General features: G+C 49.8%; 109 protein-coding genes and 1 tRNA gene (2 of these 110 cut by a window edge). 42 read left to right on the top strand and 68 right to left on the bottom strand.

All coding sequences use genetic code 11. The features are described from left to right. The 25 genes from CHB92_RS09010 to porX all read right to left on the bottom strand — a co-directional run. A protein-coding gene (locus CHB92_RS09010; protein WP_089318854.1) for a Gfo/Idh/MocA family oxidoreductase crosses the window boundary here: on the bottom strand, window positions 1-477 show its 5' portion. The gene continues 474 nt to the left of window position 1, outside the view; only the first 477 of its 951 coding nucleotides appear in the window; it begins with the start codon at window positions 475-477; the stop codon falls past the left edge of the window. Window positions 478-483: 6 nt separating this feature from the next. Then, window positions 484-1,458 (bottom strand): Gfo/Idh/MocA family protein, encoded by a 975-nt coding sequence (locus CHB92_RS09005; RefSeq protein WP_089318853.1) that lies wholly within the window; start codon window positions 1,456-1,458, stop codon window positions 484-486. Between the two features lie 112 nt (window positions 1,459-1,570). Continuing rightward, window positions 1,571-2,617, bottom strand: a complete 1,047-nt coding sequence (locus tag CHB92_RS09000; protein WP_089318852.1) for a nucleotidyltransferase family protein — start codon at window positions 2,615-2,617, stop codon at window positions 1,571-1,573. A 351-nt stretch (window positions 2,618-2,968) separates the two neighbouring features. Next, window positions 2,969-4,126: a UDP-N-acetylglucosamine 2-epimerase gene (gene neuC, locus CHB92_RS08995; protein ID WP_089318851.1), complete on the bottom strand. Its 1,158-nt coding sequence runs from the start codon at window positions 4,124-4,126 to the stop codon at window positions 2,969-2,971. Next, window positions 4,123-5,148, bottom strand: coding sequence for an N-acetylneuraminate synthase (neuB, locus tag CHB92_RS08990; RefSeq protein WP_089318850.1), 1,026 nt, complete (start codon window positions 5,146-5,148; stop codon window positions 4,123-4,125). Before neuB ends, neuC begins: the two co-directional genes overlap by 4 nt. Further along, window positions 5,145-5,774: an acetyltransferase gene (locus CHB92_RS08985; protein ID WP_089318849.1), complete on the bottom strand. Its 630-nt coding sequence runs from the start codon at window positions 5,772-5,774 to the stop codon at window positions 5,145-5,147. Before CHB92_RS08985 ends, neuB begins: the two co-directional genes overlap by 4 nt. Further along, the gene (locus CHB92_RS08980) at window positions 5,771-6,934 is read right to left on the bottom strand and encodes a LegC family aminotransferase (RefSeq protein WP_089318848.1); all 1,164 of its coding nucleotides are present in this window, start codon (window positions 6,932-6,934) and stop codon (window positions 5,771-5,773) included. The genes CHB92_RS08985 and CHB92_RS08980 overlap by 4 nt, the downstream gene beginning before the upstream one ends. Before the next feature lie 33 nt (window positions 6,935-6,967). Further along, window positions 6,968-7,966 (bottom strand): NAD-dependent 4,6-dehydratase LegB, encoded by a 999-nt coding sequence (locus CHB92_RS08975; RefSeq protein ID WP_089318847.1) that lies wholly within the window; start codon window positions 7,964-7,966, stop codon window positions 6,968-6,970. Between the two features lie 347 nt (window positions 7,967-8,313). Beyond that, the gene (locus tag CHB92_RS08970; protein ID WP_089318846.1) at window positions 8,314-9,480 is read right to left on the bottom strand and encodes a glycosyltransferase family 4 protein; all 1,167 of its coding nucleotides are present in this window, start codon (window positions 9,478-9,480) and stop codon (window positions 8,314-8,316) included. Continuing rightward, complete coding sequence (locus tag CHB92_RS08965) at window positions 9,477-10,337, bottom strand: sulfotransferase family protein (RefSeq protein ID WP_089318845.1); 861 nt, start codon at window positions 10,335-10,337, stop codon at window positions 9,477-9,479. The genes CHB92_RS08970 and CHB92_RS08965 overlap by 4 nt, the downstream gene beginning before the upstream one ends. Beyond that, window positions 10,327-11,106, bottom strand: a complete 780-nt coding sequence (locus CHB92_RS08960) for a polysaccharide deacetylase family protein (RefSeq protein ID WP_089318844.1) — start codon at window positions 11,104-11,106, stop codon at window positions 10,327-10,329. Before CHB92_RS08960 ends, CHB92_RS08965 begins: the two co-directional genes overlap by 11 nt. Before the next feature lie 20 nt (window positions 11,107-11,126). Beyond that, window positions 11,127-12,422, bottom strand: coding sequence for a sulfate adenylyltransferase subunit CysN (cysN, locus tag CHB92_RS08955; protein ID WP_258178995.1), 1,296 nt, complete (start codon window positions 12,420-12,422; stop codon window positions 11,127-11,129). Between the two features lie 17 nt (window positions 12,423-12,439). Continuing rightward, entirely contained in the window at window positions 12,440-13,345 is a 906-nt protein-coding gene (gene cysD / locus CHB92_RS08950; protein WP_089318842.1) for a sulfate adenylyltransferase subunit CysD, read from the bottom strand. Further along, a complete protein-coding gene (gene cysC, locus CHB92_RS08945) occupies window positions 13,338-13,946 on the bottom strand; it encodes an adenylyl-sulfate kinase (protein WP_089318841.1) in 609 nt (202 codons plus the stop codon). Before cysC ends, cysD begins: the two co-directional genes overlap by 8 nt. A 3-nt stretch (window positions 13,947-13,949) precedes the next feature. Next, window positions 13,950-15,722, bottom strand: a complete 1,773-nt coding sequence (locus CHB92_RS08940; RefSeq protein WP_089318840.1) for an SLC13 family permease — start codon at window positions 15,720-15,722, stop codon at window positions 13,950-13,952. After that, window positions 15,722-16,507 (bottom strand): 3'(2'),5'-bisphosphate nucleotidase CysQ, encoded by a 786-nt coding sequence (cysQ, locus tag CHB92_RS08935; RefSeq protein WP_089318839.1) that lies wholly within the window; start codon window positions 16,505-16,507, stop codon window positions 15,722-15,724. The genes CHB92_RS08940 and cysQ overlap by 1 nt, the downstream gene beginning before the upstream one ends. Window positions 16,508-16,707: 200 nt before the next feature. Next, the gene (locus CHB92_RS08930; RefSeq protein ID WP_219899072.1) at window positions 16,708-17,448 is read right to left on the bottom strand and encodes a sulfotransferase; all 741 of its coding nucleotides are present in this window, start codon (window positions 17,446-17,448) and stop codon (window positions 16,708-16,710) included. A 113-nt stretch (window positions 17,449-17,561) separates the two neighbouring features. Beyond that, a complete protein-coding gene (locus CHB92_RS08925) occupies window positions 17,562-18,500 on the bottom strand; it encodes a glycosyltransferase family 2 protein (protein WP_089318837.1) in 939 nt (312 codons plus the stop codon). A 439-nt stretch (window positions 18,501-18,939) separates the two neighbouring features. Continuing rightward, window positions 18,940-19,920, bottom strand: a complete 981-nt coding sequence (locus CHB92_RS08920; RefSeq protein WP_089318836.1) for an SDR family oxidoreductase — start codon at window positions 19,918-19,920, stop codon at window positions 18,940-18,942. A gap of 192 nt (window positions 19,921-20,112) precedes the next feature. Further along, entirely contained in the window at window positions 20,113-21,420 is a 1,308-nt protein-coding gene (locus tag CHB92_RS08915; RefSeq protein WP_089318835.1) for a nucleotide sugar dehydrogenase, read from the bottom strand. Between the two features lie 78 nt (window positions 21,421-21,498). Continuing rightward, the gene (locus tag CHB92_RS08910) at window positions 21,499-23,835 is read right to left on the bottom strand and encodes a GumC family protein (protein ID WP_089318834.1); all 2,337 of its coding nucleotides are present in this window, start codon (window positions 23,833-23,835) and stop codon (window positions 21,499-21,501) included. A gap of 18 nt (window positions 23,836-23,853) precedes the next feature. Then, complete coding sequence (locus CHB92_RS08905) at window positions 23,854-24,639, bottom strand: polysaccharide biosynthesis/export family protein (protein WP_089318833.1); 786 nt, start codon at window positions 24,637-24,639, stop codon at window positions 23,854-23,856. Between the two features lie 464 nt (window positions 24,640-25,103). Then, entirely contained in the window at window positions 25,104-26,330 is a 1,227-nt protein-coding gene (locus tag CHB92_RS08900; RefSeq protein ID WP_089318832.1) for an alanine dehydrogenase, read from the bottom strand. 1 nt (window position 26,331) lies between these two features. After that, window positions 26,332-26,778: a tRNA (adenosine(37)-N6)-threonylcarbamoyltransferase complex ATPase subunit type 1 TsaE gene (gene tsaE / locus CHB92_RS08895; RefSeq protein ID WP_245842407.1), complete on the bottom strand. Its 447-nt coding sequence runs from the start codon at window positions 26,776-26,778 to the stop codon at window positions 26,332-26,334. Next, window positions 26,771-28,333, bottom strand: coding sequence for a T9SS response regulator signal transducer PorX (gene porX, locus CHB92_RS08890; protein WP_089318831.1), 1,563 nt, complete (start codon window positions 28,331-28,333; stop codon window positions 26,771-26,773). The genes tsaE and porX overlap by 8 nt, the downstream gene beginning before the upstream one ends. A 152-nt stretch (window positions 28,334-28,485) precedes the next feature. Between porX and CHB92_RS08885 the strand changes: the two genes are divergently transcribed. The 7 genes from CHB92_RS08885 (at window position 28,486) to CHB92_RS08855 (ending at window position 35,918) form a co-directional block, all read left to right on the top strand. After that, window positions 28,486-29,718 (top strand): HD domain-containing protein, encoded by a 1,233-nt coding sequence (locus CHB92_RS08885; RefSeq protein WP_089318830.1) that lies wholly within the window; start codon window positions 28,486-28,488, stop codon window positions 29,716-29,718. A gap of 192 nt (window positions 29,719-29,910) precedes the next feature. Continuing rightward, the gene (lpxD, locus tag CHB92_RS08880) at window positions 29,911-30,963 is read left to right on the top strand and encodes a UDP-3-O-(3-hydroxymyristoyl)glucosamine N-acyltransferase (protein WP_089318829.1); all 1,053 of its coding nucleotides are present in this window, start codon (window positions 29,911-29,913) and stop codon (window positions 30,961-30,963) included. A 147-nt stretch (window positions 30,964-31,110) separates the two neighbouring features. Next, a complete protein-coding gene (locus tag CHB92_RS08875; RefSeq protein ID WP_089318828.1) occupies window positions 31,111-32,505 on the top strand; it encodes a bifunctional UDP-3-O-[3-hydroxymyristoyl] N-acetylglucosamine deacetylase/3-hydroxyacyl-ACP dehydratase in 1,395 nt (464 codons plus the stop codon). After that, window positions 32,502-33,293, top strand: a complete 792-nt coding sequence (lpxA, locus tag CHB92_RS08870) for an acyl-ACP--UDP-N-acetylglucosamine O-acyltransferase (RefSeq protein WP_089318827.1) — start codon at window positions 32,502-32,504, stop codon at window positions 33,291-33,293. The genes CHB92_RS08875 and lpxA overlap by 4 nt, the downstream gene beginning before the upstream one ends. Next, a complete protein-coding gene (locus tag CHB92_RS08865; protein WP_089318826.1) occupies window positions 33,283-33,915 on the top strand; it encodes an ABC transporter ATP-binding protein in 633 nt (210 codons plus the stop codon). Before lpxA ends, CHB92_RS08865 begins: the two co-directional genes overlap by 11 nt. Before the next feature lie 213 nt (window positions 33,916-34,128). Further along, a complete protein-coding gene (locus CHB92_RS08860; protein ID WP_089318825.1) occupies window positions 34,129-34,836 on the top strand; it encodes a YebC/PmpR family DNA-binding transcriptional regulator in 708 nt (235 codons plus the stop codon). 119 nt (window positions 34,837-34,955) lie between these two features. Next, window positions 34,956-35,918 carry a calcium/sodium antiporter gene (locus CHB92_RS08855; protein WP_089318824.1) on the top strand — a complete coding sequence of 321 codons (963 nt, stop codon included), beginning with the start codon at window positions 34,956-34,958 and terminating at the stop codon, window positions 35,916-35,918. A 49-nt stretch (window positions 35,919-35,967) separates the two neighbouring features. Here the strand turns inward: CHB92_RS08855 and CHB92_RS08850 are convergent, their stop codons facing one another. Together CHB92_RS08850 and CHB92_RS08845 are read right to left on the bottom strand one after the other, a co-directional pair. Next, window positions 35,968-37,248, bottom strand: a complete 1,281-nt coding sequence (locus CHB92_RS08850) for an erythromycin esterase family protein (protein WP_089318823.1) — start codon at window positions 37,246-37,248, stop codon at window positions 35,968-35,970. 145 nt (window positions 37,249-37,393) lie between these two features. Continuing rightward, window positions 37,394-38,125, bottom strand: a complete 732-nt coding sequence (locus CHB92_RS08845; protein WP_089318906.1) for a DUF4197 domain-containing protein — start codon at window positions 38,123-38,125, stop codon at window positions 37,394-37,396. Window positions 38,126-38,291: 166 nt separating this feature from the next. Between CHB92_RS08845 and CHB92_RS08840 the strand changes: the two genes are divergently transcribed. The 5 genes from CHB92_RS08840 (at window position 38,292) to CHB92_RS08820 (ending at window position 43,151) form a co-directional block, all read left to right on the top strand. After that, window positions 38,292-39,551, top strand: coding sequence for a competence/damage-inducible protein A (locus CHB92_RS08840; protein ID WP_089318822.1), 1,260 nt, complete (start codon window positions 38,292-38,294; stop codon window positions 39,549-39,551). Between the two features lie 144 nt (window positions 39,552-39,695). Then, a complete protein-coding gene (locus CHB92_RS08835) occupies window positions 39,696-41,075 on the top strand; it encodes a dihydrolipoamide acetyltransferase family protein (protein ID WP_089318821.1) in 1,380 nt (459 codons plus the stop codon). A 116-nt stretch (window positions 41,076-41,191) separates the two neighbouring features. Beyond that, complete coding sequence (locus tag CHB92_RS08830) at window positions 41,192-41,743, top strand: hypothetical protein (RefSeq protein ID WP_245842400.1); 552 nt, start codon at window positions 41,192-41,194, stop codon at window positions 41,741-41,743. Window positions 41,744-41,792: 49 nt separating this feature from the next. After that, on the top strand, window positions 41,793-42,410 hold the full coding sequence (locus CHB92_RS08825; RefSeq protein ID WP_089318820.1) for a hypothetical protein: 618 nt from the start codon (window positions 41,793-41,795) through the stop codon (window positions 42,408-42,410). A 159-nt stretch (window positions 42,411-42,569) separates the two neighbouring features. After that, window positions 42,570-43,151, top strand: coding sequence for a hypothetical protein (locus CHB92_RS08820; RefSeq protein WP_144266291.1), 582 nt, complete (start codon window positions 42,570-42,572; stop codon window positions 43,149-43,151). Window positions 43,152-43,376: 225 nt separating this feature from the next. Here CHB92_RS08820 and CHB92_RS08815 read toward each other — a convergent pair whose 3' ends face one another. After that, window positions 43,377-46,010: a valine--tRNA ligase gene (locus tag CHB92_RS08815; RefSeq protein WP_089318904.1), complete on the bottom strand. Its 2,634-nt coding sequence runs from the start codon at window positions 46,008-46,010 to the stop codon at window positions 43,377-43,379. Between the two features lie 156 nt (window positions 46,011-46,166). Further along, window positions 46,167-46,517, bottom strand: a complete 351-nt coding sequence (locus CHB92_RS08810; RefSeq protein WP_089318818.1) for a 4Fe-4S binding protein — start codon at window positions 46,515-46,517, stop codon at window positions 46,167-46,169. Between the two features lie 112 nt (window positions 46,518-46,629). Between CHB92_RS08810 and CHB92_RS08805 the strand changes: the two genes are divergently transcribed. Together CHB92_RS08805 and CHB92_RS08800 are read left to right on the top strand one after the other, a co-directional pair. Then, a complete protein-coding gene (locus tag CHB92_RS08805; RefSeq protein ID WP_089318817.1) occupies window positions 46,630-47,640 on the top strand; it encodes an acyl-CoA reductase in 1,011 nt (336 codons plus the stop codon). An 84-nt stretch (window positions 47,641-47,724) separates the two neighbouring features. After that, window positions 47,725-48,024, top strand: coding sequence for a hypothetical protein (locus tag CHB92_RS08800; RefSeq protein ID WP_089318816.1), 300 nt, complete (start codon window positions 47,725-47,727; stop codon window positions 48,022-48,024). Window positions 48,025-48,125: 101 nt separating this feature from the next. Here CHB92_RS08800 and CHB92_RS08795 read toward each other — a convergent pair whose 3' ends face one another. Continuing rightward, entirely contained in the window at window positions 48,126-48,980 is an 855-nt protein-coding gene (locus tag CHB92_RS08795; protein ID WP_089318815.1) for a nucleoside phosphorylase, read from the bottom strand. A 257-nt stretch (window positions 48,981-49,237) separates the two neighbouring features. Between CHB92_RS08795 and CHB92_RS08790 the strand changes: the two genes are divergently transcribed. Together CHB92_RS08790 and CHB92_RS08785 are read left to right on the top strand one after the other, a co-directional pair. Beyond that, window positions 49,238-50,374 carry a DmpA family aminopeptidase gene (locus tag CHB92_RS08790; protein ID WP_089318814.1) on the top strand — a complete coding sequence of 379 codons (1,137 nt, stop codon included), beginning with the start codon at window positions 49,238-49,240 and terminating at the stop codon, window positions 50,372-50,374. Continuing rightward, window positions 50,358-51,212 carry an aminotransferase class IV gene (locus CHB92_RS08785; RefSeq protein WP_089318813.1) on the top strand — a complete coding sequence of 285 codons (855 nt, stop codon included), beginning with the start codon at window positions 50,358-50,360 and terminating at the stop codon, window positions 51,210-51,212. Before CHB92_RS08790 ends, CHB92_RS08785 begins: the two co-directional genes overlap by 17 nt. Before the next feature lie 54 nt (window positions 51,213-51,266). On the opposite strand, the gene trhO is transcribed toward CHB92_RS08785, so the two are convergent. From trhO to pyrF, 6 genes are all read right to left on the bottom strand, one after another. After that, window positions 51,267-52,235: an oxygen-dependent tRNA uridine(34) hydroxylase TrhO gene (trhO, locus tag CHB92_RS08780; protein WP_089318812.1), complete on the bottom strand. Its 969-nt coding sequence runs from the start codon at window positions 52,233-52,235 to the stop codon at window positions 51,267-51,269. 171 nt (window positions 52,236-52,406) lie between these two features. After that, entirely contained in the window at window positions 52,407-53,042 is a 636-nt protein-coding gene (locus CHB92_RS08775) for a NeuD/PglB/VioB family sugar acetyltransferase (RefSeq protein WP_089318811.1), read from the bottom strand. A 57-nt stretch (window positions 53,043-53,099) separates the two neighbouring features. Next, on the bottom strand, window positions 53,100-54,386 hold the full coding sequence (locus tag CHB92_RS08770; RefSeq protein WP_089318810.1) for a hypothetical protein: 1,287 nt from the start codon (window positions 54,384-54,386) through the stop codon (window positions 53,100-53,102). Further along, window positions 54,383-55,672, bottom strand: a complete 1,290-nt coding sequence (locus CHB92_RS08765; protein ID WP_089318809.1) for a DUF2851 family protein — start codon at window positions 55,670-55,672, stop codon at window positions 54,383-54,385. The genes CHB92_RS08770 and CHB92_RS08765 overlap by 4 nt, the downstream gene beginning before the upstream one ends. Window positions 55,673-55,773: 101 nt before the next feature. Then, window positions 55,774-56,241: a YehS family protein gene (locus CHB92_RS08760; RefSeq protein ID WP_089318808.1), complete on the bottom strand. Its 468-nt coding sequence runs from the start codon at window positions 56,239-56,241 to the stop codon at window positions 55,774-55,776. 47 nt (window positions 56,242-56,288) lie between these two features. Next, complete coding sequence (gene pyrF / locus CHB92_RS08755) at window positions 56,289-57,110, bottom strand: orotidine-5'-phosphate decarboxylase (protein ID WP_089318807.1); 822 nt, start codon at window positions 57,108-57,110, stop codon at window positions 56,289-56,291. A 131-nt stretch (window positions 57,111-57,241) separates the two neighbouring features. On the opposite strand from pyrF, the gene CHB92_RS08750 reads away from it, so the two are divergent. Then, window positions 57,242-57,757 (top strand): hypothetical protein, encoded by a 516-nt coding sequence (locus CHB92_RS08750; RefSeq protein ID WP_089318806.1) that lies wholly within the window; start codon window positions 57,242-57,244, stop codon window positions 57,755-57,757. 98 nt (window positions 57,758-57,855) lie between these two features. Here the strand turns inward: CHB92_RS08750 and CHB92_RS08745 are convergent, their stop codons facing one another. From CHB92_RS08745 to CHB92_RS08710, 8 genes are all read right to left on the bottom strand, one after another. Beyond that, window positions 57,856-58,500: a LolA family protein gene (locus CHB92_RS08745; protein ID WP_089318805.1), complete on the bottom strand. Its 645-nt coding sequence runs from the start codon at window positions 58,498-58,500 to the stop codon at window positions 57,856-57,858. 24 nt (window positions 58,501-58,524) lie between these two features. Further along, window positions 58,525-61,152: an FtsK/SpoIIIE family DNA translocase gene (locus tag CHB92_RS08740; RefSeq protein WP_089318804.1), complete on the bottom strand. Its 2,628-nt coding sequence runs from the start codon at window positions 61,150-61,152 to the stop codon at window positions 58,525-58,527. A 76-nt stretch (window positions 61,153-61,228) separates the two neighbouring features. Next, the gene (locus tag CHB92_RS08735; protein WP_089318803.1) at window positions 61,229-62,260 is read right to left on the bottom strand and encodes a quinone-dependent dihydroorotate dehydrogenase; all 1,032 of its coding nucleotides are present in this window, start codon (window positions 62,258-62,260) and stop codon (window positions 61,229-61,231) included. A 100-nt stretch (window positions 62,261-62,360) separates the two neighbouring features. Continuing rightward, the gene (locus tag CHB92_RS08730; RefSeq protein ID WP_089318802.1) at window positions 62,361-62,933 is read right to left on the bottom strand and encodes a pentapeptide repeat-containing protein; all 573 of its coding nucleotides are present in this window, start codon (window positions 62,931-62,933) and stop codon (window positions 62,361-62,363) included. Window positions 62,934-63,706: 773 nt separating this feature from the next. Next, window positions 63,707-64,528, bottom strand: coding sequence for a retropepsin-like aspartic protease (locus CHB92_RS08725; protein ID WP_179222994.1), 822 nt, complete (start codon window positions 64,526-64,528; stop codon window positions 63,707-63,709). Between the two features lie 76 nt (window positions 64,529-64,604). After that, window positions 64,605-65,063, bottom strand: a complete 459-nt coding sequence (locus tag CHB92_RS08720) for a GNAT family N-acetyltransferase (protein WP_089318800.1) — start codon at window positions 65,061-65,063, stop codon at window positions 64,605-64,607. A gap of 88 nt (window positions 65,064-65,151) precedes the next feature. After that, window positions 65,152-65,712 carry a sugar O-acetyltransferase gene (locus CHB92_RS08715; RefSeq protein WP_089318799.1) on the bottom strand — a complete coding sequence of 187 codons (561 nt, stop codon included), beginning with the start codon at window positions 65,710-65,712 and terminating at the stop codon, window positions 65,152-65,154. Between the two features lie 58 nt (window positions 65,713-65,770). Beyond that, a complete protein-coding gene (locus CHB92_RS08710) occupies window positions 65,771-66,808 on the bottom strand; it encodes a serine hydrolase domain-containing protein (RefSeq protein ID WP_089318798.1) in 1,038 nt (345 codons plus the stop codon). A 418-nt stretch (window positions 66,809-67,226) separates the two neighbouring features. Between CHB92_RS08710 and CHB92_RS08705 the strand changes: the two genes are divergently transcribed. Next, window positions 67,227-68,345 (top strand): Gfo/Idh/MocA family protein, encoded by a 1,119-nt coding sequence (locus CHB92_RS08705; RefSeq protein ID WP_089318797.1) that lies wholly within the window; start codon window positions 67,227-67,229, stop codon window positions 68,343-68,345. 237 nt (window positions 68,346-68,582) lie between these two features. Here the strand turns inward: CHB92_RS08705 and CHB92_RS08700 are convergent, their stop codons facing one another. Both CHB92_RS08700 and xerD read right to left on the bottom strand, forming a co-directional pair. Further along, on the bottom strand, window positions 68,583-69,134 hold the full coding sequence (locus CHB92_RS08700; RefSeq protein ID WP_089318796.1) for a GNAT family N-acetyltransferase: 552 nt from the start codon (window positions 69,132-69,134) through the stop codon (window positions 68,583-68,585). 707 nt (window positions 69,135-69,841) lie between these two features. Beyond that, window positions 69,842-70,741 carry a site-specific tyrosine recombinase XerD gene (xerD, locus tag CHB92_RS08695; RefSeq protein ID WP_089318795.1) on the bottom strand — a complete coding sequence of 300 codons (900 nt, stop codon included), beginning with the start codon at window positions 70,739-70,741 and terminating at the stop codon, window positions 69,842-69,844. Window positions 70,742-70,926: 185 nt separating this feature from the next. Between xerD and aroQ the strand changes: the two genes are divergently transcribed. From aroQ to CHB92_RS08670, 5 genes are all read left to right on the top strand, one after another. Then, the gene (aroQ, locus tag CHB92_RS08690; RefSeq protein WP_089318794.1) at window positions 70,927-71,376 is read left to right on the top strand and encodes a type II 3-dehydroquinate dehydratase; all 450 of its coding nucleotides are present in this window, start codon (window positions 70,927-70,929) and stop codon (window positions 71,374-71,376) included. 90 nt (window positions 71,377-71,466) lie between these two features. Continuing rightward, window positions 71,467-72,528, top strand: coding sequence for an aminotransferase class V-fold PLP-dependent enzyme (locus CHB92_RS08685; RefSeq protein WP_089318793.1), 1,062 nt, complete (start codon window positions 71,467-71,469; stop codon window positions 72,526-72,528). 122 nt (window positions 72,529-72,650) lie between these two features. Next, the gene (locus tag CHB92_RS08680; protein ID WP_089318792.1) at window positions 72,651-73,211 is read left to right on the top strand and encodes a MarC family protein; all 561 of its coding nucleotides are present in this window, start codon (window positions 72,651-72,653) and stop codon (window positions 73,209-73,211) included. Window positions 73,212-73,289: 78 nt separating this feature from the next. Then, window positions 73,290-73,754 (top strand): ribonuclease HI, encoded by a 465-nt coding sequence (rnhA, locus tag CHB92_RS08675; RefSeq protein WP_089318791.1) that lies wholly within the window; start codon window positions 73,290-73,292, stop codon window positions 73,752-73,754. 153 nt (window positions 73,755-73,907) lie between these two features. Continuing rightward, the gene (locus CHB92_RS08670; RefSeq protein ID WP_089318790.1) at window positions 73,908-74,624 is read left to right on the top strand and encodes a tRNA1(Val) (adenine(37)-N6)-methyltransferase; all 717 of its coding nucleotides are present in this window, start codon (window positions 73,908-73,910) and stop codon (window positions 74,622-74,624) included. A 17-nt stretch (window positions 74,625-74,641) separates the two neighbouring features. Here CHB92_RS08670 and CHB92_RS08665 read toward each other — a convergent pair whose 3' ends face one another. Then, on the bottom strand, window positions 74,642-75,991 hold the full coding sequence (locus CHB92_RS08665; RefSeq protein WP_089318789.1) for a saccharopine dehydrogenase family protein: 1,350 nt from the start codon (window positions 75,989-75,991) through the stop codon (window positions 74,642-74,644). Window positions 75,992-76,117: 126 nt separating this feature from the next. Here CHB92_RS08665 and cdd point away from each other — a divergent pair, with 126 nt between their 5' ends. Then, on the top strand, window positions 76,118-76,600 hold the full coding sequence (gene cdd / locus CHB92_RS08660) for a cytidine deaminase (RefSeq protein WP_089318788.1): 483 nt from the start codon (window positions 76,118-76,120) through the stop codon (window positions 76,598-76,600). Window positions 76,601-76,614: 14 nt separating this feature from the next. Beyond that, the gene (locus CHB92_RS08655) at window positions 76,615-77,298 is read left to right on the top strand and encodes an alpha/beta hydrolase (protein ID WP_245842398.1); all 684 of its coding nucleotides are present in this window, start codon (window positions 76,615-76,617) and stop codon (window positions 77,296-77,298) included. A 176-nt stretch (window positions 77,299-77,474) separates the two neighbouring features. On the opposite strand, the gene CHB92_RS08650 is transcribed toward CHB92_RS08655, so the two are convergent. Continuing rightward, window positions 77,475-77,867, bottom strand: coding sequence for a VOC family protein (locus CHB92_RS08650; protein WP_089318787.1), 393 nt, complete (start codon window positions 77,865-77,867; stop codon window positions 77,475-77,477). Between the two features lie 144 nt (window positions 77,868-78,011). On the opposite strand from CHB92_RS08650, the gene CHB92_RS08645 reads away from it, so the two are divergent. Next, the gene (locus CHB92_RS08645) at window positions 78,012-78,848 is read left to right on the top strand and encodes an NHL repeat-containing protein (RefSeq protein WP_245842396.1); all 837 of its coding nucleotides are present in this window, start codon (window positions 78,012-78,014) and stop codon (window positions 78,846-78,848) included. Window positions 78,849-78,905: 57 nt separating this feature from the next. Here CHB92_RS08645 and lgt read toward each other — a convergent pair whose 3' ends face one another. After that, on the bottom strand, window positions 78,906-79,742 hold the full coding sequence (gene lgt / locus CHB92_RS08640; protein WP_089318785.1) for a prolipoprotein diacylglyceryl transferase: 837 nt from the start codon (window positions 79,740-79,742) through the stop codon (window positions 78,906-78,908). Window positions 79,743-79,853: 111 nt separating this feature from the next. Between lgt and CHB92_RS08635 the strand changes: the two genes are divergently transcribed. Then, a complete protein-coding gene (locus CHB92_RS08635; protein ID WP_144266290.1) occupies window positions 79,854-80,180 on the top strand; it encodes an SdpI family protein in 327 nt (108 codons plus the stop codon). Between the two features lie 65 nt (window positions 80,181-80,245). Here the strand turns inward: CHB92_RS08635 and nadE are convergent, their stop codons facing one another. The 4 genes from nadE to CHB92_RS08615 all read right to left on the bottom strand — a co-directional run bounded on the left by nadE (window position 80,246) and on the right by CHB92_RS08615 (window position 84,595). Continuing rightward, window positions 80,246-82,132: an NAD(+) synthase gene (gene nadE, locus CHB92_RS08630; protein WP_089318783.1), complete on the bottom strand. Its 1,887-nt coding sequence runs from the start codon at window positions 82,130-82,132 to the stop codon at window positions 80,246-80,248. 172 nt (window positions 82,133-82,304) lie between these two features. Then, on the bottom strand, window positions 82,305-82,970 hold the full coding sequence (gene rnc / locus CHB92_RS08625) for a ribonuclease III (protein WP_373422645.1): 666 nt from the start codon (window positions 82,968-82,970) through the stop codon (window positions 82,305-82,307). Between the two features lie 75 nt (window positions 82,971-83,045). After that, complete coding sequence (gene fabF, locus CHB92_RS08620) at window positions 83,046-84,299, bottom strand: beta-ketoacyl-ACP synthase II (RefSeq protein WP_089318781.1); 1,254 nt, start codon at window positions 84,297-84,299, stop codon at window positions 83,046-83,048. 59 nt (window positions 84,300-84,358) lie between these two features. After that, window positions 84,359-84,595, bottom strand: a complete 237-nt coding sequence (locus tag CHB92_RS08615) for an acyl carrier protein (RefSeq protein ID WP_025609494.1) — start codon at window positions 84,593-84,595, stop codon at window positions 84,359-84,361. Between the two features lie 152 nt (window positions 84,596-84,747). Between CHB92_RS08615 and CHB92_RS08610 the strand changes: the two genes are divergently transcribed. Together CHB92_RS08610 and pyk are read left to right on the top strand one after the other, a co-directional pair. Beyond that, window positions 84,748-85,176, top strand: coding sequence for an IPExxxVDY family protein (locus CHB92_RS08610; RefSeq protein ID WP_089318780.1), 429 nt, complete (start codon window positions 84,748-84,750; stop codon window positions 85,174-85,176). Window positions 85,177-85,178: 2 nt separating this feature from the next. After that, window positions 85,179-86,606 carry a pyruvate kinase gene (gene pyk / locus CHB92_RS08605; protein ID WP_089318779.1) on the top strand — a complete coding sequence of 476 codons (1,428 nt, stop codon included), beginning with the start codon at window positions 85,179-85,181 and terminating at the stop codon, window positions 86,604-86,606. A 350-nt stretch (window positions 86,607-86,956) separates the two neighbouring features. On the opposite strand, the gene rpsT is transcribed toward pyk, so the two are convergent. Continuing rightward, a complete protein-coding gene (gene rpsT, locus CHB92_RS08600; RefSeq protein WP_089318778.1) occupies window positions 86,957-87,217 on the bottom strand; it encodes a 30S ribosomal protein S20 in 261 nt (86 codons plus the stop codon). Window positions 87,218-87,545: 328 nt separating this feature from the next. Between rpsT and CHB92_RS08595 the strand changes: the two genes are divergently transcribed. Next, window positions 87,546-88,502, top strand: a complete 957-nt coding sequence (locus CHB92_RS08595) for a YheT family hydrolase (RefSeq protein ID WP_089318902.1) — start codon at window positions 87,546-87,548, stop codon at window positions 88,500-88,502. 34 nt (window positions 88,503-88,536) lie between these two features. Here CHB92_RS08595 and rsmG read toward each other — a convergent pair whose 3' ends face one another. From rsmG to CHB92_RS08575, 4 genes are all read right to left on the bottom strand, one after another. Continuing rightward, on the bottom strand, window positions 88,537-89,178 hold the full coding sequence (gene rsmG / locus CHB92_RS08590; RefSeq protein ID WP_089318777.1) for a 16S rRNA (guanine(527)-N(7))-methyltransferase RsmG: 642 nt from the start codon (window positions 89,176-89,178) through the stop codon (window positions 88,537-88,539). A 35-nt stretch (window positions 89,179-89,213) separates the two neighbouring features. Further along, window positions 89,214-89,435 (bottom strand): hypothetical protein, encoded by a 222-nt coding sequence (locus tag CHB92_RS08585; RefSeq protein ID WP_089318776.1) that lies wholly within the window; start codon window positions 89,433-89,435, stop codon window positions 89,214-89,216. 149 nt (window positions 89,436-89,584) lie between these two features. Beyond that, a complete protein-coding gene (locus tag CHB92_RS08580; RefSeq protein WP_089318775.1) occupies window positions 89,585-90,193 on the bottom strand; it encodes an RNA polymerase sigma factor in 609 nt (202 codons plus the stop codon). After that, a complete protein-coding gene (locus CHB92_RS08575) occupies window positions 90,184-91,287 on the bottom strand; it encodes a glycosyltransferase (protein ID WP_089318774.1) in 1,104 nt (367 codons plus the stop codon). The genes CHB92_RS08580 and CHB92_RS08575 overlap by 10 nt, the downstream gene beginning before the upstream one ends. Window positions 91,288-91,583: 296 nt before the next feature. Between CHB92_RS08575 and tgt the strand changes: the two genes are divergently transcribed. From tgt to CHB92_RS08560, 3 genes are all read left to right on the top strand, one after another. Next, on the top strand, window positions 91,584-92,714 hold the full coding sequence (tgt, locus tag CHB92_RS08570; protein ID WP_089318773.1) for a tRNA guanosine(34) transglycosylase Tgt: 1,131 nt from the start codon (window positions 91,584-91,586) through the stop codon (window positions 92,712-92,714). Between the two features lie 117 nt (window positions 92,715-92,831). Next, window positions 92,832-93,908, top strand: a complete 1,077-nt coding sequence (locus tag CHB92_RS08565) for an LptF/LptG family permease (protein WP_089318772.1) — start codon at window positions 92,832-92,834, stop codon at window positions 93,906-93,908. Further along, a complete protein-coding gene (locus tag CHB92_RS08560) occupies window positions 93,909-94,850 on the top strand; it encodes a DMT family transporter (RefSeq protein ID WP_089318771.1) in 942 nt (313 codons plus the stop codon). On the opposite strand, the gene ispE is transcribed toward CHB92_RS08560, so the two are convergent. Next, a complete protein-coding gene (gene ispE / locus CHB92_RS08555; protein WP_089318770.1) occupies window positions 94,806-95,618 on the bottom strand; it encodes a 4-(cytidine 5'-diphospho)-2-C-methyl-D-erythritol kinase in 813 nt (270 codons plus the stop codon). The two genes, CHB92_RS08560 and ispE, sit on opposite strands and share 45 nt — an antisense overlap. A gap of 314 nt (window positions 95,619-95,932) precedes the next feature. Here ispE and CHB92_RS08550 point away from each other — a divergent pair, with 314 nt between their 5' ends. Continuing rightward, window positions 95,933-97,066 carry an aminotransferase class I/II-fold pyridoxal phosphate-dependent enzyme gene (locus CHB92_RS08550; protein WP_089318769.1) on the top strand — a complete coding sequence of 378 codons (1,134 nt, stop codon included), beginning with the start codon at window positions 95,933-95,935 and terminating at the stop codon, window positions 97,064-97,066. A 26-nt stretch (window positions 97,067-97,092) separates the two neighbouring features. On the opposite strand, the gene CHB92_RS08545 is transcribed toward CHB92_RS08550, so the two are convergent. Then, window positions 97,093-98,220, bottom strand: coding sequence for a trans-sulfuration enzyme family protein (locus CHB92_RS08545; RefSeq protein ID WP_179222993.1), 1,128 nt, complete (start codon window positions 98,218-98,220; stop codon window positions 97,093-97,095). 165 nt (window positions 98,221-98,385) lie between these two features. On the opposite strand from CHB92_RS08545, the gene CHB92_RS08540 reads away from it, so the two are divergent. After that, entirely contained in the window at window positions 98,386-99,498 is a 1,113-nt protein-coding gene (locus CHB92_RS08540) for an oxidoreductase (protein WP_089318767.1), read from the top strand. Window positions 99,499-99,589: 91 nt separating this feature from the next. Here CHB92_RS08540 and atpC read toward each other — a convergent pair whose 3' ends face one another. The 3 genes from atpC to CHB92_RS08525 form a co-directional block, all read right to left on the bottom strand. Further along, window positions 99,590-99,835, bottom strand: a complete 246-nt coding sequence (gene atpC, locus CHB92_RS08535) for an ATP synthase F1 subunit epsilon (protein ID WP_089318766.1) — start codon at window positions 99,833-99,835, stop codon at window positions 99,590-99,592. Window positions 99,836-99,919: 84 nt separating this feature from the next. Beyond that, entirely contained in the window at window positions 99,920-101,431 is a 1,512-nt protein-coding gene (gene atpD / locus CHB92_RS08530; protein WP_089318765.1) for a F0F1 ATP synthase subunit beta, read from the bottom strand. 312 nt (window positions 101,432-101,743) lie between these two features. Then, the gene (locus CHB92_RS08525) at window positions 101,744-101,965 is read right to left on the bottom strand and encodes a hypothetical protein (protein ID WP_089318764.1); all 222 of its coding nucleotides are present in this window, start codon (window positions 101,963-101,965) and stop codon (window positions 101,744-101,746) included. Between the two features lie 807 nt (window positions 101,966-102,772). Between CHB92_RS08525 and CHB92_RS08520 the strand changes: the two genes are divergently transcribed. The 5 genes from CHB92_RS08520 (at window position 102,773) to CHB92_RS08500 (ending at window position 106,862) form a co-directional block, all read left to right on the top strand. Then, a tRNA-Gln gene (locus CHB92_RS08520) sits at window positions 102,773-102,845 on the top strand. A gap of 168 nt (window positions 102,846-103,013) precedes the next feature. After that, window positions 103,014-103,943, top strand: coding sequence for a ribose-phosphate pyrophosphokinase (locus CHB92_RS08515; protein WP_089318763.1), 930 nt, complete (start codon window positions 103,014-103,016; stop codon window positions 103,941-103,943). A gap of 117 nt (window positions 103,944-104,060) precedes the next feature. Then, complete coding sequence (locus tag CHB92_RS08510) at window positions 104,061-104,648, top strand: 50S ribosomal protein L25/general stress protein Ctc (RefSeq protein ID WP_089318762.1); 588 nt, start codon at window positions 104,061-104,063, stop codon at window positions 104,646-104,648. A gap of 234 nt (window positions 104,649-104,882) precedes the next feature. Beyond that, window positions 104,883-105,449, top strand: a complete 567-nt coding sequence (gene pth, locus CHB92_RS08505; RefSeq protein ID WP_089318901.1) for an aminoacyl-tRNA hydrolase — start codon at window positions 104,883-104,885, stop codon at window positions 105,447-105,449. Window positions 105,450-105,584: 135 nt separating this feature from the next. Further along, on the top strand, window positions 105,585-106,862 hold the full coding sequence (locus tag CHB92_RS08500; RefSeq protein WP_089318900.1) for an MFS transporter: 1,278 nt from the start codon (window positions 105,585-105,587) through the stop codon (window positions 106,860-106,862). 49 nt (window positions 106,863-106,911) lie between these two features. Here the strand turns inward: CHB92_RS08500 and CHB92_RS08495 are convergent, their stop codons facing one another. Together CHB92_RS08495 and metG are read right to left on the bottom strand one after the other, a co-directional pair. Then, window positions 106,912-108,906, bottom strand: a complete 1,995-nt coding sequence (locus CHB92_RS08495) for an adenylate/guanylate cyclase domain-containing protein (RefSeq protein ID WP_089318761.1) — start codon at window positions 108,904-108,906, stop codon at window positions 106,912-106,914. Between the two features lie 201 nt (window positions 108,907-109,107). Further along, window positions 109,108-111,147: a methionine--tRNA ligase gene (gene metG, locus CHB92_RS08490; protein ID WP_089318760.1), complete on the bottom strand. Its 2,040-nt coding sequence runs from the start codon at window positions 111,145-111,147 to the stop codon at window positions 109,108-109,110. Between the two features lie 230 nt (window positions 111,148-111,377). Between metG and CHB92_RS08485 the strand changes: the two genes are divergently transcribed. Next, the gene (locus CHB92_RS08485; RefSeq protein WP_089318759.1) at window positions 111,378-111,602 is read left to right on the top strand and encodes a hypothetical protein; all 225 of its coding nucleotides are present in this window, start codon (window positions 111,378-111,380) and stop codon (window positions 111,600-111,602) included. Window positions 111,603-111,685: 83 nt separating this feature from the next. On the opposite strand, the gene CHB92_RS08480 is transcribed toward CHB92_RS08485, so the two are convergent. From CHB92_RS08480 to msrB, 3 genes are all read right to left on the bottom strand, one after another. Next, a complete protein-coding gene (locus tag CHB92_RS08480) occupies window positions 111,686-111,952 on the bottom strand; it encodes a hypothetical protein (RefSeq protein ID WP_245842395.1) in 267 nt (88 codons plus the stop codon). A gap of 80 nt (window positions 111,953-112,032) precedes the next feature. Then, a complete protein-coding gene (locus tag CHB92_RS08475; protein ID WP_089318898.1) occupies window positions 112,033-112,809 on the bottom strand; it encodes a DUF3050 domain-containing protein in 777 nt (258 codons plus the stop codon). A gap of 107 nt (window positions 112,810-112,916) precedes the next feature. Beyond that, on the bottom strand, window positions 112,917-113,468 hold the full coding sequence (msrB, locus tag CHB92_RS08470; RefSeq protein WP_089318758.1) for a peptide-methionine (R)-S-oxide reductase MsrB: 552 nt from the start codon (window positions 113,466-113,468) through the stop codon (window positions 112,917-112,919). A 258-nt stretch (window positions 113,469-113,726) separates the two neighbouring features. Here msrB and typA point away from each other — a divergent pair, with 258 nt between their 5' ends. After that, window positions 113,727-115,343, top strand: the 5' portion of a protein-coding gene (typA, locus tag CHB92_RS08465; RefSeq protein ID WP_089318757.1) for a translational GTPase TypA. 189 nt of this gene lie beyond the right edge of the window; the window shows 1,617 of its 1,806 coding nt (coding positions 1-1,617); the start codon lies at window positions 113,727-113,729; the stop codon falls past the right edge of the window.

The following is a 115,343-nucleotide window of genomic DNA, read 5'->3' as shown; positions in this document are numbered from 1 at the left end:
AGGCTCTATTCTATGCGCCCACTCAGTAAACTCGAACTGTAAAGTTTCAAGTCCCCCATCCTGTTCTATCAGCTTCTCAGCTTCAAGCACAGACGCATAAAACCTTCTGTTATAACCAACATAAATTTCAGCGTAATAACCGCTTATCTCCTCTTCCTTATCAAGAAGTTCATTCATACTAATAGCAGCAGGCTTTTCAACAAGGACATGCTTTATGCCAGCATTCAGAAGTAACTCCAGGGTTGGCATCAAGGACTCGGTACCCGTAGCAATAATGACTTTTGTTTTAGGTGCCACTTGGTTCTCCTTCAGATATTTCTCAATACCTCCTGTTTGGGGTGAAACTCCTGTACTTTGCTTAAAGCTTTTTGCAGAACTTAGCCCCCGACCTACTACATCAAAATGAACATGGACATCCTTCAACACTTCGGTATAGGCAACTGCCATCGGGCCTGTCCCGATCAGTAATAGACTCATATTGCTTTATGTTATTGGGCATGTATTTGTCTGTAAGCCAGACAACAAATTATACTTTTCTACTAGTGCTTTAATATATGGCACATGAGTATGGTAGGCTTCTTCAAAAGTTGGCAAATCACAGTCCCCCTTTTCAAAGAGTTGCTCTGCTAGTTTAGTGGTTAAAGAACTCTGAAACTCTACAGGATATTCAGTTACTACTCCCCTGTTATCGTTTTCTGGGTCGATGTACACAATTTGATTACCGCCTCCTTCTGATACCAACCAACGATAGGGGCCTGCTGAAATAAAGCTCGTCAATAAACTTTGCTCACCTTGACTTGAGGTGACAGTGAACTGGCTGCCATCTTTCATAACCCCCTTTATCGTCCCTGTAAATTCAACATGCCCCACTCTTTTACTATCTAAAAGGTTATCATCTACCCATCCTGTATCAATCGTATCTATAAAGGAATCCGTCAGGTAGGATATTAGATCGAGAAAATGAATTGCATTGCAAGCTAAACCCCAATTGCCTCCATAAACATTTAAAGTAACGGGAGCTTGCACGGTTGAAACTCTTTCTTTGATCTCTTGATAATGACAAGCCATCCTTCTCGGATGATTAACCCAAACAGAAACACGCTTCCTTCGCAGCAGATCCTGTACCTCGTCATAAGCAGCCAAGTCTTGAAACAGCACCTTTTCCAAGATCAAGAATTTAACTTCATGAAATTGTAAAAGCTTTTTAACGATGTCTTTTCTTACCCCAGCATTAGTCGCGACAATAACTAAATCCACTGATAGGGGTAAGTCCTCCCAGTCAGAAGTTAAAATGACCTCATGCTGGTGCTCTACTTCCTCAGCTCTTAAACGGGCTGTTTCTAATGATTTGCGTGAAGGATCTACAACGTAGATCTTTTGGTGGACATGGTGTTTAAGTAGCCCTTGGAGATGCCTACTTCCCAATTGCCCTGCCCCAATAATAAAAGTAACTCTCATAGTAGTTCGTATACCTTCTATTTCTATAGAACAGCTTAAATAATTTTAGAATCGTTACACCATCAACAAAAACTTCTGTCTATTTGTGAATCTTGTCTAATAAGAAGCCTGTTTAAAACTTAATATGCTTGATGTCTTCCTGCGCCTTTTTAAAGTCTTCTGGCTTCCCAACATCCAGCCAGTACCCCCGCATGGGGTAGGAATTTACTTTCAGGCCTTTTTCTATCAGCAGTTCCATTAGATCCGTTGTATTGTAGAAACGCTCTTTCGGAATGTATTTCAACACCTCCTTCTTGATCAGGTAAATTCCTCCGTTAGAGTAATACGTGTAAGTCGGCTTTTCCTTAAAGCTTTTGACACTGGTATCCTCCGTTTCTAAAACTGCATACGGTATGTTAACACTATAAGGTATGGTCACTACAGACAGGGCAGCATCTTTTGCCATGAAGTCCAGGTAAAAGTCCTCATAGTCCAGGTTCGTGAGCAAATCTGAATTTGAAACCAGTACACAATCGTTCTGGAAATCATCTATTTTGCTTACTGCTCCCAAGGTGCCAAGCGGCTCATCTTCCCACACGTATTTTATGTTGACGTACTTTGACCTGCCATCGCCAAAATGCTCTTCCAGCTGCTCGCCCAGGTAGCGGACAGACAGCCAGATATCGTCGATGCCATAGCTGATCAGCCTGTCCAGGTTATGCTCTATAATAGGTTTATCCCCAACCTTAAGCAGGGGCTTAGGCACATTATCAGTTAAAGGCCTAAGTCTTTGCCCTCTGCCACCTGCCATCAGGACGGCATCAACAGGCAAGTAGGATTTTAAAAACCTAAAGTTGACAACATTAACGATCCGGCCTTTCTGGCAGAGTACCGGAATAATTCTAAAATCATTCTTCCGGTAGCTAATAACTTCTTCAATCGTATAGCCCCCCTTTTGGAGGAATCTCGGGTTCTTCTGCGTAAACTTGTCAACTGTGTCCTCCAGCGTAAGACCTTTTAGGAGGCCCCTCCTCACGTCTCCGTCTGTTAACGCCCCTACTAACTTTTCATCACTGTCTACTGCAAAAAGAATTGCATCGGCTGCCAATTCATCTAGTTGTGCCAATGCTTGCCTCAAACTTGCGTCTCTTGGGATTATATGCCTGTGGTAGTCCTTCATTCTGTTTATTCGTCTGTTTTATTTTTGATAAGCCCCGGCATGGATTTGCCGACACTTGCCTCTTATACTATGCAAGTGCTTTTCTGTTTTGCTTGGCGCGGGAAAAGCGCCCTATTCTGATGCAGGGGCTGCCTACAGCCCGATCCGTGTTTTATTGGTCTGAGCCTGTTACGGTATACTTCAACTAGATAGTTAAGCAAGACCACTCAGCCGTACACGCGGCTTCATTAGTTTATAATTTCCGTATTAGCAGCCCTTGCTCTGTGTACGGAAATCACGAAGAGGGGGTACAGCAATTGGCCAGACTTAAAGCCTTCTGGTTAATCACCAGGTTAACCAGAAAAGCGCGCCTTAGCGCAGATCAAAAAACTTCTTCTTTAGAAGCCCCTCTGTGTCAACTTCTTTCAGGACTCTTATGATCTCTTCAGAGGCATTCTTTTCCCCATAAGGGTTTTTCACCTCTCGTAGAGACGCTCTAAAACTTGTAGAAAAAGCCTTGCGAAGAGCTTCTCTTATTGCCGCATGGTCAGGGCTACAGGAGATCACGCTCTCGGCTTTAATGCGCCCCCGTTGCCTGTCGCCGATATCAATGGTGGCCTTCCTGAAACTAGGGGCTTCCAACAAACCACTCGACGAATTGCCCACCACCGCATCTACATGCTGCAGGGCAGACAAATACCTTAGTTGGCCCAGCGAGACAAAAGCGGCACTTCTATCAGCATGCGCTTTCACGTACTCATCTATCAGGTGTATGATCACCCGGCCATCGGTGTCGGCATTTGGTTTGGTGAAAATAAGATGGGTGTCCTCCAGCTCATCCAAGGCCCGAAGCAGCTCTTTAAACTGATGCGCTGCCGTAGCGTTTTCCAACGTGACAGGGTGAAAGGTTACCAGCACGTTTCTCTTCCCTAGTTTGAAGTCGATACTCTCCTCAAAGGCTTGCCTGTCCAGTAGTTCCAGCCTGTTAATATTTTCAATACCAAGGGCCCCCACATGATGCACGTTAGCCGGCTGCTCCCCGAGTTGGATCACCCGCCTTCTGTACTCCTCGGTGGCCGTAAAATGGATGTGCGCCATTTTGGTGATCGAATGCCGGATGGACTCGTCAAAAGCACCTTCGGTGGCTTCGCCGCCGTGGCAATGGGCAATAGGGATTTTACAGATCATGGCCGCAGTGGCAGCCGCGAAGATCTCGAAGCGATCGCCCAAGACTAAAACAAGATCAGGCTGCAGCTCCGTAAAGGCCTCCGAAAAGGAGATGACGCCCAGGCCAATGCTTTTGGAGATGCCCACAGATGAATCTGATGATAAGAGCACTTCCACCTTCTTGTCGATTTGAAAGCCATCCTCTTCAATTTGCTTGTAAGTAAGGCCAAACTCCGGCGACAGGTGCATCCCCGTCACGCACAGTTGCAGGTCTAGCGTATCATCTTCCTGTAGGGCTTTCAATGTCCAGTACAGCAGACCGTATTCTGCCCGTGTACCGGTTACTACGCATATTTTCTTCATGAGAAATCGGTATGTTCCACAAGCTCCCCTTCCTTTACCTCTCTTTTCAGGGTTTTACCCAGGAGGTCATCTATGCGCATAGGGCTAAAGCCAGTCGCAGGGCGCTTCGCAATGAAGTGACTTTCCTCTAATACAGTACCGGCAGGGTAAGCCTCTTTGTAGTACAGGCTCTTTCTGACCAGTGGTTTGTTTTGCAGCTCCGACGGGCTCGGCCTCTTTCTACCGTCTCCGCTCAGCGCCAGCTCTATGTTACGGATGGCCTGTACCATGGCTTTTAATTCAGCAGGCCCAAGGGAGGCTTTGTGGTCAGGGCCTGGCAGGTCATGATCCAGTGTGAAATGCTTTTCGATAACAGTCGCCCCTAAGGTGACGGCAGCTATCGGCACCTCAATGCCCAAGGTGTGGTCAGAGTAACCTACCTTAACCTTGAAAGCATCCCGGATCGTCAGCATGGCTTTTAAGTTCACATCGGCCATAGGGGTAGGGTACTCCGTGTTGCAATGTACCACCGTGATCTGGTCACGCTGCAACCCGGCCTCCTCCAGCACGTCCATCGCCTCTTCGACCTCCTTTAAAGAGGCCATGCCGGTAGACAGGACAACAGGCTTTCCCTTCCGGGCAACATGCTTCAGGTAAGGCTTATTGGTGATTTCACCGGACGGGATCTTGAAAAGATTAAGCCCCAGCTTATCCAGGAAGTCGATGCTGTCATGGTCAAAGCCTGTCGACAAAAACTTAATTCCTTTCTGGTCGGCATGCTGCTGCAGTTCATAATGGTCCTCCTCTGACAGCTCCAGCTTTTTTAACATGCTGTACTGTGTATCGTCACCTTGCCCGCTTTGGTTCTTCACCTGGTAGGCGGCCTGCTTGGCGGCTTTGCTCACCAGCTTATCGGCTTTGAACGTCTGGAACTTCACGTAATCTGCGCCGGCATCTGCTGCTACATTTATCAGCTGTTTGGCTAAGGCCATGTCCCCGTTATGGTTCACGCCGGCTTCAGCTATAATAATGGTTTTGCTCATTTAACTATTTCTTTAGCTGGGTTCCCCACCCATGTTTGATCATCGGGCACGTCTTTCAGTACAACAGCTCCGGCTCCAATCAACACGTTACTTCCGATACGGACTCCTTGTTTCACAACCGCATTGGCGCCTATAAAACTACCCTCGCCCACCGTCACATTACCAGCCAGCACAGCACCGGGGGCTATATGCGCAAAGTCCCCTATCCTGCACTCATGCTCCACGATACAGCCTGTATTGAGGATAACACCTGCTCCAACCGCCGCTAAGGCGTTCACCTTTACGCCGGCAGCCACAAAAGTACCTTCTCCTATCTCAGTTAAACCGGAAACAATAGCCGAAGGGTGGATAACCTGTGCCAGGGCTACCCCTTGGTTTTTCAGGAAGGACATGACTTTTTCCCGTATGCTGCACTCCCCTACACCTACGATTCCAGGAACACCCTGTTCTTTTAAGAGCCGTAAGTTATCCCGGTCCTGCTCGTATCCTAAATAAGGTATGCCAAAAGGGTTTACCTGCGCTTCCTCTTTCTCATAGTAGCCTACGAGTTGGTCTCCACATGCGCTGATAGCATCCGCTACCACATAGGCATGGCCGGAGTAGCCGAAAAGTGCAAGCTTCCTCATCTTTCTATTCTGACGCTACTCGGTACATTCACTAGCCGGTCCGCTACCAATTCGCTCTCTGTGACATCATCGTGCTGGCAGTTCCGGAACATGGGAAGCTTGTGCATCAGGGTCCAGGCTGGCCGGGACATCACGCCATTGCTGTTTGCCTCCTCTAAGAAAGCATCGCGGGCTGCCCTGTTCTCCAGCAACAGCGCATTGAGCCAGTAATTTGCTCGCGCGTCTTTGCCCTCCTCGCAAAACCTTACCTCTTTTACCTCGCTAAAGAAGTTTTTGTATTTTTCTGCCAGGTCGCGCTTATTATCCACAAAAGTATTTAGCTGTTCCAGTTGCGCACAGGCCAAAGCAGCATTCAGGTTGGGCATACGGTAGTTGTAACCAACATGATCATGATTGAACTCCCAGGCGTGCGGCACCTTTGCTTGTGTGGTCAGGTGCTTGGCAAGCTTTGCTAACTGTTCGTTGTCTGTCACAATAGCCCCGCCTCCACCGCAGGTCACTGTTTTGTTTCCGTTAAAGCTAAAAGTGCCCAGGAGCCCGAAGCCGCCGGTGTGCCTACCCTTGTAATAGCTCCCTAAAGACTCTGCAGCGTCTTCCACCAAAGAAATTTGCCACTCCTTACAAATAGCGGCTATCTTGTCTATTTCACAGGGAAGGCCATAGGTATGCATCGGCACGCAGGCAGCTATGCGCCTACCCGTTCTCTTGTTAATCGTTCCTGTTTCCCGCTTCTGCCCATGCTCCTGCAGGAAAGCCTCTAACTTATCTGCTGATAAGCCCAGGGTCTTTCTGTCTATATCCAGAAACACCGGATGCGCGCCAATGTAACTGATGGCGTTTGCCGTCGCAATAAAAGTCAGGTCCTGCGACAGCACCTCGTCGCCCTGCTTTACGCCGGCCACTATCAGGGCCATATGCAAGGCGGAGGTGCCGTTTACAGTGGCAACAGCATACTTTGCCCCAGTTATGTCCTGCATCATCTCTTCGAAGCGGTTCACATAGGCTCCCACCGAAGACACGAAAGTTGAGTCAATCGCATCCGTCACGTACTTCTTTTCATTCCCGGTAAACCTGGGCTCGTGCAAGGGAATAAAGTCCTGCCCAGGGAAAAGGCTTTTGATATATTCTATAATGTGGCTGTACTGGTTTGCTTGCCCCATAAATTTATGATCGCGTTTTTCGATGGGCTTATCTTAGATGTTGTAAATATCGGCCTTGTAGTGGCGTAGGTTTTCTTTGTTACTGAACCATTCGATGGTTTCTTTAAGCCCTTCTTCCAGGGTATATTTCATTTGCCAGTCGGTGTTGCGCCTGATCTTGCCGTTGGCCCCGTATAAACGGAACACCTCACTTTTCTGAGGGCGCAGGCGCACCTCGTCCTGGATGATCTTTGCCTGGGGGTTGATCTGGTCGATAATGCCTTGCGCCAGCTCCCCGATGGAGATCTCTGACTCGGTGGCGATGTTGCAGTCCTCGCCCATCAGGCTGTCTGACTTGGCGATCTGCACAAAGCCGTTGGCGGTGTCTTTCACAAACAGCAGGTCGCGTGTCGGGCTCAGGTCCCCGAGTTTGATCTCTGTCTTGCCTTGCAGCAGTTGTGTGATGATGGTAGGGATAACAGCCCTGGCTGACTGCCGCGGCCCATAGGTGTTGAAGGGACGAACGATGGTCAGGGGCAGGTCGAAGCTCCTGTAGAAGGACTCGGCAATGCAGTCGGCCCCAATCTTAGAGGCAGAGTACGGCGATTGTGGCTGACGCGGGTGTTTCTCGTCGATGGGAATGTACTGTGCGGTACCATACACCTCGGACGTAGAAGTAACCAATACACGCTCCACACCCAGGTCTTTCGCCGCCTGCACCACGTTTAGTGTTCCTTTCACATTAGTGTCGATGTAGCTGTCAGGTGAGTGGTAGCTGAAGGGGATGGCAATAAGCGCCGCCAGGTGAAAGACCACCTCTATGTCCTTCATGGCGGTGCGCACCCCGTTCGGGTCCCGGATGTCTCCGGCGAATATCTCGACCTGCGATAGTTTCTCTTGAGGAAAGTTGTCCAGCCATCCCCAACTATTGAAAGAGTTATAGTACACAAAGGCGCGCACTTTACAGCCTTCTTCTAACAAGCGCTCTACTAAGTGGCTTCCAATAAAACCATCCGCACCCGTTACCAGAACATGTTTGTTTCTTAATTCCATTTGGTTGAATTATGAGACGACTCATGACGCCTCGTTTGACTTAGCACTTTAGAAAACCACTGAACAATTAGATCTCACAGCACCATAGAATTTTTATTTGTGTTTGGCCTGATGAAAGAAGTAGCGCAATGCGAACGCTGGAACCATAACACACCCATTCTTGAGTTAAAGAACTGACAGCAAGTATGAGATGCAAAGCAAGCCATTTATCAGCATTTTAAAGTTAAATATCCTAAAATAGAAGAGTTCGGCCGTGAAACATTTGTACGAAGGGTTTTAAAAAGAATCTTTTAAAGATTAACTCTCGCGTTAGTGTTATTCCTCTCCTACCTTCAAGCTACACGCAGTTATAAAGCACTATGCGCTCCTTTCCTGTAGAAGTCGAGGGTTACTTCATTTATCTGTTCGAGCCGGAACTTCTTCCTAAAGTTTTGCAGGCTTTTCTCGCGCATACATTTTCGTAAAGAACCGTCCTCTATCACAGTCGCCAACTGCCGGGAAAATGCCTTGGCATCAGCTACAGGAAACATCAAAGCGTTTTCATTATTATTTACCACCTCGTGCAAGACGGGTATGTCGGAGCATACCACAGGGAGTGCCGCCGCCTGGGCCTCAATCAGTGCCCCTCCCAGTCCTTCATAGAGGGAGGGAAAAACAAAAACATCAGCGGCAGCCAGCAATTCCGGCACATCATGGCGATGCCCCAGCCAATGAATATTAGCCTGTAAGCCACTGTGCTTTTTCATAAAAGCGTCGATGTCCTCTGAAGCATTGCCCCTTCTCCCGCAAAATACCATCGTTAGCTTATCCCATACCGCCTGGTGCTCAGCATAAAGGTGCTGTAAGGCCTGTAGCAGGTAAATATGCCCTTTCTGGTACTCCTGCCTCCCTACGTGAATCAGCACGACCTTCTCCTGCTCCACGCCTAGCTCCGCTTGCAGCTTTCTTCTGCTTTCTGACCTCGAGCCCAAATGACTGTTCTCGTTGCGCCCACGATAGATGACGGACAGCCGTTCCTTGGGGACACCTTGCTGGCTCTGGTAGTGTTTTTCAACCTCCCGGGTAATGGCAATGGAGTGGTCTACTCCTTTAGGCCGGGTAAAGCGGTCTAAGTACTTGTACAGGTAAAAGCCTGCTTTGCCCACCCGAGGGTCCTTTAACCTGATAGGGTCATATGTGCAGTTCACCAGGCTTTCTACATGGTAGAAGGAGGCAAAAAGTTTTGCCAGCCTTACGCGTAAGTTTGACCTTATCAGGGTAGAATGGACTACCGTTGGCTTATACGCCTTTATGATAGCCGCTATCTCTCTGCTATTGCTTAGGAAGCTTCCCTGCTTTAAAAAAATCACAGGAAAACCTTCGCCTACGATTTCTCTTTCAATTCCTTCCTGCCGGTGCTCCAGCACAACAATGGAAAACGCTATTCCTTTTGCCCTGAGGTAGTACCAGAGGGTCGCGTTAGAGCGCTCTGCCCCACCGGTCCCCAGGCTATCCTGTACAAAAAGTATCTTCATGCTTTAATCAGGTATCCATACTGCTCTAGATAAGGGAGCGCAGTTCTGTTTATAAGCGAGACTTCTTCCTCCCGAAGCTTCTTCAGGCTCCTTTCGTTCATGTTCTGGATGCTGCTCTCTACATTGTGCACAGAAAACACCTGATCTTTAAAGCTGTTCCGGAAGGGCGCTACACCTATAAAATCTGTTATTTCACGCAGCACCACGTCCGGCTCTGCTGTAAACTCCTCATAGGTGATCTCATAAAAGTTGTCTGCTTTTGCTTTTGTCTCTGCAACTAGCTCCAGGCTTCTGGCCCACTGTTGGGCACAGAGTTCCAGGGGATAACGCTCCTCTACCCCGAACATAGGGTTGCCCGCCATAATAGCAGCCTTGCGGTGTATGCCCTCCGCCACAGCATAGCCGTTTCTGACTAGGTGTATGAAGTACACGTCTTTAAAGTACCGGTTAAAGAACCCGATGCGGGTGGTGTTGGCTATTGACTTTTCGAGCAGTACCGGTTTCTTTAAATCATAAAAATGAGACCAATGCCTTTTCACTCTTCTGGCCACTTCTGCAGCCTCTTCTTCTTTAACCTGCATTTCTTCTTCACAGGCGTGCCACATACGGCGCCAGGCGAAGTCCTCCGGGCGCAATAGCTTATCTGTTAGCATTACCCCTTCCTCCAATAAGGAGCTCATAGCCGGATGCGTAGAGAGCACTTGCTCTAAAAGGGTAGTACCTGAATTATAACACCCGATCACAAATACCCATTTTTTGTGATCGATGTTACTTCCTGTCGCATCAAGAAGTGACATAAACGCCTTATTCTTCCTGAAGCGTGCCACTAAACGGTGAAAAAATGGTTTATCTGCCATGGAGTACGTTATATATTTTTCTGCGGAAAGGCAACAGCTTCGTATGCCATCCGCTTAGTATAAAGTGCAGCTTACGGGCACTTGTCTGGTCTGTTACGCTTAGCCGGGATATGCGGTACGGGTCGAATATTTTATTCGGCAGCTTGTGGTCGAACAGGAAAGCGTAGTTTATTCCCTCTTCTTTCGCTACCCTTTCTGCTACAGGATTATAATTACCATTGGGGTACGCGAACAGGTCATAGCCTTTCAGCTGCCGCGCCTCAAAGAACTGCCTGGAGCGGCTAAACTCTTCCCGAAGCTCATCCTCGGTACACTGGTCAAACATGGGGTGTGTGTGGGAATGGTTCGCGATGATAACCCCTGCTGCCTGCATCTCCTGCAACTGTTCAGTGGTTAGCTGTGTTTGCTCCAGTGGTCGCTTAGAGGACTTATCCCGAAGTTGCTGCAAGTAGGCTAGCCTTTCGTGATTGGGCCAGGTTTTTACTTCCCACACCTTTTTCTCACCTTCCTCTGCTCCCAGCAAGTACACCAGTTCATCCCACCAGAAAGGTATTTTGGTGTCTACCAGCCCTGTGATCACAAACAGGATAGCCGGTACTTGATGGGCCTTAATCAGCGGGAAAAGATGGTGATAAAAAGAAATGTCTCCGTCATCCACCGTGATCAGAACATCCTTTCCCCGATAAATGTCAAAGTGAGCAGCAAGGTTATGCCGGGCGCTTATTTTGTGGTACGCCACTATCTTTTTACGCTGTATCAGGTCGTTCATCTTATCGCAGGCAAACAGAGTTAAAGGATCATACCCGCCGCTACTGTTTCGTTCGTGGTTTCGTCGATCAGGATAATACTACCCGTTTGGCGGTTCCGGTTATACGGATCAGCAAGCAAGGGTTTTGTTGTGCGCAGGCGTACCCGGCTGATCTCGTTCATCTTTATCTCCTTGTCGTCTTCTATGCGATGCAGCGTATTAATGTCCACTTTGTACAGCACTTCCTTGATCATGGTCCGCACCTCGTTTGTAGTGTGCCGCAACACATATTTCCCGCGCATGGCGGGCCCCTGCTCGTTCAGCCAGCACAGCATCACGTCCAGGTCTTGGCTTACCCTGGGCTGGTTATTTTCCCTGACAATCATGTCTCCCCGGCTGATGTCAATGTCATCCTCCAGGGTGATGCTGACTGACATAGGAGGAAAGGCCTCCTGCACGGGTCCGTCGTAGGTATCGATGCTTTTTATGGTGCTGCTAAAGCCTGAAGGCATGACCAGTACTTTATCACCGGGCTTAAACACCCCTCCCGCCACACGGCCGGCGTAGCCCCTGTAGTCGTGATACTCCTCGCTGTGTGGCCGTATAACGGTCTGTACCGGAAAGCGGCAGTCTATCAGGTTCTTGTCATTCCCGATGTGGATAGTCTCCAGCAAGTGCAACAGTGTTTCGCCCTGGTACCACTTCATCTTCTCGGAGCGGTTCACCACGTTGTCGCCGTACAAGGCACTGATCGGCACAAAGCGAACGTCCTTTACATTCAGCTTCGCGGCGAACTCTGTGTACTGCTCCACGATCTCCTCAAACCGCTCCTCTGAATAGTCCACCAGGTCCATCTTGTTCACGCATACCACAATGTGCGGGATTTGCAGGAGGGTCGCGATAAAAGAGTGACGGCATGTTTGCTCCACCACCCCCTTGCGGGCGTCCAACAGGATGAGGGCGAGGTTTGCCGTAGAAGCACCCGTCACCATGTTGCGGGTGTACTGTATATGGCCCGGCGTGTCGGCAATGATAAATTTACGCTTGGGCGTGGCGAAATAGCGGTATGCCACATCGATGGTAATCCCCTGCTCCCGCTCATCCTTCAGGCCATCTGTCAACAAAGACAGGTCCACGTGCTCCAGGCCCTTCTTCTCACTGGACCTCTTGACGGCCTCAATCTGATCTTCAAAAATAGACTTAGAGTCATATAACAAACGGCCGATAAGGGTGCTTTTTCCGTCATCCACACTACCGGCGGTTGTAAATCTTAATAGTTGCATAATGTTATGTTTTTGGGGAGCTTGTTTAAGGCTTGTTCTTACAGATCGAAGGATTAGTCCTAAACCAGCTCTTAAAAATAGCCCTGCTTTTTTCTGTCTTCCATGGAGGTCTCGGAGCGCTTATCATCTGCTCTGTTGCCGCGTTCTGTATGGCGCGAGGCGGCTACCTCCAGAATTATTTTATCTAAAGTGTCGGCGTCTGACTCTACTCCACCCGTAATGGTGATGTCGCCAAGCGTTCTGAAACGTATCTGCTTGCGAACCACCTCTTCTTCGTCGCGCAAACTGATATGCTCTGATACTGGCAGCCAACAGTCATCACGGTAGATCACGTCACGGTGATGGGCGAAATACAACGAAGGAATAGCAATATTCTCTGTCAGGATATACTGCCAGATATCCATCTCCGTCCAGTTACTGATTGGGAACACCCTAAAGTGCTCGCCCATATTTTTCCGGCCATTAAAAAGGGTCCACAGCTCCGGGCGCTGGTTCTTGGGATCCCACTGCCCGAAATCGTCCCGGTGAGAAAAGAAGCGTTCTTTGGCTCTTGCCTTTTCTTCGTCGCGGCGCGCCCCCCCAATGGCGGCATCTATCTTATGCGTTTCTATTGCATCCAGCAAGGTTGCTGTTTGCAGGGCATTTCGGCTCGCATTTCGGCCTGCTTCTTCTTTCACAAGCCCCTTGTCTATCGACTCCTGCACAGAACCTATGACTAGCTGTACACCAAGCTCTTTTACCAGACTATCACGGAAAGCAATGGTTTCAGGGAAGTTATGCCCTGTGTCTATATGCACCAGCGGCATGGGGATCTTTGCCGGGAAAAAGGCTTTGCGGGCTAAGTGGGTGACGACGATGGAGTCCTTCCCCCCTGAGAAAAGGATGGCAGGCCATTCGAACTGCGCCACCACCTCACGTATAACAAAAATTGCCTCGGCCTCCAGTTCTTTTAAATGACTTAAAGAATAGTTACTCATTTGATAGGTTCAGTTTGGGTTGTATGTAAGAGATGAGCTTCTGTACGGATACATCCAGCGGCTCTTTATCTGATTGAATGTGTATGTCGGGACTTTCCGGTGCTTCGAAAGGGGCACTAATACCCGTAAAATTGCTGATCTCTCCTCTCCTTGCCTTTGCATACAGCCCCTTCGTATCACGCTGTTCACACACCTCTATAGGGCAGTCAACAAAAACTTCAATAAAGTTACCTTCTCCTGCTATCTTCCTTACCCGCTCCCTATCTTCCCGGAAAGGGGAGATGAAAGCCGACATCACCACCAAGCCAGCATCCGCCATTAGCTTTGTCACTTCTCCTATTCTGCGAATGTTTTCTTTGCGTGACCCGTCAGAAAAGTCCAGGTCGCTGTTCAACCCCTTTCGTACGTTATCCCCATCCAGCACAAAAGTGTGGTACCCTTGCTCGTAGAGCGCCTCCTCCAGGGCATTGGCAAGCGTGGACTTGCCACTACCAGAAAAACCAGTAAACCAAATGACTAAAGAGCTGTGCCCCTTCATTTCGTTTCGCATCCTCCTGTTAATCCGGTGCTTGTGCGGTATTATATGTAGCTTCTCACTCATAGTTTAGAAATAAGTCAGTATTATATAGGACATACATGTTATAGAATACAATAGGGTAAAAGGCACACCTATTTTTATAAAATCCCCGGACTTATAGGACCCCGGTCCATAAATCATTAGATTCGTTTGATACCCTACCGGGGTAATAAAACTGGCTGAGGCTCCAAAGGCAATTGCTACATAGAAGCCGGTCGGGTCTAGCCCCATGCCATGACTTAGCGAATAGGCAATGGGGAAAACAATAGAGACAGCTGCTACATTCGTAAGGAACGAGGTCAGTAAGACCGTGATAAGGTACAAACCGATCAGTATACCGTACTTTCCCCAATCTTCAAAAAAAGCAATAAATAAGGATGCCATCTCTTGTGCTACCCCAGTATCAATCAGCGCTTTACTAAGCGTCAGGGCACCTCCTAACACAATGAGCAGGTCCAAGTCCAGCAGTTTCTTTATATCTCCAGCCCGGAGAAGTCCTGTGAGGGCCATAAGCACACTTACCAGAAACAAGCTAAAAAACAGGTTAAAAGCCCCTGCGGCCATTAAGCCTATCGACAGCAGGGCACCAACCAAAAAAACCATTTTTTTCCAGGTGGCTGCACCATTGCTTCTGTACACTACAGATACAGTGTACAAGTCGCGGTTATTTTTGTTGCGTGTAAGAAACTTTTGCCCTGCTGACAGAAGTAGCAAATCTCCCGGTTCCAGCACGATAGCTCCGATCTTGCCCCTTAAATTCTCCCCGTTTCGATGAATAGCCACTACCGCGGCGTCATGCTTTTCCCGAAACTGGCTTTCCTTCAAAGTGCGCCCTGTCAGGTCACTGTTGCGAGGTACCACCGTCTCTACTAAATCTACATGCTGCCCAATGCCTAACCTCTCGGAGTGCGGTATCTGCAAGCCATTATCCTGTTGCAGTAGTTCCACTACTTTTTCAGTGTCACCGGCGAAGTAAAGGTGATCGCCTACCTGCAGTACCTCACCTGGCGTTACCGGGCTGATTATCTTTCCTTTTCTGACAATCTCAAAAAGGTAAATTCCCTCCAGGTTTCGGAGATTGGCTTCCGTAATAGTTTTACCAGCCAATACAGAGCCATCTTCAATAAGCGTTTCTACGAGATATTGCCGGGCATTGGTTTTAAATTCATCCAAGGGGTTTACCCGTGAGGGCAGTAACTTGTAGCCTATCGTGGAAAGAAAGACAAGTCCCACGGTCGTTACCAGGGCCCCGGGTAAAAGAAAGTCAAGAAAGTCAAGTCCCTCAGGCTCCTTAGTCAGGATAAAGCCATTCAGCACCAGGTTGGTGGAGGTACCAATAATGGTCATCATCCCCCCAACCATCGCAGAAAAAGACAAAGGAAGCAGCAACTTGGAAGGTGCCACTTTATGCCGCTTCGACCACTGGTATACATATGGAATCATGAGCGCGACAATAGGGGTGTTGTTAACAACTGAGGAAAGTAGGGATACGCCCGTAGTCATGCGCACCATAAAGCTTCTGGGGCTCCTGGCTGACTTGAACAACCTGTTTAAAAAGCCAATAAGGTTAAAATGCTCTTTTATTCCTGCTGTAATAAAAATCAGAAGGAATATCGTGACAATAGACTGATTACTGAGGCTTTCGAGAAAGTCTTCAGGCTGTACTACTCGGGCCAGCATGAGCACTACCACGGCGCTAAGAAAAACAACAGACGGTCGTAACCTTCCCGTAAGCAAACCTGCCACACACCAAACCAGCACAAGCATTGTGATCCACTCGCCGACGGGTAGACCAGACATTAGCGTTGTACTATAAACCAAGGATTTAAAAGGTTTTCTTTATTATACAGGAGTGGATCTCCGTTTTCGTACTGCACTACCTGATAGCCGGCACTGCGGGCAACGGCATCACCGGCGGCCGTGTCCCACTCCATTGTAGGAGCTAAACGGGGGTATATATCAGCGGTTCCCTCTACCACCAGGCATATTTTCAGGGAACTCCCCATTGATACGAAGTTTAGCTGGCCATGCTTTTTTTCAAGCTTTGCGATAAACGCATCGGTTTCTTTAGATTTATGCGATCGGCTACCGACTACCGTATAACTTCTTTCCTGGTCTAATTTAAGGGGTAAACGTTGCCCCGCTTCTTTCCAATTTTCCGGTAACTGGTGGTCCTGCAACTCCAGTTTCCATGCGCCCTCTCCTTCTGACCCAATGTAGAGCCACTTCTTTACTGGAGTATACACGGCACCTAACACAGGCTTACCCTGATGGATGAGGGCAATGTTTACTGTAAACTCTCCCGTTCGGGTCACGAACTCTTTGGTACCGTCCAGAGGGTCCACCAACCAGTAGTAGGGCCAAGTACTCCTTTCTTCAAAAGGAATGTCTCGACCTTCTTCGCTCAGTACAGGATAAGGTGTTTGCTCCAGGTACTGGGTGATGATGTCGTGCGACTTGCTGTCAGCTAGGGTGAGAGGAGATTGGTCTGTTTTGTACGCTACAGTAAACTCGTTTTCATAAACTTTTAAAATCTCTTTTCCAGCTGCTAGAGCAGCTAAAGCTATATGGTCGCTTAAATTCATCTCTAATAACTCCTATATGTACCTCTTAGGGAATCGCCATAACAGAGCAGCCGTTCCAAGAAAGCTCAATGTTACAACTCTCACCCTAGCTACCCAACCCTAGTCTCGCTCTACAAGTGTTAAGTAAGACAGGGCTAAGAGAGCTTATGGTATTGATTACTGCATGTAAAAATGATACTCTTTCCCTCTATCAAGCAGGGCTAGCGCAAAAACCGTTTAAGTTCAACACTAGCATAGGTTGAAATATCTTTTATCTTCCATGTTAACTTATCCTCTGCTGTCTCAAAATTGGCATACCCAAACTTTTCAGCAAGTTTCACTGTTTCATCCCGCATTGTATGCCCAAACTTTTCGTCCGACTTCCATTTCTCAAGGGATGATCTTCTAAATGCGAAATCATCCGAAACGGGTTCGAGCCCTAGTACTCTATGCATAAAAGCACCATTCTCCTCAACCAGATCTTCATATCGGACTAAGTCAATAGCAAGATCCTGCTTGTAATCCAACAAGTTCCTGTTAGAGATGAACCACTCTTTTTCAAATTTGCCACAGTCATACTTCCATCTGTCCCATCCAGAGTAAATGACAGAGAGAGGATGCCGGACTAGCCCTATCACCTTGAAGTCTATCTCATCTTTAAACTGAGAAATAAACTCTCGTATCAAGTCTAAATTACTTTCATTATAGAGGTGGTGTGGGCTCTTTTCAACGAAACGGGGTTGATATTGTGCTATAAGACTTTTATAGCAGCTAAAGATACTTCCTTTTGTTGGACACCCCCCCTGTAAGGCATCTGCGTTATTAGCCTTGCAGAACTGGCGCAAACTATCAAGAGCCTTTGTACTTGAGTAGGGCACTTGGCTCCTATGCATCTTTTGCTGCTGTAGCCCCAAGACAGAGGCTGCCTTCGTCCAGAATAACGTTTCATTCTCGTGATGCATAGTCTCTGTAGTCATATTAAAGCCAAAATTTTGGACCAAATACTTCTGTAGAGCACTTGACCCTGCTGACTTTGTAGAAAGAATAATACAGTGATAAGGCTTGTTCATATAATCTAAAAATTTACTTTCACCTTTTTTAAGTATAGCAGCTGTAGTCTGGAACTAACCTTTATGAAAAACTCTTCGACCCTTGACCGCTTTAGGCTAAAGAAGTCCTGGTGCTCTTGCACAAGAGACGAGAAGTTATTCTTAATTTTATTATATATAAGATTTCTAGCTTGCTTAACGTATGGATGGTTCGCGATTCTGAGTTTTTCCTTTATAGCATTGTCAACCATTTTCCAACTTAAGATAACACTCCTCACCCTGTCTTCTTTATTCAATGAACTTGTGTTGTTACTAATATGGCGCCTGTAGTATACTTCCGTAGTAGCCACAAACACAATCTGCGATGCGCATAACAGTACCCGTGCAAAAAATTCCCCGTCCTTGTTCATTTTTAAATCCTCGTTCCAGTTTCCTGCCTTGTCAATGGTTGTTTTTCTTGTTAGGTAAACATGCGAGGGCAGCCAGATACTATGCTTCACAAAAACATTAAGAAGCTTTAAAGGACCTTCTGAACTGATATAGGTTGGCTCATTTGCTTTAGCTCTTAAGCGGTCACGAGAAGTCCTGAACCGCCCCCACTTGCAAGTGGCCACGGCATCATTAGCACTGTGGCTTAAAGCCCTGACCTGCTCTTCAAACTTATTAGCAGCAAGCAAATCGTTTGAGTCCAGAAACTGGATAAACGTTCCTTTCGCTAACTCCAGACCTATGTTTCTGCATGAATTGCCTCCTTTAGGTCTGTCAGCTGGTCGTTTTACGTATTTAAACCGGGAGTCTCGTTCAGTATAACGCTGCACCAAAGCCTCTGTTTCGTCAACTGACCCATCATCAACTATAATGCATTCCCAGTCGGATAAGGTTTGCGCTTCAACGGAGTCTAACGTCTCTCCTATTAGGCTTCCTCTATTATAGGTTGATATGATGACAGAAACTTTAACGTCCATAAATTTAGTATCAGGGAATATATAAAAACGCCGCTATATGTATAGCATCCCAACCTAGGTTACTCCTCCTTAAGGCGAAAGGTTTTAACTTATCAAGCCATCAACAGCTACGTTTTACACAAACTTACATCAAGCCTATTACAAATTGTTTAGATACTATATTTGGCACTCCCTATTCTCTGTTTTATGTATTAAAAGACAACAAGACGGCCAAGGTATGACGTAAGGCAGATAACTTTCAATTGGAGAGAAATCTTTGTATTGCATATCAGTATTGAGGTAATAGCTGGTGAGGAGAAAAGGAGTAAAGTGGTTTTAAAGGGACGGTCTTGTAAAGAAAAAGGCAACAGGAACTTCAGCTAAAGCCAAAGCCATGTTGCCCTTCATACAAGTAAAGTACCCTGTACTCTACAACAATAGGCTTGCGATAACTACTCTCTTATCTTTCAGCGTACCATTCTACTGCTATCCGTAGACCCTCCCTTACCGAGAACTCGGGACGATACCCCACCAGCTCCTTTGCTTTGGACACATTTGCCAGGCTGTGCTTGACGTCCCCTTTCCGCTCCTCCCGGTACACCGGCTCGATGTCCACGCCAGCTAAGCTGCTGATCTCCCCCCACAGCTCGTTTAAAGTCGTGCGCTCCCCGAAGGCGATGTTCACCACCTCGTGCTGTGTTATGTTAGCAGCCAGCATGGCTTTCACATTCGCCTGCACCGCGTTCTCCACAAAGGTAAAGTCACGGCTTGTCTCGCCATCTCCATTAATAAAAGGAGCCTCTTTCTTTAGGGCAGCCTCTATAAACAAAGGGATAACAGCGGCATAGGGCCCCTGCGGGTTCTGCCTCGGGCCGAACACGTTGAAGTAGCGCAGCCCGATGGTATGGAATCCGTAGGTCCTGGAGAAGACGCTGCCGTAGAGCTCGTTCACGTACTTGGTGACAGCATAAGGCGAGAGCGGATTGCCGATCTCCTCCTCCACCTTCGGCAAGCCAGGATGGTCGCCGTAGGTACTGGAGCTGGCGGCGTACACCATGCGCTTCACGCCCGCGTCGCGGGCGGCCACCAGCATGTTCAGATGGCCGCTGACGTTCGCCTCGTTCGTGGCGATCGGGTCGTTGATGGAGCGCGGCACAGAGCCCAGCGCTGCCTGGTGGGATACGTAGTCTATCCCCGCCAAAGCATCCCTGCACGCTTGCAAGTCCCGTACGTCGCCCTCTACTAGCTCAAAAGCAGGGTTTTCTTTGAACGCCTCTAGGTTGGCGGCAGAGCCCGTGGAGAAGTTATCCAGCACCCGCACCTTTCCTGCCTTGTACTTGAGCAGGTACTCCACAAGGTTAGAGCCGATAAAGCCGGCTCCTCCTGTTACTAAAAAGCTGTACTGCGAGAGATCTTCTGTATGGTAAGGGGTTTCGTACACGGTTTAGGAATTAGGGGTAACACTTTTTTTAAGGTGGGGTTGGCCTGCCGAACTTCGTAATGCCCGTTCAAACCACCCCTAACCCCTCCTTGGCTAAGGAGGGAAGTTTCTTGTGTGCCATCTTAAGCACCATGAGTAATATAGCTTGAGTTCTAACTAGCCCTCTCACGCTGTTCGAGATGACAGTTAATGTTACAGCCTGGCGTCTGCCAGTTCTTTTGGCAGCACGCCCTTCACGTCGTAGATCACGGCGTTGCCCTTGCAGAGCTTCTTCAAATCAAGTGACTTGAACTTATCGTGGGAAACGGCCAGGATAACAGCATCGCAGTCGCAGGTGCCGTTCAGCTCCCGCACCGAATCCCAGCCGTACTCCTGCTTCACCTCCCCGGGCTCTGCCCACGGGTCGTAGATGGTGATGTTGGTCTGGTACTCCTTGAGGGTGCGCAGGATGTCCACCACCTTGGTGTTGCGCACGTCCGGGCAGTTCTCCTTAAAGGTGACGCCCAGCACCAGGATGTTGGCGTTCTTAACCGGGATATCCTTCTTGACCATGAGCTTGATCACCTCGTGGGCCACGTACTCGCCCATGCCGTCGTTGAGGCGACGGCCCGCCAGGATGATCTCGGGGTGGTAGCCCACCTCCTGCGCCTTCTGGGCCAGGTAGTAGGGATCTACGCCGATGCAGTGCCCCCCTACAAGGCCGGGCTTGAAGGGAAGGAAGTTCCACTTGGTCCCCGCCGCCTTCAGCACATCCTCTGTGTCTATGTCCAGGCGGTTGAAGATTTTGGCCAGCTCGTTGACAAAGGCAATGTTGATGTCGCGCTGCGCGTTCTCGATCACTTTAGCCGCCTCCGCCACCTTGATAGAGGTAGCCTTGTGCGTGCCGGCCGTGATGACCGAGTTATAGAGCCTGTCCACTTTTTCTGCTGCCTCGGGTGTAGAGCCAGAAGTTACCTTCAGTATCTTGGCCACGGTGTGCTCCTTGTCCCCGGGGTTGATACGCTCCGGGGAATAACCGGCAAAGAAGTCCTCGTTAAACTTTAGCCCCGACACCTTTTCCAGAACGGGCACGCACTCCTCCTCCGTCACACCGGGGTAAACAGTAGACTCATAGATCACGATGTCTCCTTTTTTCAGCACCTTGCCCACCGTCTCACTCGCTTTGTAGAGCGGTGTCAGGTCCGGACGGTGATGCTTGTCCACGGGGGTAGGCACTGTAACAATGTAGTAGTTGCAGCCCTGTATCTTGTCAAGCTCGTTGGTGCAGAAAAGCCCCTTCGGGGTGGTGCAGTCGTTGGTGATGATTGCCTTCAGCGTCTCGTCGTCCACCTCCAGCGTGTGGTCATGCCCGCCAGACAGCTCGGCCACCCGCCGCGCATTGATATCGAAACCGAAGGTCTTGTACTTCTTGGCAAACTCCACGGCCAAAGGAAGGCCAACATAGCCTAAGCCTATAACCGCTACCCGAGCACCCTCTGTTTCTAACTTATTTATCGACATATGAATTATATACTTTCTGTTAGAGCCCAAATATATGACTTGAAAACTGTTTCCTTCTTAGGGAGTAATGCTACTTGCTCAGCTTTGTCCTTTGAATCTTCTGACCAGTTTCTTTCTCCAGCTTACCTTCTCAGCCTCCCCATATCCGTAGCCATAGCCGTAGCCATAGCCGTAGCCGTTTCCTTTCTTCGCATCATTCAACACGATCATAGGGTAACGGAGCTTTTTCTTTTTGTACAGGTCATCCACAATAGCAATTTGCGACTTGCTCGTATAATTATAGCGCACCATGTAAATACAGGAATCAACATAAGGTGCCAGGGCCAGCGCATCTGCTACCTGCCCTACGGGTGCTGTATCAATAAGCACATAGTCAAACCTCTCTTTTAGTTCATGGATCAGTTCCCCTACCTTCGGGACAGTCATCAGTTCTCCCGGATTAGGGGGGAGTGCCCCTCCCGGGATTACCGCCAAACCCTCTACTCCAGGAACCGGGACGACGATATCATTTACTGTGACGGTATCCGACACGAGATAGTTCGTGATCCCCACCTCATTCGGTAAGCCCAGCCGCACTGTCAGTTTTGGTTTTCTCAGGTCAAAGCCAAGCACCACTACCTTTTTACCAGTCAGTACCAGGCTTGCTGCCATATTCAGGCTAAAAAAGGTCTTACCCTCACCGCTCAGGCTTGAGGTAACAAGAATTGCCTTGTTCTCTTTTCCTGCTGTTGCAAACTGCAGGTTAGACCTGATAAGCCTAAACTGTTCCGCTATTGTCGATCTGCTTTCTGCTGCTACCACCAGTTCGTCCGGTCTGTTGCTATGGTTCAGTTCTCCTAGGATGGGCGTCTTCGTTGCCTGTTCCACATCCGTCAGCAGTTCTACCTCATCGTTCAGCAAGTCCTTTATCGTGATGCCGGCAAAAGGCACGACCAAGCCAACTAACAGGGCTATCAGGTAAACCATGCTGGGCTGAGGATGTACCGGCCCTACAGCAACGGCTGCATCAATTACTCTGGAGTTAGGCACGGTGGATGCAAGGGAAACCGCGGCCTCTTCTCTTTTATATAAAAGGTACAAGTAAACATCGGTCTTAATCTTCTGGTCCCTGACAATTTCCATGAGTTCCCGCTCCATTGTTGGTACTTCCAGTTTCTTAGATCGAAACTTAGAGGAGCTGGCCATGAGGTTATTACGAGACACAACAAGACCCTCCCTGATGTTTTGCAGGTTCTCCAGTATGCTAGTTCTCAAATCACCCAACTGCTCAGTCACGTTCACCACGATGGGATTATTAGGCTTGGTCGTCTGTAAAATACGGCGACGCTCGTTCTGTAGCTGATTAAAGGCTTGGATTAAGCCTCCAAGGGTAGGATCTTGTATACTCAGACTAGTCGGGACCAATTCAAACTCATTCTCCTCTTTATTCAGGTAATTTTCAATAGATCCCAGTACATCGATCTGGATATCCAACTCCGCCAACTGCTTGTTATAATTATCCTGGTTTGCCGCGTATAAGCCCCCTGCAGCTGCCACGTCCAAAACTTCATTCTTACGTTTATAGACTTCCACATCTTTTTCTACCTCTGACAGCTCCCCTGTCAGGTGCTTCAGGCGCTCGTCGATAAACTCAATCGTATTGGTAGCTAACACTTTTTTATCTTCCACTACCTCTTTGCTGTAGACATCTGTCAGTGCATTAACGATATCCTCTCCCTTCTCCGGAATATGATCGGTCAGGCTCAACATTAGCACATTTGGACTGTTTTGGTAAGGGCTTATTAATAGTTTTTTGCTGTACTTATCAGCAAGCCGCCCTATATCATGCAGCGAAATATAGACTGTTTCTCCTTTGTCAGCCTTATCAGTACTAATAATCGTAAATGAACCGTAGGGCTTGTTTATTTTCTTGCCAAATTCATAGGTGCTGGCACCTTCACTGTCTGTTAAAACAAACCTGTTGTTGTCTTTAACCTGCACAGTAAGTGTCTTTCCATATGCGGCGGAATCCAACTTAGTGGTCACAAACCTTACAGGTAAGTCATTTCCATAAACCTCCACCGTTTTTACCCGGCCCTCCATATAATAGGTGACAAACAAGGGCAATTCGGCCAAGGCCCTTTCCATCAGGCTCTTGGATTTCAACACAATGATTTCGTTCTCCAGCCCCTTTTTAGGCTCAAACAATCCCCCGTCAGTCAAAACCACAGCTGGGCTACTTTGGTCATCCTTCACCATTAAGGTACTCGTAACCTGATACTCAGGGGTAGAGTAGCGCAGGTAAAGGTATGCTACAGCAAGGCTAAGGACGACACCTATTACAAACAGGTACCAATACCTTAAATACCTATAGAGAATGTTCTTTATGTTTATTGGCTGATCAGATTCAAACTCTGATAATTCTAATTCAGACATTCTGTACGATTAGTAATTTTAAAAAGCTCTTAACAGAAGAAAGGCCGTAGAAATCAGACCCACTGCAAACCCCCAGTTACGTCTAATAAAGCCTGTACCGGCTACTTTAGCTTTGTCTGGTTCCACGTAAACCACGTCATTCTGGTGCAGGTAAAAGAAGGGGGAGTCGAATACCTTTCTGCTGTTCAGGTTCAGCCGGGCCATCTTCCGAACCCCGTCTTCCTCTCGTATCACCAGCACATTTTCCCGTTTTCCGTAAATGGTCATATCCCCGACCATTGCCAATGCCTCAATCACCGTTACGTCATCATCCGGAACAGTTACCACAGAAGGGCTCCCGACCTCCCCAAGCACAAACACTCGAAAGTTCAAGTACCTTACCTCTACGATCGGTTCCTGCAAATATTCATCTAGTTGCTCCCGAATTAAAACTTTAGCCTCGTTTCGCGTGAGACCTCCCACCTTAACACGCCCCAGCACAGGAAGGACAACGTACCCTTCATCGTCCACTAAATACCCCTCCGCTTCATTCCCGGCCCCCTGTCTTATGTTGCTTCCTCCCATGGCACCGGGTGGTTGAATATAGCCTCTGTTAAACAGAATGTTAGATTCTGGATTTAAACTGGTAACAGTAATGCTCAGCAGATCCTCTGGCTTTATAACAGGATCACTATCGCGAATGACGGTCTCTGTAATGAGGGGTTCTTCTGGAAGATCACTTAAGTAAACGACGTTTCTTGATCTTAATGCGCTACAGGATGCCAGCAGGAACACAAGCAAAGCGCAACAGACATTTATCTTCATTATGGTTTGATTATAAGGGTGCAAGTATCAGCATTGAGGATACTAGACTTCTAAAATGATTCAAAGAGAAATAACTCTGAAATACTGTAAAAGGCACAACAGCAATGGAGAACCTGGCAATTGGACTAAGAATAACACCAATTTAGAAACGGTTATCCACGCCTAGTAGCATATATTCACTCTCGCGAGTACGACAAGTTTATACTACTACCATTTTCATATGTTTCAGTTTTTGAAACTATTTTAAAGCAAGGAAAGCTGAAGCCCGTGCGGTTACTAGGCCATTCAGAGCGGTAGTAGGAGGCCCTCGGTAAGGGGGGGGGAGCTAAGACTGAGGGGGATACCGTTAAAAAAGGCAGCAAGTAAAACAGCACCTGTAACTTTGCAGGTGCTGTTTTACTTGCTGCCTCTCCAACCAAAATAGGCTTGGCAAAAAAGGGGGGAAAGCTGCCGCTAAGGCTCTCTTAATTTCTTACGGCTATCATCAGCCCCAGCTCTTTGTAGCGCATGCCAAACCGTTTGGCGATGCTGCCATTGGTAAGGCTGCCTTTGTAAATGTACACGCCGCTCCGGTAGTGCTCATTCATGAACAGCACCTCGTTAATCCCTCCGTATTTGGAGAACTCAGTAAAGATTGGCGTAAAGATATTGCTTAGTGCCTGGGTTGCTGTGCGGGGAACCCGGGACGGTATGTTCGGCACACAATAGTGAATGATATCGTATTTGCGGTAGATTGGCCGTGAATGCGAGGTTACTTCGGATGTTTCAAAGCAGCCGCCCTGGTCAATGCACACGTCAATGATGATGGAGCCTGGGTTCATCTGTGCGATGACGCTCTCCTCTATCATGCACATGAGTTGCCCGTCTTCCGGCACCAGTGCCCCGATCACAACGTCGGCCTGCTTTATTTCGTGGTAGAGTACAGCCTTATCCAGTGTAGAAGTGAACAACTGAGTGCCGACGTTCTGCTTCAGGCGGCGCAGTTTGTAGATGTGGTTGTCAAAGACCTTTACCTCCGCTCCCAGTCCAAAAGCCGCCCGGGCAGCATGTTCGGCCACCGTGCCTGCCCCCAGGATAACGACCTTGCTGGGTGGCACCCCGGTAATCCCTCCTAGTATGACGCCTTTGCCATCGTTGCTGCTGCTTAAATACTCTGCTGCCACCAGCATCACGGTGCTGCCTGCTATTTCACTCATGGCCCGCACCACTGGCTTTGCTTCCGACTTATCCCGGATCAACTCAAAAGAAATGGCGTTAATCTTCTTCCGAAGCAAGGCATTGATGTAATCTCCCGTCAGGTTCCCGAACTGCAGCGCTGAGATCAGCGTCTGCCCCGGGTGCAGGTACTCTACCTCGTCGTACGTAGGTGGTGCGATCTTCAGGATAATGTCCGCTTCGTATACTTCCTCGGTAGAGTAAACGATTTTGGCGCCGGCTTCCGAGTACTCATTATCCGAGTACTTGGAGGGACTCCCGGCCCCTGCCTCCACCCACACGCGATGGCCCTGGTCAGAGAGCTGCTTGACGGCGTCCGGCGTTAGGCCTATCCTGTTTTCCTGAAAAGACGACTCTTTGGGAATGCCGATAAACAAACTGCGGCGCCTCTCCTCTACTGCCAGCATCGACTCTTTGGGATAAAGAGCCTCGCGTGTGGCGATCTTACCTAGGTCTACGGCGAACTTCTCCGTCATGCTAAATGTGGTTTATGGTCATGGTGCGCTCCTCGCCGTTGTTAGAGGGCTGCAGCACAACGAGCAAATAATGCTCGGGCAATAAATTCGGTATCATAGAGGGCCACTCGACCAGGCAAAGTTGCCCTGAGTCGAAGTACTCCAGGGCTCCTATATCCAAGGCTTCCCGTTCCTCTTGTATCCTATAAAAATCAAAATGGTAAATAAGGTTCCCGCTCCCGGTCTCATACTCATTCACAAGCGCAAAGGTAGGGCTGCTGACGTTCTCCTGTACACCTAGCTGCTTGCAAACTTCTTTGATAAGCGTAGTTTTGCCGGCGCCCATGGGCCCTTCAAAAAGGAGCGTCGAGGTGCCCTTTGCATGCTCTAAAAGCACAGAAGCCGCCGCTGGTAAATCTTCCAACGACGACATCCTGAGCTGTGCTTTCTGAACTCCTGTGTTATACATTCTTAGGCGTAAGTGTTACGAGCGGTATAATAACCTCCTCCAAAGATACGCCTCCGTGCTGGAAGGTGTCTTTGTAGTAGTTCACGTAGTAGTTATAGTTATTAGGGTAGGCGAAGAAGTAATCCTCAATCGCGAATACAAACGTAGTAGAAACATTGGCTTTTGGCAAGAAAAATCGTTCCGGCTTTTTCACCGTGAACACGTCTTTATCCGTGTAGCCCAGGTTCTTGCCATGCTTGTAGCGCAGGTTGGTGTTGGTATTCCGGTCGCCGATGATCTTGAAAGGACGCTTTACCCGGATTGTGCCATGGTCTGTCGTGATAACCAGCTTCCCTTTTTTCTCGGCGATCATTTTCAAAGTCTCGAACAAAGGAGAGTGCAGGAACCAGGAACGGGTAATGGAGCGGTAAGCTGACTCATCCGGCGCCAGTTCACGCACCATGTTGCTATCGGTACGGGCGTGGGAGAGCATGTCCACGAAGTTGTACACGATCACGTTTAGCTTGTTGTTGTCCAGGTTACTGAACTTGCCAAGCAGATCTTTGCCTGCCGCCGGGTTCGTAATTTTATGGTAGCTGTGCTTTACGTTCACGCGGTTCTGCTGCAGCTGTATGTCCAGGAAGTCCGGCTCGTTCAGGTTCTTGCCTTCCTCCTCGTCGTCGTTCACCCAAAGGTTCGGGTACTTTTTGGCGATCTCAGTCGGCAGCATCCCTGAGAAGATGGCATTACGGGCATAGGCGGTAGTAGTAGGTAAAATGGAGTAGTACATTTCCTCGCTGTCTACACTGAAGTAATCGGCTATCAGCGGCTCCAGCACCTTCCATTGGTCATAGCGCAGGTTGTCGATCAGCAAGAAGTACACGGGTCGCTCCGTTTCCTTCAGCATTGGAAACACCCGCTCCTTAAACACCTGATGCGACATCAGCGGCGCATCATCCGAGTCCTGGTTTATCCAGTCTTCGTAGTTATCCATGATAAACTTGGCGAAGTTAGAGTTGGCCTCGTCCTTCTGCATGTTGATCACGTCCGCCATGCTCTTGTTTTCCGTCTCGTCTATCTCCAACTCCCAATACACGAGCTTTTTGTAGATGTCGGCCCATTCCTGCGGGCTCAGGCGCTCCCCAAAAGCCATGCCGAGCTGCCTGAAATCGCGCTGGTAGCTCATGTTGGTCTTTTCTGAAACCAGACGCTTGTTCTCCAGCACCTTTTTAACAGAGAGCAGGATCTGGTTCGGGTTAAGGGGCTTGATGAGGTAATCAGTGATCCGGGACCCGATCGCCTCCTCCATGATATGCTCCTCTTCGCTCTTGGTGATCATGATCACGGGCACCGTGGGCCGGATGTTCTTTAGTTCCGTCAGGGTTTCCAGGCCGCTGATGCCGGGCATGTTCTCATCCAGGAACACCAGGTCGAAGCTTTTCTCCTGGAAGGCCTCGATGGCATCCGTCCCGCTGTTCACCGGCGTGATGTCATATCCCCGTTCCTCTAAAAAGAGGATGTGCGGCTTCAGCAGGTCGATCTCGTCATCAGCCCATAAAATATTGTATCTTTGCATAGTGTTATTCTCCTTTAGCGTAACTCTTTACACGTTTTGTGGCTAACTTTTGTTGATAGCTATACCATTAAATACCGCCTCCTTACAGCCTTTAACTCGTAAGCAGGCTCATCCGGACAATAATTACTCCAAAAAACGAAACCAGATTTCTTGTGAATAAGAAGAAAATCTTCAACGATCCCGTTTACGGCTTTATCTCCGTTCCCTCCGAGCTCATTTTCGACATCATCAACCACCCTTACTTTCAGCGCCTGCGTCGTATCAAGCAACTCGGACTCACAGAGATGGTGTACCCGGGGGCACTGCATACCCGCTTTCATCACGCCCTGGGCGCCATGCACCTGATGGACACAGCCCTACACACACTGAGAAGTAAAAATAACGAAATTTACGATAAAGAGCTGGAAGCTTCGCTAATAGCTATCCTGCTGCATGACATCGGCCATGGCCCTTTCTCCCATGCCCTGGAAACGGCCATCTTCAAAAACGTACACCACGAAGACCTTTCCCTGCATATCATGCACATGCTGAACGATGGGTTCGACGGAAGATTGAGTTTAGCCATCGATATTTTCACAAATAACTACGACCGCAAGTTCTTTCACCAACTGGTCTCCAGTCAGCTGGACGTGGACCGGCTGGACTACCTGAACCGGGACAGCTTCTACACTGGTGTTTACGAAGGCAAGATTGGCGCAGACCGCATCATCAAGATGCTGGATGTGGCGAACGACCAACTGGTGGTAGAAGAGAAGGCCATTTACAGCATTGAAAACTTTTTGGTTAGCCGCCGACTCATGTACTGGCAGGTTTACCTGCACAAAACCGTGATCAGCGCCGAGAACATGGTGCTGCGGGTAGTACAACGTGCCCGCGAGTTATTACAGCAAGGCGTGGACGTAGCAGCCAGCCCTGCCCTTAAGTTCTTCCTGGCCTCCGACCTGACCATGGATGACTTTAAGCAGGACCAAAGCATACTGGAGCGTTTCGTAAGTCTGGACGACCACGATGTATGGGGAGGCATTAAAATGTGGGCCTCGCATCCTGACAAGATTTTGTCTTTCCTGGCATCCAGTATCCTCAGCCGCCGCCTGTTCAAGGTAATAATCTCGAACAAACCCATAGACGAAGAAATGCAGCTGGGTATCAGTGAGCTGGTGCAGGAGCAATTCGGGGTGAGGGAGGCCGATGTAAAGTATTTGATGATCGCCGGAAAGATCAGCAACAATGCCTATGATGTAGAGGGCCAGACCATCAATATACTCACAAAATCCGGCTACGTGGTGGATGTGGCCGAAGCCTCGGACCTGCCGAATATCAGGGCCATTAGTAATAAAGTGGAGAAATACTATGTGTGTTACCCCAAGGAGGTGGCCACCTTCTAAACAGAGCTGCCTGCCAACACAGTATCTGGCATTTCATAGCCCCGCCTTTCTTAGCAAAGGCGGGGCTATGCGTTTACACGAGCCTAAGCTGTGAAAACATATCTGCACCGGCACATTAAAGGGCACGTTTTTTTGTTAAGTTTGCAGCCCGAACGCATTAGCGTTTTTGAGTTTTTGCTCTAATTTTACAAAATGGAATTTACTGTTCAACAGATAGCTGACCTGCTGCAGGGCGAAGTAGAAGGAGACAACTTAGTAAAGGTCAGCACATTGGCTAAAATAGAAGAGGCCCAACGGGGTGCTCTTGCTTTTTTATCCAACCCAAAGTACGAACCTTTTTTATACAGTACCGGCGCCAGTGCCGTGATCGTTTCAGATAAGCTGGAGTTAAAAAAGCCTGTGCAGGCAGCCCTCATCCGGGTAGCAGATCCCTACTCCAGTTTTTCCACGTTGTTACAGTATTACCAAACCGCTCTGATTGCCTCTAAGACAGGTGTTGAAGAGCCTTCCTACATAGGCAGCGGTAGCCAGATCGGGGATAACCATTACCGCGGTGCCTTTTCTTATATCGGCAACAACTGCATAATTGGTGAGAATGTACGCTTGTTCCCCCACGTGTACCTGGGGGATAACGTAAAAATAGGCGACAACACCACCATTTTTGCCGGTGCCAAGCTTTATGCAAACACGGTGGTAGGTAACAACTGCACCATACATGCGGGCGCTGTCATCGGAAGCGACGGTTTCGGCTTTGCCCCCCAGTCCGACGGCACCTATAAAGCGATTCCCCAAATCGGCAATGTCATTTTGGAGGACGATATCTCCGTCGGGGCAAACACTACCATCGATTGCGCCACCATGGGCTCTACGATTATTCACAAAGGCAGCAAAATAGACAACCTGGTGCAAATCGCACATAACGTAGAAGTAGGATCAAACACTGTGATTGCCTCCCAGACAGGAATTTCCGGCTCTACTAAAATTGGTAGCAACTGTGTTATTGCCGGTCAGGTAGGAATCGTAGGGCACATCTCCCTGGCAGATAAAACCACTGTTGGGGCCCAGTCAGGCGTGTCGAAGTCTGTGAAAGAGACAGGTACAATTATACAGGGCTCCCCAGCCTTCGATTACAAGCAGAACCTGCGTGCCATGACCGTTTTCCGCAAGCTGCCGGAACTACAGCGAGAAGTAGAGTTGCTGAAGGGAAAGCCTGAGAGCCAGCAGAAGCAAGGGGCTAATTCCTGATAAAAAGTGGTAATAGCTTACATAAAATCTTAAGTTTGCAGGGGCAAAGTGGTATAAGTCCTTTCCCGGGAGTAATCAAACGGCAGCGTAACAAGCTGCCGCTCTTGTTATTCAACAGCAAGCATTTAACACGACTAAGATACGTGAATGAACGATAAACAACATACCATACAGGCCCCGGTAACCGTATCGGGCGTAGGGTTACACACAGGCGTGACTTCAAACATGACGTTTAAGCCTGCGCCAATCAACCACGGATACAAGTTCCAGCGCATCGACCTGCCAGGACAGCCTATCGTGAGTGCCGATGTAGACAATGTCGTCGACCTGTCCCGGGGCACGACCATAGAGCAGAACGGTGCCCGTGTTAATACAGTGGAGCACACGCTGGCAGCCTTGGTGGGCTTGCAAATAGACAACGTGCTGATTGAGCTGGACGGCCCGGAGCCCCCTATTATGGATGGGTCAGCCATCGAGTTTGTAAAGGCCCTACAGGGAGCTGGCCTACAGGAGCAGAACGCCCTGCGCAACTACTTCGAGATTACGAAAGGCCTGACATACAAAGACGAGAGCCGCGGTGTGGAAATCGTGGGCTTGCCCCTGGATGACTACCGCCTGACGGTGATGGTGGATTACAATTCCCCAATCCTGGGTAGCCAGCATGCCTCTATCACAGACATTGAGCAGTTTACAGAAGAGATAGCCCCTTCCCGTACGTTCGTGTTTCTGCACGAACTGGAGGCGCTATTCAAACAGAACCTGATCAAAGGCGGTGACCTGGATAACGCCATCGTGATCGTGGACCGTGTGGTGCAGGAGGACGAGCTTAGCCACCTGTCGGAACTACTGCAAAAGCCGAAGGTGGAGGTAAAAGCGGAAGGCGTGCTGAACAACACGGACCTGCGCTTCAAGAACGAACCTGCCCGCCATAAACTGCTGGACTTGTTGGGTGATCTTGCTTTGATCGGAAGACCGATCAAAGGCCAAATACTGGCTGCACGCCCTGGCCATGCGGCCAACGTGGGCTTTGCCAAAAAGGTAAAAAAGATGATCCAGGAAGCGGCCATCAAAAACGTGCCGACTTACGACCCCAAGAAGAAGCCGGTGATGGACATCAACCAGATTGCCGCTACGCTTCCGCACCGTTACCCTTTCCTGCTGATTGATAAAATCATTCACTTAGACGAAACTACGGTTACAGGCGTTAAGAACATTACCATGAACGAGCCCTTCTTTCAGGGGCACTTCCCGGGTAACCCAGTGCTGCCGGGTGTGATCCAAATAGAGGCCATGGCCCAGACGGGAGGCATTCTGGTACTGAATACCGTTGAAAACCCGGAGGACTACTGGACTTACTTTCTGGGCATAGACAAGTGCCGCTTTAAGCGCAAGGTAATTCCGGGCGATACAATCATCTTTAAATGTGAACTGCTGGCGCCAATCAAACGGGGTATTGCCAAAATGCATGGCCAGGCTTTTGTGGCCGGCCAACTGGTAATGGAAGCAGAAATGTCGGCAAGTATAGTAAAGAAAGACGCATGAATCAGCCATTAGCATACATACACCCAGAGGCTAAGATCGCGCAGAACGTAGTGGTAGAGCCATTCTCCACCATTTACAAGAACGTGGAGATCGGCGAGGGGACCTGGATCGGACCGAACGTAACCATCATGGAAGGTGCACGCATCGGGAAAAACTGCAAGATCTTCCCGGGTGCTGTTATCTCCTCAGTGCCCCAGGACCTGAAGTTCGCCGGCGAGGAAACTACCGCCATTATCGGAGATAACACCGTGATACGCGAGTGTGTGACGGTTAGCCGCGGCACGATTGATAAGATGAAGACAATCGTGGGCAGCAACTGCCTGGTAATGTCTTATGCCCACATTGCGCATGATTGCGTGATAGGCAATAATTGTATCGTTGTGAACGCCGTGCAGATGGCTGGCCACGTAGAAATGGGCGACTATGCCATTATCGGGGGCTCCAGTGCGGTGCATCAATTTGTTAAGATCGGTGCGCATGCCATGATTTCCGGTGGCTCTCTTATCCGTAAAGATGTTCCTCCGTTTGTAAAAGCGGCCCGTGAGCCACTTACCTATGCCGGTATTAATTCCATCGGGCTCCGCCGCAGAGGCTTCACGAGTGAGCAAATAAACGACATACAGCAGGTGTACCGCATCCTGTTCATGAGTGGCCTGAACAACACAGAAGCCCTCGATAAGATAGAGCTGGAGTTGGCGCCAAGTAAGGAGCGTGACGAGATCATTAACTTTATCCGTAACTCCGGCCGCGGTATTATCAAGAGTTATTTTGCAAAAGATGCAGGTTAGCCTAAGCAACTTAGGTAAACGCTATAATTACGAGTGGATTTTCCGGAACCTGACCTATACGTTTGAGTCAGGCGCCTCTTATGCCATTTTAGGGCATAATGGCTCCGGGAAATCCACTCTTCTTACGACTATCGCAGGCTATAACCTACATAGCGAGGGGCAGATAAACTACACCCTGCATGCAAAGCCCCTTTCTGTGGAGGAAGCTTACCGTCACCTGTCCCTGACGGCGCCCTACCTGGAAGTGATCGAGGAGTTTACCCTGCTGGAAATGCTGGCTTTCCACGTAAAGTTTAAGCCCTTGCGCCACGGCCTCTCCCCTCTGGAGCTGGTTGAACGCATGGGCTTGCAGAAGGCCAAAAACAAGTTCGTAAAGGATTTTTCTTCAGGCATGAAGCAGCGCCTGAAGCTCGGCCTGGCCATATACTCCGATACGGCCCTGCTGTTGCTAGACGAACCCACCACAAACCTGGACCAGGAGGGCGTGGCCTGGTACCAGGAGCACGTGCAACAGAACCAGGAAGGCAGACTCACCATTGTCGCCTCCAACATCCTGCACGAGTACAGCTTTTGCTCGCACCGCCTTCAGATCTCTGACTATCACCCGGTCCCGAGAAAGTAGCGTTGTTCGTATTCGAGAGCTATATGATTACACGGCTAGCAGACGAAAAGGAGGTAAGTAAATGCCTGCCTTCCTTATAGGTGGCTGTTATACTTATAGCGAACAACCACCTATCCGATTAACGAAAAACGAGTAGCGAACAACGAATTTACCATGGCACTACCAATTTACGCGTAAGCTGCCTAACTTTGTTGTATATACTTCACTCATACTATGGGACGAGCATTTGAATTTAGAAAAGCCCGCAAGTTTAAGCGCTGGGACAAGATGTCGAAAGCCTTTACGCGGCTGGGCAAAGAAATAGTGATGGCCGTTAAGGAAAGCGGACCTAACCCTGACACCAACTCCCGTTTGCGCACGGCTATACAGAATGCCAAAGGTGTGAACATGCCGAAAGACCGTATTGAGGCAGCCATCAAGAGAGCATCCTCTAAAGAAGAGAAAGACTACGAGGAAGTAGTATACGAGGGCTATGCCCCCCACGGCATCGCTGTCGTGGTGGAATGCGCCACAGACAACCTGAACCGTACGGTGGCGAACGTGCGCATGCACTTCTCCAAAGGAGGCGGGTCGCTCGGCAAAACCGGTTCCCTGGACTTTATGTTCGACCGCAAGGGCATCTTTAAGATACCAGCAGAAGGCATTGACCTGGAGGAACTGGAACTGGAGCTGATTGATTTCGGTGCCGAGGATATCTACGAGCACGAAGGGGAAATCATTATCGAAACAGGCTTTACCGAGTTTGGCACCATGCAGAAAGGCCTGGAAGAAAAAGGGCTGGAAGTGACCAGTTCTGAAGTACAGCGTATCCCTACTACCCGTACCGAACTCACCGAGGAGCAGGAAGAAGAGGTAATGAACCTGATCGAGCGTCTGGAAGAGGATGACGATGTGCAGGCGGTTTACCACAACATGCAGTAACCGCTACAGGTGCTTTAAATATAGATTGGCTGCCCGGGGAAAGTACTGCGGGCGGCCAATTTTCATTTTTAACATATTCCTAGACTTACTCGCGAAAGGAAAAGAAGACACGTCCCCAGATGCTTTTATACATACTGTTTATTGTAGGCTTTGTATTTTTAATAAAAGGTGCTGACATTTTGGTAGAAGGCTCCTCCTCCATCGCAAAGCGCTTCGGCCTTTCGGATATGGTGGTGGGCCTGACGATCGTGTCCTTCGGCACCTCCCTTCCAGAGCTTATCATTAACATCCTGTCGAGCATGCAGGGCCAGTCGGAATTGGCCATAGGGAACGTGTTTGGCAGTAATGTAGCCAACCTCCTGCTCATACTGGGGGTAACGGCCCTGATCTGCCCCCTGCCTATCAGGCGGAACACCATTCTCACAGAACTCCCTTTCTCCCTTATCGCCACCCTGCTGGTAGGCTTTCTGGCCAACGCCACACTCCTGCATAACCTCGAGGACCTGTATATTAGCCGTCTGGACGGGGGGATTCTGCTGTTTTTCTTTGTCCTGTTTATGGCCTACATCTACAACGTGGCCAAAACAAATAAAGACGAGGTGATAGAGGAAGACGATACTCCGATGATGTCCATCGGTAAGTCTGTACTCTTTATTCTGTTGGGCGTGGTCGGTTTGTTCTTAGGCGGTAAGTGGGTAGTAGAGGGTGCTGTGCACATTGCGCAGTCTTTTGGCCTCAGTGAGTCCTTCATAGGCTTAACGGTAGTGGCCATCGGCACCTCGCTTCCAGAACTAGTCACCTCTGCCATGGCTGCCTACCGTCGTAATATTGATATTGCGGTGGGGAACGTGGTAGGCTCTAACATCTTTAACCTGCTCTGGATACTGGGTATCAGTGCCCTGATCAATCCACTCCCCTTCGATGTAGTGAGTAATTCCGACATCGTGATGATGATCTTTGCCAGCACGCTGCTCATCCTGGCCATGCCTATTGGCAAGAAAAACGCTATTGACAGGCTCAATGGTGTCGTCTTCCTGCTTATTTACGTGGCTTATATCGTGTTTCTGGTGCAAAGAGGGTAAGTCGCTACTCCGCTTGCACAACATAGGTTCATAGGTCAGGCCACAGCGCTTAGTAGTTCCAGGGGTAGAGGTCTGGCTCTTTGCCGCCACGGATCTTCATTCGGAGCGGGTGCACCGCCTCGCTTTCCTCAAAGTACACGAAGGCATCGTAGCGCTCAGGCACCACAGTAGGTACGTAGTTACCGAACATCTCATACTTGGGGTCATAGACCACCCCAATAGCCCGGTTCCCTATACGCTTCTGTAGCTTCGGTATGTCCCGCAGATTTTTCGACAGCACAATCTTGTCATCTGTGCCTAATTCGTGCAGCATGTGCTCCCAGCTGCCCTCTAATGCCTCTGGCACTTCCATTACCTGCATGGGCGCTCCCCATGCCTTTCCGGCAATCACAGTGCCCTTATAAGCCCCAAAACCTACGAGACGCACCTGCTCCCGTCCGTACTTCTCCCGTGCCAGCTGGCCGATGTTGAACATACCATCGTCCGCCATGTCGGTATAGCTCGCATCTCCGATATGGGTGTTGTGCTCCCACACGATGGCTTTAGATTCCGGGCCATGAAACTCCAGCAAGCGGTCCAGGGTCTCCATCATATGACTGTCGCGCACGTTCCAGGAGCTGCCTCCCCCACGCACCATCGCCCGGTAGTACTTCTCAGCGTTTACTGCCACCAAAGCGTTCTGCTTTGTATTAAAGTCATTCTCCGGGTCATCGGTGAACGTACGCTGCGACTGCACGCGCTGCAGCATCTCAATCACTTCATTTTCACAGTCTGTCGGCACAAAGGCTGTCGCCTGCGCATAAGTCTGCGGGTCGCGGTTAAAGGGCTCAAAGCAGTTGATGGCCTTACGGGCTGCCTCTACCGCCTGCCCGTCGTTGTTCTCCAGGAAATGCACGATCTGGTCCAGCGACTCCCACAGGCTATACACATCCAGCCCATAGAAGCCTGCCTTGTCACTACTGCTGCGCTGATGGTTGTAGTCCCGCAGCCACTCTATCAGGGCAGCGACCTCCCAGTTAGCCCACATCCAGGTTGGCCAGCGCCGGAACACCTGCAGTACATCCGCAATCTTACTACCAGCGTTCTGGTAGCCCTTTATCAGGCGATTAAGGGCGTAGCACTCCGGCCAGTCCCCCTCCACAGCGATAAAGTTAAAGCCCTTTTCCTGTATCAGCCGCTTCGAAATAGCTGTCCGCCATGTATAGTACTCTGAGGTCCCGTGCGACCCCTCCCCCAGCATCACGATCCGGGCATCGCCTATGTCTTCCAACAACACATCCAGGTCTTTCTCTTTGGTAAGTTTGGTATACTTTATCTGTTTGTCTTCCATAGCTGTGCTCCCTGATTCGTGCGCTGTACCTAGTTTAAAATTTGCTGTATTGTACTTTTGTTGAGGACTTTATGTTCCACAAAAAAAAGCCCCCGCTTTACTTCTGAGTAAAGCGGGGGCAATTATAAGTAAAGGTAAAGCTCCCTTAAGACTTGTCTTGCTGGCTGAAAACCCGACGCAGCAGGTCTGTCGTGCGGGCCACCGGGTTCTCACGGATATTCTGCTCTTCCTGGGCAATCAGCACGAACAGCCCGTCAATCGCCTTTTTGGTGGCGTAATCATCCAGGTCCGGATTCACTTCCTGTACCAAAGGTATCTTGTTGTACTGGTTCACAATATCGGTATAGTACCTAGTAGCATTGGTTTTTTCCAGCGAGTTAACGATAATGGGGTTAAACTTATCATACAGCTGTTGGGAGGTAGTGCGTCGCAGGTACTCTGTCGCAGCATTATCATCCCCCCGCAGGATAGCCCAGGCATCGGCAATGGTCATTTGCTTGATAGCGTCCACAAAAACAGGTACAGCACTTCTTGCGGCATCCTCAGCACCACGGTTCAGGGTAAGAATAAACTTATCTACCTCGTTCCCCAGCCCTACTTTGCGCAAGGTGTTCTCTACCCGCTGTACGTCCTCTGGGAAAGGGATGCGAAGAAGGGGATTGCCATAGTAGCCATCTACCTGTGAGGCTTGGTTGGAGCCGCTCTTGATCCCGACCTCCAGCGCCTGTTTCAGACCGGCAGCTACCTCATCGCGGGTGACCGGAAGGCCGCCTGTGCCGGCTAGCACGCCATCCATGGTACGTTGTACATCGGCCACTGTGCAGGCGGAAGCCCCCAGGGCAAGGGCAACAAAAGAAGTGTAAAGTAGTTTTCTCATATCCATAGAACATCTATAACTTAGAGCATGTTTAGATTTTTTATTCCGGAAAGCGAAGATGAGCGGCTTAAGGTTCTAAAGGCATCGTCTTTCCTCCAAAGTAAGGCATCATCACGCTCTTAAATCGGTTTTTCTAAACGTACGCACAAATCAGACCAAAAAGTATATGAAAGCAGTTCTTGCCGAGATCATCACCATTGGCGACGAAATCCTCTTCGGCCAAATCGTGGACACCAACTCGGCCTGGATGGGGACAGAGTTAACCAAAATTGGCATCCGCGTAAAGCAGATCACATCCGTCTCTGACAGCCCCGATCACATAGTAGAGGCCCTGGACAGCGCTAAGACAAGGGCAGATATTATCCTCATCACAGGTGGGCTGGGCCCGACGAAAGATGACCTGACCAAACACGTATTGGCGGAGTACTTCCACACAACGCTAAAGCTGCACGAGCCCTCGCTGGCGGATGTGACGGCCATCTTCGAGAAGCGGGGCAGGGCACTGACAGCGCTCAACAGGCAGCAGGCCTTTCTGCCCGAGTCCTGCATGCCCGTCCGTAACGTACTGGGCACCGCGCCGGGCATGTGGTTTGAACAGGAAGGGAAGGTATTTGTCTCCATGCCGGGCGTTCCCTTCGAAATGAAGCGCATGATGACGGACATTGTGCTTCCCCAACTAAAAGCCTACTTCAAAACGCCGGAGATTATCCACAAGGTAGTACAGACGGTGGGCATCCCCGAATCCATTCTGGCAGATAAACTGGAGGACTGGGAAAATAGCTTACCCTCACACCTGAAGCTTGCTTACCTGCCCCACCTCGGGGGTGTACGCCTGCGCCTGACAGGCACTGGCAGTAATGTTTCTCAACTGGAGCAGGAGCTACAGGCAGAAGTAGACAAACTGCAGGACCTCATTCCGGACTATATTTTTGCTTATGGCGAAGTGAAACTGGAGGAAGCCGTGGGGCAGCTGTTGAAAAGCCAGGGACTAACATTGGCGACTGCCGAGAGCTGTACAGGAGGTTACCTGGCGCACAGAATTACCAGTGTGGCAGGTAGCTCGGCCTATTTTCAGGGTAGCGTCATCGCCTACCACAACGAGGTAAAAACAAGCGAGCTAAATGTGCGCACTGAAACCCTACAACAACATGGTGCCGTAAGCGAGGCTACAGTGCGGGAAATGGCGGAGAACGTACGGCAGAAGTTTAAGACAGACATCGGCGTGGCCACCAGCGGAATCGCCGGACCGGGTGGAGGCAGCCCCGACAAGCCTGTGGGCACCATCTGGATCGCTTATGCCGACAAGAATGGCACCAGGACGAAACTGCTGCATTATAACAAAGACAGGCTCCTGAATATAGAGTACACTGCCCTCGCTGTACTGAATCTAATCCGGCAAAGTTTAACAGGCCTCGTTGAGGAATAGGCTAAAATTTCTAACTTTGTGCAAAATTTAGAGGAAAGGACCTTACAGAAAGTAAACACTCACTTTCTGTAGCTAACAACAGCATGGTGGCAGGCCTTTCTCTTTCATTCCTAAAAACGACAAGATCAACGAATAACGACACATATGGCACTTGTAGAAATGGTGATGCCCAAGATGGGCGAGAGTATCATGGAAGGTACCGTTCTGAAATGGCTCAAGAATGTGGGTGATACCATTGAGCAGGATGAGTCGGTGCTGGAAGTGGCTACAGATAAAGTAGACACAGAGGTACCTGCCCTGCAAGGGGGTGTGCTAAAGGAAATCCTGGTGCAGGAAGGCGATGTAGTTGCCGTTGGCGCTCCGATAGCCATCATCTCCACAAATGGGGAGGATACTGGCGCTTCTGCCGCTCCTGCAGCCGCTGAGGCCCCTACGACTACTTCTGCCCCTGAGGCTGCTCCGCAGCAGGCTGTTGCCGCTTCCTCTTCCGGTGATGCCTCCTCTAAACTGGACGAGCCCGCCACTGGCCGATTCTACTCGCCTTTAGTGCTAAACATTGCCCGCGAGGAAGGAATTTCGATGCAGGAACTGGAGTACATTCCAGGAACTGGCAAAGAGGGCCGTGTATCTAAAAAGGACATTCTCACCTACGTAGAGAGCCGCAAGCAAGCGCCACAGCAGGCAGCCTCGCAGGCAAATAATGCTCCGGCACCACAAGCTCAGCCATCGGTACAAGTCCCAGCTGCTGCCCCTGTCCCGGCAGCGCAACCACAGGCAGCTCCTGCTTCTGTGAAGCCAGCGGCCTCTGTTAGCGGTAACGACGAGATCATTGAGATGGACCGCATGCGCCGCATGATCGCTGACCGCATGGTGGAAAGCAAGCGCATTTCTCCGCACGTAACTTCTTTTGTAGAGGCCGATGTGACCAACATCGTGAACTGGCGAAACAAGTGGAAGAACGAGTACAAAAAGCGCGAGGGTGAGAACCTGACCTTTACCCCGATCATGATTGAAGCGGTGGTGAAAGCCATCAAGGACTTCCCGATGATCAACGTTTCGGTAGAGGGCAACAGCATCATCCGCCACAGAGACATCAACATCGGCATGGCCGTAGCCTTGCCAAGCGGCAACCTGATTGTGCCAAACATTAAGAACGCTGACATGATGAACCTGAATGGGCTGACCAAGAAGGTGAATGACCTGGCAAACCGTGGACGTAACAACAAACTGACGCCAGACGACCTGTCAGGAGGCACTTACACGGTATCGAATGTGGGTTCTTTCGGCAATGTAATGGGCACTCCGATCATCATGCAGCCGCAGGTGGCGATCATGGCATTGGGCGCGATCAAGAAGAAGCCAGCCGTGATCGAAACACCGGAAGGCGACCTAATCGGTATCCGCCACTTTATGTACCTGTCGCACTCCTACGACCACCGTGTGGTGGATGGCTCTTTGGGGGGCATGTTTGTGCGCCGCGTAGCTGACTATCTGGAGAACTTTGACGTGAACCAGACGATTTAACTTGGTTTAATACGTACAGGAAAGCCTGTCTCGCTCAGAGGCAGGCTTTCTTTGTTAAAAAGCGCTTGCCTGAGAGTACTTCTTGAAGAGAAGGTATAAATTAGCATCGCAAAAAAATGAAGAAGCCTAATTATAACAGACCTTACAAGATGAAAAATAGCCTTCCCTGGATTGTAGCCGCCCTTTTCCTGTTACTAGCCCTGTACTTTTACTGGCAGAAGGTAGAAGCAGAAAACCGCTTGGTCCTTTTAGAGCAGGATGTAGTGGAAGCCGGCCGAGAACTGGCACAGGAAGAAGCGCCTGAAGACTCCCTTGTGGCTGCTGAACCTTCGCCTGAAGATGAAGGAGAGCTAGTGCCTCCGGGCGGTGCCGCCTTTGTGGACGAACTGGGTACGCTGAGTGAAAGTGACATACAGCGCCTGGAGCGCAAAGGGCTCGAGAACCCGGAAGTGGGGCTCAAAAACGACCTGAACCAAAAGCAGAGCAAGTTAATCCCTACCGATGGTGTGCTGGGAGGGACGATGCGCATCCGCGATAGCCGTATCTTAAACGATCGCTATGCCCTTGCCTACTACGAGGATGGCCATATTGCCGGCTACATGCTCCTAAAATATGAAGTTAACAACGGCAACATCAACTGGACGGTGTTAGACAACACGCGGTTGTAAACCCTTTGAGCAGCGGAACTGTATCCTACAATACACCATGCTCTGACATATGCACTTACTTTTCGCTATACTTCCGCTGCTTTTTTATTTTACCCAGGAGGCTCCAAGGCTTTTGCTGCAAAAAGACTTACAGGAAGACCTTCGCCGCCTTCAGAACGGAAGCCGTTACTTTATTAGTGATACAGGTAACCCTTCCCCCTCTTTACAGAGCCTCACGGAGGACCTGCAGTTCTTCCAGCTAGTTGCAGACCTGGACTTATCTAAAGCAGACTACAGCAGCCAGCAAAGAGGGAATCATATCATCCGTTCCTGGCGGCTGCCGGACGGCGATATCAAGGTCATATACCAGATAGAAAGCCCTGTACACCTCGACACGGTTGTCACCCAGCGTTACCTTGAACAGCGGGCACCCACGCAGCACCGCATTACCAACGACTTTACCTTCCGGACCTACGCTGTATCCTCCTCTACTACGCCCCTCAAGCTGTTTTATCTGACAGAGGCAGATCAGGGCCTGCTGGCCTACCAGCTAAACGACCGACAGGTACAGGTCAATTACACCGGCAAAAAAGAGGGCCTGAGCGATATTCTGCCCCAGTACAAAGAAGAGGTCACGCAGCTACTGAAGACCTTACAAAGGCAGGAAAGGCATTACATTCAGGAGTAGTTGTCAATGTCCTTTTAGGCTGTATAGGAGTAATAAAGTGAAGGTCTCGTGCACTGCACCTTTTTACTTCAAGGACACAAAAACATAAAAAAGTACTACACGTTCTACAGCGCTTAATAAATAAATTCCTATATTTATTTGATACTCACTCCTAAGCGCATGAAAACCAAACTTTTACTCCCACTGCTACTATTACTAGCACAACTCTCTTTTGCTCAAACTACCACCAGGTCTGTCGTTGGCTTTGGAACAGTTGTTACCGGTAACGGTGACCTGCCCGGCCCAATGCTTTTGCTGGGCACGCAGAGAAAGCTTGGCAAACGCATTGGCTATGAAATTATGGCTTCCGGTTCTTCCACACAAGGTACCCGGTTCTTCGCCCCTGGCTACACCATCGAGGAAAAATCAAAAGGAATGTCTTTAGATGGCGGCTTTCACCTTTATCTGCACCTGGGCCGGCTTACTTTTTATCCGGCCATAGGGCCTAGCATACGCTTTGCCCGAGAACGCTACATGAAATCTGCCTCTATACGGCAGGTAAATGGCCAGGTAGTGGAGTTTGAATCAGAGGTGGTAGACGAGCACCAGGTACAGCTAGGGGGTATGTTAGCATTAAATATAGATGCCCGACTTACAGATAAGTACTCTTTGGGGCTTCGTGGCTCTGTGCACACATACCACACCGGACAGCGGCTGGCCTTTGTCGGCTTCACCCTTAAGAAAACAGGCTGGTGGTTTTAGAAGCTAATGGTAATTAACCGGGCGCCCACCTTATCAATCATTAACTCCACCAGTAAAAGCCTCAACTGCCTCATCAAGGCCTTCGCTACAATGGGTTCAATCAGCGGAAAGCCGATAGTTGCTACCTTCTCTTACTCCTTCTATTACAGTTCAGTATAAAACAAAACAGCGGCCGCTCCCTTTCAGGAACGGCCGCTGCTCTTCTAAAAGCTACTCTTATGTTATCTACAAAGAAGCAAGACTTTGCTCAATGGCGTTGATCTTAGCCTCTGCGTCAGCTTGCTTTTTACGCTCGTTGGCGATAACAGCCTCTGGCGCACCGTTTACGAAGCGTTCGTTGCTCAATTTCTTTGTAACAGATGCCAAAAAGCCTTTGGTATACTCCAACTCCTTTATCAGGCGCTCACGCTCCGCTTCCACATCAATATTGCCCTCCATTGGAATAAAGAATTCATCCCCGGCCACAATAAAGCTGATGGCCCCCTCGATGTTCTCCTCCACGAACTTCACCTCGTCCAGGTTGGCCAGCTTGCGCAAAATACCAAGGAAAGGTTCATACTGATCATGGCTCATCACCTTGATATATAGGCCTAGTTGCTTGTTATTCGGAATGTTCTTGGAGTTGCGGATATTACGGACAGCCCCTACCACGTTCAACACGTTCTCCATCTGCTCCACGATCTGCTCGTCGAACTTGTCCTTCTTTGGCCACGGGGCTACGATCAGGAACTCCTTCTCTTTGCGCTCCTTCAGCTCGTGCCAGATTTCTTCGGTGATGAAAGGCATAAACGGATGCAGTACTTTCAGCACTTTCTCCAGTAAGCCAACAGTTACCTCAATGGTCCGCTTATCAATCGGCTGCTGGTAGGCAGGCTTGATCATCTCCAGATAATTGGAGCAGAAGTCGTCCCATACTAGCTTATATACCGCCAGCAGCGCATCCGAAATACGGAACTTGCTGAAGTGGTCCTCTATCTGCACGAAGGCTTCGTTGAAGCGCGACTCAAACCACTTGATAGCTGTCTCGTTCGGGCATGGCAGGCTTTCGTCTACTTCCCAGCCCTTGATCAAGCGGAAGGCATTCCAGATCTTGTTGCTGAAGTTACGTCCCTGCTCTACCAATTTCTCGTCGAACAACAGGTCATTACCAGCAGGGGAACTAAAGAGCATACCTGTACGAACCCCGTCCGCGCCGTACTGCTCAATCAGGTCCAGCGGGTCAGGGGAATTACCCAGCTGCTTTGACATTTTGCGGCCCTGTGTGTCCCGCACGATGCCTGTCAGGTACACGTTCTTGAACGGCACCTCGTTACGGAACTCAAAGCCTGCCATGATCATACGCGCCACCCAGAAGAAAAGGATCTCCGGAGCAGTTACCAGATCGTTGGTTGGATAATAGTAGAGAATATCTTTATTGTCCGGGTCTTTAAAGCCGTCGAACACTGAAATTGGCCACAGCCAGGAAGAGAACCAGGTATCCAACACGTCCTCGTCCTGCTTCAGGTCGCTGAGCTGCAGCGCCTCGTTCCCGCTCTCTTTACGGGCTAGTTCTAAGGCCTCTTCATCCGTAGCCGCCACCACGAAAGAACCATCTGGCAGGTAATAGGCCGGGATGCGCTGGCCCCACCACAGCTGGCGCGAGATACACCAGTCGCGCACGTTCTCCATCCAGGAGCGGTACATGTTCTTAAATTTCGGCGGGTGCAGCCGTATCTGGTCTTCCATGACCGCCTCCAGGGCAGGCTTGGCCATTTTATCCATTTTGCACCACCACTGCATCGACAGACGCGGCTCGATCACAGCACCGGTACGCTCCGAAGTTTGCAGCACACTGGCGTACTCTTCTATCTTCACCATCAAGCCAGCCTCCTGCAAGTCCTTTACAATGTTACGGCGGGCGGCAAAACGGTCTTGCCCAACGTACAGTTGCGCCTGTTCATTCAGGGTACCGTCGTTATTCAGGATATCGATGGTTGGTAGCTTATGCTTCTGACCCAGCTCGTAGTCGTTCAGGTCGTGGGCTGGCGTTACTTTCAGAGCACCCGTACCAAAATCGATGGCCACGTACTCATCCAGGATGATTGGAATCTCTTTACCCAGCAAAGGAATGCGTACGCGCTTGCCATGCAGGTGCTTGTAGCGCTCGTCGTTTGGGTTAACCGCCACAGCCACGTCCGCCATAATGGTTTCCGGACGAGAGGTTGCCACCGTGATATAAGCAGGCTCAGCCACACCATCCGTCACTATCTCGTAGTTCAGGTGGTACATTTTGGCCATTGTCTCTTTCGGAATCACCTCCTCGTCGGATAGCGCTGTACGGCCCTGTGGGTCCCAGTTCACCATGCGCACGCCCCGGTATATCTGTCCTTTGCGGTACAGGTCCACGAATACCTCGATCACAGCGGCGCTCATGTCGTCCTCCATGGTGAAGCGGGTACGGTCCCAGTCGCAGGAAGCGCCGAGTTTCTTCAGCTGGTCCAGGATAATGCCGCCGTACTTCTCCTTCCACTCCCAGGCATAGGTCAGGAATTCCTCACGCGTGAGATCGCTTTTGTTGATGCCCTTTTCTTTCAGCATCGCCACCACCTTCGCCTCTGTAGCAATGGAAGCGTGGTCGGTACCAGGTACCCAGCAAGCCTCTTTGCCCTGCATCCGCGCACGGCGTATCAGCACATCCTGAATGGTGTTGTTGAGCATGTGTCCCATGTGCAGCACCCCCGTTACGTTGGGCGGTGGAATCACGATGGTATAAGGCTCTTTATTCGGATTAGGCTCAGAGTGGAAGAAGCCGCGCTGCATCCAGCTGTCGTACCACTTCTTCTCTACTTCTTTGGGGTTATATTTCGTTGAAATCGACATCATTTCAGGTTATTTTCGGCGTGTTGTGCTAAAAAGCAAAATTAGAGAATAAAAGACAAAAGACCATTAGACAAAGGAAGAAAGAGGATACAAGCAATACCTACAACAAAAAAGCCCGCCGAAGAGGCAGGCTTTTTTCAATCTTCAGCTAAGGACTTAGCTTGCCTGGTGCAGCCAGTCTTTCTTAGCCAACAACTCTTCCTCTGTCTCGCGGTAGTCCGGGTCGTCTACGCAGCAATCGACAGGGCAAACGGCAGCGCACTGCGGCTCTTCATGGAAGCCCATGCACTCGGTGCACTTATCAGACACAATGTAATAGAACTCGTCTGAAATCGGCTGCTGTGGGGCGTCTCCCGCAATAACCTCTCCTCCGTCTATTTCCACTTCTGTCAGGTCGGTGCCACCGCCCCAGGTCCACTCCATGCCACCTTCGTAGATCGCAGTGTTTGGGCACTCTGGCTCACAGGCTCCGCAGTTAATGCACTCGTCGGTTATCATTATCGCCATAGTCGTATCTCCTCTATATTTTTTATACTTTTGTATTTATCGTTTCTGTTAACAAACAAAATTAGGAACATTCAGTATCCTTATCAAGTATTTTTTAATACAACCTACTGCCATGACACTAGAGAACAGGATAGAAGCTTTTGTAGCACTCGGTAAGCAACTACAAAACTTAACACCGGAAGACAGGAAAGCCTGGGCGCAAGTGGCCGCCTCACGTAACCCCTGGTTTGATGCAGATAATGTGTCCTGGGCTCTTGATGGCATCATTACCATGCTGGATGAGCAGTATCTCCGAGAATGGCTTTACCCCTATCACCTCAAACAGGTTACACCTAAGAAAGTAGGCGTGGTGATGGCAGGTAATATTCCTATGGTTGGCTTCCATGATTTTCTGTCCGTACTGATCAGCGGGCATTACCTGCTCGCGAAGCCTAGTTCCGAAGACGAGCTGCTGATGAAGCGCCTGGCGAACATGCTGATCGGGATAGAACCAGCCTTCGGAAACCGCATCGAGTTTGTGGACCTCCTACGGGATGCCGACGCTATCATTGCAACCGGCTCTGATAACACAGCCCGTTACTTCGAGCATTACTTTGCCAAGCGTCCGCACATTATCCGTAAAAACAGAACGAGTATCGGCGTGCTAACAGGGCATGAGGAGAAAGACGACCTGCAGGCATTAGGCGAGGATTTCTTTCGCTACTATGGCCTCGGCTGCCGCAATGTGTCCAAAGTGTTTGTGCCGGAAGGCTATACCTTCGATAAGTTCTTTGAGGCTAACCAGTACCGCAGCTCAATCCTGGACCACCACAAGTACCAGAATAACTACGACTACAATAAGTCGATCCTGCTGGTAAACCGCGTACCGCACTTCGACAACGGCTTTATGCTGGTACAGCAAAGTGAGAAGCTGGTATCCCCTATTTCAGTGCTTTTCTACGACACATTCAGTTCCCTGGACGATCTTCGTCACAAATTAGCCAAGGTAAAAGATAAAACACAGGTAGTTGTCTCTGCCCATGGCTGGCTGGAAGGGAGTATTCCGTTTGGAGAGGCGCAAATCCCAATGGTGTGGGATTACGCTGATGGCGTAGATACACTGGCTTTCTTACAGAAACTGTAAAAAAAATACGGCAATACTAACTTTTAAGTAATCTTTTAGTATATTAGTTGAGTGTTTAATCACTTAAACAAGCAAAACTAATATATGAACACAATGACTAACCCGGTTCCACTGATAGCGAAGGAACAGCTACACTCTTTTAGATTTGCACAGGAAGATGTTCTCACTGATCTGGCAGCGCGCCAGAAGCGCCAGTGGGATATAAACAGGGCAACCTCTCTTGGCAATGCTTACCGTGGAAAAGTCGAAATTACCTTCCAGACTGCTGAAGGGGAGAAAAAACGAGTTGACACTACCGTTTGGGCTGTAGATGACCTGTTTATGATACTGAAGGCCGGTAGATATATTCCAATTATTTCGGTATTAGGCGTAGAGTTCTTTTAAGACCAAGAAACACAAAGAGACTTTTTTGCTTTAAAGCAAAAAACAAGAGGCCCCGACACGTAAGTCGGGGCCTCTTGTTTTTAATACCTTATTAACTCCAACTACACTCTTTCCAGTACCTTCACGATCAAGCTGTCGATCACCTCCTCGGCGTTGTCGGCGAACTTCTGCGTGATGCGGTTGGCAACGATAGCGTTAAGCGATAACATCTCGTGCCCCAGTAAACGGCCCATGCTGTAATAACCTGCCGTCTCCATCTCGAAATTAGTCAGCTTAAAATCGTTAAAGCGGAAATTGTGGTAGGTGTCGAGGATGGTGGGATTTTGCAGGCCGGCACGCAGCACGCGCCCCTGTGGGGCATAAAAGCCGGGGCAGGTAAGCGTGTTCCCCGGAATCATGTCGTGCGCTACTTTTTTGAGCAGGCTCTCTGAACCAGGTACACAGTAAGGTTTAAACCCTAAGCCTAAGGCTTGCTGCAAAGCCTCTGTTATCTGCTGTTCCTCAGCTGTCTGCTGCAAGGGATAAAAGGCCATTAGCGAGTCCAGGCCGATAGCCCGATGCGAGGCCAGGTGGCTTCCCAGTGGCACGCTCTCCTGCAGGGAGCCAGAGGTACCTATTCTGATAATCTTTAGCCTGATCGGCTCCTCGTTTACCTCTCTGCTCTGAAAATCAATGTTTACCAGCGCATCCAGCTCGTTCATCAAAACATCAATATTGTCTGTTCCCATACCCGTCGAAATCACGGTTAGGCGCTTGCCTTTGTAGTAGCCGGTATGTGTCACAAACTCACGCTTCACTACCTCTACCTCCAGCTCATCGAAATACTTGCTTACCTTCGCCACCCGCTCCGGGTCCCCCACTGTAATGATGGTATCGGAAATGTGCTCGGGTAGCAGGTTAAGATGGTACACGGTACCGTTGGGATTAATGATTAACTCTGATTCAGCTATGGCCATGTTCTGCTCTTTTAGGTTAATAATAACGATCAGCTGTTTCTGCTAACCGACCTGGTAAAGCCGTCCGGGCAATGAAGTACTGCCACTACGGGCCAGCAAAAGTATTAAGGTTATAGTGTACCATGGCAGACAGGGTTAAGTTTTCTTTTCCTGCGATAAAGAGCAAGGCTTGACGTTGCTGGTATGCACCTAAATTTCAGATCGTTTTAGCTAAACCGGATTTTCTGTTACTTTTACTACGGGCAAAACAAAAATTTATGCGGCTACTTTTACTATGTCTATTCATGCTAAGTATCTCCTCTAATGCCTGGAGCCAGGAACGAAAACGGGCACGGGACTATGGTGTTAAAATAGGTGTGCTGCCCACTGGCAAGCACAATGCGATTACAGACGTGCCAGGCGTAAAAGTAGGCCACACAACGCTTGTACAGGGCGAACAAGTCCGAACCGGCGTTACCGCTATTATTCCCCACGAGGGAAACGTGTTCCAGGAAAAAGTACCAGCGGCCGTGTACGTAGGGAATGGCTTCGGTAAGCTGGCCGGCACCACACAGGTACAGGAATTGGGTAACCTCGAAACGCCTATTCTTCTGACCAATACGCTAAGCGTAGGAACCGGCCTGAATGCAGTGGTAGATTACGTGTTGCAACAGCCCGGAAACGAAGAAGTGCGATCCGTAAATGCGGTGGTTGGCGAAACAAACGATGGCTACCTGAACGATATCCGGGGCAGGCATGTAACGGAAGCGCATGTGGCCTCAGCCATACAGCAAGCCAAGACCGGTGCTGTAGCAGAAGGGAACGTTGGTGCTGGCACAGGAACGGTATGCTTTGGCTTTAAGGGCGGCATTGGCACTGCCTCCCGTGCTTTGCCACAGAACATGGGTGGCTATACCGTGGGCGTGCTGGTGCAAACGAATTTCGGGGGCGTGCTGCAGCTAGACGGTGTACCAATCGGAGAAGAATTGGGGCAGTATTACTTCAGCCAAAAGATCAAAGACAGCGCTGACGGCTCCTGTATGATTGTAGTGGCTACCGATGCCCCTGTAGATGCCCGCAATCTGGAGCGCATGGCCAAACGCGCCATGATGGGACTGGCCAAGACAGGTGGCATTGCCTCCAACGGCAGTGGGGATTATGTGATCGCCTTCTCCTCCAACGCCGCACTGCGTATTCCTTACAATTCTCCGGCAAAGACCGAAACAGTAACCTTGCTACGCAACGACGAGATGTCTCCGCTGTTTATGGCTACGATAGAGGCCACAGAAGAAGCTATTGTCAATTCTCTTTTTAAAGCCGAAACCATGCAAGGCAGAGAACAGCAAGTGGTAGAGGCTCTTCCTATTGAAAAAGTTGTCAAAATCTTAAAGAAACACCATGCCCTCGAGCTCTAAGCTCCACGCCTATATTCACGGTAAAATTCAGCCGCTACAAGATGCTTACCTGCACGTGAGCGACCTATCTGTACAGCGAGGCTATGGGGTGTTCGACTTCTTTAAAGTGCAGGATGGGAAGCCCGTGTTTCTGGACGATTACCTGCAACGCTTTTACGAATCAGCCAGGTTGATGGACATGGCCGTTCCGCTTTCAGAAAAGAAGCTGAAGGAGGTAATTGCGCAGTTGATTCAACTAAACCAGCTCCCCCTATCCGGGGTTAAAATGATCCTGACAGGTGGTTACTCCCCCAATGGCTACGACCTCGCTGCGCCAAACCTGATCATGATGCAACAAGGATTTAGTTTACCTAACCGAGCAACGGTAGAAGAAGGCATCAAGATCATCACGCACGAGTACGTGCGCGAAATACCGGTAGCCAAAACGATCAACTACACGGTAGGAATCCGGCTACAAAAGGAGATAAAAGCGCAAGGGGCGGATGATGTATTGTATCATCAGCAGGGAACAGTGACGGAGTTCCCCCGCTGCAACTTCTTTATCGTAAAGCAGGACAATACTGTTGTAACGCCGGCAAAGGACGTGCTCCTGGGCATTACCCGAAAGAGAACCCTGGAGCTCGCTTCGCAGCAGTACCCGGTAGTAGAAGGGCCGGTGACACTGGAGGACATTTACCAGGCAAAAGAAGCTTTCCTGACCAGTACCACCAAGAGAATACTGCCAATCGTACAGGTAAACGGCAGGGCAATCGGCGACGGAAAGTCAGGCACAGTTACACTTGACTTGCTGGACCGATTGATCGCACAGGAAGAGCAGCAGGTATCCCGAACAGCCTAAAAAAAGAAAAGCGTGGCCTGAGGGCACACGCTTTTCCTGAGCTTTAGAGAATACTTATATCTGTACGTCAGTTTTCTTTTTGCGGTTGAAGCCTTTTAAAGGATTATAACCGTTCATTTCTTTCTGGTAGTAACCGGTTCCATCGTAAGGGCGTTTCTCCGGGTGCTCTTTGCACTCGGCAGAGCAAGCACCCTCCATTTCATGCCCACAGTTCTCACAGATTGGCACGTGGCGGTTACAAACCGGGTTAGCACAGTTTACCATGCGGTCACTCTCTGTGTTGCACACGTAGCACCTGGATACCACCTTTGGGTTTACGCGGTTCACATCCACCGCTACCCGGTTATCAAATACATAGCACTTGCCCTCAAAGTCCTCTCCGCCGGCCTCCATGCCATATTTGATGATACCCCCGTGCAACTGGTACACATTCTCAAAGCCCTGCTCCAGCAAAAAGGCGCTCGCCTTCTCGCACTTGATGCCGCCTGTGCAGTAGGTCAGTACTTTCTTGTCCTTGTACTTCTCCTTCAGCTCGTTCACCTTCTCCGGAAACTCACGGAAGTTCTCGATATCCAGCGTCACCGCGTTTTTAAAGCGCCCTACACTGTGCTCGTAATCGGAACGCACGTCCAGTACCACCACGTCCTCCTTGTCTTTCATATCCTTAAACTCAGCGGGTGAAAGGTGCACGCCTGTCCGCTTGTTCGGGTCAATGTGGGTAAGGCCTGAGTGTACAATCTCTGGCTTATAACGCACATGCAGTTTTGTAAAGGCGTGCTTGTCTGAATAATCTACTTTAAAATCGGTCTTGGTAAAGCGTGGGTCTGCCTTCATCCATGCCATGTACTTGTCACAGTCCTCTTTCAGGCCGGACACGGTACCGTTGATCCCTTCAGCAGAGACAATGATGCGGCCGAGCAAATTCAGCTCCAGGCAAAGTAGGTGATGTTCATCCCGGAAAGCCTCCGGATCCTCTATGGGCGTATAGCAATAATAGAGTAGTATGCTGTATGGTTTGTTCATAACTGCTAAGTTTCTCGCTTAGTGTTAATTTTAATTTATAATTACTTTCTGAATAAAAGACAGGACAAGATGCCCTTTCTCTTTTTGCCGGGCAAAACTAGCCAAAGCCGTATTCCCCGAAAATGACATTTATCAGTTCTGCTGTGTAACAGCAGAAAACGCTTGAAAAGTTTACTTTACAGGGGCAGCCGGGTTGCCGAACACCGTTGCTTTTGCAGGCACGTCTGCTACCACAACAGAACCAGCCCCCACACGGGCATTCTTCCCGATCTTCACGCCGGATACGATCACCGCACCGGTACCAATGAAAGCGCCTTCCTCTACCACCACTTCTGAATTGATAATAGCGCCGGTCCCCACTTGCACAAAATCGCTGAGCTCTGCCTTGGTATCCACCACGGCATTTGAATGGATCAGGCAATGGTTCCCCACCTTGGCATTGTTGTTAATCACAGCGCCAGCCGCCACCATGTTGCCATGGCCCAGCCAGGCAAACTCTGACACCGCGCTAAAACGGTGAATGGCATTTACCGGCACTGCCTTGTACTCCTCCTTCAGCAGTTTGATCAGGCCTTTGCGTGCCGCAGCATCCTCGACCGCCACAAACACATCGCACTTTTTGCCGATCAGCTTCAGAAACTCACTGTCTTCGGTGCCGCCCATTACGGCAATATTGTTCACTTCCTCCTGCTGCTGTTCCTTATTATCTTCCAGAAAGCAGTACACGATAACGCTGTTGCTGTTGAAAATATCTAACGCGGCAGTACCCAACTTTTGGGCACCTAATATGATCACAGGATTTTGCATAACTCCATTTAAATAAGCTGCAAAGATACAAAGAAGCCCGGGAGATTAAAAGAGGGACTATAGCCCCAGCTTTTGCAGCACCCGCTGTGCATAGGCGTTTTGTAGCAGCAGGTACACCAGGAAAGGCAGGAACACAATTCGGTAACGGCTCAGGGAACCGAAGTTTGGGGTGGTCAGGCCGACAACGCCCGCTAACACCAGCACAAAGATCAGAAACACGAGGTGCAGCAAGGGAGGACGCTGAAAACCTTTCCGTAAAGCGGCTGCAAAAAAAAGTACCGTGAGTACTAGGAGTAAGAGGTTTTCCAGTCCCATCAGCACATACAGTGCCCCCCAGGCTTCCCCTAAAAAAGGGCGGTACACAGCGCTTAGGGCAGCTTCAGGATAGCTAAGTAAGCTTTGCTCTACTCCCGGCCCCATCCGCTCCAGCACGATGTGCGGCCCATGCCGGGACACTTCTAACATACTGGTGTAGTTGCGGTGCATCTCAGAAAGCAGAAAGTCCAGGCTAAAGAAAACACCCAGCAGGCTACCCGCAAGTGCTCCCAACACAAGAACAAACAAAAAGCTTCCGACCTGCACGGCATAGGACTCTCCCATCCGCGTGTGCCTGCTCACAAGCTTAATGAAGATGTAGGCCAAGAGCAAAGGAATCAGCACTGCCGCATAAAAGAGCTTGATTCTGACAAAAACGTAAAGCATGAGCGGCGCCAGGATAAGCTGCCCTGCGCGCGCCTTTCTTCCGTGGGTAATTTTTAAAGCGAAGAAGATAAGCCAGCACATGCTCCCAAACATGAGGGCATCTTTTAACAAGCCAGAACTCCAGAAAACCACTGATGGGAAAAAGAGAAAAGCAATAGCCGCTGCCTTCCCTCTTTTAGGAAAACAGGCTTGCAACGAGGCGACTAAACGTGCCGCGCCCCAAAAGCTAAAGAGACTCAGGTACAGGGCATTTAAGTAATAAGAACTGCGGGTAAGCAGATTCAGTGCACTAAGAAGTTTGATAAAGTAGAAGGAGTTGGAAAAGTCAGGGAACTTCGAAAAAGGCACCGTTGCCCGAAACGCCTCGCTGCTAAAGGTATTAAAGAGCAACAGTTTACTATAAGCTCCGGGGTTCTGCAGGGCATAATCCGTGAGTACGAGTGAGGCCTTATAGTAGGTAATTGTGTCTCCACTATGATAGTAATAGCGGTAAAGCAGTCCGAGCAGAATGCCACAAAGAAGCTTAAATACGAGCGCCGGCAAAAAGTAGGGCTTTAGAGTGCTTGCCCAATCCTGCCGCTGCATCCAGCTTACAAGCCCTACGATAAGCAGCAGGTGCAGCCCATAAAAAAGTAAACTCATGCCGTGAAGCTGTTCTGTTTCATCACCTTGTTCCCTATGGCGCAGCGCATGCAGTTTACTGGCTGGCAATAGTTCTTGTATAGCCCCAGGGCCGCCTGGTTATCTGCGGCTGACTTGGCTTGCCAGCCCAGCTCCTCATACAAGCGGGTTATTTTGTTGCTTTCCTCCTTCAGCTGCTCTAACAAGTTAACGGCCTTTTCCAGATGCTGCCTGTTATCGGTATAAGCGGCATAGGCCGTGAGTAGGGGCACGGTAACATTGATAATGAGGTTGTGCGCGCTCCCCTTGCCCATCCGCTGGAGCAAGGCCTTTTTCTCTTTGCCCAACAGGTAGTGTTGCTGCCAGTATGGTGAGGCCTGCGCCTGGAAGAAAGCCTCATATGCCTTCACCGTTTTTGCTTCCAGTAACATGGAGAAAAAACCCTGTTGCTGGTATAGCACAGCAGCAACCTGTGCTAGCCGCACCGTGGGGAAATTGGCTGGGCGCAACCGCAGAAAGTTCCACTGATACCGCTCCATCTTCCGGGTTTGCAGCTGGTACTTATGGCTCAGGAAAAGATACTCTTTTTGTAACTGCCGTGCATACTCATCCGGGGCTTCCTCCAAAAAGCCTGCCTGCCCCAACAGCAGTGCCTCCAGTTGCAAAAGGGAAGCCTGGTGCCTTCGCACAACAGACAGTGGCAAGGCATTTGCCAGTTCCCCGAAGGCCTGTTGATTGATTTTAAAGCCAAAGCCGCGCAGCAAGGTGTGGTAGGCCGTTTGTTCCCAATCATGTTCATAGCGCTGAAAGGTCTTTAGCACCTCTTCCCCCTTGGTCTCCAGCCGCTCTACCAAGGCGCGTTCCAGCATCAGTGTTTTGGTGATCTCGGGCACATCCGGCCAGAAAGCGGCACAGGGAATAGCATTTTTTGCCTGTTGCAGCCGCTCATAGGTTTTTAGCAGTTGCAGGTCTACCCGTTCTTTCAACTCCAGTACAGGTACTAAAGTCCCGTCTGTCCGTTGCACGGGCTTATCCGCCTCCCACACCACATGCAGCACGACCTGGTCATACCTGGGGTCCTGCTGGTGCTGATGGCGGTACCATTCCGAAGCCCTTACGTGGATCTCCACGCTTCCTGACCACTCTACCTCTCCTACACGAAGAATGGCTTCCCTAAAATCGGGTCCGGCATCTGTATTATAGTAGCCTACCCGCAGCACTTGTAGCATTTCATCGTCAGCTGTTGCCAAGCCCGCTTTAGCAAAATACTGGTGTTGCCAGATGTAGTGCAGGAAGTCCTCTTTCATGCTTCAGGTTTATACACCAAGATGCGGAAAGTACGGTTTAAAACCAACTTTATGCAGCAGCGCCTGCCCCGGAAGGAGCAGGCGCGACACTTTTTGAATGGCTAGCTATCCTTACCACGATACTTTAGCTGCATGCCATGCAGGAAGTTGCGCAGGATCTGATCTTTGCACTGCCGGTACTGGCTCTGGTTCGGGTTGCGGAAAAATGCGCTTAGCTCATGCTTGCTCAAGCGGAAATTTGCCAGGGCAAGTATATCCAGCATGTCCTCATCTTTCAGGTTCAACGCAATTTTCAGCTTTCGTAGAATTATATTGTTGTTCAAGCGCTTTTCCGGCTCAGGCTGTGGGCCTTCTTTTTTACCTCTCCTGTCGTTGATCAGCCCATTCAGGAAGCCTGCCAAATGCTCGTCGTCCAACTCCTTGACCTCGGGGTCATCCTCCTTCTTTAACCAGTCGCTTACCTCTGCTCGTGTTACCTGCTGCCCTGCCGAGGCAAACAGCTCCATCATTTTGGAATCAGAGAAATCGAAGGTATAGCGGATCCGGCGTAGTATATCGTTATTATTCATAATGAGCTATTTTATATTAAGAGGAGGAAAAGATAAACTCCTTCTTCCTATCCTAGGTACTGATCAAGATACTGCTCCATCTCGCGCTGCATGGCCAGAGCAGCCTCGCGTGCTTTCTCGGCAAAGTCAGGACCTGAGGAGGCGTAGATAATCCCGCGCGAAGAGTTTACCAACAGCCCGCACTGCTTGTTCATGCCTATTCGGGAAATGTCTTCCAGGCTACCGCCTTGCGCCCCTACCCCCGGAACGAGCAGGAAATGATTTGGCACGATGTCACGCACCCGCTGCACATAGTCTGCCTGTGTGGCTCCTACCACGTACATCATCTGGTCTGCAGGTCCCCAATCAGCGCTGGTGCGCAGTACCTGCTCAAACAAGTACTCCTCATTCCCATCCTCTAAGCGCAGCATCTGGAAGTCCTGACTGCCTGTGTTTGAGGTCAGCGCCAGTAAAATTACCCATTTATCGGGTTGCAGGAAGGGCTTCACAGAATCCGCCCCCATGTAAGGTGCCACCGTTACCGAGTCAAAGTTCAGGGTTTCGAAGAATGCGCGGGCATAAAGCTCCGCGGTATTGCCAATGTCCCCCCGCTTGGCGTCCGCAATCGTAAAAATATCTCCGGGTATTACCTGGAGCGTCTTCTCAAGGCTTACCCATCCTGCCGGTCCCTGCGCCTCATAAAAAGCGATATTGGGCTTGTAAGCTACGCAAAGGTCTGCCGTGGCTTCTATGATCTGCCTGTTAAACTCAAATACCGGATCTTCGGTATCGAGGAGGTGTTGTGGCAGTTTCTTAGGATCTGTGTCCAGGCCAACACACAGGTAAGACTTTTTCTTTAGTATCTGCTCGAAAAGCTGCTCTCTGGTCATGAGTCGGTAAGGCTATGGTTTCTACAAAAGTATGGGTTTTGCGTTTGGGGCAAAACAATTCATGCTCCCATTCACCTTCACATGCAACCTTTTGCTTGACTTAGGGTCTTCTTTATAAAGGCATTTCCTCTATGAAAAAGGTTTTAACTGTGTGCCTGCTGGCCTGTGCCCTACTGGTGCTGGCTGCCTGTAGCAAAGAGCAGGAGGCGACACCAGCCCCCTGGCTCAATAACATTTCGAAACTCTACGAGCATAACCAGAGCAAAATAGTCGTAACGGGAGGCATCGCGGGTACACTTACATTGAAAGAGGGGAACTGCATGCCCATCGTAAACAGGAACAGCTGCAAAGAATACCCGGTTAAAAGGGGGATTGTGCTGTACCCTTATCTTACCCTACAGGATGTAGAAATGAAGAACTATACCTTTTATACCCCCATTAGTGCTAAGCCCCTCCTAACCACTGAAACTGACGCAGAGGGCTTTTATGAAATAGAAATGCCCGCTGGCGTTTACTCCATCTTTATCCTGGAAGACGGGCAACTATATGCCAATGGTTTAGACGGACAGGGGGGCATTAACCCGGTGGTGGTAGAAGCTGGCAGCGTGAATAAAGTTAATCTCCGGCTGGACTACGCTGTTTACTAGGAAACTTCTCCCTTACAGGTGTGTAACCTGGACCTACCCTAAAACAGAAAGGGCTGCCCTTTTCCGGAGCAGCCCTTTCTCTGATCATTAGAGAAGCATTATCTTAAGTCAACCACGTTCACGCCTTTGTGCTTTGCTTTATTAAAGGTAAAAGCATCGGCAGCAAGGGTTGGGTTTGCCTGAAAGTTCTTAATGGTGTAAGTATAGCGGTTGCCGTTGTTACGGAACATTTGCCAGCTCTTCAGGGTCTTGTCTTTCTGGCTGATGTACAGGCGCACTTTGTAGATTGGGTTCTTGCGGTCTTCCGGCGATAGCTCGATCACATCGTACTTGCCTCCGTCAATCGTCTCGGTGCCAGCAAAGGCATACTTATAACCTTTCTTATACATGTCGAAGATTTTGCTTGGCGACATGGCCTCAGCCTCTTCGTCGCTCTCTGTGATGGTTACCTCGTTGGCATCTTTCAGGAATGTCCACATCAACTTACCGTCGCTGATAATTTCCTGTCCGCTCACTCCCAGGCGATATTTATCACCGCTCACCAGGATATTACCGTTCATCGTCTCCTTCACTTTCGCAGAAGGGTTTTCCAGCGTTTGAGCGAAGTCGGCTTTGAAAGCCTTCATCGTCTTATACTTCTGGCTCATGGCATTTAAGATTTTGCCGGCCTTCGGGTCTTGCTGCGCGAACGCCAGGTTCACTAACATTAGGGCAAGCAGTAGTAGAGATACAACTTTTTTCATGTCTTTTAACTATTGTATAGAGTTCTACTCTATGGTATTCAATAACTGTTCCAAACTGTACTCGTCCGGAATCAAAACCTCACGCGCCTTGCTTCCTTCGAACGGGCCAACGATACCGGCCGACTCCAGTTGATCGATCAAACGACCAGCACGGTTATAGCCCAGCTTCAGGCGGCGCTGTAAAAGGGAAGTGCTTCCCTGCTGGTGCTGCACGATCACCCGGGCCGCCTCCTCAAACAAAGGATCACGGTTAGACGGATCAAAATCGGCTTTCTCGTTGCCACTCTCGTCGCCCACGAACTCCGGCAGCAGGTACGCGTCGTCGTAGCCTTGCTGCTCCCCAATAAACTCACAGATGCGGTCTACCTCTGGCGTATCCACAAAAGCACATTGGATGCGGATCATGTCGGAGCCGATCGAGAATAGCATGTCCCCCTGACCAATCAACTGATCCGCACCACCAGCGTCCAGAATCGTGCGCGAGTCGATTTTGGAGGTTACTTTAAAGGAGATACGCGCCGGGAAGTTGGCCTTGATAATACCAGTGATCACGTTTACAGACGGTCGCTGGGTAGCTACTACCAGGTGAATACCGATAGCACGGGCCAGCTGCGCCAAGCGGGCAATCGGGGTTTCCACCTCTTTACCGGCTGTCATCATTAAGTCGGCCAACTCATCTATCACCAGCACGATGTACGGCATAAAGCGGTGACCCTTTTTCGGGTTCAGCTTGCGCTCCACAAATTTGCGGTTGTACTCCTTCAGGTTGCGGCAGCCCGCGTCCTTCAGCAGGTCGTAGCGCATGTCCATCTCCATACAGAGCGAGTTCAGGGTGTTCACCACCTTTTTGGTATCGGTGATGATGGCCTCATCGCTGTCTGGCAGCTTGGCCAGGAAGTGGCGCTCGATCTTGTTGAACAGCGAGAGCTCCACCTTTTTAGGGTCTACAAGCACGAACTTAAGCTGCGAAGGGTGACGCTTGTACAACAGTGAGGTCAGGATAGCGTTCAGACCAACGGATTTACCCTGGCCTGTAGCACCCGCCATCAGCAGGTGTGGCATTTTAGCCAGGTCGGTAATAAAGACCTCGTTCGTGATGGTCTTTCCGAAGGCTATCGGCAGGTCCATGTCACTCTTGCTGAACTTCTCTGTTGCCAGGATGGACTTGATCGGCACCATCTCCTTCTTCGTGTTCGGCACCTCAATACCGATGGTTCCTTTACCGGGAATCGGCGCGATGATACGGATACCCAAAGCTGCTAAGCTCAGGGCAATATCGTCCTCCAGGTTCTTGATCTTGGAGATACGCACCCCGGCATCCGGTACAATCTCATAAAGGGTAACAGTAGGGCCAATGGTTGCCTTGATGTTGGCAATGCTGATGTTGTAGTGGCCAAGCGTCTCGACGATCTTATCCTTATTCGCCTCCAGCTCCTCTTTGCTCACCTGTATTTTGTTGATGCCATAGTCGGTCAACAGCTCGATGTGCGGGTACTGGTAACGGGCTAGGTCCAGGGTGGGGTCATAATTTTCCATGGTGCCCCGGCTCTCCTCTTCCTCAGGCACCTCCTCTATCTGCAGGGCCATGTCGTCTTCCGCTTCCGCCGTTGTATCCTCCAGGAGCACGTCTTCCGGCAGATCAATATCCAACTCCAAGGCAGGGGTAGCTGGTTTAGCAGGCGCAGGCTTCTCTTCTTTTTTTTCTTCTTTTGGCTGAAGCGTACTCAGTTCCATCTCCAGCGCCCGGTCTATCTCCTCTTCCTCGTCCTCATCAAAAGGCACCTCTTCGTCAATATACTCTTCCTCCTCTTCTTCCAGTGAGGCGGTAGGGTCTGCATTGTGGTTGATATTTCTGGTGGAGGCGCCCATAACATCCCCTAGCGAGGAAGCATAGTTTTCTTGCGGAGCGGCAACTGGTTGTTCAGCAGTTTTGGTACCCCAGCCCCAGTTAATACTCGTGATGTTAAAGAAGAAGACCAGGAAGATAGTGAGCAGAAAGCCCAGTAACAGCCAGGAGCCCCAGCCAATCAGGCTGTTGAGCCAGATGGCTGTCTCGATGCCAATGCCCCCGCCCAAGAAGCCCATCTTGCCTACTGTACCAGAAGCAAAAACAATGTAGCCCATGGTTAGGCTTAGCCACAGCATCGAAAAGCTGCACAGGCCCAGCACATAGCTGAGGGAAACATTCACACGTTTAAAAACGATTTTGAGCCCCGAAAAGAACAGGACCGGGATGATAAAGAAAGCCCCGATGCCTACCAGGTCGTACATGAATAGGTGCGACAGCCAGGCCCCGAACAGGCCCAGCCAGTTCTCGGCCTCCTGCCCCGACTCTTTCAGGCCGGTGCCGCTGACGGTTTCCACCACGCTTTGGTCAGCGTTCCCCGTGAAAAGATAGGACACAAAAGCGATGGTCAGGAAAAAGGAGAAAAGCAGAAAGGTAAAGCCGGCCGCTAATTTAAAGCGGCGGTCCTGCAAAAATCCGATTCTGATGTTCAGGCTTGGTAACTTAAAAGATGGCTTCCAGTTCCGCTTGGGTTTCTTTGGCTTCTCCCCTTTCGGCACATTTGCCCTACGCGGCTCATTCTTACCCCGCACCTCATTCTTACGCCCTACGCTGAGCGTATCTTCTCTGTAAGTGTTCTTGGCCATACCCTCTGCTAAAGTTAAGATTCCAAATTTACAATTTTTCGCGGCATTGCCTCCAGTAAAAGGAAGGGATTCTGGATTATCCGGCGAGCAGCTTTCTATTGATTTTGCCTATCAGGGATGGACCTTCATAAATAAAGCCGGTATACAATTGTACGAGGTCTGCGCCTACCTGCAACTTTTCCACCGCATCTTCTGCCTGCATAATTCCTCCCACACCGATCAGCCGGATCGCTGGAGGAAGGAAAGTACGCAGGTGCTGAATTATCTGGGTCGCATGTGTTTTTAGGGGTTTGCCGCTGAGCCCGCCCATGCCGATCTCTGTGATCCGCTGCGCCGGGGTTAACAAGCCCTGTCGCCCTACTGTCGTGTTGGTGGCGATGAGCCCGCTTAGTTTGGCTTCTATGGCAATCTCGATGATGTCGTGCAGCTGCGCCAGGTTCAGGTCCGGGGCTATTTTAAGCAAGAGGGGCTTCGGCCTGGCCATTTTCTGGTTTTCTTCCTGCAAAGTAAGCAGCAGCTTTTGCAGCGGTTCCTTGTCCTGCAGAGCGCGCAGGTCGGGAGTGTTCGGAGAGCTAACGTTTACCACAAAGTAATCCACCACGGGGTATAGCGCCTTAAAGCAGTACAGGTAATCGTTCACAGCCTCTTCATTAGGCGTTACCTTGTTCTTGCCGATGTTGCCTCCGACAATGATGTTGCTCTTCCGCTTCTCCAGCCTTCGGACAGCAGCGTCCACTCCTTCGTTGTTAAAGCCCATGCGGTTGATGATGGCCTGGTCCTGCGGCAAACGGAACAAGCGTGGCTTCTCGTTACCAGACTGTGGTTTGGGCGTCAGGGTGCCGATCTCAACAAAGCCAAAGCCCAGCTCGGCCAGTTCATCTACCAGCTTGGCGTCTTTATCGAAGCCTGCGGCCAGCCCTACAGGGTTTGGGAATTTCAGCCCGAATAGTTCCCGTTCCAGTCGTGGGTCCTGCACCTGAAACATACTCTTGCTGATGTTTCGGGCAAAAGGCAGCATGAGGGAAGCACGAAGGGCATCGGTTGTAAGGTAATGCACTTGCTCAGGATCGAGCTGGAAAAGAAGCGGGCGCAGCAGGCTCTTGTACACGTTTTCGGATTTTGATTGCTGCCTGCAAAGATAAAAACCTACCGATAGCTTGCTTGGGAAAAAGGCGATTATCTTTTAAGCCGGAAACCAGCCCAATCCCTTACGTTATCCTGATGTCATACTTATCGAGCAGGCCTGCCACCCCATGGAGTGAGAATTTCGCTTTTTTGATGCTGTTTATCTCCGGATCAATACTAAAGTTAAAGGCGGCTGACAAATCCGCTTCTTTCAGTTCTGTTCTGTTAAAGATAGCGCGCTCCAGGTTGGTATTGTCAAACAAGGCTCCGGTCAGATTCGCAGCTGTAAAGTCCACGCTTTTCAGAGAGGTGTTGTAAAACCGGGTCTTTGTCATTCTCCTCTTGGCAAAAGAGGCATAATCGAGGATGCAGTTCTCGAAGCGAACCGAGAACAGAAAGTCTTCGCACTCACCAAAATTCAGCCCCGTTAACTTACAGTCCGTGAAAGCTACGTCCTGCAAGGAAGTGCCGCTCAGCTTCATCATCGCCAGGTTACAGCCTATAAAGCTACATTCAGTAAAACGGTTGTGAGAGAAATTACTGTCAGAAAAATCACAGTTCTTAAAGGTACAGTTTTCGAACTCCCGGCCCTTTATCTCTTTCCCGGAATAGCTGATCTTTTCAAAGGTCTTCCCCTCGTGGGTAAGTAATTCCATAAGCTTGATCTGGTCTGTTAGTAGTCCTTTAAAAAGCGGAAGGCATAAACATAGCACCGGAAGCCTGCCCCTGTACCACGAGTTTAAGTATTAACTCAACGCCTCTAAAGTTTAACTTTATAAATGTTAGTTGGCCCCTACACCCCTTCCTCCAGCTGGCCTGTCTTTCTGACAAACAACCTCCGGGACAGGGGTAACTTAACAACAGAAGGGCAGAAAGCAAAACCGTTCCCTTCTAAACTGTTGGCAGGCACAGGTGAGTCAGTAACAAACTATCAAGCAAATTAAAGCTGCACACGTATGCAGGAAGTGACACTGGGGGGGCGGTGCATCAACAGATACCAGGTGTTCCCTGGCCAGCCATACAGGATGGAATCCCTTACCTGGCTATGCAAGACTAGGACCTGCAAGGCGAATATAAAGTGGGCTCGGGCGTTCCCATTGAATTTGCGGCCAAAAAAGCTTTATACGTGCCGGTAACGAACTCCGAGACCCGGAATAGCGGCGGCTAGGGCGTTTTTGTAAAGAAAGAGGCGACCAGCAGCGCTGATGCAGAAACAGCGAACAAGTTTCTGAACAACCTGCAAGCCAACTATTTTAAAGAGCAGTATAGAAAGCCGGTTCTTTTAAATAAAAAGCGCTTACCTCCTCGTTTACAGTAGTACTATTAAAGAGCAGCTACCTGTTTAATTAAGCTTGCTTTTGTAAGCTAGCAGGGGAGCATGCACAGGCTAGGATCGCCTCTGTGTAAAGAAGACAACAAGGTTCATTGCCTAAAACACCCACACTTGTTTGCGCGGAAAGTCGATGATAAATTTTGACTTGCCTAGCAAAGCATAGTTTAAGGCCCCATCGTAGATAATGTCCTCAGAGGCTGCTTTACTTTCCATCCTTTTCTTACCTAATTGCACAGCTACCGTGCCCAGCTCTTTACGATGTGCCACCGTATCGCTTTGCAAGCCCCACTCATAGGCTGTTTGATATGAGAGGAGCAAGTCGTTTAAGTTGCCTGAGTCAAAAAGGAACCAATAGGGGCGTTTGTTATAGGGGATGTTGAGGAAGATCGTTAGTTCGTTCCCATCCAAGCCATTGGCAAAGCGGCTTGGCAAAACAGATATACTTCTTTTCAGCTTTCTGAAGGAAGCCGGTGTTTCCAAGATCAGCCTGTTCCCGGTTAGGTCAAGCGTCACCACTCTGTCGCTAAAGGATTTTAAGGACAGTACACCGTCAATTTTGGGGAGCCCCTCAGGCAGAATGCTCATCAGGTCCCACACGCCCACAGTAGGATGGAAGAACGTATTCGTCCCTATTTGGATGGTAACAGAATCGCTCCTCTGATACTTCAGCATTTCCCCGCTCATGCGGAAGGCGGTTGAATTTCCATAAGGAGCTTTGCCAAGCCGCCTGGCTATTTCAGGGGAAATGAACGTTTCGCCTCCTCCTGTGTCGAACAAAAAGCTGTAGGGCTGTCCTGCTATCGTAAGCTCTACTTTCTTTAATTGACTGATGTAGGTTTTCAAATGAATCGTGTCCTGCGCATTGCCTTCGTTAATAAGGCACAGGACGATGCTCAAGCATAAGAAAAGTATTTTCATACGGAGGGGGTTATAGCAAGCCTGGCCTGCTGTAGCGTGTATGGGAAAAGGCATCTTTAAACAGCATAACCTGGTTCTAGCTTGAAGAAGCTTTGTTCAGGTCTAGCTTCATCTGGTAAAGGTCGAACCCTTCTGCCCAGTAATCTTTTTCTACTTTTTCTAACTCAAAGCCAATCTTCTGATAAAATCCATACACCAACTGGGTCGTTCGCACAACAATTTTCTTTACGGCAGGGTCCTCCCTGATCTGATCAATTCTATAGCGTGTCAGTTTTTTTCCGATACCTTTTCCCTGGTAGTCAGGGTGAATGATATCCCAGGAGATCCGAACCGTTCTCCCGTTATCAAATCCGCCATTAAACCCGCCTGCTCCCACCAACATTCCTGCGTCTTCAACCACAAAATAGTTTTCGGCTTCCTGCTCAAGGTACTCGATAAAATCCTTTTCCTCATCCGGATGAAAGAACTCCGGCGTATTGAGCCGTAAAAGCTCAACGAGCTTTCCTTTGTCGTTACTGCTATATGCTCTGATCATTCCTATTAAATGTTGATTTTATATTTCCCGTAAGCTCTTGCTAAGGTTTCTTTCAAAAGAAGGCAGCTTTAATGGTTCTAGCTGGGCGCTATTCTTCTAAATGCCGGATCACCCGGCAAGGATTACCCGCAGCAAACACATCGGAGGGAATATCTTTGGTTACCACGCTTCCGGCCCCAATTACAGCCCGGTCTCCAATTGTGACACCAGGACATACCACAACACTGCCCCCTAGCCAAACGTCTTCTCCAATAGTGATCGGCTTGGCAAACTCAAGCCCTGAAGCTCGCTCTTTATGATTCATGGGGTGCGCCGCCGTGTAAAGCTGCACGTTTGGCCCAAACAAGGTCCTGCTGCCAATTATTACTGGCATCACATCGAGCACCACACAATTAAAGTTGAAAAATACCTTTTCGCCAATTTTTATATTCGTCCCATAGTCGCAATAGAATGGCGGCTGTATCCACAAGCCTTCCCCTGCTTCCGGAATCAGTTCTTTAAGAACGCGAGTTCGCGCTGCTACCTGGTCTTCCCGGCTGTCATTAAGTTGTTTGAGGAGTCGCCTTGCCTGCAACCTTTCCTCTGAGAGTTGTTTATCGAGCGCATCATACAACTCGCCTGAAAGCATTTTTTCTTTTTCTATTTTCATGGCATTTAGAGTGGAAGCCAAGGTAGTGTTCCTTCATTGGTCGTGATAATCGCCTGGCTTATAGCTTGTTTATTATTTTCATGAGTGTTTGAAAAGCGACTTGATTGTTGGCGGTTTGGTTAACTGTACCAGTTATAAAAGCCTTCTTTTCAGGAACAAAGAACGCTATGGTACCTGCAGAACCACAATGCCCAATAATTTTAGGCACTGCTTTGAACGGTGACAGTATCCTTGGTATGTAGAACAGTTGAACTCCAATGCCATATTTAAAGGGAAAAAAGATGGTATTCCATTTCTCAAGCCCTACCAAGTTCTTTTCCTGGAAAAAGTGCCCTTGAAAAAACGCTTTTAAAAACAGCATCAGGTCTTGTGCTGTACTGGCGATGTCTTTATTAGTAGACTTCCAGTAGGCATCAATGGTAATTTGAGTTTGCTTAAAGTAAACCGGCAAACAGTTGTCCGCCTTTGCGGACGGCAGCACAACAGTGTTGCGCATACCCAGTTCTTTAAATAATTCTGTAAGTGATTGGCGGATGGGCTTCCCTGTCACTAGTTCATGAATCCTTTCCAGCAACCGGAAGTTTGTCTCAGCGTAATTCGCTTTCCCTTTCTTGCCAGGCGGGAACTTCGGTTTCATTTCTTTCGTCACAGCAATCACCTTATCAAAGGGCCAGGATTGATTTTCCCCGTTCAAGATCAGGTCCATGTTTTTGCCCCCGCCAGGTTGCTTGTCTATTAAGTAACAAGGCAATCCTGAGGTATGCGATATTAAATGCTGTATGGTAATTTCGTCTGAGTAGTCCTTGTCACCAAGCTTCAACAACCCCTTCATCACTTCCAAAGGAAAGTATTCAGATATCTTATCCGATAAGCTTATAGTGTTTTCGTGGCAAAGCCGAAGTATCAACGCTGAGACCATCAGCTTGTTAATGCTTGCTATATAATATTGGTCTTCAATCCCAATATTACCCTGTGCACTTGTCAGTCCCAAGGAATTGTCTAAAGAGGAAACATGAAAAACAGCCCCATGTATGTTTTTGTGTGAGGCCGTTTTAGTTACGATTGTGTCTAGTGTAGCTTGTGTAATGTGATACATCCCTTTGTTATCCTGTGCGAACTGTTATGGCATTCTATGTCCCGCCCCAACAGAATCTTGCCGTTTACAGGACCTAATATAGCAGATAAAGGCAATAACTATCTGGCTTATACCTGCTTTATTTAAGCAGATAAACTTCTTTTAAGCTTCGTCTAACGCTACGCCTGCTAAGGCTTGGGCCAAAACATTAGGCTCTCCTTCAGCGAACAGCATGCTACCTTACCACGCACATTATTTACAGCTTTTCCTGCGCCTAGCAGATGCTTGCCCAGCCAACAAACACATGCTGTAGTTACTACCTGATTTATAACAACTTGATTAAAACAAAGGCTACCAAAAGGTATTATATTTATAAATTATTTGTTTAAATTGAATACTACTTCAAGTTAGCATTATTCTTCACATAAAACATTCTGGCATGGATTCACGTCGAGACTTTCTGCAAAAGCTTACCTTTTCGGCAATAGGCTTGCCCTTTTTAAGCCTTTCTGGCTCAACACTTACAGAAGCGTTTTACAAGCAACCCTATGAGGGACCGGTACTGCGGGTGGCCATTATGGGCTTAGGCAGCTACGGTAACCGGGTTGCCGAGGCGATGCAGTCCTGCAAGAGGGCTAAAGTAACAGGAGTGATCAGTGGCACGCCCTCCAAGATCAAAGACTGGCAGAGCAAGTACGGCATTCCGGCGAAGAACTGCTATAACTACGAGAACTTCGACCGCATAAAAGACAATCCAGATGTCGATGCCGTGTACGTAATCACGCCGAACTCCCTCCACCACAACCACGTGATTCGGGCGGCCAGGGCTGGTAAACACGTTATCTGTGAAAAGCCCATGGCCGTCAACGCCAAAGAAGGACAGGAAATGGTGGATGCCTGCAACAAAGCCAACGTGAAACTGCTGGTGGGCTACAGAATGCACTTCGAGCCCAAAACACTGGAGGTAATCCGGATGCGCCAAGCAGGGGAACTGGGCAAGATCATGTTCTTTCAGGGGCTGTCCGGCTTTAGAATAGGAGATCCTACCCAGTGGCGACTTAACAAGCAATTAGCCGGAGGCGGTTCGCTCATGGACATTGGCATTTACTCCATTAACGGGGCCCGCTACATGGTAGGCGAAGACCCGGTTTGGGTAACAGCAGTAGAGACAAAAACCGACGAGGTGAAATTTAAAGAAGGCGTAGACGAGACGATCCAGTTCCAGCTGGGTTTCCCTGGTGGAGCGGTTGCCTCCTGTTTGTCGACCTACAACATGGGTAACCTGGACCGCTTTTTCCTAAACGGGCAGGACGGTTTTGCTGAGTTGCAGCCGGCCACCGGCTATGGCCCTATCAAAGGCCGCACGCATAAAGGAGAGTTAACCCAGCCGCACTACACCCACCAAACCATACAAATGGATGAAATGGCAGGAATTATACTGGATGGCAAAAAACCCGTGGTGCCTGTGGATGGCGAAGAAGGGTTAAAAGACCTTAAAATTATTGACGCCATCTACCTGGCAGCGAAAACAGGTAAAAAGGTGGACCTGAAATTATAAGTACTGCCTCAGCCCTTTCCTGCTTCCGATCATATTAGAGGAAAGTCCATTATCCGTCTTGAATCTCAACTGATAATGGACTTTCTTCTTATTATTGTTTTGGTGTCCTGTCTTCTTAAAAGCATAAAAGCCGAATGAAACGAACTCGCAAAGACCAGATAGCGGGTCTCTATGCTCTTTAAGCACCTTAAAGACAACGCTTGCTAAGCGATTGAACTTGCCGAAGGCTTCCTCCCTTTACACAGTCCTTGTTGCGGCAGCCTGCTCTGCTTTATGATCGTACTTAAATAACAGAAGCTCTTCATCGTCATTTGGCAAGAACGTTGTTCTGCAGAAATAAAACCCCAGCTTTTTTAGTAACTTTTGAGAAGCGAAGTTGTCTTTTATGGTAATGGCTTTCAGCTCAGATATCCCGAACTCTTCAATACCAGCTCGTTTGATCTCATTGGCAGCTTCAAAAGCATATCCCATCTTCTCGTGTTCGGGCAGAAACGCAAAGCCTATATCTATTCCTTCCAAACCTTCTCTGTCATACAGCCCGCATGTACCAACTTTAACATTAGCTGCCTTCTGAATCACTGTGTAGTTCGAGAAACCTAACCGCTCCAGTTGAGGCCGCATTCTGCGCCTTATGTATTCCGCAGCATCTTCTATGGATTTAACATTCCTGTCACCTATGTACTTTATCCATTTTGGGGTATTTAGTAACTCATAAATGAAAGAAGCATCCTCTTCTGAGGTTGGTTTGAGAATTAACCTTTCCGTTTCAAATGACTTGTAAGGATCCATTAGACAGTTTAAACTAGTGATGGCTCGGAAAAAGCAATTTAAAGTATTTTTCAGCTGCTGTAGTCTTCATTTCTTCTACTGTCCTCCCCTTGTTCTAAGAAATGCTAGCGACATTTCTCTACAGGCTAGCTTCTTGCTAGTTGTTTGCCCAGGCATACTACCTTCTCTCCCAAAGCTCCGTTCCTAAATACAGGTGCTCTGTTAACAGCTTTTCATAAACTTTATCAACAATGTCACCATTCAGGAAAACGACATACCCATTCTTAGTACTGCCAGTGTACTCACCCAGTCATCTTTACCTGCATGCAATAACGCATAGTCCCCCGTGCTGAAGTCCGTGAGTTTCTCCCAACCCAGCCCGAAAAAAGCCTCCCTGTGTTGAATATCACTCTGCTCGTGATAGAATTTGAGATCTTTGTGAACTGCCTTGGCTAGATACTCAAAGTCACACTAATTCCCCCCTTCAAACAATATGCTGTCCTGCTTTTTAAAGCCAGGAACAGTTCAGAGTTTTTGGAACCTGCCTGTGGACAAAACCTACTGAGAACAACAGGATCAGCAGACTTATAAATGGATGCTTCATGTCAGTTTCGTTCATCTTTGCCTAATACTCTTGTTAGCAGGAGTGCTACTTCTACTAACAGCACTATAAGAGCACTTTAGCGGAAAGCCTCGCAGGCAAGCTTCTTCAGCACAGAAAGCGGCACTTAACTTCTTGGGTGGTAGTCTGTGATCACCTGCTTCAGATAGTCTCTGTCCAGGTGGGTATAGATCTCGGTGGTAGTGATAGACTCGTGGCCCAGCATTTCCTGTACGGCACGCAGGTCAGCACCGCCTTCTATCAAATGCGTGGCAAAGGAATGGCGGAAGGTATGCGGACTAATTGTTTTCTGTATGCCTGCCTTGGCAGCCAGGTCTTTGATGATGGTAAAAACCATGACCCGCGACATCTTCGCCCCTCTGCGGTTCAGAAACAGGATGTCCTCATGCCCTTTCTTGATTTTAAGGTGGCAGCGAATGCCCTCGCGGTACAGTTTGATGTGCTTTAACGCGTCCCGCCCAATGGGCACCAGGCGCTCCTTATCGCCCTTACCGGCTATTTTCAGGAAGCCCGCGTCCTCATAAAGGTGACTTATCCGCAGATCAAGCAACTCCGACACACGCAATCCGGAGCTGTAAAGCGTTTCGAGCATGGCCCGGTTACGGGTGCCCTCCGGGGTAGAAAGGTCAATGGCGGCTAACAACTGCTCGATCTCGTGGAAGTGAAGCGTGTCGGGCAACTTCCGATCCAGTTTGGGGGCCTCAATGGTATCGGTGGGGTCTGTCTGCAGCATGTCCTCCATGATCAGGAATTTGTAAAAGGCGCGTATGCCGGACAGGGTGCGGGCCTGCGAGTGTGCTGTCATACCCAGTTCTGCTATCCACTCCAGAAAGTCCCGGAGGTGGGCTGGCGTTACCTCTTCGGGCGAAACACCCAGGCCTTTTATGTCCAGGAAGTCGATCAGCTTGCGAATGTCACGGCCATACGCTTCCACTGAGTGCCGCGACAGCGACTTCTCCAACTTCAGATACTCTCCGAATTGCTTGCTGCAAATAGACCAGTTCATTTTCCTGTGAAGAAGGAGTTTAAGATGAAGGACAAAAGAGGCTGACGGAAGGCCTTTCCGGCGAAGCACGGGAAAGCGGCTTGCGCTTAATCCTTTGTCTAAATTCTTTTGACAAAAACGATAGCAAAGATAGTTAATCCTTACCTTTGTTTTTTCGGAAAATTGCAAAAAGCACCTTCCCTTCTATGAAAATACTCATCCTGAACGGCCCAAACCTGAACCTGCTGGGCATACGCGAGAAGTCCGTGTACGGCAACCGCTCTTTTGAAGACTATTTCGACGAACTGAAAGAAGCCTTTCCGGCACTGGAGCTTTCTTATTTCCAGTCGAACACAGAGGGCACGCTGATCGATAAGCTGCACGAAGTGGGGTTTGGGGATTACAAAGGCATTGTGTTTAATGCCGGTGCCTACACACATACGTCTGTCGCCCTTTCGGATGCGATTAAGGCCATTGATACCCCCGTGATAGAGGTACACATCTCTAATGTATACGCCCGCGAGGCCTTCCGGCATAAGAGCATGATCGCACCGCACTGTAAGGGCAGTATCGCCGGGTTCGGGCTGGAAAGTTACCGGCTTGCCCTCCAGTACTTTGAGCGCCAAAAGCCAAAAAGGATTGGTTTTAACGCCTAAGGGCGTAACCTAGACAGCTGCTCCTTCGTTTGATATTAGATTATCAGAACAAATATAGCATATATACTATACTATTTATAACTTCCCTCTATGCTCAACTTTTATCCAGGCCCTTCCAAGGTGTACCCCGAGGTGCGCAACTACCTTGTAGATGCGTATGACGAGGGTATACTGAGTACGCCGCACAGGGGGGAGCAGTTTGTTCAGATGACCCGCGCTGTAGTAGGCTCGGTAAAGCGCCGGCTTAACATCCCGCAGGATTACTACATCTTCTTCACTTCCTCTGCCACCGAGTGCTGGGAGGTGCTGATTCAGAGCCTGACCAAGCATAAGAGTTCTCACATCTACAACGGCTCTTTCGGGGAAAAGTGGTATCAGTATGCCCAAAAGCTAAGGCCAGCCGCCGAGGGGTTTTCTTTTGACTTGAATGCTCCTATGCCTGTGGAGCAACTAAACATTAGTGCAGACACGGAGCTGATCTGTTTTACCCACAACGAAACCTCTAATGGTACCCAGGTAAGCCCAACAACCATCCTGAACCTGCACAACCGCTACCGCGACACGCTTATAGCCGTGGACGCGACCTCCAGCATGGCGGGCCTGAACCTGAAGGTGATTAAAGCAGACATCTGGTTCGCATCTGCCCAAAAGTGCTTTGGCCTGCCGGCCGGGCTGGCTGTGATGGCCTGCTCTCCCAGGGCTATTTTCCGGGCAAAGCAAATGGGGGAACGCGCGCACTATAACAGCCTCGTATCCATGTACGAGAAGATGCTGAACTACCAGACCACGCACACCCCCAACGTGCTGAATATCTACTTGCTGAAGAGGGCGCTCGAAGACAGGCCGTTCATCAAGACCATTGACCTGGAGTTGACAGACCGGGCACAGGAGCTATATACCTTCTTTGAGCAGTTCTCCGATTTTCAGCTACTGGTGGAGAACGAAGAAGTACGCTCTAAAACGGTCTTAGCTTTACAGGGGAACGAGAAGCTGATAGATGATATCAAGAAGCGGGCCCTGCACCACAACATGCGCCTGGGCAACGGATACGGCCCCTGGGCCCGCAATACCTTCCGGATTGCCAACTTCCCGGCCATCCTCAACGAAGAATACGAAGAGCTGAAACGCTTTTTCCTGCACTATTACGCCTAAGCCTGCTACCTTTGCCGTTTAAGTGGCGCCAAGGACTGTTTGCTTCATTAGCGACCCTGTCTGGCACAGGTGTACCCGCGGCCACTTAGCAACGGAACAAACCACAATTTAACAATCAGGCCATGTTCAGCTTAAAAGAAATAGCCTCTGTCACGCTTATTCTTTTTGCCGTGATCGATATTATCGGATCTATTCCCATCATCATCGACCTGCGCAAGCGGGAAGGGAAAATTGAGTCCGAAAAAGCTACGGTCGTATCGGGTATCCTGATGATCATCTTCCTGTTTCTGGGCCAGTCTATCCTGCAGCTGTTCGGCATTGATTTTCAGTCCTTCGCCATGGCAGGTGCCATCATTATTTTCCTAATAGGCCTAGAGATGATCCTGGGCAAGGACTTTTTCCATACCGATCCTGAAACCAAGAGTGGCTCCATCGTACCCCTGGCCTTCCCCCTGATTGTCGGGGCCGGTACTATGACCACGCTGCTGTCCTTACGGGCTGCTTATTCCCTGCCCAACGTGCTGGTTGGCATTGTCCTGAACCTGGTCTTTGTTTACCTCGTGCTTAAATCCTCCAGCTGGATAGAGCGCAAGCTCGGGAAAGACGGTGCGAACGTGCTCCGCAAAGTGTTCGGAATCATCCTGCTGGCCATTGCAATTAAACTGTTCAAAACAAATTTGTAGTATTTGAAAACAGGAAGACCGAAGAAAACATTTACTCAACTTACCGTTCAGGTTTTCTCGCATCTTCAAAATTGATATATGATAGAATTATTTACCGATGGTGCTTCACGTGGAAACCCAGGGCCGGGAGGCTATGGCGTGATTCTGCGCTGGAAGCAGCATGTAAAAGAAATTACCCAGGGCTTCCGGAAAACCACCAACAACCGCATGGAACTGCTGGCCGTGATTGTAGGTCTGGAGGCTATTACCAAGCCCGGCATACCCGTTACCATTTACTCCGACTCTAAGTACGTGGTAGATGCGGTGGAAAAGCGCTGGGTGTTCGGATGGCAGAAAAAGGGCTTTAAAGGCAAAGCCAACGCCGACCTGTGGGCCCACTTTCTGCGGGTGTACGCGAAGCACAACGTTCGCTTCGTGTGGATAAAAGGCCATGCGGGCCACCCCGAGAATGAACGCTGCGATGAACTGGCCGTGGCCAGCGCCCTCTCTCCTAACCTGCTAGTTGACGAGGGCTTCGAATCCGGTGCATCCCAGCCAAGTTAAACTTTCAACTCCAAACAACTTAATCTTGAATAATTGAATCAGGAGTGATTAGAAAACCTGTAAGTCGCTTTTACTATTTAAAAGCCTCTTCTCTTCCTTCTTTTGCTCATAGTGCTGTGATTCAAAACTCAACTATTTAGTCCTTTAAATAAAATGGGTAACAGCTACTTCCAGTTCAAGCGGTTTCGGGTAGAGCAGGATAAGTGCGCCATGAAAGTGTGCACCGACTCCTGCGTGTTCGGTGCTTACGTGGAGGCGGAAGACACCAGAAGGGTATTGGATATTGGGGCTGGCACAGGACTGCTGTCGTTGATGGTGGCGCAGCGCACAGGGGCAAAAATAGATGCAGTAGAGATAAACCCGGAGGCACAGCAACAGGCAAGAGATAATTTTGAGCGGAGCCCCTGGGCGGAGCGCTTGACTTTGCATCCGATGCCCTTACAGGAATTTGCCCCGCAAAACCAACAGCCGTACGACCTTATTCTCTCTAACCCGCCCTTTTTCCTTTCTTCCTTAAGATCTCCTGACGCAGCCCGTAATACGGCCCGCCATAGTGGGGAGCTCTTTTTTGAGGACATTACGGCTTTCACTAGTCAGCATCTTCGCCCAGAGGGGAAGCTATGCCTGCTCCTGCCTCCTCCTGAGGCAGCCCTCTTTCAGAAGAAGGCGCAGTTGCAAGGGCTACACCTGGCAGAGACACTAGAAGTATACACTTACCACGGGGGCAAATGCATCCGACACATCCAGACCTATACTTTTTCTCCCACAGCCACTCCTACTGTTAAAAGCTTCTATATCCGGGAAGCAGACAAGGTAACCTATACCCCTGCTTTTGCAGCACTGCTAAACGATTACTATCTCATTTTCTAGAGGCAGAGGAAAGCCTGCTACACGTGCTCCACTATCCGCTCCTTTTCCACAAACTGTATCCCATACTCCTCCAATTCGTCCAACACAGGCGCATACAGTTCAGGATAAATGGGTATGACCACCCCGCGGTAGGTAATCTTGCCCTGTAGCATCCGCTTGGCAAGGATTCCTACTGGCAAGCCCACAGTCTTGGCCATGGCCGTCTGCACTTCGTCCTCTCCTGTAACGACCAAGGACGAGGTCACTTCGCGCCGCTCTCCCTGCAGTTCATACTCAAACAGGTGCTGCATCACGATCATGTCCTTATCACCCGGAGCGAGCGTCCATTTCTCCTTCAGAATCTTTTCCAGTATCTGTGCAGGGGTAGCGCCTGCCAGTGCTACCGGCGTATTATCAAACAGCCCCAGCCATTCCAGCTTCTCCACCACTTCTCCGTCGGCTGGTATCCCTAGGTATTCACTTATACGCGTTGCCATTGTTTGCCCAGGAGATGAAGCGGGCGGCAGGAAGGACTCCACAAAAGTGCGGTAAGTCATGTGCTCGGAGTTACTGAGCGCATAACTGTCATCGGTCAGGCCCAACTGCACGAACACGTTCCAGCCCTCGCAATAACCTGGGCGACGCAGGGTGCCGCGCAGCATCGTCGGGATGTCCAATAGTTCGTAAGGCTCGCGGTAGCTTAGGGAGTCTCGGTTGGCATAGCCCTCAAAGTGGCCGTAACCTTCCACATAAAACGCATCCGTACGCTGAAACAGCTTGTGGTAAGGAATGTACTTGTACTGCCCCTCTTTGATGTACTTGGCTGTTCCCTGCCCTGCCAGCACCACGTTGCGCGGGTTCCAGGTAAACTTGTAATGCCAGGGATTGTTGTCTGATTCCGGTGCTACCAGGCCTCCTGTAAAAGATTTAAAAGAAGTTAGCCTGCCTCCTTCTGCCTTAATGCGCCGGATCACCGCCATGGCCGACATATGGTCTATCCCGGGGTCCAGCCCCGACTCCATCAGAATAGTGAGGTTCTTTTCCTGTGCCTCCTGGTGCAGCGCCAGTATTGCCGGTGATACATAACTGGCTGTGATCAGGTTCTTCCCCTGTTTCAGGCACTCCCGTGCTACTTCTAGGTGAAAAGCAGCTGGTAACAAAGAAATCACCAGGTCCGCCTTACGCACCTCCTGGGCTCGTTGCGCTTCGTTGTGCACGTCAAAGGGAATGGCTTGGGCAAAGCTCACAGCTTCTGTCAGAGGCCGAAGGTGGGCAACCGTAATGTCACCAATAGTTATTTGCCATTTCTCGGCAGTTGCCTGGTCGAACAGGTAACGGATGAGTGACAGGGCCGAACGGCCTGCGCCAAGGAGCAAGATTTTTTTCATAGTGGGTCGTGGTTTCCATTTAATTTAAACATTACGGCCTGCAAGGCAAACCCATTCCATGGTTTTGTCAGAATATTAGCTTAAATTTATAGCCCTTTTCTATTTTCCAGACCTATTCGTGACGAAATGGCAAGTGAACTGAACATAAACATCAGCATCGACGTGCTGGACCAAACCGAGCTAAGTGACCAGGAGCGCGAGGCCATGCAGCTAGCCCAGGAGGCAGCCAACGATGCCTACGCCCCTTATTCTAACTTTCTGGTAGGCGCAGCACTCGTATTAGAAGATGGTAGTATGTTCAAAGGTAGCAACCAGGAAAATGCGGCCTATCCCTCCGGACTGTGCGCGGAGCGTACAGCCCTTTTTGCAATGAGTGCGCATTATCCGAACAAGAAGATCAAGATGATGGCGGTGACGGCTCGCCGGCGCAGCGAAGAAACATACTTGCCAGCCATGCCCTGCGGCGCCTGCCGGCAAGTAATGGCGGAGTATGAACACAAGCAACAGGAGAATATCCCTGTGCTACTGCAAACCGCTGATGGCAAGTTTTACCGGTTTCGTAAAGTAGCCGACCTCTTGCCGTTCCTGTTCACGAAAGACAATCTCTAAACCCCGACAGCCGTGTGGATGCGGCTCCAACGAAACGAGAACAGCAGACATTGGAAGAACATAAGCTAAGCGTTCCCCGCACAGCCCGATACTACTCCTTAGGCACCCCCTCCGATCAAACCAGGCACTTGTGGCTCGTATGCCACGGCTACGGGCAACTGGCCCGCTATTTTCTGCGCCACTTTCAGCCGCTGGATGATGGGAAAACGGTCATTATAGCACCGGAGGCCTTGTCGCGCTTTTACCTCGATGGCTTTTCCGGAAGAGTAGGTGCAACTTGGATGACAAAAGAGGACCGCCTGTCGGAGATAGACGACCAGGCCACCTACTTAAACCTGCTGCTGGAGGAACAGCTGAAGCAACTGCCGGAAGATGTGCAGGTCACGGTGCTGGGCTTCTCCCAGGGAGGAGCCACGGTAAGCCGCTGGTTCACTAACACCTCCCTGCCAGTGCACCGCCTTGTCCTCTGGGCCGCCGCATTCCCCGAAGACATTGACTTTACCACCGGCAAAGCGGCATTTACGGGCCTGCCCGTACACGTGGTCTACGGCACCCGGGACGAGTTCATCACGCCTGAGAAGCTACAGCAGCAAGAAAAGCTTTTGGCTAAGCTTGGCATCGCTCCTGTGTTCTATACCTTTGAAGGCGGCCACACCATACATGGGGAAACACTTTTAACGCTGAACAGCAACAGTTGACCAGAAAAGACTGTGCTTATTCTTACAGGACAACCTTGTCTGCTTATAGCTAACAAAGCCTACATGGATATTGTCGTTGTTGGCCTTTCTTACTAGCCATGCACTAGCAATATCATCTTATCCTTCCTAAGCGACCTACCCTCCTAAACACAACTTAGGAGTTTGGCCATTACAGGCTACCTCTCCCACATTCCCTCCATCACCACCTCCAGCAGGTGCTGGTCCGGGTCTCTGAAGTAAAAGGACAGGAAATTCCCGCCCCAGTCAAACTCCTGCTCTATTGGGATGCCTTGCTCCTGTACCTTCTCCTTCCAAGGGCCATATTCCTCCCGCCTCACTTCAAAAGCCAGGTGCAACTGCCCGGCGCCGTAGTGCGGTGGCAAATGGCCGCCTTGCCGGGATGCTTCCGGGAGAAAGCAGAGTAAAACAGAAGTGCCTGCCCTGAAAAAGACATGGCGGTTCTTCACCTCCCCAATCAGTTTCAGGCCTAACTGCCCTTGATAGAAGGCCTTGCTTGTCTCCAGGTCCGACACGTAAAGGCAGGTCTCTTTAATTTTGCTGATCTCCATTGTCTGTTCTTTTAAAGGCTAATCCTTGCGCAGCTATAAGGCTTCTTTCAAGATCGCTGTTTTTAAGCTTAACGTCCGATCGCTTGCTCTCGTTAACAGAAAGACTAGCATTTCCTTTTTTGAATTTAATTAAAGATGAGACTTATGATAAAAATAACAGCTGTGCTTATAGCTGTGGTGGGCCTAATGACCTTTTTCTTTTATGAAACGGTACCTGAACCGGACATCACAACGACAAGAGGCTTTGAAAAGCTGGCAAACCTACCCAACGAGGTAGAAGAAAGCTCGGGCTTAGTAGCGCTCCCCCAACAAGGCCTGTACCTGACCCACAACGATGCGGGCAACAAGCCTTACCTGTATAAACTAAATGAGGAGGGCCAACTGATCGAGACGATCAAGTTAGACTTAAAGAACAAGGACTGGGAAGATCTGACCATGGATGATCAAGGGAATATCTATATTGCGGACACAGGCAACAACAACAACAACCGCCGCGACCTTGCCGTGTTCAAACTAGACCTGCAACGACCGGAGCGGGTGCAGGCAATACGCTATACTTACGAAGACCAGCAAGAATTTCCGCCCCCTAAAAAGGAACGCAACTTCGACAGTGAGGCCAGCTTCTGGTATGGGGGCGCTATCTACCTTGTTACCAAAGACAGAGGCCGCGGCGAAACGGCCAAGCTATACCAACTACCCGATAAACCCGGTCAGCACCAGGCAAAGCTCATTGGCAGGCATGCCTTAAAGACGCAGGTAACAGGTGCGGCTATCAGCCCTGACGGCAGGACAGTAGCGCTATTGGGGGATGAGAAGCTACACCTTTATACCGGCTTTCAGGAACCAGCCACCTTTTACAAAGGCCGGCACGAGGAGGTTGAGCTGAAAAAGGCCGGGCAAACGGAAGGGCTTACTTTCAGAGACAACAGCACGCTTATTATTAGCAGTGAGGGGGGCAGCCTCTACCGCTATACACTGTAGGGAGGGCCCGACAAGCAAACAGCCCCTTCTGTAGAAGAAGGGGCTGTTTTATTTATGTTAGGCATTGCTCTCCGTTAACCGGCCACCAGGGCGGGCCGGCTTCGGATTACGCCATACCATGAACAAGATAACAAGTCCCAGAATAACCAACGGCAGGCTCAGTAGCTGTCCCATGTTAAAGGTAAGTTCATCCTCAAAGGCCTCCTGGTTCTCTTTCACGAACTCTACCAGAAAACGGAAGCTAAACAGCAAGGTAACGAAAAGGCCGAACAGTAAGCCGCGCGGAGTTGCCTCCCTGTACTTGCTCCAAAGACCATAAAGCAACACAAACAGCCCGAACACCATTAGCGACTCGTACAACTGTGCCGGGTGCCTTGGAACAGGCACAGCCTCGTTCAGGCGCACAAATATAAAGGCCCAAGGCACGTCGGTTGGTCGCCCAATGATCTCGGAATTCATCAGGTTACCCAGGCGAATCAGGGCTCCTCCTAACGCCACGACAATCACTATGCGATCCAGTACCCACAGGTAGTCAAACTTCATTCGTTTACTGAAGAGCCATAAGGCTAATAGAATACCAACAGTTGCTCCGTGGCTGGCAAGCCCCCCTTCCCATATCTTCAGGATCTCGATCGGGTTGCTCAGGTAATAGTCTGGTGCATAAAACAGGGTATGCCCCAACCGGGCACCAATTACGGTACCAATGATCATGTACAGCGTGATGACATCCACATCGCCTTCGGTGCGGCCCTCGGCTACATAAATCTTAGTAAGAATGCGTTGGCCAATCACAAAGCCCAGCGCGAAAAGCAGGCCATACCAGCGGATATGCAAAGGTCCTAAACTGAAGATCTCAGGATCAACGTTCCAGGTGATATAGTTTAAGATGTTCATAAGGTGATTCTGTTCCTGCCAAAGTTACGATAAATCAGGTATAAAAAAACGCAAGCCCTGCCTGTGCGGCAAGGAGCCCTGGGAAGAAAAGGGAAGCGTATAAGGAAAACGATGTTGTTTCTACACCTATTGCCCGGCCTGCTGGTCACGCTTATTGGCCTGGCTTTTCGCAAGTGGCCGCCCAGGCCCTATAACCGACTCTATGGCTACCACACCCGTTATGCCATGCGCAGCCCCGAGATATGGCGCGAAGGAAACCGCTACTATGCCAGGCTGCTTATTGGCAGCGGTCTGCTAGACGTACTGACCGGTTGGGTCTGCTATTATACACTCCCCTTGTTTACTGGCTTGCTCTTACCCATTGGGGTACTACTGGTGCTGCTGGTGCTAACCCTTCTCTTAACCGAGTCGCACCTAAAAAGAAAGTTCGGACGCTAGCCCCAGGCAAAAAAAGCAGGAGGCATCACCCTCAGCGACACCTCCTGCTTTTTGCTTACTGTTTGCTACAGCTGCTGTATCCGGGATAACTCGTCTTTAAAGCCGCCACTCAGGATCGGGAAGCGAAGCCAGCTGCGCGGGTCAACGTTATAATCATCCAGGTGAAAGGAAGGCGCGTAACGCTCCCGCTTCCATTGGTTGCGTGCCCATAGGCTGTAGAACTTAGTTAGCCAGGCCTTTAACACCTCCGGTTTGGCAATTCCCTGCTCTAACAGCATCTGGTATACCTCTTCCGGCGAGTAACGATCGTGGAAGGCCAGCCGTTCGATCTGGTTCAGCACCTCATACGGCATCAGGTCCTTTTCATCTGTCTGTTCCTCTTCTGAAGGCCGCAACTCCGCACTTGGCTGCAGGTTATTCACATACTGCAACCCCTCGTAGCCCAGTTCCTGCTGTGCCCAGATCAGAAACTGCCGGATAAAAGCTTTATCGATACCGGCGATAGGCGAGATACTGCCTGCTGTATCCCCATCCATGGTGGCGTACCCTACTGATGCCTCACTCCTGTTAGACGTGGCCAGTAGCAAAGCGTACTTGATGTTTGCCAGCATCCAGATGCCTGGGGCACGGACACGTGCCTGTATGTTCTGCAAGGTAATGTCGTCCTGCTCCCATGTGAGCTCGCGCTCCAACACGTGCTCTATCTTTTTCGTGTAGCCTTTCACCTCCTCGTCGATGGTCCAGTTATAAAAAACCGCTCCTATAGACTTTGCCAGCTCTTTGGCCGAATTATAAGTATTGTCCGATGAGTTAACGGTACCCTGGTATGCACAAGTCAGTAAGCGACCTACGATGGCCTTCTCTACCTCATCCGGTCCGAGTGTTTCCAGGTGAGTAATTTCATCCTCTTTGAACAAAAGGGACTTGCGGGCAAACGCACGGACACCTAAGCTTCCTATGCCCCGGTGCACCATCTCTGCCACGGCCACAGCACAAAGCGAGGAGTCTGCCCCGCCGCTTAAGGACAGCACAAAACCCCTGCTACGGCTCTTGCGCATATAGTCGAACAGGGCCAGGCTCAGAGCTGAAGTTAATTCGCTGTTCTCGTCAATTGGCGGCAGGTACTCGATAACCTCTGTTATCTCCGGGTTCTGCGAGAAGCATACCTCGGCGATCTCCATGTCCACGTCTTTAAAGCAGAGCAACTCGTTCCGCCGGATCAGCTGTCCGTTTTGCGCAATAAGCACCTCTCCATCGTAGATCACGCGCCCTGCCTCATTGCCCAGCATATTAGCGTACACATAGGCACAGTGGTACTTCTGAGACGCCTCTACGACCAACCGGTGCCGCAGGTCTGTTTTACTCAGCGCAAAGTGGCTGGCGCTGGGGTTTAAAATCAGGTCTACTCCTTTGGGAATGTGCCGTTCAGCTGGTCTGTTCGGGCGCCAGGCATCTTCGCAGATCTCGAAGGCATACTTTACCCCCTGTTCTTCAAAGATAATGTCACCGATAGGATAGCGCTGCCCGTTTACGACGAACTCTTCTACCACGTTGGCTGGCCATGGTGTAAACCAGCGCGGCTCATAGTGCACCCCGTCATTTGCCAGGAACTGCTTGGCCGCAAAGCCTACGATTTCTTTATTCCTGATGATGCAGGCCGTGTTGTATACCCTGTAGTTATAGAAGACAGGTAAACCCACTGCCACGGTGATGTTCGCACACCACTCTTTGATCTGCAGGAGTTTATCAAAAGCAACTTCTGATAGCCAGGGGCTCAGAAACATGTCCTCGCAGCCATAGCCCGTGATACAAAGCTCTGGCAAGAGCAATATGTCAGCCTTTTGGGATGCCGCTTCCAGGACTGCATCCTGTATGTTTTGGAGGTTGCTGCCCCAGTCCATCGGTGTCTGGTTCAGGGCCGCCGCCGCCAGGTTTAATCTCGTTTCTTTCATGGAGTTTTATAACGCAAGTAGTGGCAGGCAAGTTAAGCGCTTTATCCAATTTTGAATAATCAAAAAAACTGAATGAACAGATTTTAAAACGCAAATAAAGGAAGACGCGGTAAAGCACCCGGTCAGCTTATGCCACCAGCGATGCTACGTCCAATAAGTATCTGGTAGTAGACTAGGAGATCTTGAGGAAGTCGAGGCCTTTTTCGGCAGCAGCCTGATCGGCTTTTTTCTTAGACAAGCCAACCCCTACGGCAATGGGCTTGTCGTTGAGGTAAACTTCGGAGGTGAACTCCGTCATATTGCCATGCTGCTTCCGCTTAACAATATCAAAGCGGATGTCCATATTCTGGCTTTGCGCCCACTCAATTAGCTTGCTCTTGAAATTGGCAGTGGTGTTTACCAGTTTATGCAGGTCTACGTGCGGGCGCACGAGCTTTTTCAAAATAAAGCGACGGGTTGTATCATAGCCTTTATCCAGGTACACCGCCCCCACAAGTGCCTCCAGCGCGTTTCCGTTTACGGATTTGTGACGCATGCCATGGTTGGTGGTGTCTACCTTTACCAGCAGATTCAGCCCGATCTTAACGGCAATCTGGTTGAGGGACTCCCGGTTCACGATACGCGAACGGATTTCCGTCAGAAAGCCTTCATCCTCGTAGGGGAATTTCCGAAACAACAACTCCGCCACTACAGCCCCTAACACGGCGTCGCCCAGGAACTCCAGGCGTTCATTTGTCTCGTGTTTGCCGGCCAAGTTCTGGCGCGCAAAAGAGGTATGCGTCAGGGCAAGCTTATACAGGCGGAGATTATCAGGTGTGCTACCCGTAACGCCAGCAATAGCGCGTACTAATTCTCTGTCTTTATTAAAAAGTCGGTGAAATACGCGCCGAACTGGTTTAATGGGCCCAAACACTTAGTCGTTCACTTGACGGAATAAAACAGAGGTATTGTGCCCTCCAAAACCAAAGGTATTGCTCAAAGCTACTTTTACCTCCCGCTCCTGCGCCTTATTGAAGGTCAGGTTCAGGCGACTATCCAGGTTCTCATCATCCGTAAAGTGGTTGATGGTAGGCGGGATCACATTGTTTTGAATGGCTAGGATAGAGGCAATGGCCTCTATAGCACCGGCAGCACCCAGCAAGTGGCCTGTCATGGACTTCGTAGAACTGATGTTCAGATTGTAGGCATGCTCGCCAAACACCTGCTTGATCGCTTTTACCTCACTGATGTCGCCAAGTGGGGTAGAGGTGCCGTGCACGTTGATATAGTCCACCTCCTCAGGCTTGATATTGGCATCGCGCAGTGCATTCTTCATTACATTTAGTGCCCCCAGTCCCTCTGGATGTGGTGCTGTAATGTGATGCGCGTCAGCAGACATACCACCGCCGATGATTTCGGCGTATATCTTAGCACCACGTGCCTTGGCGTGCTCGTACTCCTCCAGGATAATGGCACCTGCCCCTTCTCCTAACACGAAACCATCACGGTCTGCATCAAAAGGGCGGGAAGCGGTTTCGGGAGAATCATTGCGCTCCGAAAGGGCTTTCAGCGCGTTAAAGCCTCCGATGCCTGCTTCCGTTACCGCTGCCTCTGAGCCTCCTGACACAATTACATCAGCCATACCCAATCGGATATAGTTATAAGAGTCCAGCAGGGCGTTGGTGGCAGAGGCACAGGCTGATACGGTCACAAAGTTAGGACCGCGGAAGCCGTACTTAATAGAGATCTGACCGGCACTGATGTCGGCGATCATTTTGGGGATGAAGAAAGGATTGAAACGTGGTGTTCCGTCGCCGTTGGCAAAATTCACACACTCTTCCTGAAAGGTGCGCAGGCCGCCGATGCCGGACCCCCAGATCACACCGATGCGATCCACGTCCACGTTATCCTCGATCAGTTTTGCATCTTTTACGGCCTCCTCGGCCACCACTAGTGCAAACTGCGTAAAAAGGTCCATTTTACGGGCCTCTTTACGGTCAAAGTAATTTTCCGGCTCGTACCCTTTAACTTCGCAGGCAAACTGCGTTTTAAACTTACTTGCATCGAAACGAGTAATAGGCGCGGCGCCACTCACGCCATTGACCAAACCGTTCCAGTACTCTGAAACGGTGTTCCCAATTGGCGTGAGTGCGCCAAGCCCAGTAACTACAACTCTCTTAAGCTCCATAAGCTGTTAGTAGAGGATAGATAGTAGAAAATTTGATTCTGATAGAAAGGAGGGGATGACTATTTTGCGTGCTCTTCCAGGTAGCTAACAGCCTGACCTACAGTAGAGATATTTTCAGCCTGATCATCTGGAATAGAAACGTTGAATTCTTTTTCGAATTCCATGATAAGCTCTACTGTATCCAGTGAGTCAGCGCCAAGGTCGTTAGTAAAGCTTGCCTCTGGCGTTACCTCTGACTCTTCCACACCAAGCTTATCGATGATGATAGCTTTTACTTTTTCTGCGATTTCTGACATTTTTCTTATAGTTATTTAAAACACTGTGCAAAGAAATAACTTTCGACAGACAATGTCAAAAAAAATTACTCTATTCACTCTAATGCAAAAGTTTTGCGCTTTAGCTGCCATTTTGCCGGATACCTTCTTACTTTTGGAAACGGAACAGCAAAATGAAAGTATTTCGTTTAGACATAGCGCCTTGTTACGATTTTGATGTGTACGGAGTGGCCGCTACAGTAAAAGAGTACAAACTAGCCTGGGCCCTGAACAGGCTGCTGGGAACGCAGCTAACGAAGCAGCAGGACCTGTGTTATGACATATTCGGAAAAGAGCGTCTAATTATATCGAATTATAAGTATATTACGCCCCACAGCGAGGTGCGCCTCTTCCGCAACAAAGCAATGGGGACCTCTACTCTGAAAAAACCTTTTTTGCTGCCAGACATTAAAGAGTATGAGTACGTGCTTCAGGTAACGGGAGCCATCCGACAGTTGTACCCGCAGGAGTTAATGAGTAAATTGCTGCGCATTCCGTTAGTACAACACGTAAAGAAGTTTGATCCGCTAACACTTAAATTTAAAGAGAATCTCATTTTCTGATTATGGAAATTTCGTTTAAGAGAACCAAAATATTAGCTACTGTTGGTCCAGCGAGCAGTTCGCCAGAGCGTTTGAAAGCACTTGTTCAGGAAGGCGTTAATGCTTTCCGTCTTAACTTTTCGCACGGTGCCCACTCCGAACATCAAAAAGTAATTGACCGTGTGCGCGACATTAACCGCCAGTACGGCACCAACATTTGCCTGGTACAGGACTTACAGGGCCCAAAGATTCGCCTTGGCGATGTAGAAAATGGCGGAATTGAGATCAAAGAAGGGCAGCGCATCAAACTTGTTTGCGACGGATCTGTCACCACAGAAGGTCGCCTGTCTACTATATATAAGGACCTGGCCAAGGATGTAAACCCTGGCGACGCGATCCTGCTGGACGACGGTAAGCTGGAAGTAAAGGTCATCAGCACCGACAAAGACATGGAAGTGGAGGCAGAGGTTATTTACGGCGGTGTTGTAAAGCCGCGCAAAGGCATTAACCTTCCCGACTCCAGTGTGTCTGCGCCGTCCATGACGGAGAAGGACATCGAAGACCTGCACTTCGGCCTGGACAACGACGTGGAGTGGGTAGCCCTTTCCTTTGTTCGCAAAGCAGCGGACATCCACGAGATAAAGCGCATTATTGCTGAGAGAGGCAAGACCACACGCGTAATCGCCAAGATCGAAAAGCCTGAGGCTATCAAGAACATCGATGAGATCATCGAGGCAACTGACGCGATCATGGTGGCACGTGGTGACCTGGGTGTGGAAGTAGGCATGGAGAAAGTGCCTATGATCCAGAAAATGCTGGTGGAGAAAAGCAACAGAGCAGCGAAACCTGTGATTGTGGCCACGCAAATGATGGAAAGCATGATCGTGAACCCTCGCCCTACCCGTGCGGAGACAAACGACGTGGCCAATGCCGTGATTGACGGTGGCGATGCCCTGATGCTAAGCGCTGAGACAGCTGTGGGCGCTTACCCTATTGAGACCATTCGCAGCATGACACTTACCATCAAGATGGTAGAGGAGAACGCGAATATCTACAACAAGAACTATGTGGTGGCGCCAAACGCCGACTCTTATTACAGTGACAGCCTCGTAGCCAATGCCTGTAACCTGGCCCGCGACACCAACGCCCGTGCGATCATTGGCATGACCAAGTCTGGCTATACCGCCTTCCACCTGTCCAAGCACCGTCCTAAATCAGATATCTTTGTTTTCACAGATAACGAGCAACTGTTGACGACCCTAAACCTTGTGTGGGGCGTTCGTGGCTTCCACTACAACAAGTTTGAGTCTACTGATGCTACAATTGCTGACATCAAGGACACACTGATTGAAAAAGGCTTCCTGCAAAAAGGGGATGTTTTCATCAACACAGCCAGCATGCCATTGAACGAGCAGAAGCGTACAAACATGATCAAGCTGAGTGTTGTGTAACAACCACGCTACCCAAGCAAAACAGAAAGACCTGAGGCTTCCGCCCAGGTCTTTCTGTTTTATCTGAATGGTTGAGTAGCCATCTTCAAAAGCACGATGGAAAGCACTTAAGACAGTTAAGTTCCTCATTCTTACTTAAAGTGCCTCTCTTGGCCTAACTCGGTAGCAACCCACACAAGCGGACGCTTGCGCTACGCTCTTTCATCTACACAAACGAGGCTCACAGGATAAAACCGCTTCATGTTGAGCGCCTCTCTCCGTCCACCAAAGCGCAACCCAGCCCTTATAAACACAAAAAGCCTTACACAAGGGTGTAAGGCTTCTCTTATAAAGTTTTCCGTAAAAACTAATTAAGCAGCAGCGAGGCTGTTTACAAATTTAGCCAGCTTAGACTTGTTGTTAGCTGCCTTGTTTTTGTGGATGATGTTTTTCTTAGCCAGACGGTCAAGCATAGAAGAAACCGTCTTGTACAGTTCTTGCGCTTCGGTTTGATCAGTAGTGTTTCTCAACTTCTTGATGAAGGTACGAGTAGTTTTCGCCTGATATCTGTTACGAAGACGTTTAGCGTTGTTCGCTCTGATTCTTTTTAATGCCGACTTATGGTTAGCCATGTTATTCTATAATAATTAAATCTTTTAATTCTGTTCCGAATGAGTTTGCAAAGGTAAAGCCTTCGCACCTAATTTCCAAAGTCCTTGAAGAAAATTTTAAAGAGCTTCTTTGTACTGCAAACATAACGAATTCAGCGGCTTTCCCCCTATGCTTTAGCTAAAAATACCACCCTAAAAAAACCTCTATGACAACCGAGGGTTCTGGAACTGCCTCAGGGAAAACGGTTTTTCAGCACCGCTCTAAAGCAGGTGCATAAAAAACATTTAACTGGTAAATTTGTACCTATGTACAAACACCCCTTACACAGGCTTAAGAAGCTACAACAACATGCCCCTGGTAAAATCCCAATACAACACCTCCCCCCTCTTCTTATTTAATGGTCATCTACAGACCATTGTCCCGAGCCTGTTCAGGCAGGTAGAAGGGGTGCGTTACGAGCGCGAACGCATCACGACACCCGACAAGGACTTTATTGACATAGACTGGTCCAGGGTAGGCTCAAAAAAGCTTGTCCTGCTCTCCCACGGCCTGGAGGGCGACACGGGCAGGCCTTACATCACCGGTATGGTGAAAGCCTTTAACGCGCGCGGGGTAGACGCGTTGGCCTGGAACTACCGTAGCTGTAGCGGGGAGCCGAACAAGCTGCTCCGCTCCTATCACCTTGGCGCCTCCGATGACCTGGACTTCGTGCTGCACCATGCCCTGCAGCAGGACCGCTACGAAACGGTTTACCTGGTAGGCTTTAGTGCCGGGGGAAATATCACCCTCAAGTACCTGGGGGAGGCACCAGCGCAGGTACCCTCCCGGGTGGAACGAGCTGCCGTTTTCTCCACCCCAGTAGACCTGAAGGGCTCGGCCCAACGGATCTCCAAAATTTACACACAGCGCTTTCTAAGAACCCTCGGCCAGAAGCTGGAACAGAAGCAGCAGATGTTCCCGGACGAGCTGGACTTGAACGGTTATAGCCTGTCGTGGTCCTTCCCTGAGTTTGACGACCGCTATACGGCCCCTATCCACGGTTTCAAGAGCGCAGAGGATTACTACGCCCGCGTCAGCTCCAGGCAGTTTTTAAAGAACATCCGTATCCCGACGCTTCTGGTAAATGCCAAGAATGATCCCTTTCTGTCAGAAAGCTGCTACCCCCTGCAAGAGGCTGAGCACAACCCTAACTTTTACCTGGAAATCCCAGAGAAGGGAGGCCATGTGGGCTTCGCCGAGGACTTTGGCCGGGACCAGTATTACTCGGAGAAAAGAGCCGTTAGATTCCTGCTCGACAAGGCATAGCCTTACCCTCCATGGCAGAAAGCGTTGGCTGTTGTTACTTCTTTAATGGCACATACACCACCTTCTTCGTCTGGAAGAACTCTTCTGTAAAGTAGTCCTGCAGGTCATAAACCTGCGTGATTAGGCCCGACTCTGCTATTTCTTCTTCCAGGTCGCCACCCTTCAGGTAATAGAGCCCTTCCTCCTCCAGACCGGTTTTCTTAAAACTGTTCATCACCCAGGGCCAGAAATTGGCTAAGCGGGTAACAGCGCGGCTCACCACAAAATCGTACTTCTCCCGCACCTGCTCCGCTCGGGTATGCGTGGCTGTCACGTTCAGCAGGTGCAGCTCCCGCGCTATCTCCTGCACCACGTGTATCTTTTTGCCAATGGAGTCTACCAGGTGAAACTTCACCTCCGGGAACATCACCGCCAAGGGCAAGCCCGGCAAGCCGCCACCTGTTCCCACATCCAACACAGCGGTATGCTCCGGAAAGCGCACCACCTTGGCAATACCCAACGAATGCAGGATGTGGTGCACGCCCAGTTGTTCCATGTCCTTGCGCGAGATCACGTTTATCTTCTGGTTCCACTCCTGGTACAACTCTCCCATCCGCTCATACTTTTGCAGTTGATCTTCGGTAAGCTCCGGGAAATAACCAGAAAGCAGGGTACGGATAGAGGTTGAGTGCGACATTTCTTGTAGGGTTATCGATCGTAAACGTTAAGAACTTAGACAGTGATAAAGTATAGCAAACCGGCAAAAACGGCCACAAACACTACTACGGCGAGGGCCATCAGCAGGTCAAACAGCAAGACAAGGCCCGCATTGCGGAACTGCCCCTCGTACCGGCGCTCCAGTTCCTGTTGCACCTGCTCCGTTTTGCGGAGCCGCAGGTACAAATACAGCTTCCCGAAAATCGAAAGTACGGTATCCGCAAAAGAGCCCTTCATGGTGATGGAGTAGAAAGTAATCGTGCAGTAGGCCTGTTAACAGCAAAAGTATAAAATAAAACCAGATGCGCTGCAAAACAAAAGCCCCAGCTACACCAGGGCAGCAGGGGCTTTCTCCGTAATCAATATATTAACCTTAATTCAATACGTTAGATAAGGTGCTTCTTGTTTTTCACCATGTCAAAAAGCAGCTCGCGGGCGCGGTGCAGCTGGGCTTTTACGGTGCCTAGCGGGGCATTCAGCTCCGTGGCGATCTCTTCGTAGCTCAGCTCATTAAAATAACGCAGCGTTACCAGGCGCTGGTACTTGTCCGGCAGCTTAGCTACCACGTACTGCATAATCTCGATCTTCTGGTTCTTGATCGCCTCCTCCTGCGGGTTCAGGTTCTTGTCCTTAAAGTCGATCGTAATCTCGTCGCCATTATCGATTTTAATGGCAGAGTCGATCGACATGGTCTTGATCCTGTTCTTGCGGATAAAATCGATGCAGTTGTTGGTGGCGATGCGGAAAAGCCAGGTACTGAAGGCATATTCCGGGTTAAACTTGTGCAGGTTTTTAAAGGCCTTGGCAAAAGCTTCTATCGTTAAGTCCTCTGCATCGTCAGCATTGCGAACCATCTTCAAGACCACGTGGTATACAGGCTTTTTGTAGATGCTCATCAGCTCGGCATAGGCTTTCTCGTCGTTTTCTTCTACCGCGGCCTGAATGAGCTTAAAGTCGTGCTTTGCTTTTGCAGAGAATTGTTTGTTTACTTCCATCTGATTTTTTTATACAATACTACAGATACCCCAAGGAACAGGTAGTTGATAAAATACACTACATCCAGCACAGGCAACAATGGCAAAGCTATCTTTTCATCTAATCTGCGGGCAACCATCACATAAATCGGCAGTACCACCAGGTACCGTAGGCCTACTAAAGCCCCCAATATAGCGAAATGACTATTTAAGACAAGAAGAACTACTAAAAGTATGTAAAAAAGTATGTTCGCGAGAACAAAAGCTCCAATCCTTCTTCTGTCAGCCGCTTTATACCGCCCTCCGACAGATAAATGCCTGCGCTTCTGGACAAGCCACTCCCGAAACGTCTTTTTGGGAATGCTTTCTGTCTGCGCATCCTTGCTGATAACAATGCTTACTTTACTATTGTTTGCGGCGTCCCGAACAAAAAGGTCGTCGTCGCCACCCATCGTTTTGATGTGAGATGCAAACCCCTTGTTTTTAAAGAAACACCCTTTCGTGTAAGATAAGTTTCGGCCTACCCCCATGTAGGGCTTACCTTTGTTTGCATGAGACAGATACTGAATTCCCGTGAGCAAGGTTTCATATCGGATCAAGTGATTCAGAAAACCTTTTAAATGTGCATATGGAGAGTAGCCCAGTACCACTTCTGCTCCTGTTTCATAGCCCCCCTGCATATTTTTAATCCAATTCGGGCTGCATGGCCGGCAGTCCGCATCCAGGAACAGAAGGTGCTCATATTTAGCGGCCCTGATTCCCAAGGCCAAGGCATATTTTTTCGGATTCAGGTACTCCGGCGTCTTTTTTACGGTCACTACCCGGAAGTTCGGGTACTGCTTTTCCAGTTCGTAGGTATAAAACTCCGTGTCGTCCTCCGAGCGGTCGTTTACCAGCAGCACTTCGAACTCAGGGTAGTCCTGGTCCAACAGCATGGGCAGCAGCTCTATCAGGTTCTCCAGTTCATCATGCGCTGCCACGATCACCGATACAGGCCGCTGCACGTCACTTTCCGGGTCTTTGTACTTGGCAAGGGGTAGGAAATAAAAAAATGAAAAATAAAGCTGAACGAGCACACACAGCGCCAGCAGCACTAAGAGTATAAGTGTAACCAAATCCTTTGAGCTAAATTAGTTTTATCTGGGTCCGGTGCCCGTTTTACCACGGCAGGCCTTGCAAGCGCAACCCTTGCCTTCGAGCGTATCCCCGGCACCCTGTCCTCTTCAAAATTAGCTAATCTGAAGCCATTTCCGAAGCCCTACCATATTTTATCCGGTGCTATGGTTTGTGCAGTGCGAGTTTGTATCTTTGCCGGTTATTAAGATTTTCAGAACCAAAAGAATAAGAGGCCCTGAGCCAGCCTGGCAATGGCGTTATTTTTGATAGCTATCGCCCCGGCGACCCTATTATCATGCAATTTTCTCTAGTAGCAAAAGACAAACAATCGAAAGCCCGCGCGGGTGTTGTGCAAACGGACCACGGAGCGATCGAAACCCCTATATTTATGCCTGTGGGCACAGCCGGTACGGTAAAGGCCGTGCACCAGCAGGAGCTGAAGGAAGATGTAAAAGCCGAGATTATTTTAGGCAACACGTACCATCTCTACCTGCGCCCTGGCCTGGATGTGCTGGAAAAAGCAGGCGGACTGCATAAGTTCAATGGCTGGGACCGCCCTATCCTCACTGACAGCGGCGGCTACCAGGTTTTCTCCCTGGCAGGTACCCGAAAGATCAAGGAAGAGGGCGTGAAGTTTAAGTCGCACATTGACGGGTCTCCGCTGGATTTTACGCCGGAAAACGTGATGGATACGCAACGTACGATCGGGGCCGACATTATCATGGCTTTTGATGAGTGCACCCCCTACCCTTGCGACTACACCTACGCCAAGAACTCCATGGAGCGCACCCACCGTTGGCTGCAGCGCTGCGTGGACCGTTTCGACAGTACCGAACCGAAGTATGGTTACAACCAAACACTCTTCCCAATCGTGCAAGGCAGCACGTATAAGGACCTGCGGGTACAGTCAGCCGAGACCATTGCCAGCTTTGGACGCGAGGGCAACGCCATCGGGGGCCTTTCAGTAGGCGAGCCAGCCGAAGTGATGTACGAGATGACGGAACTTGTGTGCGACATACTGCCGACAGACAAACCCCGTTACCTGATGGGCGTGGGCACCCCGGCCAATATCCTGGAAAACATCGCCCTGGGGGTAGACATGTTCGACTGCGTGCTGCCAACGCGCAATGCCCGCAATGGCATGCTCTTCACCACGCAGGGCATCGTGAACATCCGGAACAAGAAGTGGGCCGACGACTTTAGCCCGATCGATGCCGAACTGGGAGGCTATGTGAGCACCTTCTACACCAAGGCTTACCTGCGGCACCTGATTCATAGCGGCGAATACCTGGCCGGGCAGATAGCAAGCGTGCACAACCTGACGTTCTACCTGTGGCTGGTAAAGCAGGCGCGCCAGCAAATTCTGAATGGAACTTTCCGGGAGTGGAAAGATGTGATGGTAAAGAAACTAATGACAAGGCTCTAAGAGCCAGTTAAAAGTGAAGCGTTGAAAGTTAAATGCACCGGCATGCAGCCAAAGCGAAACACAGATGCGGCACCACCAACTTTCAACTCTAAACTCATAACTTTAAACTGATTTAAAGTGAAGCTCCTCGACAAGTACATATTAAAGAAGTTCCTGACCACCTACGTCTTTACGGTGCTGATACTGGTGGCCGTCATCCTCGTGATTGACTTCACGGAGAAGAACGACGACTTTATCAAGACGAACCCGAGCGTGAGCGAGATCCTGTTTGATTATTACCTCAACCTGATCCCGTTCTATGCCAACATGCTCAGCCCTATTACTGTGTTTATTGCCACGGTTTTCGTTACGGCCAAGCTGGCCTCCCATACGGAGATTGTGGCGATGCTGAGCAGCGGCATTAGTTTCAGGCGCTTTCTGGTACCTTACCTCATGGGTTCTTCTCTAATTGCCATCCTGATTTTCCTGTTCATTGGCTGGGTTATTCCCAACGCGAACAAGGAGAGTGTGGCTTTCCAGGTGAAGTACATCAAGAGCCCGTTCACCTACGACGGGCGCAACATACACATTAAGATAGCCCCGGAGACTTATGTGTACATGGAGAGCTATAACAATACCGCGCACGTGGGCTATAACTTCGCGTTAGAGACAATAGAGGGCACCAAGCTAAAGCAGAAGCTCACCTCCAATAATATTTCCTGGAATAAGGAGCTGGAGAAGTGGCATGTGGACAAGTATGTGCTGCGTACGTTTAATGGCGAGAAGGAGACGATTTATAAAGGGGAAGCATTAGATACGGCTCTAAACATGCTCCCTAAGGACTTTGAAAGCACCTATAAGCTGGAGACTACCCTGACGCTGACACAGCTGAACGACTACATACAGGAAAAAAGAGAGCGTGGTGCGGATGATATCGAGACTTATCTCATTGAAAAGTACGAGCGGCTCAGCTATCCTTTTGCCATCATCATCCTAACGGTAATCGGGGTAATTGTGAGTGCCCGCAAGGCCCGTGGCGGCGTAGGCTTCCAGATAGCCCTTGGCTTCTTCCTGGCCTTTATCTTCATCATTTTCGTGATCACTAGCCGCAGCTTGGCACAGGTAGGAGACATTCCGCCACAAATTGCCGCCTGGGTCCCGACGATTGTCTTTACTGGTATTGGTTTCTTATTATACCGTTACGTTCCGCGCTAGATGCCTCGTTTCAAAGAATTCCTGGAGCTCCATTTCGTTATCTTCCTGTGGGGCTTTACGGCCATACTGGGTAAGCTGATCAGCATTCCGGCTGTAGAGCTGGTAACGCTGCGAACCCTCATCACGGCTCTGGCGCTGGGCCTGATCATTTACCGGCGAGGGACTCAATTCTGGTTGGGGGGAGCAAACGTACTGAAGATTGTGGGTGTGGGCTTTATAATTGCCGCACACTGGATTTTGTTCTTCGCTGCGGCCCGTATCTCCTCCGTATCAATCTGCCTGGTGGGTATGGCCACCTGTAGCCTGTGGACGGCCTTTCTGGAGCCGCTTTTCTCTAAAAGCAAGGTAAAGCCGCACGAAATAGTACTGGCGCTGTTCATCATACTGGGGCTTTATGTTATCTTCCAGCACGAGACAAAGTTTGAAAGCATTTTGGGGATTGCCATGGCGGTGGGCTCTGCCCTGTTGGCCTCGATCTTTACCATTATCAATGCCAAGCTGGTAAAAAAAGTACCCTCCACCACCATCACCTGTTACGAAATGGCCGGGGCCTGCCTGGGCAGCACCCTGTTCTTTCCGGTGTACACCGCTTACTTTGCTGAGGGAGGCGCCCTGAACTTTACCCTTTCAGGTATGGATTGGGTGTACCTGCTGATCTTGTCCCTGGCCTGCACGGTGTATGCCTATACGGCCGGCGTACGCCTGATGCAGCGGATATCGGCCTATACCATGAACCTGACAGTAAACCTGGAGCCCGTGTATGGCATCATCCTGGCCTTTATCATTTTTAAAGAGGGGGAACAACTTTCTGCAGGCTTTTACTACGGTGCCTTCATCATCTTAATGAGCATATTTATCTACCCGGTGCTGGACACCTATGTCGCGCGGCGGCAAAGGCTAAAGCAGGCCCTGCCAGACAAGGTAGTGCTCGGGAAAGACTAAGGTAGCCGGCACCTCTCCAGCCTTAAAAAGCCCGTACAGGGCTGAGCCAGACCCGGTCATGGAAGCATAGACCGCACCTGCTCCATACAGTTTCTCCTTTACAGCTGCCAGTTCCGGGTACTTGGGGAACAGGGCATCCTCAAAGTCATTATGCAGCACGGTTTTCCACACATCCAGGTCCTGCTTCAGTAATATTTCCATGCCGCAGCTAGGTTCTTTGGGGTTTATGCTGCCGTAGGCCTCGGCTGTGGTAATATGAATACCGGGATAAACGATGACACAAGCGTACCCGCTCAGGTCGAGGCTAAAGCGCTCAAAAACATCTCCCCGCTCTGTAGCGATTACAGGCTGGTTCTGGACAAAAAAAGCACAATCGCTCCCAAGCTGGCGGGCATAGTCTTCTAGGGCAGCTGCACTTAAGTTTAACTCGAACAGCTTGTTCAGGATACGGAGGGTAAAAGCCGCATCTGCAGAGCCTCCCCCCAGTCCCGCTCCCATTGGTAGTACTTTGTGCAGGTGCATGTGTACCGGCGGTAAAGCAAAGTCCTGCTGCAACAGTCGGTACGCTTTCAGGCACAGATTAGAAGCAGGGTCGCCGGGCACGGGTAGCCCTGTCATCTCAAACCTCTCTTCCTTGGCCGGTAGGATCTCCAGCGCATCACACCATTTCACGGGGTAAAAGCAGGACTGCAGGTTATGGAACCCGTCGGGGCGTTTGGCGGTAACGTAGAGGCCAAGATTGATCTTAGCGTTCGGGAAATCGAGCATAATCCTTAGCGGGCTTGTTATTTTTTGTTTGCAATCTATAAAAATGTGCCGACACAGCTACCGTAGGCAAAGTATTTCTGAAATTGTACGTCTCCTGACTGTTGCCGTAACAGCTAAAAATGTATATTGAATAGAAATAAGCTAAAGGGCATGAAAGACAGAGACCTATGCTTTCGCTTTTACGAACAGCCATGCCTGCCACCCTGAAGCTTTATCACGTAGTACCACTGTCTCATCACCAAAATACCACTTGCCATGCTTTGCCATCACCTGCTTTACAGCTGTGGCAGGCATTAATCAGAACAATACAGCACATGAACTACAGGCCAGGAAGAATCTTTTTATCAGCCCCTCATTTGGGCGGTCATGAGAAGAACTACGTGCTGAAAGCACTGGAGGATAACTGGGTGACAACCACCGGGCCCAACCTGCCTGGCTTTGAGCACGACATCTGCCAGCACACCAACGCCCGCCATGCAATAGCCCTTAGCTCGGGCACAGCGGCTATCCACCTGGCGCTCCGCTTACTGGGCGTGCAAGCAGGGGATGAAGTACTTTGCTCTACCTTTACTTTTGTAGCCTCTGCCAACCCCATCCTTTACCTGGGTGCCCGCCCGGTTTTTGTGGAAAGCGAGCCAGGCACCTGGAACATGTCGCCAGAGGCACTGCATGAAGCCATTGCAGCCCGACTTAAAGTGGGGAAAAGACCGGCTGCCCTCCTCCTCGTGCACCTTTATGGCATGCCCGCCAGACTAAAGGAAATATTGCAGTTGGCAGACGAGTACGGCATCCCTGTTATAGAGGATGCTGCAGAAGCTTTGGGATCCCGTTACGGAGGGCACCAGGTAGGTACTTTTGGACGCCTGGGCATCTTCTCCTTTAACGGCAACAAGATTATCACCACCTCAGCTGGTGGTGCCTTAATTACGGCTGATGAGTCCCTGGCAGCACAGGCCCGTTTCCTGGCCGCGCAGGCAAAAGACCCAGCCCCTTTTTACCAGCACTCCCAAATGGGCTACAATTACCAACTGAGTAACGTTAGCGCCGGTATCGGGCGTGGGCAAATAGAGTTGCTCGAAAAGCGAGTGAAACAGCGTAGGGAGGTTTTTACTTTCTACAGGAACCGGCTCCAGCACATAGAGGGCCTGGAATTTATGCAGGAACCCAAAGGGTCTTTTTCCAACCGCTGGCTCACCACGGTGCTTTTACCGGAAGGGAAGCAGCCGGAAGACCTAAGACAGGCCCTGGAAGATGAGAACATAGAAACACGACTCCTCTGGAAGCCCATGCACCTGCAACCCTTGTTCGCGCAGCAGCCCTACTATGGCAATAACCTAAGCAGTATGCTGTTCAGCAGAGGCCTCTGCCTGCCCAGCGGCAGTAATTTAACAGAAGAAGAACTCGAGAAAGTGGTAAAGCACCTCAGGCTGCTTCTGGAGCAAGCCTAAACGCAGGTTACCCGGTTAAGGATTTATTATACCTTCGCCAGGGCCTGCTCAACATCAGCCCAAAGCTCCTCCGGTTCCTCTACACCCACTGAAAAGCGGATGACCCCTTCGGTTATCCCCAGCTTTTGGCGCTGTTCTTTGGCCAGGGACCGGTGCGAAGTACCCAGCGGATAGGAGATAGAGGAGTTAACCCCAGCCAGAGACGGAGCAAACGGAATGTTTTGCAAGGCCCGCATGAAGCGGTTAACAGCCTCTTGGTCGTCTTTTATACGGAAACTGAGCATACCGCCAAACATGCCCTGCCCCTGCTTTTTTGCTAGCTCGTAATGCGGGTGCTCTTCCAGCCCCGGATACCACACCTTCTCTACTTTGGGGTGCTCCTGCAGGTGTTTCGCCATGGCCAGGGCATTGCTGCTATGTTGCCGCATACGCAGGCGGAGTGTTTTGAGGCCGCGCGCTGCCAGCCAGCTATCAAAAGGGCTAAGGTTCAGGCCATACACCATCATTACCTGCTTCACGCGCTGCAAGTCCTCCTGCTGCTGGCAGACCACAACGCCTGCCGTTACATCGCTGTGCCCGGACAGGTACTTCGTCACGCTGTGGAGCACGAGATCGGCACCTAAGGCAAGAGGTCTCGTGATCACCGGCGTGGCAAAAGTATTATCGACCAACAGCTTGAGCCGGTGTTGCCGCGTTTCCTGCGCCAACCGCTGAATATCCAACACCTGTAGCAAAGGATTACTCATGGTCTCTACCAGCAACAAGCGGGTATTCGGCTGCCTGTAATCCTGTAGGGTGTAAAGGTCAGAAGTAGGCACTAAGGTTACTTCTATGCCGATGCGTGTTAGTTCCTGCGTTAGCAAGGCCGAAGAGCCTCCATAAATCTCCTCAGCACACAGCACATGATCGCCTGCCTTGCATATCGCCAGCACGGCAGCCAGAATTGCCGACATACCAGAGGACGTTACCACAGCACCAACACCTCCTTCCAGTTTGTTCACCTGCTCTGCCAGCTCGTCGGAGTTCGGGTTGCTGTAGCGGGTGTACATGTAACTCTGCCCCGGTTCATCAAAGTAACGCTCCAAGGCATTCAGATCTTCGAAAGTAAAGACAGAGGTCTGGTAGATGGGAGTGGTTTTCGGGTGGATGTGCACAGGAGTGGTTTTAGCGTTAGAAGATGCTGTTCTTACAAAAATAACAACTCCCCACATCTTTCAAACATGATTTTCAGGAAGCCCTGCTCTTAGAGCTACAGATTTTGTAATCGAACGCTGCTCGTCCCCGTATCTCTTAAACAAAGTAAAGAGACACAAAGGAACATGGAAGAGAAAACGACACCGACAAATTACCCCAGTTTATTCTCCTCATTCAAAATAGGCCACACTACGCTAAAAAACCGATTGGGCCTTGCCCCCATGACCCGTACCAGTGCAAACCCCGACGGCACAGCCAACGAGCAGATGCTCGCCTACTACAGGCGCTACGCCCGGGGAGGGTTTGCCTTAATTTTAACGGAGGGCGTTTACCCCGACGAGTCATACAGCCAAGGTTACCTGGACCAGCCCGGGATAGCGAACCAAGCCCAGATTGAGGCATGGCAAAAGATTGTTGACGCCGTACACCAGGAAGGTGCCAAAATCTTTTGCCAACTGATGCATGCTGGCGCGCTCTCACAGGGCAATCGCTTTGAGAACTACCGTATTGGCCCATCCTCTGTGCAGCCCAAGGGGCAGCAACTGGAGTTCTACGGTGGGAAAGGCCCCTACCCTACTCCCTTAGAAATGGCCATTGAGGACATCCGCAATGTGACAAACAACTTTGTACAGGCCGCAAAGAACGCCGTGGCGGCAGGCTTCGACGGCATTGAGATACACGGCGCCAACGGCTATCTCCTGGACCAGTTCCTGACAGAATACACTAATGAACGGACCGACGAATACGGTGGCAGCACCCGTAACCGTATCAGATTCGCTGCTGAGGTCGTAAAGGCGACAAGAGAGGCTTTAGATCCTGCCATCCCGGTTGGAATCCGCATCTCCCAGAGCAAGGTGAATGATTACACCTATAAATGGTCGGGTGGCGTGGAAGATGCCCGCGTTGTTTTCGCGACCCTAGCCGAAGCCGGTGCTGATTTTATCCATACGACGGAATACGAGGCCCTGAAACCTGCCTTCGGCGACACAGGCCTTACGCTGGCAGCTCTGGCGAAAAGGTTCAGCCAGCTCCCCATTGTCGTAAACGGCAGCCTGAACACGCCCGACCTGGTAGAGCTAATGCTGAAAGAAGGCGGTGCCGACATCGTGACGATAGGAAAAGGAGCCTTAGCCAACAAAGACTGGCCTAACAGGGTAGCCCAGGGGAAAGAGTTGAATCAGTTTAAGCCTGAAGACTTTCTGGCTCCCAATGCGAAAGTAAAACCGCACGAGCTGTAGTTGGTAAGCCGCAAAGCAGCGAACATAAAAGGGCGCGCCCTATGCAGCTCTGCATAGGGCGCGCCCTTTATAATGTAATGCCTTCAGCTACTTAGGAGAGCACAGACTCGGCCAATACGATGATCTTGTTGTTCAGTACTTCTACCACACCACCATCCACTGTAAAGAATTCGTCTCCTTTGCCAGTTGTTACCCGGATTCTGCCTTTGTCCATCGTACTGATGAGCGGCGCGTGGGAGTCCAGCACCTCAAAAGAGCCATTGCTTCCTGGGAACTGGGCGGCCTCTACCTCACCGGCATAGACCTTTTTATCAGGCGTGATTATCTCTAAATACATCTTATTTAGTTAAGAGTTTAGAGTTAAGAGTTATGAGCTTTGTGGTATAACCGACTCCTAACTCTTAACTTTTAACTATAAAACCTATTTTGCTTCGGCCATCATCTTTTCACCTTTGGCAACTGCATCTTCGATGGTGCCTACCAGGTTGAAAGCAGACTCTGGAAGGTGGTCATACTTACCGTCCATGATCTCGTTGAAGCCTTTGATGGTATCTTTAATGTCTACCAGCACACCTTTCAGGCCAGTGAACTGCTCTGCTACGTGGAACGGCTGAGACAGGAAACGCTGCACGCGGCGTGCTCTGTGTACAACCAGTTTATCCTCGTCAGAAAGTTCGTCCATACCCAGGATGGCGATGATGTCCTGAAGTTCTTTGTAGCGCTGCAGTATCTCTTTCACACGCTGTGCGGTGTTGTAGTGATCATCACCCACCACATCTGGTGAAAGGATACGGGAAGTAGAATCCAGCGGGTCTACCGCAGGGTAGATACCAAGCTCAGAGATCTTGCGGGAAAGTACAGTCGTTGCGTCCAGGTGGGCAAACGTTGTTGCCGGAGCCGGGTCAGTTAAGTCGTCGGCAGGTACGTAAACAGCCTGTACAGAGGTAATGGAACCACGCTTAGTAGAGGTGATACGCTCCTGCATGGCACCCATTTCCGTTGCCAGCGTTGGCTGGTAACCTACCGCAGAAGGCATACGACCCAGAAGGGCTGATACCTCAGAACCCGCCTGCGTGAAACGGAAGATATTGTCCACGAAGAACAGGATGTCACGACCAGCGTCGCTAGAGCCAGGCTCACCATCGCGGTAGTACTCCGCCATTGTAAGACCAGACAAGGCCACACGGGCACGTGCCCCTGGCGGCTCATTCATCTGACCAAACACGAAGGTTGCTTTAGACTCCTTCAGTTCTTCCTGATTTACTTTAGAAAGGTCCCAGCCACCGTGCTCCAGTGACTCCAGGAACTCAGCGCCGTAGCGCACAATGCCAGCTTCGATCATTTCACGAAGAAGGTCATTCCCCTCACGGGTACGCTCACCCACACCGGCAAAAACAGAAAGACCACCGTGAGCTTTCGCGATGTTGTTGATCAGCTCCTGGATCAATACTGTTTTACCTACACCGGCACCACCGAACAAACCGATCTTACCACCTTTTGCATAAGGCTCGATCAGGTCGATTACTTTGATACCTGTATAAAGAACTTCAGAAGAAGTAGCAAGGTCTTCGAAACGAGGCGCAGGTCTGTGAATTGGCAAACCACCTGTGCTCACAGGCTGCGGAATACCGTCAATGGCTTCGCCGATCACGTTGAAAAGACGACCCTTGATGCCCTCGCCTGTTGGCATTTTAATAGGGCCGCCCAAGTCAACTACTTCAGCGCCACGGGTCAGACCTTCTGTCGAGTCCATCGCAATGGTACGCACGCGGTCTTCACCCAAGTGGTTTTGCACTTCCAGCACGATTACCTGACCGTTGTCTTTCGTCACTTGCAGGGCATCCAAAATATTTGGTAGCTTAGAGTTTTCACCCACAAAGCTAACGTCCACTACCGGACCGATAACCTGGGTAATTCTGCCAATGTTCGCCATTTGACTTTGTTATAGTGATTAACTATTGTTACGGAGTTATTTCAGGGTGCAAAAATAATGGATAAATCTCTTAAATCCATATAAGGATATAAAAACTTTTAAACAACTCACCCTGAGCAGTTAAGCCCTTGAAAACAATAACAGCATGATGTTCCAAGTCCCCACCCCCTTTATGAACTCAGAAGGGCTGCATGGACAAGGCGTTCCGACAAGAAGGCTCCCCTCCTGGGGCCTAGGGGCTTTATAACAGGACACAAACGCCTAGCACAAAGTACGCCCCCGGAACTGACTAAGCAGTGCCCGGCTGTTCTTCTAAAGGTTCTTCAGCATCTCGATCTGCTCGTCGTTTAGCAGAATATACCTGTTGTGGAAAGGATTCGCGAAGAACTTCTCCGCTATAATGTACTCCCCCGACTTTAGTTTGTGGATGTTATAGCTAAACAAGCTATTGGAGCGTTCTAGGACCAACTCGGTGTTACTCAGGTCCAATTCACGTCCGCAAGTAGTAACAACAATATCAGGGTTTGTGGTCATAGTAAGAAAAGGTAAAAAGAAAAAAATACTGCAGGTTTCTGTACGCATAAATGGTACAGGGGTGTCAGATGGAGCGAATAAAAGGAGATAAATTTTCCGCATTCCTCCATGCCTCAGCCCTTCAGCTAGGCAAGAGGGCGACAAACGTTCCTAAATTACTGCCCAGCAGGGGAAGAACTTCACAGAACTAAGCCCTTTCAGATGATGGGGTCAAAGCATACCCTCTATATAACATACCTCTATATAAGAGGCATGGTTATGCGCGTCGGCAATAGGGTAACTCCTTTGACACCCTTTTATAGGCGATGAGCTTTTATGTAAAAAGCGCTAAGCCATAAACGCGCTGGCAAAAGTCATCGAGCAGAAACTAAGAAGGCCTGTGGATGACGTGGCAGGCAGGGGCGTTTACTTCACGTTGCCGGCGCCTGCGATGCCGGGCCATCTGCGCTCCGGCACCGTGACAAACAAAAATTTTAGAAAAGGTGCCTTTTTATATGGTGAGAGCCCAAAGGGCGTCGTGTAGTTGGCTAATTCTGGATAGACAGCCTGATCTAGAACAGGTACTACAAAATAAAGGCATGACTTTCATGAAATTAGCCTTCGTGAAGGCCAGTGCTATCCTGTAGCCGGAGCCCCTTCAGGAGGCATTACTGTGGCTAAAAAGTATGGTGACACGGCCCTGAAGCAGATTTCAGGCTAAAATTTTCTGACTTTTTTTGCAGCAAATGTTTGCAGTTTAAATTCGTCTCTCTATCTTTGCATCACCAAACGATAACAGAGCAACAGCTCGAAAGTCGATGCGGAGATTGTCCGATGGTGTAACTGGCAACACGTCTGATTTTGGTTCAGAAGAGTCCAGGTTCGAGCCCTGGTCGGACAACATAAAAAAGAACAACATCTGCTACAGGTGTTGTTCTTTTTTTGCTTTTACATGGGATGTAACTATTTAAAAATCAGAAATATTTGGTGACCGGCATCAGGATTTTTGGTAGCTTTGCAGGCATAATCATCCAACCTAGACATCCAAAAACTAGCATCTAGCACTGTTATGCCACAGGTTAAAATCTTCTCTGGTTCTACATCCCAGTACCTGGCCGAAAAAATAGCTGCCGCTTACGGCACTAAACTCGGCGATTTAAGTATTTCCCGTTTCAGCGACGGCGAGATAGGAGTACATTACAATGAGTCGGTTCGTGGTGCAGAGGTATTTATTATCCTCTCTACGTTTCCGCCGGCTGATAACCTGATGGAACTGATGCTGTTGGTAGACGCTGCCAAGCGTGCTTCGGCCCATAAGGTAATTGTGGTAATGCCATACTATGGCTATGCCCGCCAGGACAGGAAAGACAAGCCGCGTGTAGCCATTGGCTCTAAAGTAGTGGCCAACGCGATACAGTCTGTTGGAGCGGATCGTTTGATGACCTGCGACCTGCACGCCGGACAGATACAGGGCTTCTTCGACATCCCGGTAGATCACCTGGACGGTTCGGCCATTTTTGTGCCTTACCTGCGCAGCCTGAACCTGGGCAACGACCTGATCTTCGCTTCTCCTGACGTGGGAGGTGTGGTAAGAACAAGGGCCTTTGCCAAAAACTTCGGCGCGGAGATGGTGGTGTGCGACAAGCACCGCAAACGTGCTAATGAGATTGCCTCGATGCAGGTGATCGGCGACGTGGAGGGTATGGATGTTGTGCTGGTGGATGACATGGTGGATACAGCAGGTACTATCACCAAGGCAGCGGAGCTGCTAAAAGAAAAGGGAGCTAAAACAGTGCGCGCTATCGCCACACACCCGATACTTTCGGGACCAGCCTATGAGCGCGTGGAGAACTCTGTACTGGAAGAGCTTGTTGTGTCGGATACAATTCCGCTGAAACGAGAAAGCTCTAAAATTAAGGTGCTTTCGTTCTCGCAACTGTTTGCCCGGGCAATCAACAATGTGGTAACCCACGAGTCGATCAGCTCTCTATTTATTTAGTTGTTCGTTACCTGTTGCTCGTTTATCGCTTTTAGAATACGAACAACAAATAACGGATAACAAACAACGAAAACGGCTATACTTTTGTAGCGATATACATTTAACAAATTCATTTTTATGAAAACTTTAGAGATTATAGGGTTTAAAAGAGCAAATCTCGGAAAGCAGCAGGCCAAAGACCTGCGTAATGAGTCTTATGTACCAGGCGTACTGTACGGTGGTGGTGACCAGGTTCACTTCTATGCTCCAGCTATCCTGTTCAGAGACTTGATTTATTCTCCTGAAGTATACGAAGTAGACCTGAACATTGAAGGTACGCACTACAGAGCTATTCTGCAGGATGCACAGTTCCACCCGGTAAACGACATGCTGCTGCACGTTGACTTCCTGGAGCTGCAAGAAGGCAAGCCCGTTAAAATGGACATCCCTGTGAAGTTCGTGGGTACCTCTCCTGGTGTAATCCTGGGTGGTAAACTGGCTGTTAAACTACGTTCCCTGAAAGTGAAAGCACTTCCTGCTAACCTGCCAGACTACGTAGAGGTTGATATTTCTGACCTGGAGCTTGGTAAGTCTATCAAGGTATCGAAAGTTCAAACACAGAACTACGAGGTCCTGACAAACCCTAACTCTCCGATCGCTACGGTAACTATTCCGCGTGCCCTTAAGAGTGCACAGGCTGAAGAAGCACGTGGTGGAAAGAAATAAGCTCTTTGAGCTTCAAGCATCAAATCCTGTCCTGCCACTGCAGGACAGGATTTTTTGTTTGAAGCTTTACCTTTGATAGAAGATGAATTGATAAAGGACAAAAGACTTGTCTACACAAAGCGTGTCTTTCTTCTTTTGTTTAAACAGTCCTTTATCTGATCAAGTATGCTACAAACGATTAAAGCATGGCTGGGACTTAAGACAGAGAAAACAGCCGCTACCGAAGACACACGTATGAAATACCTGATTGTGGGACTAGGAAATATTGGTCCTGAATATGCAAAAACCCGTCACAACATTGGCTTTATGGTGCTGGATTACCTGGCGCAGAAACTCGGCAGCGCGAGCTTTGAGGTGAGCCGCCATGCCTTTGTAACAGAGATCAAGGCTAAGGGCCGCACTTTTGTGTTGGTAAAGCCTACCACTTACATGAACCTGAGCGGCAAAGCAGTAGGGCATTACCTCAACTCCCTGAAGCTACCGCCAGAGCAGATGCTGGTGATTACCGATGACATCGCCCTGCCCTTCGGCAAGATCCGTATCCGGGCCAAGGGCAGCCCAGGGGGGCATAACGGTTTAAAGCACATCGAGCAGACCCTCGGGAACAACAATTACCCGCGCCTGCGCTTTGGGGTGGGCGACGACTTCTCGAAAGGCAAGCAGGTAGACTACGTGCTGAGCACTTTTAGCGAGGAGGAAGAACCCGAACTGCAAACGCTGATTGAAAAATCCGCTGACGCTGTGATTGCCTTCGGCACCATTGGGCTGGAGCGCACCATGAACCAGTACAACACCAAATAAAAAAACAACACTAGCCGTCTGCAATACAAGGTGTCTCCATTTAGCCGGGGGCACCTTATATTTTTTGTAAACGGCAGCATAAGTATCCTGCCGAAAACATACATTTGCCTTTGCTCGACCCGCTTACCCACCGCTATGAAAAAAGTGCTCCTACTCTACCGCAACGCCTTCGGCGGTCTGTCTAAACCAGCCTGGATGATGTCGCTGGTCATGCTTATTAACCGCAGCGGCTCAATGGTAACGCCTTTCCTGAGCCTCTACGTGACCGACCTGTTAGGCTATAGCTTACAGGAAGCAGGGATTATCCTCAGCATCTACGGCATAGGCTCTGTATGCGGCTCCTTCCTGGGCGGCTGGCTGACAGACAAGATCGGGCACTTCCGGGTACAGTTCGTAGCTTTAACACTGGGAGGCTTGCTCTACTTTGTGTTGCTTAACCTGTATCAGTTTGAGTATCTGGCGATGGGCGTGTTCATTCTCAGCTTGGTGAACGACTGCCTCCGACCGGCTAACGCTGCCTCCATCGCTTACTATGCCAAGCCCGAGAACATGACGCGTGCCTTTTCGCTGAACCGCATGGCCATCAACCTGGGCTTTTCGGTTGGGCCGGCTGTTGGCGGTTTGCTGGCCGCTATCTCCTACCGCTGGCTCTTTATTGCGGATGGGGCTACCTGTATTGCTGCGGGTATCTTCTTTTTTCTGTACTTCCGCAAGCAACAGGGGCACCGCCCGCAACGCAAGCCGGCAGCAGTAACAAACAACATAACGCCCGCCGCACCAGCTGTGCGCTCCCCCTACCGCGATGCCTACTTCCTGATCTTTGCCGCCTTATGCAGCTGCTTTGCCATTATCTTTTTTCAACTGTTCTCTACCCTGCCACTGTACTACAGGCAAGCCTATGCCCTCTCCGAAAGCAGCATCGGCGCGCTGATGGCACTTAATGGCTTGATTGTTTTCCTGCTCGAGATGATCACGGTGTACATATTGGGCGAAAAGGCAAAGAAGTCCGCGCTTGTCGCTACAGGGGTTTTGATACTTGGTGTATCTTTTGTGCTCCTGAACCTGGTACAACACCTGAGTGTGCTCTACATCTCCATGCTGCTGCTCAGTATAGCGGAAATACTGGCCATGCCCTTTATGGCTACCATCACCGTAGAGCGTTCCGGAGAAAGCAACCGCGGGGCCTACATGGGCCTTTACACCATTTCCTATGCTATAGCACATGTCTTCGCCCCTTTTCTGGGCACTACCCTCATTGCCGCCTATGGCTTTTCAACCTTGTGGTGGGCAACAGGGGGGCTCGCCGTGATGACAGCAGTAGGCTTTGCGTGGGTAGTAGGCAAAATTGAGCAGGAGCGGACCAGCAAAGCGATAATAGCTGCTTCCGAGGCAAAAGGAATTGCTGTTGGGTAAGGGGCATTGCTCATAAACACTCTTTATGGCTAAGCCAAGGACAAACGCATTATGAGGAAGCTCTTGCTGACAGTAGCTTGTTTGGGGAGTCCATCTTTTCCAACAGTTTCTGATATCGTGGATCAGCTCTAAGTGCATCAGGTACCCAGTGCTCATGTTTAATGGAGACAAGTAAGGGATCATGCTCCTGGAAGCCTCTTTCGAGGTACTGAAAAGCATCGTCCAGGTTATCGCTTACCCAACCTGCTGCAATCCCGATTACCGTGCAGACGATGTACTCTTTTTCGGCCCTTTCTTTTAAGTCGTTTAACTCTTTTCGCGCTCTGTCAAAGTTCCCCATTTTGCCAAGCGCCATAACCAAGGCTCCATGTGCGAAGTTATGCTTGTTAGACAGTAATACTAATCTATCTAGCACAGCCACTGCTTCTTCATATTGTTGTAAGAAGAGGTAAGAGTAGCCCTCATACAAGTGACATAAAAATGAGTTGGGGTCTAGTTCCAGCCCTGTCTTACAGGCAGCGAGTGCTTCACTAAACTTCCCAGCAGTATGTAGTATCTGGGCATAAATACCGTAGCAGATAGCGCTTAATGGCTCTAGCTTTATGGCCATCTTCCCATGTTCCTCTGCTTGGACAAAGTCCCCTTTCATCCAGGCCAGGAAATTTAAGCCATACCTCAGGTGTGTCTGTGCATAGTTCGGATTTAGCTCTAATGATTTCAGAAAGTGTTTCTCTGCCTCGTGCAGGTCCCAGATGTAGCAGTAGTAGGACCCCAGTGCACAATAGGCTTCACCAAGGACTGGGTTAAGTTTCAAAGCTTTTTCGGCCGATTGTTTTGCTTTATGCATGACTTGCTTGGGTGGCAACAAGCCATAAAGGCCTGCCAGCATGTTGGCATCGGCATAATCTGCATGTGCCAGAGCGAAATTCGGGTCTGCCTCAATCGCTTTTTGCAGTAATTCTATACCTGTAATAATGTAAGCCCCTCTCCTGTTCACATTAAACCGGCCTTTCAGGTACAACTCATAAGCTTCCGTATTTGGTGCAGAGTTCTTCTTTATTCTGCTCCGGCCTTTCTCCAGCAAGGTCACCTTCATCTTCTCTGTAATGGCCTGTGCAATCTCATCTTGAATGGCGAAGATATCGTCCATACTGCCATCATACCGCTCAGACCACAGGTGGAATCCGTCATCTACTTTGGTTAGCTGGACAGTTATTCTTAGGCGATTTCCTTGTTTTCGTACGCTGCCCTGCAGTACAGTGCTTACCCCTAACTTTTCTCCTACTTCCCGCAGGTCCACATTCTTCCTGTCAAACTTAAAGGAGGAGGTACGGCCTGCCACTTTTAGGTCTTGCAGGTTAGATAAGGAATTGATGATCTCCTCCGCAACCCCATCACTAAAGTACTGCTGCTCAGGATCGTTGCTTAGGTTTACGAGGGGGAGCACTGCTATACTTTTAGAAGACGGTTTTTTAGGGTTTCTGAAGGGCCGCGTCTTTTTTTCTTCCGTTTTCCCTTTTAAGGAATTTGGGACAGGCTTTACCAGATCTTCGTGATCCAGTGCGAATACTTCTACCTGTCGTTCAACGTTTTTAAACTGATAAAGCCCAACAGAGTAAGTGCTGATGCCAGTATGGTTTATGATCTCGTCCTGGATCTTATCGGAGATCAAGACACTGCCTGCCACTCCCAAAGATTCAATGCGGGAGGCGATATTTACCCCGTCACCAAACAACTGCTCCTCGTCAAATATCACATCGCCCATATGCAACCCTATCCGCACAGGAACCTGTGGTGTTTGGAGATACGCCAGTTGCATGGCTAAAGCGCACTCCACTGCTTCTACTGCGCTCTGAAATATGCTCAGTGTGCCGTCGCCATAGTACTGAATGATACGTCCATTGTATTGCCGGTGCTCATGTTGCAAAACTTCGCGGTGCCGGTTCTTCAAAGCCAGTGCCTGCTGTTCACTCTGCTGCATTACAGCAGTATATCCTTCGATATCTGTGAACATAATGGCTGCAAGTTGGCGGTGCTGGCTCATAATCTAAAACACTTACTAAAACTTCCACACCTCTTGGATCCCTTCTATTTACGTTAGTAAGAGCAAAAGGCACAACTAAATGCTTTTCTTATAAGGCCTTATGGTGCCCCTCATACACACCTCTAAGGAAGCCAAAACAAAAACCTCACTTGCCCAAGGACAAGTGAGGTTTTTACTTCTTGTTAGTGGAACAGACTAAATCTAGCTTACGCCTCCTCCATTTTTGATCGCTTTGCTCGGCTGTACAAAGGCCAGGGAGCCGTCCGCGTCCTCCGCCATCAGGATCATGCCCTGGCTGGTGATGCCTTTGATCTCGCGTGGGGCCAGGTTCACCAGAATGCTCACTTGCTGCCCGATGATATCCTCCGGCTTAAAGAACTCCGCGATGCCGCTTACCACGGTACGCTGATCCAACCCAGTGTCTATCTTTAGCTTCAGGAGCTTCTTGGTTTTGGCAACCTTTTCGGCTTCTATAATGGTACCAACCCGGATGTCCATCTTCGAGAAATCTTCGAAGGTAATGTTTTCTTTCGCTGGCTCTACTGTGGCATTGGCCAGCTCGTTCGCTTTCTTCGTGTCCAGCAGCTTCTGTACTTGGGCATCAACTGCGGCATCCTCCACTTTCTCGAACAGCAGCTCTGGTTTGCCAATCACGTGGCCTGCCGGCAATAGTTCCCGTGAACCGGCATCTGCCCATTTGCCAGGATTGGCATTGAGCATCGTGCGCAGCTTAGCGGCAGAATCAGGCAGGAACGGCTCCATCAGAATATTCAGGCTGGCCGAGATCTGCAGGGCAATGTTCATGATCGTCTTTACACGCTCCGCATCCGTCTTGATTAGCTTCCAAGGCTCGGTATCGGCCAGGTACTTATTCCCTAGGCGCGCCAGGTTCATCAACTCTCCTAAGGCATCGCGGAAACGGTAACGCTCCAGGTACGAAGCGATCACCATCGGCATGCCCTCCAGTACGTCTAATACCTCCTTATCATAGTCTGTCAGCTCAACACGTGCTGGAATTGCCCCCTCATAGTACTTCTGCGTCAGAACTACGGCGCGGTTAATGAAATTACCCAAAATAGCTAATAGCTCATTGTTGTTGCGTGCCTGGTAGTCTTTCCAGGTAAAGTCGTTATCCTTCGTCTCCGGAGCATTTGAGGCAAGTACATAACGCAGTACATCGGCTTTGCCAGGAAAATCCTGCAAGTATTCATGCAGCCACACCGCCCAGTTGCGGGAGGTGGATATCTTATCGCCCTCCAGGTTCAGGAACTCGTTCGCAGGTACATTATCCGGAAGAATATACTCTCCGTGTGCTTTCAGCATGCTCGGGAAAATGATGCAGTGGAAAACGATGTTGTCCTTGCCAATGAAGTGCACCAGCTTGGTTTCCTCGTCTTTCCAGTACTTCTCCCAATCGTCTGTCAAAGCCTTTGTGGCCGAAATATAACCGATTGGGGCATCGAACCACACGTACAGCACTTTACCTTCGGCACCCTCTACCGGTACAGGCACGCCCCAGTCCAGGTCGCGGGTAACGGCACGGGGCTGCAGGCCCTGGTCTATCCAGCTTTTGCACTGCCCGTACACGTTGGGTTTCCAGTCGCCTTTATGGCCTTCCACAATCCACTCACGGAGCCAGGACTCATAGTTATCCAAGGGCAGGTACCAGTGCTTGGTCTCACGCAGTACCGGCTTCAGGCCACTCAGGGTGCTCTTCGGGTTGATAAGGTCGGTAGCGTTCAGCGACGTGCCGCAAGACTCGCATTGGTCACCATAGGCATTCTCGTTGCCGCACTTCGGGCAGGTACCCACAATGTAGCGGTCGGCCAAGAACTGCTGTGCGCCCTCGTCGTAGTACTGCTGCGTGGTCTGCTCGATGAACTTGCCGTCCTGGTACAGCTTCAGGAAGAAACCGGAGGCTGTCTCAGCGTGCGTTTTAGAGGATGTGCGGTGATAGATATCAAAGGAAACGTTAAAGTCTTTGAAGGAGTCCCTGATCAGCTCATGATATTTATCTACAGCCTGCTGTGGCGTAATGCCCTCCTTCTTCGCCCGAATGGTGATCGGCACACCGTGCTCGTCAGAGCCACAGATAAACTTCACGTCGCGGTCCTGCAGCCGCAGGTAGCGCACATAGATATCGGCGGGCAGGTAAACACCCGCCAGGTGGCCAATGTGCACAGGGCCATTGGCATACGGCAAGGCAGCCGTAACAGTATATCGTTTGGGGTTATTGCTCATGTCTTAATCTTAAAAAAGCAAATATACGAATACAGAACAGATTGCGCCGAGCCTGCTGTCCAATTGTCAAAATCTACCCGAACTCCTGACTTCTGAAAAGTTTTCCCGTAAGAAAAGCAACAAGGCTTAATGCATAAGCAAGTACTGCCTCCCGGAAACAGTGCGGGAGCACAGCGCAGAAGCGGCCGTACTTATAGCCTATAAGATGTTGAATCAACAGAAACAGGTATATGAAGAACAAGGATAATTTCAGAACAAGAAAAGACGGAGGTGACAGTTTAGGTAATCCTCAGGAGGTAAAAAGAGTGCCTGAGGATCCTGCACCCAAAGAGGTGGACAGAGAGTCTGAGAATACCCCGAAAGAAAACCAGGTATATGTAGACCTGGAACCGGATGACCTGCACCTGGGCGACGAAGAGCCCGAGGAAGTAAAAGGGAAAAAGAAGAAAAAATAAGGCAAACAGAAAGGCTCCCGGTAAGTAAGATCAGGAGCCTTTTCTATGTTGTCGTTCATCAGAAAGAAACAGAGTACTCTTCGCTAAGCATTCTTACCGTACAGGTGGTCGTGCCCTACCTGCGTCAGCATCAGGCCATCCGGCGCCGGGTTTACAAAGCTTTCTTTTGCAAGGTGATGCTCTGCCTCTTTCTGTACATCCTTGTAAAGCGGGTAGCGCTCCTGCAGGTAGGGGTAGAGTTGTTGGTAGTGTAGCACCTCCCCTTCCCGTACATTCATTTCTTTGAAAGCATCCATGATGCACTGCGCGGTGTTCTCTATATTATCTGCTTCTGAGTGTAATTCTGCCATTGTTCTTTGCATTTAGTTCAGGTTAGAGATACGGCAGCCGTTGTCTGAATGTTAATTCTTACGCACCTAATTGCTGTACACTAAGCCTCAGAAGGCAGCAGGTTGCGGATACCGTTCCAAAGCTCGATGCGCTGCTCAATGCACTCCCTGGATACCTCCAGGGCCTCCTGCCATTTGTCATCATCATCCCCGCAGAGTTCGTCTACCATTTGCAAAGCCAAAGGCGTGTGCACTTCCTCATCCAACTGCACGTGGCGGTTCAGGTAATAGATAAAAGTACGCAGCTTGCCCGGGAAACGCTGGTTCAGATCTGCGATCAGGTTGCGGAACATATCCGGAATCAAATCCTCACGCCCGAAAGTAAAGGCAGCCGCGATGGCAGAAGTGTTTCCGGAGTCTATCACACGGAAGGTGTTTCGGACAAAGTACTTAACAGAAGCGTCTATCTGCACCAGGTCCAGCGCGTTGTTCACGCTCTTTCCTTCGTTTATGGCCTCCAGAAACAGCTCTATCTTCTGCGTATCGGCGCCGCACTCTCCCATGGCCTGCAGGTACAACTCGAAATGGCTCACAGGCTTTCCCTCCTGGTCCACGTCCGTTTCCTCCTCTAACACGATCTCATTCACCAGCCGGCGCGTGCTGGGGCTGCCTTTAGGCACCCAAGGCATTGAAGTGCAGGTCAGATCGCGCTGTAAGGCTTTCAGTAGGCTCATAAAGTCCCAAACCGCAAATACATGGTGTTCCATAAACACCTTCAGATCATCCAGTGTCTCTAAAGACTGGTACACATTATGGCGGAGCAAACGCTGTTTGTGCTCCCGCAGGCCCTGCTGTAGGGCTGTAATTCTTCTGCTCATATAAAAGTTACTCTTGCCAGGCTCCGGCTGTTCCAACAAAAACTGCTGCTAAGCTTTTCAATCAGCTTAACAGCAGCAAAAATATAACCGCGAAGACTAGTTTCTGTTTATTCTGCTTGCACAAAGTCCAGCGCCACTGAGTTCAGGCAATAGCGCAGCCCTGTCGGTTCAGGCCCATCGGGGAACACATGGCCAATGTGCGAGCCGCAGCGGGCACACTCTACTTCGGTGCGGAGCATACCCAGGGCATAGTCATCCACCTCTTTTACACGTTCTTCCTCAAGCGGGGCATAAAAGCTGGGCCAGCCGGTACCGGATTCGAACTTGGTTTCCGAACCGAACATGGGGTTACCGCAGGCAGCGCATGCGTAAACTCCCTCCTTTTCGTTATCCCAGTACTCGTTTCGGAAGGCAATCTCTGTCCCCTCTTCGCGTAGTACCTGGAACTCTGCCCGGGTCAGCTCTCTGCGCCACTCGGCCTCTGTCTTTACAACGGTGTCCGCTAAGGTTTCACTGTTTAAGAGCCTTATGGCCAGGTCTGACAGGGGTTCATCACCAGCGGTGGCCGTTGTAAGGGCGTATTCTGCCGACTCATCCTGTTGCTGGGCACAGGCTACCATTCCAAGGGTTGCTATCAGGACATAAAATACTTGCTTCATAGGTCATTCAGTTTGTTTTACTTCTGGTTTAAAGGTTGCGTCTGTTTTTTTGTACGGAACATCAGGACGTTTAGACTTGTCGCCTTCAAATTTCCTAACTCCTTATGAAACAAAGCGCAAGGCAGAAATGTTGACTAGCTACCGGTGCCTAAAAGCAGGCGCAGCGGGAAGTAACTTAATCATAACCTGTTTATTTCGAGCGAACTAGTAAAAGTCTGAACCCTTTTTAGTACTTTTGCGGCTCGAAAAATCAATTCAATGCAAAATATTCGAAATATTGCGATCATCGCACACGTAGACCACGGCAAAACAACGCTCGTGGACAAGATCATCCATGCCTCTAAGCTTTTCGCGGAGCACCAGCAGTTCGACGACCTGATTCTGGACAACAACGACCTGGAGCGCGAGCGCGGCATCACGATCGTTTCAAAGAACGTGTCGGTGCGCTACAAAGACGTGAAGATCAACATCATCGACACCCCTGGTCACGCCGACTTTGGTGGTGAGGTGGAGCGCGTGCTGAAAATGGCCGACGGTGTACTCCTGCTGGTAGACGCCTTTGAAGGAGCCATGCCACAGACACGTTTCGTGTTGAGCAAAGCTATACAGTTAGGCCTTAAGCCAATTGTGGTAGTAAACAAAGTAGATAAAGAAAACTGCCGCCCAGACGAGGTGCACGAGCAGGTGTTTGACCTGATGTTCAACCTGGACGCAACAGAAGAGCAGCTGGACTTCGTGACGTTGTACGGTTCTTCTAAGCAAGGCTGGATGAGCCTGGACTGGCAGAAACCAACTGAGGATATTACCCCGCTGCTGGATGCTATTATTGATGTGATCCCGGCGGCCCCTTACCGCGAAGGCTCTCCTCAGATGCAGATCACGTCATTGGACTACTCTTCCTTCGTAGGACGTATTGCCATTGGCCGTGTGCACCGTGGTACGCTGAAAGAAGGCATGCCAATCGCCCTTTGCAAAGCAGACGGCAGCATAAAGAAAGGCCGTATCAAAGAACTTCAGGTATTTGAAGGCCTGGGCAAGCAAACCGTAGCGGAAGTAACAGCCGGTGAGATTTGCGCTGTAACCGGTATCGAAGGCTTTGACATTGGTGATACTATTGCCGATGCGGAGAATCCGGAGCCATTGGTGCGTATCTCTATCGACGAGCCAACCATGAACATGCTGTTCACGATCAACAACTCTCCGTTCTTCGGTAAAGAGGGCAAGTTCGTGACATCCCGCCACCTGCGTGACCGCTTGTTCAAGGAAACAGAGAAGAACCTGGCCCTGCGTGTACAGGAGACTGACCGTGAGGATTCTTTCCTGGTGTTCGGTCGTGGTATCCTGCACTTGTCTGTACTGATCGAAACCATGCGCCGTGAGGGCTATGAGTTACAGGTTGGTCAGCCGCAGGTAATCTATAAAGAAGTGGACGGCCAGCGTCATGAGCCAATTGAGCACCTGGTGGTGGACGTGCCGGAAGAGACTGCCGGCAAGGTAATTGAATTGGTAACGCAGCGCAAAGGCGAGCTGACGATCATGGAGCCGAAAGGCGACCTGCAGCACCTGGAGTTCAACATCCCGGCCCGTGGCCTGATTGGTCTGCGTAACAACGTATTGACAGCTACTGCCGGTGAGGCCATTATGAACCACCGCTTCCTGCGTTACGAGCCATTCAAAGGCAATATTCCTGGCCGTAATAACGGCTCTATCATTTCGATGGAAACAGGTATGGGTACTGCCTATGCGATCGACAAGTTACAGGACCGTGGTGTGTTCTTCGTAGATCCGGGCGTGGAAGTATACATGGGTCAGGTAATTGGCGAGCACAGCCGTCAGAACGATATCACAGTGAACATTCAGAAGGGCAAGAAGCTG

It is taken from the genome of Pontibacter ummariensis, assembly GCF_900188175.1.
GTDB lineage: Bacteria > Bacteroidota > Bacteroidia > Cytophagales > Hymenobacteraceae > Pontibacter > Pontibacter ummariensis.
The sequence above is the reverse complement of the archived record's forward strand: the minus strand, read 5'-3'. Positions and strand labels throughout refer to the sequence as shown.

Coding starts and splice junctions, on each gene's coding strand:
- CHB92_RS09005 (WP_089318853.1), bottom strand. CDS start 1,458: ATGAGAGTTACTTTTATTATTGGGGCAGGGCAATTGGGAAGTAGGCAT.
- CHB92_RS09000 (WP_089318852.1), bottom strand. CDS start 2,617: ATGAAGGACTACCACAGGCATATAATCCCAAGAGACGCAAGTTTGAGG.
- neuC (WP_089318851.1), bottom strand. CDS start 4,126: ATGAAGAAAATATGCGTAGTAACCGGTACACGGGCAGAATACGGTCTG.
- neuB (WP_089318850.1), bottom strand. CDS start 5,148: ATGAGCAAAACCATTATTATAGCTGAAGCCGGCGTGAACCATAACGGG.
- CHB92_RS08985 (WP_089318849.1), bottom strand. CDS start 5,774: ATGAGGAAGCTTGCACTTTTCGGCTACTCCGGCCATGCCTATGTGGTA.
- CHB92_RS08980 (WP_089318848.1), bottom strand. CDS start 6,934: ATGGGGCAAGCAAACCAGTACAGCCACATTATAGAATATATCAAAAGC.
- CHB92_RS08975 (WP_089318847.1), bottom strand. CDS start 7,966: ATGGAATTAAGAAACAAACATGTTCTGGTAACGGGTGCGGATGGTTTT.
- CHB92_RS08970 (WP_089318846.1), bottom strand. CDS start 9,480: ATGAAGATACTTTTTGTACAGGATAGCCTGGGGACCGGTGGGGCAGAG.
- CHB92_RS08965 (WP_089318845.1), bottom strand. CDS start 10,337: ATGGCAGATAAACCATTTTTTCACCGTTTAGTGGCACGCTTCAGGAAG.
- CHB92_RS08960 (WP_089318844.1), bottom strand. CDS start 11,106: ATGAACGACCTGATACAGCGTAAAAAGATAGTGGCGTACCACAAAATA.
- cysD (WP_089318842.1), bottom strand. CDS start 13,345: ATGAGTAACTATTCTTTAAGTCATTTAAAAGAACTGGAGGCCGAGGCA.
- cysC (WP_089318841.1), bottom strand. CDS start 13,946: ATGAGTGAGAAGCTACATATAATACCGCACAAGCACCGGATTAACAGG.
- CHB92_RS08940 (WP_089318840.1), bottom strand. CDS start 15,722: ATGTCTGGTCTACCCGTCGGCGAGTGGATCACAATGCTTGTGCTGGTT.
- cysQ (WP_089318839.1), bottom strand. CDS start 16,507: ATGAATTTAAGCGACCATATAGCTTTAGCTGCTCTAGCAGCTGGAAAA.
- CHB92_RS08930 (WP_219899072.1), bottom strand. CDS start 17,448: ATGCATCACGAGAATGAAACGTTATTCTGGACGAAGGCAGCCTCTGTC.
- CHB92_RS08925 (WP_089318837.1), bottom strand. CDS start 18,500: ATGGACGTTAAAGTTTCTGTCATCATATCAACCTATAATAGAGGAAGC.
- CHB92_RS08915 (WP_089318835.1), bottom strand. CDS start 21,420: ATGTCGATAAATAAGTTAGAAACAGAGGGTGCTCGGGTAGCGGTTATA.
- CHB92_RS08910 (WP_089318834.1), bottom strand. CDS start 23,835: ATGTCTGAATTAGAATTATCAGAGTTTGAATCTGATCAGCCAATAAAC.
- CHB92_RS08905 (WP_089318833.1), bottom strand. CDS start 24,639: ATGAAGATAAATGTCTGTTGCGCTTTGCTTGTGTTCCTGCTGGCATCC.
- CHB92_RS08900 (WP_089318832.1), bottom strand. CDS start 26,330: ATGACGGAGAAGTTCGCCGTAGACCTAGGTAAGATCGCCACACGCGAG.
- tsaE (WP_245842407.1), bottom strand. CDS start 26,778: ATGTATAACACAGGAGTTCAGAAAGCACAGCTCAGGATGTCGTCGTTG.
- porX (WP_089318831.1), bottom strand. CDS start 28,333: ATGCAAAGATACAATATTTTATGGGCTGATGACGAGATCGACCTGCTG.
- lpxD (WP_089318829.1), top strand. CDS start 29,911: ATGGAATTTACTGTTCAACAGATAGCTGACCTGCTGCAGGGCGAAGTA.
- CHB92_RS08875 (WP_089318828.1), top strand. CDS start 31,111: ATGAACGATAAACAACATACCATACAGGCCCCGGTAACCGTATCGGGC.
- lpxA (WP_089318827.1), top strand. CDS start 32,502: ATGAATCAGCCATTAGCATACATACACCCAGAGGCTAAGATCGCGCAG.
- CHB92_RS08865 (WP_089318826.1), top strand. CDS start 33,283: ATGCAGGTTAGCCTAAGCAACTTAGGTAAACGCTATAATTACGAGTGG.
- CHB92_RS08860 (WP_089318825.1), top strand. CDS start 34,129: ATGGGACGAGCATTTGAATTTAGAAAAGCCCGCAAGTTTAAGCGCTGG.
- CHB92_RS08855 (WP_089318824.1), top strand. CDS start 34,956: ATGCTTTTATACATACTGTTTATTGTAGGCTTTGTATTTTTAATAAAA.
- CHB92_RS08850 (WP_089318823.1), bottom strand. CDS start 37,248: ATGGAAGACAAACAGATAAAGTATACCAAACTTACCAAAGAGAAAGAC.
- CHB92_RS08845 (WP_089318906.1), bottom strand. CDS start 38,125: ATGAGAAAACTACTTTACACTTCTTTTGTTGCCCTTGCCCTGGGGGCT.
- CHB92_RS08840 (WP_089318822.1), top strand. CDS start 38,292: ATGAAAGCAGTTCTTGCCGAGATCATCACCATTGGCGACGAAATCCTC.
- CHB92_RS08835 (WP_089318821.1), top strand. CDS start 39,696: ATGGCACTTGTAGAAATGGTGATGCCCAAGATGGGCGAGAGTATCATG.
- CHB92_RS08830 (WP_245842400.1), top strand. CDS start 41,192: ATGAAGAAGCCTAATTATAACAGACCTTACAAGATGAAAAATAGCCTT.
- CHB92_RS08825 (WP_089318820.1), top strand. CDS start 41,793: ATGCACTTACTTTTCGCTATACTTCCGCTGCTTTTTTATTTTACCCAG.
- CHB92_RS08820 (WP_144266291.1), top strand. CDS start 42,570: ATGAAAACCAAACTTTTACTCCCACTGCTACTATTACTAGCACAACTC.
- CHB92_RS08815 (WP_089318904.1), bottom strand. CDS start 46,010: ATGTCGATTTCAACGAAATATAACCCCAAAGAAGTAGAGAAGAAGTGG.
- CHB92_RS08810 (WP_089318818.1), bottom strand. CDS start 46,517: ATGGCGATAATGATAACCGACGAGTGCATTAACTGCGGAGCCTGTGAG.
- CHB92_RS08805 (WP_089318817.1), top strand. CDS start 46,630: ATGACACTAGAGAACAGGATAGAAGCTTTTGTAGCACTCGGTAAGCAA.
- CHB92_RS08800 (WP_089318816.1), top strand. CDS start 47,725: ATGAACACAATGACTAACCCGGTTCCACTGATAGCGAAGGAACAGCTA.
- CHB92_RS08795 (WP_089318815.1), bottom strand. CDS start 48,980: ATGGCCATAGCTGAATCAGAGTTAATCATTAATCCCAACGGTACCGTG.
- CHB92_RS08790 (WP_089318814.1), top strand. CDS start 49,238: ATGCGGCTACTTTTACTATGTCTATTCATGCTAAGTATCTCCTCTAAT.
- CHB92_RS08785 (WP_089318813.1), top strand. CDS start 50,358: ATGCCCTCGAGCTCTAAGCTCCACGCCTATATTCACGGTAAAATTCAG.
- trhO (WP_089318812.1), bottom strand. CDS start 52,235: ATGAACAAACCATACAGCATACTACTCTATTATTGCTATACGCCCATA.
- CHB92_RS08775 (WP_089318811.1), bottom strand. CDS start 53,042: ATGCAAAATCCTGTGATCATATTAGGTGCCCAAAAGTTGGGTACTGCC.
- CHB92_RS08770 (WP_089318810.1), bottom strand. CDS start 54,386: ATGAGTTTACTTTTTTATGGGCTGCACCTGCTGCTTATCGTAGGGCTT.
- CHB92_RS08765 (WP_089318809.1), bottom strand. CDS start 55,672: ATGAAAGAGGACTTCCTGCACTACATCTGGCAACACCAGTATTTTGCT.
- CHB92_RS08760 (WP_089318808.1), bottom strand. CDS start 56,241: ATGAATAATAACGATATACTACGCCGGATCCGCTATACCTTCGATTTC.
- pyrF (WP_089318807.1), bottom strand. CDS start 57,110: ATGACCAGAGAGCAGCTTTTCGAGCAGATACTAAAGAAAAAGTCTTAC.
- CHB92_RS08750 (WP_089318806.1), top strand. CDS start 57,242: ATGAAAAAGGTTTTAACTGTGTGCCTGCTGGCCTGTGCCCTACTGGTG.
- CHB92_RS08745 (WP_089318805.1), bottom strand. CDS start 58,500: ATGAAAAAAGTTGTATCTCTACTACTGCTTGCCCTAATGTTAGTGAAC.
- CHB92_RS08740 (WP_089318804.1), bottom strand. CDS start 61,152: ATGGCCAAGAACACTTACAGAGAAGATACGCTCAGCGTAGGGCGTAAG.
- CHB92_RS08730 (WP_089318802.1), bottom strand. CDS start 62,933: ATGGAATTACTTACCCACGAGGGGAAGACCTTTGAAAAGATCAGCTAT.
- CHB92_RS08725 (WP_179222994.1), bottom strand. CDS start 64,528: ATGAAAATACTTTTCTTATGCTTGAGCATCGTCCTGTGCCTTATTAAC.
- CHB92_RS08720 (WP_089318800.1), bottom strand. CDS start 65,063: ATGATCAGAGCATATAGCAGTAACGACAAAGGAAAGCTCGTTGAGCTT.
- CHB92_RS08715 (WP_089318799.1), bottom strand. CDS start 65,712: ATGAAAATAGAAAAAGAAAAAATGCTTTCAGGCGAGTTGTATGATGCG.
- CHB92_RS08710 (WP_089318798.1), bottom strand. CDS start 66,808: ATGTATCACATTACACAAGCTACACTAGACACAATCGTAACTAAAACG.
- CHB92_RS08705 (WP_089318797.1), top strand. CDS start 67,227: ATGGATTCACGTCGAGACTTTCTGCAAAAGCTTACCTTTTCGGCAATA.
- CHB92_RS08700 (WP_089318796.1), bottom strand. CDS start 69,134: ATGGATCCTTACAAGTCATTTGAAACGGAAAGGTTAATTCTCAAACCA.
- xerD (WP_089318795.1), bottom strand. CDS start 70,741: ATGAACTGGTCTATTTGCAGCAAGCAATTCGGAGAGTATCTGAAGTTG.
- aroQ (WP_089318794.1), top strand. CDS start 70,927: ATGAAAATACTCATCCTGAACGGCCCAAACCTGAACCTGCTGGGCATA.
- CHB92_RS08685 (WP_089318793.1), top strand. CDS start 71,467: ATGCTCAACTTTTATCCAGGCCCTTCCAAGGTGTACCCCGAGGTGCGC.
- CHB92_RS08680 (WP_089318792.1), top strand. CDS start 72,651: ATGTTCAGCTTAAAAGAAATAGCCTCTGTCACGCTTATTCTTTTTGCC.
- rnhA (WP_089318791.1), top strand. CDS start 73,290: ATGATAGAATTATTTACCGATGGTGCTTCACGTGGAAACCCAGGGCCG.
- CHB92_RS08670 (WP_089318790.1), top strand. CDS start 73,908: ATGGGTAACAGCTACTTCCAGTTCAAGCGGTTTCGGGTAGAGCAGGAT.
- CHB92_RS08665 (WP_089318789.1), bottom strand. CDS start 75,991: ATGAAAAAAATCTTGCTCCTTGGCGCAGGCCGTTCGGCCCTGTCACTC.
- cdd (WP_089318788.1), top strand. CDS start 76,118: ATGGCAAGTGAACTGAACATAAACATCAGCATCGACGTGCTGGACCAA.
- CHB92_RS08650 (WP_089318787.1), bottom strand. CDS start 77,867: ATGGAGATCAGCAAAATTAAAGAGACCTGCCTTTACGTGTCGGACCTG.
- CHB92_RS08645 (WP_245842396.1), top strand. CDS start 78,012: ATGATAAAAATAACAGCTGTGCTTATAGCTGTGGTGGGCCTAATGACC.
- lgt (WP_089318785.1), bottom strand. CDS start 79,742: ATGAACATCTTAAACTATATCACCTGGAACGTTGATCCTGAGATCTTC.
- CHB92_RS08635 (WP_144266290.1), top strand. CDS start 79,854: ATGTTGTTTCTACACCTATTGCCCGGCCTGCTGGTCACGCTTATTGGC.
- nadE (WP_089318783.1), bottom strand. CDS start 82,132: ATGAAAGAAACGAGATTAAACCTGGCGGCGGCGGCCCTGAACCAGACA.
- fabF (WP_089318781.1), bottom strand. CDS start 84,299: ATGGAGCTTAAGAGAGTTGTAGTTACTGGGCTTGGCGCACTCACGCCA.
- CHB92_RS08615 (WP_025609494.1), bottom strand. CDS start 84,595: ATGTCAGAAATCGCAGAAAAAGTAAAAGCTATCATCATCGATAAGCTT.
- CHB92_RS08610 (WP_089318780.1), top strand. CDS start 84,748: ATGAAAGTATTTCGTTTAGACATAGCGCCTTGTTACGATTTTGATGTG.
- pyk (WP_089318779.1), top strand. CDS start 85,179: ATGGAAATTTCGTTTAAGAGAACCAAAATATTAGCTACTGTTGGTCCA.
- rpsT (WP_089318778.1), bottom strand. CDS start 87,217: ATGGCTAACCATAAGTCGGCATTAAAAAGAATCAGAGCGAACAACGCT.
- CHB92_RS08595 (WP_089318902.1), top strand. CDS start 87,546: ATGCCCCTGGTAAAATCCCAATACAACACCTCCCCCCTCTTCTTATTT.
- rsmG (WP_089318777.1), bottom strand. CDS start 89,178: ATGTCGCACTCAACCTCTATCCGTACCCTGCTTTCTGGTTATTTCCCG.
- CHB92_RS08585 (WP_089318776.1), bottom strand. CDS start 89,435: ATGAAGGGCTCTTTTGCGGATACCGTACTTTCGATTTTCGGGAAGCTG.
- CHB92_RS08580 (WP_089318775.1), bottom strand. CDS start 90,193: ATGGAAGTAAACAAACAATTCTCTGCAAAAGCAAAGCACGACTTTAAG.
- tgt (WP_089318773.1), top strand. CDS start 91,584: ATGCAATTTTCTCTAGTAGCAAAAGACAAACAATCGAAAGCCCGCGCG.
- CHB92_RS08560 (WP_089318771.1), top strand. CDS start 93,909: ATGCCTCGTTTCAAAGAATTCCTGGAGCTCCATTTCGTTATCTTCCTG.
- ispE (WP_089318770.1), bottom strand. CDS start 95,618: ATGCTCGATTTCCCGAACGCTAAGATCAATCTTGGCCTCTACGTTACC.
- CHB92_RS08550 (WP_089318769.1), top strand. CDS start 95,933: ATGAACTACAGGCCAGGAAGAATCTTTTTATCAGCCCCTCATTTGGGC.
- CHB92_RS08540 (WP_089318767.1), top strand. CDS start 98,386: ATGGAAGAGAAAACGACACCGACAAATTACCCCAGTTTATTCTCCTCA.
- atpC (WP_089318766.1), bottom strand. CDS start 99,835: ATGTATTTAGAGATAATCACGCCTGATAAAAAGGTCTATGCCGGTGAG.
- atpD (WP_089318765.1), bottom strand. CDS start 101,431: ATGGCGAACATTGGCAGAATTACCCAGGTTATCGGTCCGGTAGTGGAC.
- CHB92_RS08525 (WP_089318764.1), bottom strand. CDS start 101,965: ATGACCACAAACCCTGATATTGTTGTTACTACTTGCGGACGTGAATTG.
- CHB92_RS08515 (WP_089318763.1), top strand. CDS start 103,014: ATGCCACAGGTTAAAATCTTCTCTGGTTCTACATCCCAGTACCTGGCC.
- CHB92_RS08510 (WP_089318762.1), top strand. CDS start 104,061: ATGAAAACTTTAGAGATTATAGGGTTTAAAAGAGCAAATCTCGGAAAG.
- pth (WP_089318901.1), top strand. CDS start 104,883: ATGAAATACCTGATTGTGGGACTAGGAAATATTGGTCCTGAATATGCA.
- CHB92_RS08500 (WP_089318900.1), top strand. CDS start 105,585: ATGAAAAAAGTGCTCCTACTCTACCGCAACGCCTTCGGCGGTCTGTCT.
- CHB92_RS08495 (WP_089318761.1), bottom strand. CDS start 108,906: ATGAGCCAGCACCGCCAACTTGCAGCCATTATGTTCACAGATATCGAA.
- metG (WP_089318760.1), bottom strand. CDS start 111,147: ATGAGCAATAACCCCAAACGATATACTGTTACGGCTGCCTTGCCGTAT.
- CHB92_RS08485 (WP_089318759.1), top strand. CDS start 111,378: ATGAAGAACAAGGATAATTTCAGAACAAGAAAAGACGGAGGTGACAGT.
- CHB92_RS08480 (WP_245842395.1), bottom strand. CDS start 111,952: ATGGCAGAATTACACTCAGAAGCAGATAATATAGAGAACACCGCGCAG.
- CHB92_RS08475 (WP_089318898.1), bottom strand. CDS start 112,809: ATGAGCAGAAGAATTACAGCCCTACAGCAGGGCCTGCGGGAGCACAAA.
- msrB (WP_089318758.1), bottom strand. CDS start 113,468: ATGAAGCAAGTATTTTATGTCCTGATAGCAACCCTTGGAATGGTAGCC.